This is a genomic window from Paenibacillus sp. OK003 (genome assembly GCF_900109515.1).
Taxonomy (GTDB): domain Bacteria; phylum Bacillota; class Bacilli; order Paenibacillales; family Paenibacillaceae; genus Paenibacillus; species Paenibacillus marchantiae.
Genome location: NZ_FOBD01000002.1, coordinates 57,672 through 173,014, shown reverse-complemented (window position 1 = coordinate 173,014; position 115,343 = coordinate 57,672). Strand labels below are relative to the sequence as shown.

General features: G+C 47.3%; 106 protein-coding genes and 2 pseudogenes (1 of these 108 only partly in view). 35 read left to right on the top strand and 73 right to left on the bottom strand.

Annotation, left to right across the window (positions count from 1 at the left end; genetic code table 11):
* Positions 1 to 162, top strand: the 3' end of a protein-coding gene (locus BMW94_RS03615; RefSeq protein ID WP_090994594.1) for a response regulator. 768 nt of this gene lie to the left of the window's left edge; only the last 162 of its 930 coding nucleotides appear in the window; its start codon lies off the left edge, out of view; it ends in the stop codon at positions 160 to 162.
* Between the two features lie 125 nt (positions 163 to 287).
* Here BMW94_RS03615 and BMW94_RS03610 read toward each other — a convergent pair whose 3' ends face one another.
* Entirely contained in the window at positions 288 to 464 is a 177-nt protein-coding gene (locus BMW94_RS03610; protein ID WP_090994592.1) for an aspartyl-phosphate phosphatase Spo0E family protein, read from the bottom strand.
* A gap of 345 nt (positions 465 to 809) precedes the next feature.
* A complete protein-coding gene (locus BMW94_RS31110; RefSeq protein WP_090994590.1) occupies positions 810 to 6,005 on the bottom strand; it encodes a rhamnogalacturonan lyase family protein in 5,196 nt (1,731 codons plus the stop codon).
* A gap of 361 nt (positions 6,006 to 6,366) precedes the next feature.
* Between BMW94_RS31110 and BMW94_RS03600 the strand changes: the two genes are divergently transcribed.
* Together BMW94_RS03600 and BMW94_RS03595 are read left to right on the top strand one after the other, a co-directional pair.
* Positions 6,367 to 6,990 carry an acetate uptake transporter gene (locus BMW94_RS03600; protein ID WP_062322933.1) on the top strand — a complete coding sequence of 208 codons (624 nt, stop codon included), beginning with the start codon at positions 6,367 to 6,369 and terminating at the stop codon, positions 6,988 to 6,990.
* Between the two features lie 208 nt (positions 6,991 to 7,198).
* Complete coding sequence (locus BMW94_RS03595) at positions 7,199 to 7,711, top strand: acyl-CoA thioesterase (RefSeq protein WP_090995143.1); 513 nt, start codon at positions 7,199 to 7,201, stop codon at positions 7,709 to 7,711.
* A 19-nt stretch (positions 7,712 to 7,730) separates the two neighbouring features.
* Here BMW94_RS03595 and BMW94_RS03590 read toward each other — a convergent pair whose 3' ends face one another.
* On the bottom strand, positions 7,731 to 8,369 hold the full coding sequence (locus BMW94_RS03590) for a TetR/AcrR family transcriptional regulator (protein ID WP_090994588.1): 639 nt from the start codon (positions 8,367 to 8,369) through the stop codon (positions 7,731 to 7,733).
* 195 nt (positions 8,370 to 8,564) lie between these two features.
* Between BMW94_RS03590 and BMW94_RS03585 the strand changes: the two genes are divergently transcribed.
* On the top strand, positions 8,565 to 9,332 hold the full coding sequence (locus tag BMW94_RS03585; protein ID WP_090994586.1) for an SDR family NAD(P)-dependent oxidoreductase: 768 nt from the start codon (positions 8,565 to 8,567) through the stop codon (positions 9,330 to 9,332).
* 127 nt (positions 9,333 to 9,459) lie between these two features.
* Here BMW94_RS03585 and BMW94_RS03580 read toward each other — a convergent pair whose 3' ends face one another.
* From BMW94_RS03580 to BMW94_RS03570, 3 genes are read right to left on the bottom strand one after another with little or no spacing between them, the layout of a single operon-like run.
* Positions 9,460 to 9,768, bottom strand: a complete 309-nt coding sequence (locus BMW94_RS03580; RefSeq protein ID WP_090995140.1) for a hypothetical protein — start codon at positions 9,766 to 9,768, stop codon at positions 9,460 to 9,462.
* Positions 9,769 to 9,828: 60 nt separating this feature from the next.
* The gene (locus BMW94_RS03575; RefSeq protein ID WP_090994584.1) at positions 9,829 to 11,136 is read right to left on the bottom strand and encodes a sensor histidine kinase; all 1,308 of its coding nucleotides are present in this window, start codon (positions 11,134 to 11,136) and stop codon (positions 9,829 to 9,831) included.
* Complete coding sequence (locus BMW94_RS03570; protein ID WP_090994582.1) at positions 11,136 to 11,813, bottom strand: response regulator transcription factor; 678 nt, start codon at positions 11,811 to 11,813, stop codon at positions 11,136 to 11,138. Before BMW94_RS03570 ends, BMW94_RS03575 begins: the two co-directional genes overlap by 1 nt.
* A 262-nt stretch (positions 11,814 to 12,075) precedes the next feature.
* Here BMW94_RS03570 and BMW94_RS03565 point away from each other — a divergent pair, with 262 nt between their 5' ends.
* From BMW94_RS03565 to BMW94_RS03555, 3 genes are read left to right on the top strand one after another with little or no spacing between them, the layout of a single operon-like run.
* The gene (locus tag BMW94_RS03565; protein ID WP_090994580.1) at positions 12,076 to 12,894 is read left to right on the top strand and encodes a polyphosphate polymerase domain-containing protein; all 819 of its coding nucleotides are present in this window, start codon (positions 12,076 to 12,078) and stop codon (positions 12,892 to 12,894) included.
* The gene (locus BMW94_RS03560) at positions 12,887 to 13,567 is read left to right on the top strand and encodes a DUF4956 domain-containing protein (RefSeq protein WP_090994578.1); all 681 of its coding nucleotides are present in this window, start codon (positions 12,887 to 12,889) and stop codon (positions 13,565 to 13,567) included. The genes BMW94_RS03565 and BMW94_RS03560 overlap by 8 nt, the downstream gene beginning before the upstream one ends.
* Positions 13,568 to 13,592: 25 nt before the next feature.
* Positions 13,593 to 15,875: a carbohydrate-binding domain-containing protein gene (locus BMW94_RS03555; protein ID WP_090994576.1), complete on the top strand. Its 2,283-nt coding sequence runs from the start codon at positions 13,593 to 13,595 to the stop codon at positions 15,873 to 15,875.
* Between the two features lie 311 nt (positions 15,876 to 16,186).
* Here the strand turns inward: BMW94_RS03555 and BMW94_RS03550 are convergent, their stop codons facing one another.
* Together BMW94_RS03550 and BMW94_RS03545 are read right to left on the bottom strand one after the other, a co-directional pair.
* Positions 16,187 to 16,765: a class I SAM-dependent methyltransferase gene (locus BMW94_RS03550; RefSeq protein WP_090994574.1), complete on the bottom strand. Its 579-nt coding sequence runs from the start codon at positions 16,763 to 16,765 to the stop codon at positions 16,187 to 16,189.
* 156 nt (positions 16,766 to 16,921) lie between these two features.
* Positions 16,922 to 17,593 carry an FHA domain-containing protein gene (locus BMW94_RS03545; protein ID WP_090994572.1) on the bottom strand — a complete coding sequence of 224 codons (672 nt, stop codon included), beginning with the start codon at positions 17,591 to 17,593 and terminating at the stop codon, positions 16,922 to 16,924.
* A gap of 224 nt (positions 17,594 to 17,817) precedes the next feature.
* Between BMW94_RS03545 and BMW94_RS30365 the strand changes: the two genes are divergently transcribed.
* Positions 17,818 to 17,973: a hypothetical protein gene (locus BMW94_RS30365; RefSeq protein WP_175480568.1), complete on the top strand. Its 156-nt coding sequence runs from the start codon at positions 17,818 to 17,820 to the stop codon at positions 17,971 to 17,973.
* A gap of 348 nt (positions 17,974 to 18,321) precedes the next feature.
* On the opposite strand, the gene BMW94_RS03540 is transcribed toward BMW94_RS30365, so the two are convergent.
* The 3 genes from BMW94_RS03540 to BMW94_RS03530 all read right to left on the bottom strand — a co-directional run bounded on the left by BMW94_RS03540 (position 18,322) and on the right by BMW94_RS03530 (position 21,435).
* Positions 18,322 to 19,650, bottom strand: a complete 1,329-nt coding sequence (locus BMW94_RS03540) for an MFS transporter (RefSeq protein WP_090994571.1) — start codon at positions 19,648 to 19,650, stop codon at positions 18,322 to 18,324.
* 273 nt (positions 19,651 to 19,923) lie between these two features.
* Complete coding sequence (locus BMW94_RS03535; protein WP_090994568.1) at positions 19,924 to 20,568, bottom strand: bifunctional 2-keto-4-hydroxyglutarate aldolase/2-keto-3-deoxy-6-phosphogluconate aldolase; 645 nt, start codon at positions 20,566 to 20,568, stop codon at positions 19,924 to 19,926.
* A 69-nt stretch (positions 20,569 to 20,637) separates the two neighbouring features.
* A complete protein-coding gene (locus tag BMW94_RS03530; protein ID WP_090994566.1) occupies positions 20,638 to 21,435 on the bottom strand; it encodes an IclR family transcriptional regulator in 798 nt (265 codons plus the stop codon).
* Positions 21,436 to 21,723: 288 nt separating this feature from the next.
* On the opposite strand from BMW94_RS03530, the gene BMW94_RS03525 reads away from it, so the two are divergent.
* A complete protein-coding gene (locus BMW94_RS03525; RefSeq protein ID WP_090994563.1) occupies positions 21,724 to 22,344 on the top strand; it encodes a P-loop nucleotide/nucleoside kinase family protein in 621 nt (206 codons plus the stop codon).
* Positions 22,345 to 22,461: 117 nt separating this feature from the next.
* Here the strand turns inward: BMW94_RS03525 and BMW94_RS03520 are convergent, their stop codons facing one another.
* Positions 22,462 to 23,511, bottom strand: a complete 1,050-nt coding sequence (locus tag BMW94_RS03520) for an LCP family protein (RefSeq protein ID WP_368086890.1) — start codon at positions 23,509 to 23,511, stop codon at positions 22,462 to 22,464.
* 110 nt (positions 23,512 to 23,621) lie between these two features.
* Between BMW94_RS03520 and BMW94_RS03515 the strand changes: the two genes are divergently transcribed.
* Positions 23,622 to 24,596, top strand: coding sequence for an aldo/keto reductase (locus BMW94_RS03515; protein WP_090994559.1), 975 nt, complete (start codon positions 23,622 to 23,624; stop codon positions 24,594 to 24,596).
* A gap of 96 nt (positions 24,597 to 24,692) precedes the next feature.
* On the opposite strand, the gene BMW94_RS03510 is transcribed toward BMW94_RS03515, so the two are convergent.
* The 3 genes from BMW94_RS03510 to BMW94_RS03500 form a co-directional block, all read right to left on the bottom strand.
* Positions 24,693 to 25,154 carry a MarR family winged helix-turn-helix transcriptional regulator gene (locus tag BMW94_RS03510; RefSeq protein WP_167434700.1) on the bottom strand — a complete coding sequence of 154 codons (462 nt, stop codon included), beginning with the start codon at positions 25,152 to 25,154 and terminating at the stop codon, positions 24,693 to 24,695.
* Between the two features lie 98 nt (positions 25,155 to 25,252).
* Entirely contained in the window at positions 25,253 to 25,930 is a 678-nt protein-coding gene (locus BMW94_RS03505; RefSeq protein ID WP_090994555.1) for a TIGR00266 family protein, read from the bottom strand.
* The gene (locus BMW94_RS03500; protein WP_024629739.1) at positions 25,927 to 26,322 is read right to left on the bottom strand and encodes a winged helix-turn-helix transcriptional regulator; all 396 of its coding nucleotides are present in this window, start codon (positions 26,320 to 26,322) and stop codon (positions 25,927 to 25,929) included. Before BMW94_RS03500 ends, BMW94_RS03505 begins: the two co-directional genes overlap by 4 nt.
* Positions 26,323 to 26,485: 163 nt before the next feature.
* On the opposite strand from BMW94_RS03500, the gene BMW94_RS03495 reads away from it, so the two are divergent.
* The 3 genes from BMW94_RS03495 (at position 26,486) to BMW94_RS03485 (ending at position 29,540) form a co-directional block, all read left to right on the top strand.
* Positions 26,486 to 27,685, top strand: a complete 1,200-nt coding sequence (locus tag BMW94_RS03495) for an MFS transporter (RefSeq protein ID WP_090994553.1) — start codon at positions 26,486 to 26,488, stop codon at positions 27,683 to 27,685.
* Positions 27,686 to 27,887: 202 nt separating this feature from the next.
* Positions 27,888 to 28,733: an aldo/keto reductase gene (locus BMW94_RS03490; RefSeq protein ID WP_090994551.1), complete on the top strand. Its 846-nt coding sequence runs from the start codon at positions 27,888 to 27,890 to the stop codon at positions 28,731 to 28,733.
* 324 nt (positions 28,734 to 29,057) lie between these two features.
* Positions 29,058 to 29,540, top strand: coding sequence for a cell wall hydrolase (locus BMW94_RS03485; RefSeq protein WP_175480567.1), 483 nt, complete (start codon positions 29,058 to 29,060; stop codon positions 29,538 to 29,540).
* Between the two features lie 31 nt (positions 29,541 to 29,571).
* Here BMW94_RS03485 and BMW94_RS03480 read toward each other — a convergent pair whose 3' ends face one another.
* The gene (locus tag BMW94_RS03480; RefSeq protein WP_090994547.1) at positions 29,572 to 30,321 is read right to left on the bottom strand and encodes a hypothetical protein; all 750 of its coding nucleotides are present in this window, start codon (positions 30,319 to 30,321) and stop codon (positions 29,572 to 29,574) included.
* Positions 30,322 to 30,863: 542 nt separating this feature from the next.
* Between BMW94_RS03480 and BMW94_RS03475 the strand changes: the two genes are divergently transcribed.
* From BMW94_RS03475 to BMW94_RS03465, 3 genes are all read left to right on the top strand, one after another.
* Positions 30,864 to 31,601, top strand: a complete 738-nt coding sequence (locus BMW94_RS03475) for a hypothetical protein (protein WP_090994545.1) — start codon at positions 30,864 to 30,866, stop codon at positions 31,599 to 31,601.
* 156 nt (positions 31,602 to 31,757) lie between these two features.
* On the top strand, positions 31,758 to 32,624 hold the full coding sequence (locus tag BMW94_RS03470; RefSeq protein ID WP_090994543.1) for an RlpA-like double-psi beta-barrel domain-containing protein: 867 nt from the start codon (positions 31,758 to 31,760) through the stop codon (positions 32,622 to 32,624).
* 817 nt (positions 32,625 to 33,441) lie between these two features.
* Positions 33,442 to 33,738, top strand: coding sequence for a hypothetical protein (locus BMW94_RS03465; protein WP_090994540.1), 297 nt, complete (start codon positions 33,442 to 33,444; stop codon positions 33,736 to 33,738).
* On the opposite strand, the gene BMW94_RS30360 is transcribed toward BMW94_RS03465, so the two are convergent.
* The 7 genes from BMW94_RS30360 to BMW94_RS03440 form a co-directional block, all read right to left on the bottom strand.
* Complete coding sequence (locus BMW94_RS30360) at positions 33,731 to 33,895, bottom strand: hypothetical protein (protein WP_167434698.1); 165 nt, start codon at positions 33,893 to 33,895, stop codon at positions 33,731 to 33,733. The two genes, BMW94_RS03465 and BMW94_RS30360, sit on opposite strands and share 8 nt — an antisense overlap.
* Positions 33,896 to 33,898: 3 nt before the next feature.
* Positions 33,899 to 34,267: a hypothetical protein gene (locus BMW94_RS03460; protein ID WP_090994538.1), complete on the bottom strand. Its 369-nt coding sequence runs from the start codon at positions 34,265 to 34,267 to the stop codon at positions 33,899 to 33,901.
* Positions 34,257 to 34,520 (bottom strand): hypothetical protein, encoded by a 264-nt coding sequence (locus tag BMW94_RS03455; RefSeq protein WP_090994536.1) that lies wholly within the window; start codon positions 34,518 to 34,520, stop codon positions 34,257 to 34,259. Before BMW94_RS03455 ends, BMW94_RS03460 begins: the two co-directional genes overlap by 11 nt.
* Positions 34,521 to 34,810: 290 nt before the next feature.
* Positions 34,811 to 34,975 (bottom strand): hypothetical protein, encoded by a 165-nt coding sequence (locus BMW94_RS30355; protein ID WP_175480566.1) that lies wholly within the window; start codon positions 34,973 to 34,975, stop codon positions 34,811 to 34,813.
* Positions 34,976 to 34,986: 11 nt separating this feature from the next.
* Positions 34,987 to 35,352 (bottom strand): hypothetical protein, encoded by a 366-nt coding sequence (locus BMW94_RS03450; RefSeq protein ID WP_090994534.1) that lies wholly within the window; start codon positions 35,350 to 35,352, stop codon positions 34,987 to 34,989.
* Positions 35,353 to 36,129: 777 nt separating this feature from the next.
* Complete coding sequence (locus tag BMW94_RS03445; protein ID WP_090994531.1) at positions 36,130 to 36,831, bottom strand: hypothetical protein; 702 nt, start codon at positions 36,829 to 36,831, stop codon at positions 36,130 to 36,132.
* Between the two features lie 123 nt (positions 36,832 to 36,954).
* Positions 36,955 to 37,494: a hypothetical protein gene (locus tag BMW94_RS03440; protein WP_139209290.1), complete on the bottom strand. Its 540-nt coding sequence runs from the start codon at positions 37,492 to 37,494 to the stop codon at positions 36,955 to 36,957.
* A 376-nt stretch (positions 37,495 to 37,870) separates the two neighbouring features.
* Between BMW94_RS03440 and BMW94_RS31220 the strand changes: the two genes are divergently transcribed.
* The 3 genes from BMW94_RS31220 (at position 37,871) to BMW94_RS03425 (ending at position 39,032) form a co-directional block, all read left to right on the top strand.
* On the top strand, positions 37,871 to 38,266 hold the full coding sequence (locus tag BMW94_RS31220; RefSeq protein ID WP_139209289.1) for an integrase core domain-containing protein: 396 nt from the start codon (positions 37,871 to 37,873) through the stop codon (positions 38,264 to 38,266).
* A gap of 170 nt (positions 38,267 to 38,436) precedes the next feature.
* The gene (locus BMW94_RS03430; protein WP_090994526.1) at positions 38,437 to 38,658 is read left to right on the top strand and encodes a hypothetical protein; all 222 of its coding nucleotides are present in this window, start codon (positions 38,437 to 38,439) and stop codon (positions 38,656 to 38,658) included.
* A gap of 188 nt (positions 38,659 to 38,846) precedes the next feature.
* Complete coding sequence (locus tag BMW94_RS03425; protein ID WP_090994524.1) at positions 38,847 to 39,032, top strand: hypothetical protein; 186 nt, start codon at positions 38,847 to 38,849, stop codon at positions 39,030 to 39,032.
* 28 nt (positions 39,033 to 39,060) lie between these two features.
* On the opposite strand, the gene BMW94_RS03420 is transcribed toward BMW94_RS03425, so the two are convergent.
* Both BMW94_RS03420 and BMW94_RS03415 read right to left on the bottom strand, forming a co-directional pair.
* On the bottom strand, positions 39,061 to 39,633 hold the full coding sequence (locus BMW94_RS03420) for a hypothetical protein (protein ID WP_090994523.1): 573 nt from the start codon (positions 39,631 to 39,633) through the stop codon (positions 39,061 to 39,063).
* Between the two features lie 26 nt (positions 39,634 to 39,659).
* Positions 39,660 to 40,247 carry a hypothetical protein gene (locus tag BMW94_RS03415; protein ID WP_090994521.1) on the bottom strand — a complete coding sequence of 196 codons (588 nt, stop codon included), beginning with the start codon at positions 40,245 to 40,247 and terminating at the stop codon, positions 39,660 to 39,662.
* Between the two features lie 204 nt (positions 40,248 to 40,451).
* Between BMW94_RS03415 and BMW94_RS03410 the strand changes: the two genes are divergently transcribed.
* Positions 40,452 to 40,691, top strand: coding sequence for a hypothetical protein (locus BMW94_RS03410; protein ID WP_090994520.1), 240 nt, complete (start codon positions 40,452 to 40,454; stop codon positions 40,689 to 40,691).
* Between the two features lie 405 nt (positions 40,692 to 41,096).
* Here BMW94_RS03410 and BMW94_RS03405 read toward each other — a convergent pair whose 3' ends face one another.
* The 9 genes from BMW94_RS03405 to BMW94_RS03365 all read right to left on the bottom strand — a co-directional run bounded on the left by BMW94_RS03405 (position 41,097) and on the right by BMW94_RS03365 (position 53,233).
* Entirely contained in the window at positions 41,097 to 43,196 is a 2,100-nt protein-coding gene (locus tag BMW94_RS03405; protein ID WP_090994518.1) for a glycosyl hydrolase family 18 protein, read from the bottom strand.
* Positions 43,197 to 44,768: a chitinase gene (locus tag BMW94_RS03400; protein WP_090994514.1), complete on the bottom strand. Its 1,572-nt coding sequence runs from the start codon at positions 44,766 to 44,768 to the stop codon at positions 43,197 to 43,199.
* 370 nt (positions 44,769 to 45,138) lie between these two features.
* Positions 45,139 to 46,218, bottom strand: coding sequence for a pectinesterase family protein (locus tag BMW94_RS03395; RefSeq protein WP_090994483.1), 1,080 nt, complete (start codon positions 46,216 to 46,218; stop codon positions 45,139 to 45,141).
* Positions 46,215 to 47,327, bottom strand: coding sequence for a glycoside hydrolase family 88/105 protein (locus tag BMW94_RS03390; protein WP_090994481.1), 1,113 nt, complete (start codon positions 47,325 to 47,327; stop codon positions 46,215 to 46,217). Before BMW94_RS03390 ends, BMW94_RS03395 begins: the two co-directional genes overlap by 4 nt.
* Before the next feature lie 44 nt (positions 47,328 to 47,371).
* Entirely contained in the window at positions 47,372 to 48,355 is a 984-nt protein-coding gene (locus BMW94_RS03385; RefSeq protein WP_175480565.1) for a LacI family DNA-binding transcriptional regulator, read from the bottom strand.
* Positions 48,356 to 48,387: 32 nt separating this feature from the next.
* Positions 48,388 to 49,983, bottom strand: a complete 1,596-nt coding sequence (locus tag BMW94_RS03380; RefSeq protein WP_090994477.1) for an extracellular solute-binding protein — start codon at positions 49,981 to 49,983, stop codon at positions 48,388 to 48,390.
* A 55-nt stretch (positions 49,984 to 50,038) separates the two neighbouring features.
* Entirely contained in the window at positions 50,039 to 50,920 is an 882-nt protein-coding gene (locus BMW94_RS03375; protein ID WP_090994476.1) for a carbohydrate ABC transporter permease, read from the bottom strand.
* Between the two features lie 29 nt (positions 50,921 to 50,949).
* Entirely contained in the window at positions 50,950 to 51,867 is a 918-nt protein-coding gene (locus tag BMW94_RS03370) for an ABC transporter permease (protein WP_063565906.1), read from the bottom strand.
* Positions 51,868 to 52,339: 472 nt separating this feature from the next.
* On the bottom strand, positions 52,340 to 53,233 hold the full coding sequence (locus BMW94_RS03365) for a helix-turn-helix domain-containing protein (protein ID WP_175480564.1): 894 nt from the start codon (positions 53,231 to 53,233) through the stop codon (positions 52,340 to 52,342).
* Positions 53,234 to 53,376: 143 nt separating this feature from the next.
* Between BMW94_RS03365 and BMW94_RS03360 the strand changes: the two genes are divergently transcribed.
* Together BMW94_RS03360 and BMW94_RS03355 are read left to right on the top strand one after the other, a co-directional pair.
* The gene (locus BMW94_RS03360) at positions 53,377 to 54,579 is read left to right on the top strand and encodes an MFS transporter (protein WP_175480581.1); all 1,203 of its coding nucleotides are present in this window, start codon (positions 53,377 to 53,379) and stop codon (positions 54,577 to 54,579) included.
* 85 nt (positions 54,580 to 54,664) lie between these two features.
* Positions 54,665 to 55,444 (top strand): ABC transporter ATP-binding protein, encoded by a 780-nt coding sequence (locus BMW94_RS03355; protein WP_090994470.1) that lies wholly within the window; start codon positions 54,665 to 54,667, stop codon positions 55,442 to 55,444.
* Positions 55,445 to 55,559: 115 nt separating this feature from the next.
* Here BMW94_RS03355 and BMW94_RS03350 read toward each other — a convergent pair.
* Together BMW94_RS03350 and BMW94_RS03345 are read right to left on the bottom strand one after the other, a co-directional pair.
* Positions 55,560 to 56,288: pseudogene (locus BMW94_RS03350) on the bottom strand (class I SAM-dependent methyltransferase).
* A gap of 144 nt (positions 56,289 to 56,432) precedes the next feature.
* Complete coding sequence (locus BMW94_RS03345) at positions 56,433 to 56,939, bottom strand: MarR family winged helix-turn-helix transcriptional regulator (protein ID WP_090994467.1); 507 nt, start codon at positions 56,937 to 56,939, stop codon at positions 56,433 to 56,435.
* 141 nt (positions 56,940 to 57,080) lie between these two features.
* Between BMW94_RS03345 and BMW94_RS03340 the strand changes: the two genes are divergently transcribed.
* Positions 57,081 to 57,521 carry a GNAT family N-acetyltransferase gene (locus BMW94_RS03340; RefSeq protein WP_090994465.1) on the top strand — a complete coding sequence of 147 codons (441 nt, stop codon included), beginning with the start codon at positions 57,081 to 57,083 and terminating at the stop codon, positions 57,519 to 57,521.
* Positions 57,522 to 57,949: 428 nt separating this feature from the next.
* Here BMW94_RS03340 and rlmN read toward each other — a convergent pair whose 3' ends face one another.
* The 4 genes from rlmN to BMW94_RS03320 all read right to left on the bottom strand — a co-directional run bounded on the left by rlmN (position 57,950) and on the right by BMW94_RS03320 (position 62,756).
* On the bottom strand, positions 57,950 to 59,044 hold the full coding sequence (gene rlmN, locus BMW94_RS03335; RefSeq protein ID WP_090994463.1) for a dual-specificity RNA methyltransferase RlmN: 1,095 nt from the start codon (positions 59,042 to 59,044) through the stop codon (positions 57,950 to 57,952).
* A 176-nt stretch (positions 59,045 to 59,220) separates the two neighbouring features.
* The gene (locus BMW94_RS03330; RefSeq protein ID WP_090994462.1) at positions 59,221 to 60,585 is read right to left on the bottom strand and encodes a sodium-dependent transporter; all 1,365 of its coding nucleotides are present in this window, start codon (positions 60,583 to 60,585) and stop codon (positions 59,221 to 59,223) included.
* Positions 60,586 to 60,673: 88 nt separating this feature from the next.
* A complete protein-coding gene (locus tag BMW94_RS03325) occupies positions 60,674 to 62,083 on the bottom strand; it encodes a sensor histidine kinase (RefSeq protein ID WP_139209288.1) in 1,410 nt (469 codons plus the stop codon).
* Positions 62,076 to 62,756, bottom strand: coding sequence for a response regulator transcription factor (locus tag BMW94_RS03320; protein ID WP_090994458.1), 681 nt, complete (start codon positions 62,754 to 62,756; stop codon positions 62,076 to 62,078). Before BMW94_RS03320 ends, BMW94_RS03325 begins: the two co-directional genes overlap by 8 nt.
* Before the next feature lie 212 nt (positions 62,757 to 62,968).
* On the opposite strand from BMW94_RS03320, the gene BMW94_RS03315 reads away from it, so the two are divergent.
* A complete protein-coding gene (locus BMW94_RS03315) occupies positions 62,969 to 63,922 on the top strand; it encodes a hypothetical protein (RefSeq protein ID WP_090994456.1) in 954 nt (317 codons plus the stop codon).
* 225 nt (positions 63,923 to 64,147) lie between these two features.
* Positions 64,148 to 65,500, top strand: a complete 1,353-nt coding sequence (locus BMW94_RS03310) for a hypothetical protein (protein ID WP_090994454.1) — start codon at positions 64,148 to 64,150, stop codon at positions 65,498 to 65,500.
* A gap of 75 nt (positions 65,501 to 65,575) precedes the next feature.
* Here BMW94_RS03310 and greA read toward each other — a convergent pair whose 3' ends face one another.
* Positions 65,576 to 66,052 (bottom strand): transcription elongation factor GreA, encoded by a 477-nt coding sequence (greA, locus tag BMW94_RS03305; protein ID WP_090994452.1) that lies wholly within the window; start codon positions 66,050 to 66,052, stop codon positions 65,576 to 65,578.
* 241 nt (positions 66,053 to 66,293) lie between these two features.
* Between greA and BMW94_RS03300 the strand changes: the two genes are divergently transcribed.
* Both BMW94_RS03300 and BMW94_RS03295 read left to right on the top strand, forming a co-directional pair.
* Complete coding sequence (locus BMW94_RS03300) at positions 66,294 to 67,166, top strand: arylamine N-acetyltransferase family protein (RefSeq protein WP_090994451.1); 873 nt, start codon at positions 66,294 to 66,296, stop codon at positions 67,164 to 67,166.
* A gap of 80 nt (positions 67,167 to 67,246) precedes the next feature.
* Complete coding sequence (locus BMW94_RS03295; RefSeq protein ID WP_090994449.1) at positions 67,247 to 67,939, top strand: 4'-phosphopantetheinyl transferase family protein; 693 nt, start codon at positions 67,247 to 67,249, stop codon at positions 67,937 to 67,939.
* Between the two features lie 86 nt (positions 67,940 to 68,025).
* On the opposite strand, the gene BMW94_RS31105 is transcribed toward BMW94_RS03295, so the two are convergent.
* From BMW94_RS31105 to BMW94_RS03240, 12 genes are all read right to left on the bottom strand, one after another.
* Positions 68,026 to 68,154: a hypothetical protein gene (locus BMW94_RS31105; RefSeq protein ID WP_302847987.1), complete on the bottom strand. Its 129-nt coding sequence runs from the start codon at positions 68,152 to 68,154 to the stop codon at positions 68,026 to 68,028.
* Entirely contained in the window at positions 68,151 to 68,387 is a 237-nt protein-coding gene (locus tag BMW94_RS03290; RefSeq protein WP_072733826.1) for an MbtH family protein, read from the bottom strand. The genes BMW94_RS31105 and BMW94_RS03290 overlap by 4 nt, the downstream gene beginning before the upstream one ends.
* A 12-nt stretch (positions 68,388 to 68,399) precedes the next feature.
* Positions 68,400 to 75,638 (bottom strand): amino acid adenylation domain-containing protein, encoded by a 7,239-nt coding sequence (locus BMW94_RS03285; protein WP_254790097.1) that lies wholly within the window; start codon positions 75,636 to 75,638, stop codon positions 68,400 to 68,402.
* The gene (locus tag BMW94_RS03280) at positions 75,635 to 76,684 is read right to left on the bottom strand and encodes an isochorismatase family protein (RefSeq protein WP_090994447.1); all 1,050 of its coding nucleotides are present in this window, start codon (positions 76,682 to 76,684) and stop codon (positions 75,635 to 75,637) included. The genes BMW94_RS03285 and BMW94_RS03280 overlap by 4 nt, the downstream gene beginning before the upstream one ends.
* 77 nt (positions 76,685 to 76,761) lie before the next feature.
* The gene (locus BMW94_RS03275; RefSeq protein WP_090995137.1) at positions 76,762 to 78,375 is read right to left on the bottom strand and encodes a (2,3-dihydroxybenzoyl)adenylate synthase; all 1,614 of its coding nucleotides are present in this window, start codon (positions 78,373 to 78,375) and stop codon (positions 76,762 to 76,764) included.
* 3 nt (positions 78,376 to 78,378) lie between these two features.
* Positions 78,379 to 79,713, bottom strand: a complete 1,335-nt coding sequence (gene dhbC / locus BMW94_RS03270; RefSeq protein WP_090994445.1) for an isochorismate synthase DhbC — start codon at positions 79,711 to 79,713, stop codon at positions 78,379 to 78,381.
* A 23-nt stretch (positions 79,714 to 79,736) separates the two neighbouring features.
* A complete protein-coding gene (locus BMW94_RS03265) occupies positions 79,737 to 80,522 on the bottom strand; it encodes a 2,3-dihydro-2,3-dihydroxybenzoate dehydrogenase (protein WP_090994443.1) in 786 nt (261 codons plus the stop codon).
* A gap of 167 nt (positions 80,523 to 80,689) precedes the next feature.
* Positions 80,690 to 81,550: an alpha/beta hydrolase gene (locus BMW94_RS03260; RefSeq protein ID WP_090994441.1), complete on the bottom strand. Its 861-nt coding sequence runs from the start codon at positions 81,548 to 81,550 to the stop codon at positions 80,690 to 80,692.
* Positions 81,551 to 81,854: 304 nt separating this feature from the next.
* Entirely contained in the window at positions 81,855 to 82,901 is a 1,047-nt protein-coding gene (locus BMW94_RS03255; RefSeq protein WP_090994438.1) for an ABC transporter substrate-binding protein, read from the bottom strand.
* A gap of 49 nt (positions 82,902 to 82,950) precedes the next feature.
* A complete protein-coding gene (locus BMW94_RS03250; protein ID WP_090994436.1) occupies positions 82,951 to 84,168 on the bottom strand; it encodes an AraC family transcriptional regulator in 1,218 nt (405 codons plus the stop codon).
* 279 nt (positions 84,169 to 84,447) lie between these two features.
* The gene (locus BMW94_RS03245; protein WP_090994432.1) at positions 84,448 to 85,197 is read right to left on the bottom strand and encodes a Bax inhibitor-1/YccA family protein; all 750 of its coding nucleotides are present in this window, start codon (positions 85,195 to 85,197) and stop codon (positions 84,448 to 84,450) included.
* Between the two features lie 242 nt (positions 85,198 to 85,439).
* On the bottom strand, positions 85,440 to 85,796 hold the full coding sequence (locus BMW94_RS03240) for a nucleotide excision repair endonuclease (RefSeq protein WP_090994431.1): 357 nt from the start codon (positions 85,794 to 85,796) through the stop codon (positions 85,440 to 85,442).
* A 674-nt stretch (positions 85,797 to 86,470) separates the two neighbouring features.
* On the opposite strand from BMW94_RS03240, the gene BMW94_RS03235 reads away from it, so the two are divergent.
* The 3 genes from BMW94_RS03235 to BMW94_RS03225 are packed head-to-tail and all read left to right on the top strand — an operon-like array spanning position 86,471 to position 89,309.
* Positions 86,471 to 87,922 carry a MocR-like pyridoxine biosynthesis transcription factor PdxR gene (locus tag BMW94_RS03235; protein WP_090994428.1) on the top strand — a complete coding sequence of 484 codons (1,452 nt, stop codon included), beginning with the start codon at positions 86,471 to 86,473 and terminating at the stop codon, positions 87,920 to 87,922.
* Between the two features lie 11 nt (positions 87,923 to 87,933).
* A complete protein-coding gene (locus BMW94_RS03230; RefSeq protein WP_090994424.1) occupies positions 87,934 to 88,854 on the top strand; it encodes a D-alanine--D-alanine ligase in 921 nt (306 codons plus the stop codon).
* Positions 88,851 to 89,309, top strand: a complete 459-nt coding sequence (locus tag BMW94_RS03225; RefSeq protein WP_254790096.1) for a GNAT family N-acetyltransferase — start codon at positions 88,851 to 88,853, stop codon at positions 89,307 to 89,309. Before BMW94_RS03230 ends, BMW94_RS03225 begins: the two co-directional genes overlap by 4 nt.
* A gap of 82 nt (positions 89,310 to 89,391) precedes the next feature.
* On the opposite strand, the gene BMW94_RS03220 is transcribed toward BMW94_RS03225, so the two are convergent.
* The 4 genes from BMW94_RS03220 to BMW94_RS03210 form a co-directional block, all read right to left on the bottom strand.
* Positions 89,392 to 90,861 carry a GNAT family N-acetyltransferase gene (locus BMW94_RS03220; RefSeq protein ID WP_090994421.1) on the bottom strand — a complete coding sequence of 490 codons (1,470 nt, stop codon included), beginning with the start codon at positions 90,859 to 90,861 and terminating at the stop codon, positions 89,392 to 89,394.
* 245 nt (positions 90,862 to 91,106) lie between these two features.
* Positions 91,107 to 92,612 carry a copper amine oxidase N-terminal domain-containing protein gene (locus BMW94_RS03215; RefSeq protein ID WP_090994418.1) on the bottom strand — a complete coding sequence of 502 codons (1,506 nt, stop codon included), beginning with the start codon at positions 92,610 to 92,612 and terminating at the stop codon, positions 91,107 to 91,109.
* A gap of 221 nt (positions 92,613 to 92,833) precedes the next feature.
* Entirely contained in the window at positions 92,834 to 92,965 is a 132-nt protein-coding gene (locus BMW94_RS31100; RefSeq protein WP_302847978.1) for a hypothetical protein, read from the bottom strand.
* Positions 92,966 to 93,057: 92 nt separating this feature from the next.
* Positions 93,058 to 93,525 carry a YfbM family protein gene (locus tag BMW94_RS03210; protein ID WP_090994416.1) on the bottom strand — a complete coding sequence of 156 codons (468 nt, stop codon included), beginning with the start codon at positions 93,523 to 93,525 and terminating at the stop codon, positions 93,058 to 93,060.
* 84 nt (positions 93,526 to 93,609) lie between these two features.
* Between BMW94_RS03210 and BMW94_RS03205 the strand changes: the two are divergent.
* Both BMW94_RS03205 and BMW94_RS03200 read left to right on the top strand, forming a co-directional pair.
* Positions 93,610 to 93,786 (top strand): annotated as a pseudogene (locus tag BMW94_RS03205) (DUF4385 family protein); the annotation flags it as partial.
* A gap of 97 nt (positions 93,787 to 93,883) precedes the next feature.
* Complete coding sequence (locus BMW94_RS03200) at positions 93,884 to 95,647, top strand: cellulase family glycosylhydrolase (RefSeq protein WP_090994414.1); 1,764 nt, start codon at positions 93,884 to 93,886, stop codon at positions 95,645 to 95,647.
* A gap of 171 nt (positions 95,648 to 95,818) precedes the next feature.
* Here the strand turns inward: BMW94_RS03200 and BMW94_RS03195 are convergent, their stop codons facing one another.
* Positions 95,819 to 96,634 carry an SDR family NAD(P)-dependent oxidoreductase gene (locus BMW94_RS03195; protein WP_090994412.1) on the bottom strand — a complete coding sequence of 272 codons (816 nt, stop codon included), beginning with the start codon at positions 96,632 to 96,634 and terminating at the stop codon, positions 95,819 to 95,821.
* Positions 96,635 to 96,826: 192 nt separating this feature from the next.
* Here BMW94_RS03195 and BMW94_RS03190 point away from each other — a divergent pair, with 192 nt between their 5' ends.
* On the top strand, positions 96,827 to 97,486 hold the full coding sequence (locus BMW94_RS03190; RefSeq protein WP_090994409.1) for a TetR/AcrR family transcriptional regulator: 660 nt from the start codon (positions 96,827 to 96,829) through the stop codon (positions 97,484 to 97,486).
* A 119-nt stretch (positions 97,487 to 97,605) separates the two neighbouring features.
* On the opposite strand, the gene BMW94_RS03185 is transcribed toward BMW94_RS03190, so the two are convergent.
* The 7 genes from BMW94_RS03185 to BMW94_RS03155 form a co-directional block, all read right to left on the bottom strand.
* Entirely contained in the window at positions 97,606 to 98,667 is a 1,062-nt protein-coding gene (locus BMW94_RS03185; RefSeq protein ID WP_090994407.1) for an LLM class flavin-dependent oxidoreductase, read from the bottom strand.
* A 192-nt stretch (positions 98,668 to 98,859) separates the two neighbouring features.
* Positions 98,860 to 99,204, bottom strand: a complete 345-nt coding sequence (locus BMW94_RS03180; RefSeq protein ID WP_254790094.1) for an aspartyl protease family protein — start codon at positions 99,202 to 99,204, stop codon at positions 98,860 to 98,862.
* Positions 99,205 to 99,214: 10 nt separating this feature from the next.
* Complete coding sequence (locus BMW94_RS03175) at positions 99,215 to 99,454, bottom strand: hypothetical protein (protein WP_254790093.1); 240 nt, start codon at positions 99,452 to 99,454, stop codon at positions 99,215 to 99,217.
* A 122-nt stretch (positions 99,455 to 99,576) separates the two neighbouring features.
* Positions 99,577 to 100,395, bottom strand: coding sequence for a class I SAM-dependent methyltransferase (locus BMW94_RS03170; protein WP_090995131.1), 819 nt, complete (start codon positions 100,393 to 100,395; stop codon positions 99,577 to 99,579).
* Between the two features lie 431 nt (positions 100,396 to 100,826).
* Positions 100,827 to 101,153: a type II toxin-antitoxin system RelE/ParE family toxin gene (locus BMW94_RS03165; protein ID WP_090994405.1), complete on the bottom strand. Its 327-nt coding sequence runs from the start codon at positions 101,151 to 101,153 to the stop codon at positions 100,827 to 100,829.
* Complete coding sequence (locus BMW94_RS03160; RefSeq protein ID WP_076287293.1) at positions 101,134 to 101,409, bottom strand: type II toxin-antitoxin system Phd/YefM family antitoxin; 276 nt, start codon at positions 101,407 to 101,409, stop codon at positions 101,134 to 101,136. Before BMW94_RS03160 ends, BMW94_RS03165 begins: the two co-directional genes overlap by 20 nt.
* A gap of 184 nt (positions 101,410 to 101,593) precedes the next feature.
* Positions 101,594 to 101,935 carry a zinc ribbon domain-containing protein YjdM gene (locus BMW94_RS03155; protein ID WP_090995128.1) on the bottom strand — a complete coding sequence of 114 codons (342 nt, stop codon included), beginning with the start codon at positions 101,933 to 101,935 and terminating at the stop codon, positions 101,594 to 101,596.
* Between the two features lie 252 nt (positions 101,936 to 102,187).
* On the opposite strand from BMW94_RS03155, the gene BMW94_RS03150 reads away from it, so the two are divergent.
* Entirely contained in the window at positions 102,188 to 103,342 is a 1,155-nt protein-coding gene (locus BMW94_RS03150; protein ID WP_090994402.1) for a VanZ family protein, read from the top strand.
* Positions 103,343 to 103,511: 169 nt separating this feature from the next.
* On the opposite strand, the gene BMW94_RS03145 is transcribed toward BMW94_RS03150, so the two are convergent.
* From BMW94_RS03145 to BMW94_RS03115, 7 genes are all read right to left on the bottom strand, one after another.
* Positions 103,512 to 104,972: a carboxylesterase/lipase family protein gene (locus BMW94_RS03145; protein WP_090994400.1), complete on the bottom strand. Its 1,461-nt coding sequence runs from the start codon at positions 104,970 to 104,972 to the stop codon at positions 103,512 to 103,514.
* A gap of 350 nt (positions 104,973 to 105,322) precedes the next feature.
* Positions 105,323 to 106,333 (bottom strand): metallophosphoesterase family protein, encoded by a 1,011-nt coding sequence (locus tag BMW94_RS03140; RefSeq protein ID WP_090994399.1) that lies wholly within the window; start codon positions 106,331 to 106,333, stop codon positions 105,323 to 105,325.
* Positions 106,333 to 106,668 carry a DMT family transporter gene (locus tag BMW94_RS03135; protein WP_063565864.1) on the bottom strand — a complete coding sequence of 112 codons (336 nt, stop codon included), beginning with the start codon at positions 106,666 to 106,668 and terminating at the stop codon, positions 106,333 to 106,335. Before BMW94_RS03135 ends, BMW94_RS03140 begins: the two co-directional genes overlap by 1 nt.
* Positions 106,665 to 107,432, bottom strand: a complete 768-nt coding sequence (locus BMW94_RS03130) for an HAD family hydrolase (RefSeq protein ID WP_090994397.1) — start codon at positions 107,430 to 107,432, stop codon at positions 106,665 to 106,667. The genes BMW94_RS03135 and BMW94_RS03130 overlap by 4 nt, the downstream gene beginning before the upstream one ends.
* Before the next feature lie 87 nt (positions 107,433 to 107,519).
* Positions 107,520 to 108,899, bottom strand: coding sequence for an ABC transporter substrate-binding protein (locus BMW94_RS03125; protein ID WP_090994395.1), 1,380 nt, complete (start codon positions 108,897 to 108,899; stop codon positions 107,520 to 107,522).
* A gap of 34 nt (positions 108,900 to 108,933) precedes the next feature.
* Positions 108,934 to 109,848, bottom strand: a complete 915-nt coding sequence (locus tag BMW94_RS03120; RefSeq protein WP_244192805.1) for a carbohydrate ABC transporter permease — start codon at positions 109,846 to 109,848, stop codon at positions 108,934 to 108,936.
* Positions 109,848 to 110,723: a carbohydrate ABC transporter permease gene (locus BMW94_RS03115; RefSeq protein WP_063565861.1), complete on the bottom strand. Its 876-nt coding sequence runs from the start codon at positions 110,721 to 110,723 to the stop codon at positions 109,848 to 109,850. Before BMW94_RS03115 ends, BMW94_RS03120 begins: the two co-directional genes overlap by 1 nt.
* A 200-nt stretch (positions 110,724 to 110,923) precedes the next feature.
* Between BMW94_RS03115 and BMW94_RS03110 the strand changes: the two genes are divergently transcribed.
* Positions 110,924 to 111,490 (top strand): GbsR/MarR family transcriptional regulator, encoded by a 567-nt coding sequence (locus BMW94_RS03110; protein ID WP_090994393.1) that lies wholly within the window; start codon positions 110,924 to 110,926, stop codon positions 111,488 to 111,490.
* 190 nt (positions 111,491 to 111,680) lie between these two features.
* On the opposite strand, the gene BMW94_RS03105 is transcribed toward BMW94_RS03110, so the two are convergent.
* Complete coding sequence (locus tag BMW94_RS03105) at positions 111,681 to 115,271, bottom strand: S-layer homology domain-containing protein (RefSeq protein WP_090994391.1); 3,591 nt, start codon at positions 115,269 to 115,271, stop codon at positions 111,681 to 111,683.
* Between the last annotated feature and the right edge of the window lie 72 nt (positions 115,272 to 115,343).

Genomic DNA, 115,343 nt, shown 5'->3' with positions numbered 1-115,343 from the left:
AAGTTTGAGAATTACGCGTCGAAGTTCTTTGACTTTACGGAGATACGCAAGAAAATGCTGGAGCTGCAAAACAATGTGGAGCCCTCCTTGTCTCAGACCCGCATTAATACCAAAAAGTTCGTTCAGGTACTGTATCTGGAAGCCAAGCGGCTGTTGCATTGAGGAGCAAACAAAAAACATGCGCTCATGATTGAACTGGAATGATACAGCATTCGTTCTTCCTTCCTGCTGCCTGTTCCAGCTATTATCATGTGTGCATGTTTGCAAAAAAAGCTTATCTATATCCATCAAGCCCTGGGCTTGCTTAGATTCATTCGATTATACTCATTGATCAATTCATCCAGTACCATGGACTGCTGAAGCACATCGGGATGTCCAAATCTACCCTCGTTATGCTCTACCAACATATGAAGGTTACGTCTGGCTTTCTCTATTTGATTTTTCAATTCAAAACTCATAACCATCGCACCTGATCCCTCCTTATTTCTGTGTTACATTTTAGGTTTTCCTGTCAATCTATAGTTGGATTAACATATGGCATAGTTCACATGGATGTTTTGTATCCTTCTCCAATTTTTGAAAGTCTCTATAGCTATCCCTAGAAGACAATCCGAAAATGGCTCTGCTACGCCTAATTGAAGGAGAGATTACAATTCCACGAGCAAATTTTCCCCACTAACTTCATTTTCAAACAAATGTGTCATTATTGTGTATGTTAAAAAAACAAAAAAGCACCTCTCGATCTACAGGCTTACCCAAGGGGATACCCTATATCGATAGAGAGGTGCTTAAACGTTAAATCCCTTTAATCAATGTGTGACCTTCACTGTGATGACTTCACTTGAAACCGATCCACTTTCGTTGATCCATTCCACAACATATTCATACTCGCCAGGTGCACGGTCTTTGATCACTGCCGTTGCTGTCTGTGCATTCGGGGATGCTGCAGTCAACGGTTGGCTGTCGATCTCTTGACCGTTCTCAGACAGACGATAGGAGGTGGCATTTGTGCCCCACCACATATTCATCGTAATGGTGTAATTTCCATCCCCATCCCAGTTGTCATGAGAGAGCACCGGCTTCGCTGGTGCTGCATCACGAACGATTACGGTATGTGGAGCACATTCGGTCGTTCCCTTTGAATTGATCAGTTCGCAAGTATATACATACGTACCGTTTACCCGTCCCGAAATATCCGTAGATGCCTTTTGGGCAGAAGGGCTTGAGGCCGTGAGCTTCTGCGTATCGATCAGTTCACCGTTCTCATACAATTTGTACTGTGTACCATTATTCCCCCACCACATATTCATCGTAATGGTGTATGTTCCATCGGCCAAACCGTCGCCATGTTGATTATCGTCGGACAAGGAAGGTACACCCGGTGCACCTGTGGCTTGGTCTGCGGCGATGACTGTCACTTCCACGGAAAGCTCGGTGATGAGTCCCGCGCCGTTCACTGCTTTGGCAGTAAAGGTGTGTTTTCCCACCAGACCCGTCAGTGCAATCTCATCCCCCTGTTCTACGGACTCACCGTCCCATGTCAATTCCAGAAGAGTGATTCCGGACTCCGGATCTTCTGCCTTCACATCAACTTGGAGCACATCCTCTTCACTCATCTGTTCCGCAGGCATGCCGGTAATGACCGGAGGTGTCGTATCTTCTGTTTCTTGCGGAGCACCGACATAACGAATATTCGGTGCCGCTGGCTGCTCCATGCCTACTCCAAGATGGAAGCCGGTATGTGGCGGCTGGTTATAGGCTACATTTTGCCAAGCTACCCCAAGGCGGTAGACCGGATCATGCATCAACGTGCGAATACGCACATCCGTCTCATCTGTCGTTGTATAAATGCGTAATTCCGAGCTGTCCTGACTGCGCCACATCACTTCTTCACGCCAGTCTCCAAACAGATCTGCCTGCAAACTCGGGTTCGCTTTGGTGCTATTGTTCGAAGCTGCACCTGTTGCCGTCAGCAGATTAACTGTCGTTTGGTTCTGGGCATCCCATTTGTCGATACGAATATCATCCTGAAGCTCACGCAGCAGGTCACCGTCCCACCAGATGCCGAAGTTAGTGGACGATGGAATCTTCGTCGTGATCAGTTCCCCCTGAGCACTGTATAGCCCGGTGATTGGAATATGCTCAGCATTGGTAATGGTTGCAGCCCACACTTCAGACCCCGGATAATTGGGATCAATATCGGCAGCCATGCCCCGTCCGGTATCGATGCCCGTGAACACACCCCAGAGGATTTCACCTGTAGCCGCATCGCGCATTTCCATACCATACTTAGAATCTTTATGTTCGTGTACGTCGAACACTTCGAGTCCTGGACGTGTCGGGTCCAGATCACTCAGATGCATGGCATCACCATGACCTAGTTTCGTATTGTAGAGCGGTTTGCCATTATCGTCGATGGCCATCGCACCAAATGTAATCTCATCCTTGCCGTCACCATCCACATCTGCAACCGAGAGATTGTGATTCCCTTGGCCTGCATACTCGCCGTAGCCATCGTCGCTTGAGTCAAAACGCCATACTTTGCTTATCTTTCCATCACGGAAATTGTAGGACGCCAGCACAGTACGCGTATAATATCCACGGCTGAACATCGCACTTGGATGTTCGCCATCCAGATACGCTACCGCCGCGAGGAAACGGTCCACCCGGTTTCCATAGCCATCGCCCCAGGAAGCAACATCTCCACGCGGCGGATCATAGTCCACCGTATCCAGTGCTGCTCCGGTTTCACCATCGAACACCGTTAAGAATTCATCACCAAGCAGAACGTAGCCCGAACTATTCCGGTGGTCTGCATTAGCGTCACCAATGACCTTCCCTTGTCCATCGACGGTACCATCTGCGGTACGCATCATCAGTTCGGCTCTGCCATCGCCATCGAAGTCATAAACCAGGAATGGAGAGTAATGCGCACCCGCACGAATATTCGGTCCCATATTGATGCGCCACAATCTTGTTCCATCCAGCTTATAGGCATCCATATAGACAATACCGGTATATCCGGATTGGGAGTTATCCTTGCCGTTGTTTGGCGACCACATCAGAATAATCTCATATTCGCCATCACCATCGACATCGCCCACGCTGGCATCACCCGCATAATACGAATACGGCTGTCCGTCTTTCGTATAGGCATCAGCAGGCTTTTGCAGAGGTATAGATAGATACTGCTCCTGCCAAACGCCGAATTCCTTTGTTGCCGCTTTTTCAATGCCGTTCTCTACCGTCATGACCCGGTATTTGGACGCATCGGTGCCTTCGGCATCCGTAAAGTTGGTGCTTCCCATTATCGGTTCATCGTTAAGCTTCACACCATCCCGATACAGATTGAAAGCAATGGTCTCGGCATCCAGGCCCAGCATGCGCCAGCCGATATAGTTGCCGTTTTCTGTTTGTACAGCGACCGGAGCACGGTCCAGATACTCCATTTCACGATTCAGCGTCGTTGCTACTGGTGTTTCGAGTGCAGCCGAAAGTTCGGATACCCCTCCCGCATTCACAGACGCCACTTTATAGAAATAAGGAATGGTGCTGAGAATGGTGGAGTCTGTGTATGCCGTCTCCTTGGTGCGAGCGATTAGATCATACGGCCCATCCTGCTTCACAGCACGATAGATTTGGTATGCACGCGCTCCTGCTGATTCCGTCCATGTGAAGGAGACGTCATTTTTGTTGATGCTTTGTAACGACAGGCCTGAAGGGACTTCCGCCTTCTCTACAGATGAATCAATCGTCGATACAGGCAATGCATTGGATGCTACTGATTCCGTACCTGTACGATCCGCAGCCGTTACCGTATATACGTAATTCATGCCCAAGTCAATCTTGTTATCGGTGTAGGTTGTTGCATCCGTGGTTGCCAGCAGTTCGGCCTTGGCCGCTCCGGTTGACTGACGGTATACCTTATACTGTACGTCATCAGCAATAGCATCCCACGACAATGCAGCGGTGATCGGATCACTCTCCAGATCCAGGCCATTCAGTTTCAGATTGGAAGGGGCCACCAATACAGGTGTAATCTCAAGTCCGTTGAGATGCGCTGTAGCCCCACTGAAGACCAGATTCATCTGCCCGTCCTGCACGGTAATCTGGTTGATCACTTTTTCGGCAATATTCTGAGCACCGGAGGATACGGTCCCATAATCTTTGCCTTCGATGTTAATGTTGGTTTTTGCTGAACCAATCCAGTCCCCAGTGTACGTCTTGACTGAATAGGTACCATTCGGCAGATCCACTTTGAATTCATATGAGCCGTTAAAATAGATCACGAAGTCGCGACGCAGATTATCCGTCGCACTGCCACGATCCCGATCCGCCATATTAGCGGAAGACGTTAATCCATAACCGCGTTCAGGCGTATACAGCGTGTTCCGATTGACTTCCGTATAGCCTTCAGCTACCGGAGAACCTACCGGGCCAAAGTCATATCGATACGCTGCCGATTTGGTGGTGAAGCTGACTTCATCCGAAGGATCGGATTCGCCGCGGCCATTCACAGCGGTTACACGAACCGTGTACGACTTACCTTCAACCAAACCGCTTAACGTTAAAGTAGGTACGGTTGCCGTTCCTGCCAGCTTGTAGGCAGTTTCCGGCTCTGTTGAGAGCTTACGGTATACTTTGTAGATGTCTGCGGTGTCATCCGCCGTCCATTTCAATACCGCTCCCGCGTTGCTGATGCTGCCTGCCTTCAATCCAGCCGGTTTTGCAGGCAATTCAGCCGGAACTTCAGCATCCTGAACCGCTTCCGATAATGGCAGATCCAGTTCACGAACCGCACCTGCAACCAGACGGGCAATCTGAATCGCTCCATATTCCTGGAAGTGCGTATTATCCGTTGCCCCGTTCGGGAATGCCTGATAGATGCCTGGTGATACATGGAGGAAGACAGACAACGTCGCTTCCGGTCCAATGGAATCATAGTACGCAATGCTGAGTGCGCTCAGATCGATCAGCTTCACATTTTTCTCCGAAGCCACCTCTTTCATCGCCTGCACATATTCAGGGAAGGATACATTAAACTTGCCTGTGTCTGCGTTAAAGTCCCTGCGACCCATTGGGGTGACCAGAATTGGGGTAGCTCCCCGCTGCTGCACGCCGTCTATATATGTTTTCAGATAGTTTTTGTAATCGGCGGGTGAAGCATATCGGTCAGGAACACTGATCGTTGCATCGTTGTGTCCAAACTGCACGAACAGATAATCTCCCGGACGAATGAGGCGCAGAATCTCATCCAATCGGCCTTCGAAAATAAAGGATTTGGAGCTGCGTCCACCGATGGAATGGTTCTTAATCTCCACGGCATCACTGAAAAAGGACGGGAACATTTGCCCCCAACCTGCTTGGGGCTCCCAATATGGATTATACGTCTGCATCGTGGAGTCACCCGCAAGGTACACAGCTGGTTTGTTCCCTGCCTCGCGTTCCTGTTGTTTGGTGATCACGAGCGCATTGATATTAGCGGCCGTGCCGGAGAATTCAAAGTTCATTTGCCCATCCACCAGGGCGATATCGAAGCTCATCTCCAGATATTCACCCGCTGGCTTGGTATTCTGCTGAATCTTGTTCATGCTCTCCACTTTGATGGCAATATCTGTATTGGCTGCACTGTCGCCAGCAACTAGGGAGACGGTATAATCACCGCTCGGCAGATCCACCTTAAATCCGCCCCCATCGGCAATTTTGGCAAAATCCGATTTAATCGGATCACTTGTACCCCGATCCTGTACCGTTACTTTGGACACATCGGTGAATCCATAGCCACGTTCCGCCGAATATGCAGATGTCGCGTCCACACCTGTATATCCATTCGCAACAGCTCCTGAACCAAAGTCGAATTTATAAGTCCCTCCATTCGCAGCTTCATCAGCCGATGCGGCTGCACTTGCTGTTGGTGTGCCAAACATTGTTCCCCACCCCAGACTGGAAGTTGTAAATACCCACAGGAGCAAAACCAGGCCAACCCGCCGCGTCTTCGCGATCATGAACACCCATCCTTTCGTTTCCTCATCATTGAATGATTAAAGCCAGAACGATGGTACAACCGATAAGTAAGCGCTTGCATTCCTATTCGATACTATCCCTTCTTTCAGCGAATGAACATGTAATTTTCCGTCTTTTTCCACCAATAAACCGATTTCTTCGTTCATGATCTCTAACACAAGCCTTACAAGGGAACGGCTCATGCTCCAAAAGGTAATAAAATCCCTTTTCATACGAAATACATTCAGGTACAATAGGGCGATGTGTGTGTCCGGACCAGGCGGATACAAATTACGAAATATAGAGGACGGTTCAGTTCGAACGGATCATCCTGATTTGATTATTTGGAGGCTCATCAACACCATGCAAACCGATTCACAGACTAAAGTTAAAATCATAAACGCCGATCCCAGCGCGATGGGATTATTTGGGTTGGCCATCGTCACTCTGGTCGCTTCCTCCCAAAAGCTTGGCATTACAGACGGCCTCAGCTACGCTATTCCTTGGGCGATTTTCCTCGGTGCCTTTGCGCAGCTGTTCGCTTGCATTCAAGATTCCAAACGCAACAATACCTTCGGTACAACTGCCTTCGGCGCATACGCATTCTTCTGGTTCGCGATGGGTGCCAACTGGCTGATCAAAATGGGCGTATTTGGCTCCACTCTTGCGGAACAGGCAGATGGCAAGCAGCTCGGATTTGCTTTTGCCGGATATCTCGTGTTCACCCTGTTCATGACGCTGGGTGCCGTGGAAGCCAACAAAGTACTGCTCATCATTTTCATTCTCATTGACTTCCTGTTCCTTGGCCTGACCTTTGACGCTTTCGGCGTAGCTCCTCATATCTTCCATACCATCGCAGCTTATGCTGAAATGGGAATCGGAATCGTGTCGTTATACGGCACAGGCGCTTCCGTACTGAACGCTCACTTCGGCTATACGTTCTTGCCTATCGGCAAGCCGTCTGGCATTTTCAGACCCAAGGCTTAATATACAGCATCAAACCGCCAGCGCGCCGGTCCGCGCCTGGCGGTTTTTTTGCATCCTGCTTCACTTGAATAGGGATGTGACCGACACCTATACTAGAACTAACATATAGAGAGGATGGACGCGGCATATCTTGCAGAGTCCATCAGCCATACTGTCAGGAGGACTACAAAGAATGAGAGAGATACCTAAACCTACGGAATCAGATCAAGTGGAGAGAAAGTATGTGCGCGAAACACGTTGTTTCAAGACGGCAAGAGTATTTCCAACCGATGTAAATAACCATAATACCTTGTTTGGCGGGAAGCTGATGTCCTATATTGATGATATTGCATCCATCACCGCTTCCAAGCTGTGCCGGGTGAACACCGTTACGGCTTCCACCGACTCGGTCGATTTCTTGTATCCGATTAATCCGACAGATTCGGTGACACTGGAATCGTTTGTTTCCTGGACAGGACGCAGCTCCATGGAAGTTTTTGTGAAGGTCATCCGTGAGGATCTGAAGACGGGGGAGAAGAAGATTGCGGCGACCGCATTCCTTACCTTTGTCGCTTTGGATGAAAATAACCGTAAACTCCTTGTTCCTCGCATCATTCCAGAGACGGAGGAAGAGAAGAAATTATACGAGACTGCTCCAGCTCGGGCGGCCATGCGGAAACAACGGAGGGAAGAAAGCAAAAAATTCGCCGACTTCCTCACCGTTAGTTATCCCTGGGAATAGAGAACCGAGCACGCGCTATTTAGTCCTGAAGCATGCGTTCATGAATGGTCCGGCCCTTCTGCCCTGGTTCAATCAGGAGACGGGTCGGTTTGATATTAATTAGCGCGGTCAACTGCTCCCCCATGTAGTGGGCAGAATACTTGAACCCAATCTCCGCCCAGTGCATAATCACGCCAACGGTTGCAGATACCAGGTAACTTAACATAATGTCGTAATTAATGGTGTATTCGCTGTCTTCGGTCACCAATACAAAATCCTCGGTTAAATATGTTCTGAACATGTTGCAGAGTCTGGTTCCCATATCCCCATGCATCGTCATCAAGGCTCGAAAGATGTCCTGGTGCGCTTCGATATATTCAAATACAGGCATGGTTGATGGCAGTAATGCCGTCATATCCACTTCTTTTAACTCGGCGTAAGGTGATGCATAAGCTTGTCCCACGCCCTGCATGAAATCATCCAGAATGAATTGCAATAGCTCGGGTTTGCCAGGAAAATGTAAATAGAACGTTCCCCGGTTATAATCCGCCCGCTCCGTAATGTCACGAATCGTGACGGCTTCAGCTCCCTTTTCCAATATCAAAGAAACCGCCGCAGCAATGATGGCATCCTGCGTTCTTCGTGCTCTCCGATCCTGAGGGTGTTCAATAATCAACATTTCCACCTCCTCTGTCCATTATTGTAACCTAAATGAACACCGCTTACATCTCTGTCCGATAGCTGACATATGCGCTGTCAATGATGATTGTCACATTTCTATGTATATCTTAACATTGAGATAGGAACGATAGACCACAGGTTGAACGTTCACACACAGTTCACCTGATTACATTTTATAAGGAGCGAATACATGATGAGTACATCATATACCCAAACAGCCGTGATTACAGGAGCAGCCGGAGGCATCGGCAAAGAATTGGCACGCCGCCTTGCTGAACGCAAAATTAATCTGGTGCTGGTCGATCTGAACGAAGAAGCCATCCAGCAAACCATCACGGATCTGAAACTCGACAAAGAGCACGTCATTGCGGTGAAAGCAAACGTATCTCAGGAAACCGACGTGAAAAACTATGTGCAGCAAGCACTTGATACGTTTGGCCGAATCGATTATTTTGCCAACAATGCCGGCATTGAAGGTCCAACCGGACTGATCGAAGATCTGAGCGTTGAAGCCCTCGACCTCGTATATAACGTCAATGTGCGCGGTGTATTCCTTGGTTTGCAGAACGTCATCCCTGTCATGAAAAAACAAAAATCTGGTGCGATCCTGAATACCTCTTCCCTTGCAGGTCTGATGGGCGCTCCAGCCGTATCTCCATATATTATGTCCAAACATGCCGTGATTGGCCTCACTCGCACAGCAGCGAATGAACTCGCGCCTCATGGTATTCGGGTTAACGCGGTATTGCCAGGCACCATTAATACCCGCATGATGCGCCAAATCGAAGCAAACTCCGGTAATGTGGAAGATTATCAATCCGCTACCGTATCCGCAATTCCGATGGGCCGCTATGGTGAACCGGAAGAAGTCGCAGCTATCATGAACTTCCTGTTGTCTGAAGAAGCTTCGTATGTCACCGCTTCGCTCTATACTGTCGATGGCGGTATGATGGGTCAATAAGAAGAATAGGGCTAGTCCAACGGGGCTGGCGGTTTAAAAGGTAATTGCGAATGCACAATCCAAAATGACCTCAAATCCCACAATAACGTGGAGGCTGAGGTCATTTTTTTAATAGATTGATTTAAATTTAATCCACGTAGCCTGCGAGACCTTTTTCCATCAAGTAGTCCATTTCAGCATCCAGTATGCCTTCAACGGTCAGTTCATCCAGCTTTACATCTTTACGGCTCAAAATGTAGTCGGCCAGATCGTCACCGTCGATATCCACGTCGCCTTTGGCATTTTCATGCGCCTTGTTAATGTACGCCTGCTCATGCTTCAGGACAAGAGCGATATTCGCTTCGCTTGCTTTCGTTTTCTCCGCAATATATGCCTTCATTTCCTGTTCATTAATAGAGTTTGCTTCAGTCACGTTACAGTCAGCTCCTTGATTCATACGTTCTGTTGCCATTGTAGCATAGGTTAACCCAGAACAGACATGCCTTATTCCTTATCCCTAGGATAAACGAACGTAAAATGTTGCACCTTCCCCTACCACACTGCGGGCGTAAATCTCACCTTTATGCTGCTCCACAATCGACCTTGCAATGGCTAGACCCAATCCATGTCCACCATTTTTCCGTGCTCTGGAGGCATCGGTGCGATAGAAGCGGTCGAAGATCCGGTCCAGATGCTCAGGCGCAATGCCTTCTCCCGTGTTGGAAACGGCCAGCATGACGTCATTGTTCTGTTTCTTCAACGATACATTGACCGAGCCTTTGGCTCTGGAGTATTTCACGGCATTATCGAGCAGAATCAGAATGACCTGCTTGATCTGTTCGCTGTTGCCATGGACCATGAGCTGCGGCTCAATGCTATAGTCCAGGCATACATTTTTCTCAAAAATCACGGCTTCCATCGTCAAAATGATCGTCTCCACCGCATCGCTCATATTGAATTTGGTATGAATCATCGCGGATCGCGAATCGTCAATTTGAGTCAGATATAACAGATCATTCGTCAGTCCTGACATGCGTTCCGTCTCCGATTTGATGTAATGAAGCCATTTGGCCTGATTCGCAATCGTATCCTCCCGGTTGGCGAGAAGCACATCCGTGTTGGTATTAATGATCGCCAGCGGCGTTTTCAACTCATGCGATGCATCGGCTATGAACTGCTTTTGCTTTTCGAAGGCTTCCTTAACAGGGGTAATGGAGCGATTGGCGAAATAACGGCTCAGGAAAAAGATGACGATCAGCATGATCAAACCTACGATGGCAAAAGTATAAATCAGATTCGTAAGGATGCCCTGTGGGGCCGTCACATCCATGAACACAATCATATGCCCTGTGCTGCTCGGGTCGATCACATAAGCCCAGTCTGTTCCATTCAGTGTAAACTGTCCGGTCTTCCGATCCAGATCGTCGACTTTATTCACCTTTTGCAAAGCTTCGGAATAGAACGTGTCATCCATATCAAACCTGGAGTATGCATCCGTAATTTTCCATTCACTGTCCGTCTTGACCATGAACGATACGGAGCGTCCTGGCGGTGAAATCGGATCACTTCCCGGTGCTCCGTTTCCAATGGAATCGGATGGTAGCGTCCCTGTTCCCGTTCCAGAGCCCCCCTCCCCTCCGCGTGGAATTTTGGAGTTGCTGTAAGGACTGTGATAGAAATCGGACACTTTGAAAAGCTCCATGTTAGTTTCCCGTTGTACATTCTGGTACGTAATGATGTAGATCGTGGCAAAGGCAACCAGCATCATAATCGAGATGGATACCAGGTTCACGATCAGAAATCGGTTTCTGAGTTGCTTGAACATCAGGACGTCACCTCAAGTACGTACCCCACACCCCGAATCGTATTGATGCGGACCGAGGAGTTCAGGAAGGTTAATTTTTTGCGTAAAAACGAAATGTACACCTCCACATTGTTATACTCCACTTCGGAATCGAAACCCCATAACTTCTCAATAATCTGCTCTTTGGAAGTAATGGCCTGTTTGCGCGTGATTAACAGTTCCAGTAGTTCATTTTCCTTCAAATTCAGCTTGATCTCCTTGCCTTGAACACTCAGCTTCAGCTGCGTCGTGTTTAGTTCGATGTCACCGAATTTCAATCCATCCTCTGGAATGACCTCTCCCTTCCTTCTCAGGGCTGCCCGAATTCGTGCGAGCAATTCCTCCGTGGCAAAGGGCTTTGCTATATAATCATCGGCTCCATAATCCAGCCCGGTCACTTTATCTGAAATTTCTCCTTTGGCTGTGAGCAGAATGACAGGGGTATGATTGCCTTCACTGCGCAGTTTTTTCAGCACAGTCATCCCGTCCATTTCCGGCATCATGATGTCGAGCAGCAACAGATCATAGATTCCGCTCAGCGCATAATCCAGACCCGATCTCCCGTCATGCACCATGTCTACAGAGTAATTGTGTTTCTTCAATATTTGCGATACGGCTTCCGCCAAATGAACCTCATCTTCCGCAATTAGTATTCTCATCGGTTCTTCATTCCTCTGCATAAATTGGTTTCGGTCTATGTCATTCTATTATACCAACGATTGTAGCAACCGAACCTTGAATCAATCTTAATTTAACTTTTTTCGCGGAATATTAGCGGAATATTAAATGAAGGTAAAAAAAGATCAACGGAATGTAAAATCATTTAAGATTCATTCAAGGTTGGCGCTCTAAGATACAGACATGGAAGCAATACACGATGCAACAAAACATACAAAACATGGATGAAAGGACTGAACCCCAATGGCAATTGAAGTATTCAATCGATATGAGAGCAAGTACCTCCTGACAGATGAGCAATACGAGAACTTCTACACCGACCTGCTGAAGTATATGGAGCTGGACGCCTTTAACAAGAAACACGAGTTTTACTCCATCAGCAATCTGTACTTCGACACTCCGCAGGATTCCCTGATCCGCGCCAGTCTCTCCAAACCCAAATACAAGGAGAAGCTGAGACTGCGGGCATACGGAGTTCCTGAAGAGAATGCGAAGGTTTATCTGGAGATCAAAAAGAAAGTATTTGGCCTGGTGAACAAACGCCGAACTGCCCTGAAGCTGGATGAGGCCTACGAATTCGTTCGGACAGGCAAAGCGCCAGATCTCGCCGATTACATGAACAAACAGGTTGTCGAAGAGATCAAGTACTTCCTCCGGCTGTACGATCTGGAACCAAAAGTGTATTTGGCTTATGAACGCAAGGCGTTGTTCGACAAGAACAGCCGCGATCTGCGCATCACCTTTGATACCAACATCCGCAGTCGCAGATATGATCTGAAGCTGGAGCAGGGAGATTACGGTGAACCGCTGGTGAAAGACGGACGCTGGTTGATGGAAGTGAAAGCCGAGAAAACCGTTCCGATGTGGCTCTCCCAACTGTTATCCGAACACGGTCTTTACCGCACCGGATTCTCGAAATACGGCAATGAGTACAGACATCTGGCCAGAACCACCAACCTGAACTACCAGACTGAACGAGAATTGCTGCCGGGTACCGATTTCAACCCATCCATAGAACAAGAAAAAACAATCACAGAAAGAGAGCGTGTAGTATATGCTTGATTCCATTTTCAGCTCAGCTTCAACAGACACCACCCTAACTTTTAGTAATGCGATTCTAACGATCGGACTTGCCATCATCATGGGGGTCATCATCAGCCTTACGTACATGAAGACCAATCAGAGCACATATTCCCAAAGCTTTACACTAACTATGGTCGTCTTGCCAGTCATCGTAGCCATCATCATTCTTCTGATCGGCAGCAACATTGCCCGTGCATTCAGCCTCGCCGGTGCCTTCTCCATCATCCGATTCAGAAGTGCGCCTGGTGACCCGAAAGATATTGCTTATGTTCTGTTCACCATGGCTTCCGGTCTTGCCTGCGGTGTAGGCGCATTCGGTTATGCTGTATTGTTTACCATCATCCTCTGTGTACTGATGTTTGTCCTGAGCCGCTTCAACTTCGGAGGAAGAAAAGCACTGCAAAAAACGCTGAAAGTAACCATTCCGGAAAACTTGAGCTACGAAGAAGCACTGAACGAAGTGTTCCATAAATTTAACGTACCTTTTGATCTCAAAAAAATCAGAACGACCGAACTCGGCAGTCTGTACGAGCTTGTATACAGTGTTACCATTCACGAAAGTGTAAGCCAAAAGGAATTCTTGGATGCAATTCGTACACGAAACGGAAATCTGGATATCTCGTTAACTATGAGTCCAACACCAGAATATTAAAGCGAATCCGAAAGGACGATATACGATGAAAAAGAAAATCATAACTGGCAGTAAATTGTGGTCCATCGCGATGATTACTGCAATGGTTACGGCTTGCAGCGCTCCAGCAGCAACCAGCAGTACCGCAAACGCCGCAACGTCCACGACAGGAACAACCAAAACCGTATCCGTCAGTGAACAAACCTCGGTGAAATATGCCGATCTGGTCACTATGGATGCAGACGATACCAATGTGAGCTGGAGTGCAACAGACTCCACAACGATCAAGCTGAACGGTACGACCGCTTCCATCACAGGATCGGGTGCAAAAGCAGCAAACGGATCAGTAACCATCTCTGCAGCGGGTACTTACGTACTTAGCGGCAAGCTTACCGACGGACAGATTGTGGTCAATGTTGCAGATAAGGGCACCGTACATCTCGTATTAAATGGGGCCACAATCAATGACAACGACAGTGCAGCCATCTATATCCAGAAAGCGGGCAAAGCCATTATTACGCTGGAGGAAGGAACCGAGAATGCTGTCTCCGATGGCAAGACATACGTATACGCCGACGCTACAACGGATGAGCCGGATGCAGCCATCTTCAGCAAGGCAGACCTGACGTTCAATGGTACAGGCAAGCTGACGGTTACAGGCAACTACAATGAAGGTATTACGAGCAAGGATGATCTGAAAATCGTCAGTGGCACGATTAACGTCAAATCCGCCGATGATGGCATCAAAGGTAAAGATATGGTGGCGATTCAAGCCGGTATCATTACCATTGATTCAGAAGGTGACGGCATCAAATCCACAAACGATACGGATACGACCAAAGGCTTCGTTGCCATTGCTGGAGGGACATTCAACATTCAGAGCGGCAGCGACGGCATTCAAGCTGAAACCGCATTGGTTACGGATGGCGGCACATTTAATATCGTAACCGGAGGCGGCAGTGCCAATGCACCAGAAAAAGTAGAAGAAGGACCATTTGGCGGAGGATGGGGTGGCGGTACACCTCCAGCCGATATGGGTACACCACCGGATGGCGAACCACCTGCTGATATGCCGAGCAATAATGGAACGAACGCAGCAGGCGCAGTTCCATCCAGCTCTACCAATGCCAAAGCACCTGCTGATTCCAATGCAGATGCAGACACAAGCACAACAACAGAAGAAGAAACGACGAGTGCCAAAGCACTTAAAGCCGGAGTTGACCTTACCGTCAATGGCGGTACGTATACGATCGATTCCATGGATGATTCCCTGCACAGCAACAACAATGTAATCGTCAATGACGGCAAGTTCAGCATTGAATCCGGTGATGACGGTATTCATGCAGATCAGGCGCTTACGATTAACGGCGGAACGATTACCATTGCCAAGAGCTACGAAGGTCTTGAAGGTGCGATCATCACCCTTAACGATGGGGATGTGGATGTGACTGCATCAGATGATGGCGTGAATGCTTCGGGTGAAATCACTGCAACTGACGCTGATGCCGATGCTGCAACCACGGCAGATGACAGTACTAAAGCAGCGGATACTGATACAACTGCAGTCTCCAACACTTCTGTTACAGAGACGACTGGCACAACATCAACTACAGATCAGTCCAATCAAAGTACAGATACGAATAGCAATGCTCGCCCACAAGGCGGTGGACCAGGTGGTATGCCGGGTGAATCGGCCAGCAACAGTGAGCTTCATATCAACGGCGGTTCCCTCACCGTCAATGCAGGCGGCGATGGACTGGATTCGAATGGCTCCATCTATATGACAGACGGAACGGTCATTGTGAACGGTCCAACAGATAACGGCAACGGTCCACTCGACTATGATGGTACATTCGAGATGAGTGGTGGATATCTGGTCGCTGCCGGCAGTTCCGGCATGGCACAAGGTACATCCGATACATCAACTCAAAATACTATCGTGATGACATACCCTGAAACACAAAAAGCAGGCACACTTGTTCATGTGCAAGACAGTGAGGGCAATAACATCCTGACCTTTGCTCCAGCGAAAGATTATCAATCTGTTGTGGTTAGTTCCCCTGATCTGAAGAAAGATGGATCTTACGTGATCTACTCCGGCGGAACATCGACTGGCAAAGCCGTGGATGGACTCTATACAGACGGAACGTATAGTGGTGGAACCAAAGTGGTTGCCTTCCAATCCACAAGCAATGTGACTTGGGTGAATGAATCTGGTGTAACAACTGCCAATACAGGTATGGGTCCAGGTGGATTCGGCGGCGGAAGAAACAGAACAGAGTCCGGTACAACAACCGATACTACAGGTACAACGGATGCCGCAAAATAAGCAAGAGTAGGTTCAGTCATTTAACAATAGTATATGTAGGCGATCTAAAAACAAGGGATGTCCCATACGTCATGAACATGACGAGGGATATCCCTTGTTTTCGTTATTTTATTCTAAAGAACCTGGTACACGCTATTCGATCCGATTTGCCAAGGTCTGAAATCTAACGAATCACAGTGACGTTATTTCGTCGATTGGGCCGATTTTGTAGGTTCTAACCCCATTTAATGAAGGAATAACGTTGCTGAGGTTCATTAAATGCTGCATTCCTTGATTATTCACCTTTTAAGATGCGGTAGGTTCATTAGCGCTCAAAACGTATATACATACACCTTGGTACGCAGCGTATCCCGGCATGTGATTGTCCGCAGCGGTATCTTGCCTGGCAGTGCAAAACAGATGCTAATCACCTTTGCTCCCGGCGGCAGCTCCCGATTGAATTTGTCCACGAGCCGATTCATCGCTCCGGGGAATAAATAACAGATGACGCAATCTGCATGTTCATATGAACTGGTATAGATGTTGCCACGGATGAATCGCAGCCGCCCCTTCAGAGAGTGGCGCTTTCCCTTAACTCGCCGTAAACGGACACTTAGAATAGCAATCAGTTGGGAGGTCCATAAGGGAACAATTGAATTTTCGATACCCGTTAGCCGTTTGCCTGGGCAATGCCTCACCACGTCCAGTGCCAGCGTTCCCCACCCGGAGCCTGCTTCAATAACGTCACCATAACCGGGAATGCGGTTGACCTCCTGAACGACTGTCTGCCTGACGATGCTGGATGTCGGCATCGGTGAGATTCCATTTTTCCAACTGACCAGCACGATGGATACTACCGATATAAGTGTCACCACAGCAATCAGCCATGGTATACATTGAACTATGAACATAACCTCAACCCTTTGGAGTTTAATTAAGAGGCGGCTTTTCGCACCTTCATCATAACAAAAGAAGCTTCCCCAGGTCTAAAAAACCTGACAGAAGCTTCCTTCTTGTTATTCTATTATGGCTTAATCTCATTCCATTCCGCTGCTCATTCCACGCATTCAGTACGGCACATGGGACTTCATGTATACACCCTTTTTGTACACCGATTTGATTGTAAAATGTACGCCCAGCTTGCGATTCGTTCGGTAGATCAGCGAGTTAATCTCGTCAATGCCTACCGGCTCACTCTCCAACATGCTTCGCTCCGGCCACACCTGACCGATAATCTGCTCCCGTGTCACAAAGTGATCCAACTGGCTGTACAGCAGCTTGAACAGCTGGTACTCCTTCTTCGACAGTGGAATCTCCACTTCGCCAATCTGCACGGTTTGCAGGTGATCCTGCAAACGCACACCCTCGCCCAACAGGTCAGATATCCGATATTCTCTCGTTTCTTCGAGATCCCCTTCTACACGAAGCTGAATCAAGCCGTTGACCAGGGTCAGGCTATCTCCTTCGGCAAACGGGTATTTCTCATAAGGTACAAGGCGCTGCCCGTTCAATTCCGTTCCATTTTTACTATCCAGATCCTCAATCCACAGCTGCTGCTGCACATCATAATGAATGCGGCAATGCCGCTTCGATATCAACTGATTGTAGACAGACAAGTCCAGTTCATCTCCACCCGTATAACGCCCCACTGTAATGGAACGCCCCTGACTGACATAAGCGAACGAACCATCACTTTCCTGCCCTGGCGTACGAATGACGATTTTTGCCGTCTCCCGCATGTTATTCTCCCACCTTCAAAATATCACTCTATCTCTATGAGCGCTTTCGTTCATAAATAATGATAAATTCATCAGATTTGTTCCATTGTTTGCATTCATAACAATTTATATAGTGTATACAGGCATCGTTATATGCTTTTCTCTACTATACCAGACGTTGTGCCTTTTTTCTCATAACCGTCGTATGCATGCCTTAGCCCAATCAACAAGAGAGGTTCCTCATCATGAACAAAAAAAACATTTTCATATATGTGCTGCTCGCCTTCACCCTGTCCATTACATTAACGGTGCTCTCCCGCATCAATGATGATCGCGGTGAATCACTGAAAGGTACAACTACAACCGAAACGTCATGGCTGCAACTGAATACCCGGCCGTAAGTATACTCTATTATAACGTGATCAACAGAAAAAACGTTTCACGAATGTCATCTTATGCTGGGTCATGCCATGCTGAATGAGGATCAGATCATAATCCGTTCATCAGAATAAGGCCCCTGGACGCTAAAAACCAGCGCTCAAGAGCCTGCAGCAGTACGCCGAAGCTGAAAAACAGGAATAGGCTTATTTCATGGCCTGCAAAGGCAAGCGTATAAACTTAAGCATGCACACAAGAACAAAAAAACATCAGCATTCTCCTGGTTTTTACAATCAAAAACGCAAGGATAGCTGATGCTTCTTTTCATATATTAATCCATGTTTTCGTTATATTATTCTATGGTTTCGTTTTTAGTGGCTCGGTTTTGCGATCGGTTTTTTCAGGAATACACCATAGGAGAGCGCCCCTAAGAGCAGCAGTCCCGCTCCCAACAGAAATACATTATTGAAGCTGCCCGTCGTATCCAAAATGTATCCGGTTACAATCGGAGCAAGTGCCGCTCCCAGAAATCCACCAAAGTTCTGAATGGCACCCAGTGAAGCTACCTGTTCACCCGGCGCGATGTCTGCTGCCAGTGTCCAGATAACGCCCGATGGCAGTTGGGAGGCAAAGTAACCTACAGATAGCAGCACAATACTCATCACCGTACTGTCAATGAACGGAATCGGTGCTACCGAAGCCGCTGCCAGAATAGCCCCGCCCACAATCGGAACCTTGCGTGAAGTCACTACATTGACCCCTCGCCGAATGAAGAAATCCGAGATAAACCCACCTAACAGAACACCGATAATACCGGCTACGAACGGAATAGAAGCGATCCAGCCTGTCTCTTTCAGAGTAAAGCCCTGCTCCTTCTCCAGGTAGCTCGGAAGCCACGTCAGGTATACCCAGATCGTAAACATGATGCCAAAATTACCGATAATCATAAACCAGGTGCTTTTATGCTTGAACAGCGATCCCCAGTTGGCCTTGGGTGCACCAGCATCTGTATCTGTGTCTGTAGCCGTTTTCGCTTCCACCATTGGCTCTGCCGCAGCATCAGGCCCTTTAATCATTCGCTTTTCTGCCAATGTCGGATCACGATATACCTTGAGCCAGATGAGCATGATGATTAGACCGATGACACCGACAAAAATGAACATGCCTCTCCACGTCATCGTTAACATCAAAATAGTCAACAAAGGCGGTGCAATGGCATTGGCGATCTGCGATCCGGTGTTGATAATGGAGGTTGGCAATCCACGTTCATTTTTTGCAAACCAGCGTTCGGTCACCTTCAGCCCGGATGTGAAGAAAGGAGACTCGGACACACCCAGCAGCATTCGCATGGCATATAACAGGGAATATGAATTGACAAACGCACTGAGAATGGTAGCAACGGACCAAAGCCCTGAAGCCCATGCAAACATCTTTTTGGGACCGAACTTATCAACCAGCCATCCGGCAGGCAGGTTAGCGAGAGCATAAGGCCATAAAAAGGCAGACAGCAGCAACCCCATCTGCGTGGAGGATAGCCCAAACTCGGCTGCAATGGTTGTATTTGCAATGCTCAGATTTGACCTGTCCAGATAGTTGACGACTGCACCCAGCAGCAGTAACAAAATAATTCCCCACCTTAAACCCACTTTAGGGGTCTGAGGTACCGAGGCAGGGGACGGCGATGTTTTTAACGTTGCCATATAAACTCACTCTCCTCAACATATATTAATATAGATATAATTATATAATATGAATATATATGGTAATTTTAGATTGAGATGAAGAACCGCTGTCCTGACATTTGGACATACATCAGTAAAGTATGCGTTTTCAAAACTTGTTTTCATCCTTCTTTTTCTTCATAACAAAGTGATACTTGTTACGCGCACACGCGGGTTCACAACGATACTACATAATACTAATCCATCTATCGCTGTGAACTTCACTTGCACGGTCATCCTTGATCGAAAAGATCAGCGCGCTGCGGCTACAGCCTGCAAAAATTCCTCGGCGGCCTTGGTTACACGCCCATAATCGCCGTTGCCCTTCGCTGCTTTCGTAATATAGCTGCCAACACCAACGCCTACACAGCCGGCATCCAGCCATTCATGCACATTTTGCGGTGTCACTCCGCCAGTAGGTGCAATCGCGGCCTGCGGCAGAGGGGCAGAGATCGCTTTGACATATTGCGGTCCAACGGATTCAGCCGGAAACAGCTTTACGATATCTGCACCCGCCTCCAGACTCTCCACGATTTCCTTAGCCGTAAACGCACCGCTCACAGTCACTGCCTGGTAACGATTCGCCACCTTGATCATCTCCGGATTGAGCTGGGGACTAACCAGCATCTGGGCTCCGGCTAATATGGCTGCACGCGCTGTCTCACCATCCAGAATCGTACCTGCGCCAATCAGAATCCCCTGGGACGCATATTTGCGAGACAACACTTTGATCACATCCAAAGCTCCCGGCACACTCATCGTAATTTCGAGCGCCCGAATGCCTCCTGCAATCGCCGCCTCTGCCACAGAAATTGCTTCTTCCTCATCGTCTGAGCGAATAATGAGCACAATTCCGGTTTCAGCGATGATTTTCAAATTCTCCAGCTTTCTCCACATCTCCATACCCTCCTTGTTTACCTTCTGTCTGTGTTCTAGTTATCTTGAATCTGCAAACGTCAAACCGATTCACTCTGCTGTCCTGGGATACAATTGATCACCGCTATAACCCAATTGGCCGGAAAGCTTCCAGGCGGCTTCCTTCACCAGCTTTACGATATTCTCCTCGCGCTCCGGCGTCATGGTCGAATACATGCTGGCGACACTGATTGCGGCTACTGGCTCGTCCCACTGGTCATAGACGGCGGAGCCAATGCAATACATCTCCAGATGATCCTCCCGGTCGTCTATGGAATAACCACGCTCGCGAATCTCCTGCATATCCTGCAAAATATCTGGAATCGTTACTTTGGAGAAGGACGTCCGCAAAGGAATGTCTCCGCTGCCTACAATCTCCAGCACTTTGTCGGTCGGGAGTGCTGCCAGCAGTGCTTTTCCAAGTCCGGTTGTATGCATGTACCTGCGGGAACCCAGCTTGGCTGTCGGCCTCATAACCGAATAGCTCTCAGCCTTGTCCAGATATACAATCCTGCCTTTATCCTCAATTCCCAGAAAAGCAGTGCTTCCGGTCTGACGGTTCAATTCCTGAAGCAAAGGTCTTGCCATATGGGGAATCCCCATATTAGACAGGTAAGCCATGCCTGTCTCAAACACAGCAATGCCAAGCCGGTAGGTTTTGAGACGTGCATCATCCATTTCGATAAATCCCTTGTGCAGCAAAGTCTGTACAAGTTCAAACCCGCTGCTCTTGGGCAAGCTCATTTGTTTACAAATCTCATTCAGTGTTAACGGAGTACCACTTTTGGCAAATAGAACGAGTAAATCCGCGACTCGTTCAGCAGATTTATTCATGCGAATATTGTCCATATTGTCCCCTTTAAATCTTCGACGTCGAAGTTCGCATATGTGAACTTATTTCACATCACCGAACGATGCCCTCATTATAGATCAGCCCCGTAGAGAATATCAACCGCTTTCCCCAAACTTTTTTGTATATTTTTTTGTGCAAAAAGGATTGAATTTATTTTGAAAACGTTATACTCTAATAACGCATGTTCACCAATGTGAATATAGTTCGCATATGCGAACTGAAAGGATCAAGAATAAATCAGACAATCTACATCGTCTGGACACCATGATTAGAGGGGGACATTCATGAAACCTGTCCTGATTTTTTTGATTGGCTCTGCCGGTTCAGGCAAATCGACCATAGGCAAAAAACTCGCTTCTGCACATCACTTTTGTTATCTGGATAAAGATACGGTATGCAACACATTTACGGGAAAGCTATTGGAAGCGCAGGGGTATTCCCCTCATGCTCGTGACGGCAATGCCTATTATCGTGACACCGTTATGCCGCTCGAATACGAAACCTTGTTAAACGTGGCAAACGACAATCTTCAGTTGGGCAGATCCGTCATTCTAGATGCACCTTTTGTCGGCTATTTTCCCGAAAGCGATTACATTCATCATTTGATCGTCAAATATCATTGGGTGGCTGTCATTCCTGTCGTATTGCAGGTAAATGTGCGTGAGGATGTGCTTCGTCAACGGTTGCAGAACCGTGGTCTGGAGCGGGACGCATGGAAGCTGGATCACTGGGAAGCCTTTGTACAGGCGCTGGAAGCCAATGTGTGCATGTGGGAAAACATTGAGGTTATTTCTGTGGACAACAGTTCAGATGAATTTGATCTAGATCGACTGACTGCTCTGCTGCCCATGTCCACCATGCCGTCTTCAAGTCCCAAAGAGACTACGGGCATGGGAATCGAGTAAATTCAAATCGCTATTGTGATCAAAAAAGTGCACGGAAAGCATATGGCCTCCCGTGCACTTCATTATATTTCATAGGCAGCGACGGCATATCGCATTACTTTTTCTGCTGCTTATGCTCTAGGTTTTGTCCACTGCGGCCGAATCCGTTGATTCAGCTGATTCAGGCTCCATAATTTCAGTGGCATCCGGGTCCAGCCAATTGGCAAGCAGAGTCCGCACATATTGCAAATCACTCTCTGACAAATCATAGTACCATGTGCCGCTGCGCGTTGCGCCCTCACCCTTCAGCATGTAATTGCTGATTGTTGGCGTGCTGTCTTTCATATATAGAGACTCGGCAAATTTCACGATGAAATCCGAGTTCATGTTGGTTGTAAAATTCGATCCAGCGATTTGGATAACGTCGGGGATCTTGGTCAGATTTTTGACCTCAAGCGCACGATTCATGAAGGCACTTAGAAAAAGACGGTGCCGCATCGTCCGATTGAAATCGGAATCTTCCCGGTAACGCACATAGCCCAGCGCTTCTTCGCCGCTGTAGATCGGTTTGTTCGCTTCAACAAACAGCTTCTCATGCGTTTTCAATTTGTTCTCAATATTTTTCTTAATCGGCAATTCAACACCGCCAACCGCATCAACAATATCCTTGAGTCCGTTAAAATTAATCGCGGCATAGAAATCGACTTTGTTTTCCAACAAATGCTCCACGGTATCCATCGCCATCTTGGCTTCACCATGCGCATAGGCTGAATTAATCTTCGATTTCACATCCCGGCCGATAATATCGGTATAGGAGTCACGCGGAATCGACAGTAGCAACACTTTATTTTCTTCAGGACGAACGACAGAATAGATGATCGTATCGGAACGGCTTGGTTCGTTATCCCGTTGGTCAATCCCTAGCAACAACAGCGAGAATGGATCGGTATGTTCTACAACGGGTGCATCCTGATCGCCAACCGGCTTGAAGGATTCATCAAGGGCTTCCTTTACAGTACCCGAGGCAAACAGGTTAAATGCCAGCAGGACGAGTTGTTTTTGATAGATAAATCCGACTCCCCCCAGCACAATGAGTGTGCTCAGGATGATGATTAGAGGCTTCTTCCATCTCTTCTTCGGTTTCTTCGGCTTCCGTCGGGTTAAATGTGCAGCACTGTTCTCCATCATATCTCCTTTAATAACGGTCTTAGAATCATTTAACTATATTAATAACACGTTTTCAATAGATTACGTTATAATCTGCTATACAAGAAATGACAGAGAAGGAGCGATGAACGATGGAATATCGACGTTTGGGGAATAGCGGTCTGCGCGTTTCCGCACTTGGACTCGGCACCAATGCCTTTGGTAAACGGGCGGACGACCCGACTTCCATCCGCATTATTCATGCGGCACTGGATCAGGGAATCAATTTTATCGATACCGCCAACATCTACGCCGGAACAGAATCAGAGCGAATTATCGGACAAGCCCTGGCAGGCAGACGGGAAAACGCTGTGCTTGCTACCAAAGCCGGACTTCCCCGGCATGAGGGTCCCCATGGGCGCGGTTCCTCCCGCTATCATTTGCAGCAAGAGCTTGAACATAGCCTGCGGCGTCTGCAAACGGACTATGTGGATCTGTATCAGATCCACACCTTTGATCCGCACACACCGCTGGATGAGACGCTGCGCACATTGGACGATATGGTCACTTCCGGCAAAGTCCGCTATATCGGAGCTTCCAACTATGCAGCCTGGGAGCTGATGAAGGCTCTTGGTACCAGCGAATTGAAAGGATACGTACGTTATATCTCGACCCAAACCAGCTACTCTCTGGCTGATCGCACACCTGAGCTTGAACTCGTGCCGATGTGCGTTGATCAAGGTGTCGGTATCATTCCATATTTCCCGCTGGCTGGCGGCATTCTGACAGGCAAATACAACGGTGAAGCGGTCGTACCTTCCGGTTCCAGAGCGGATACCGATCCGGCCTTCAATCGTTTCCTGCTGGAACACAATATTAAATTAGGTGAGCAGGTCAGTGAAAAGGCAAAGACGTATGGCTGCTCCCCAAGTGTCCTGGCGCTTGCCTGGCTGCTGGCACGCCCTGCCGTTTCGACGGTTATCGTTGGGGCAACGAGTACGGAACAGCTGGAGCATAATCTGGCTAGTCTGGACATGAAACTGACCAATGATATGATTGCCGAGCTCGACCAACTTAGCGACTCTTTTCGTTATGGTAAGCCATTTGCGACTTATCGGATTGATTGAAGCAACAGAAAAAACCTCCCGGCTAAAAAGTCCGGGAGGTACAACTTCACTACATACTGTAGTCTAATAAAGCATAGAAAAAATCTTTCTATTGAATTAAACATCTGTTTTATATCGAATAAATTCCTGCATGATTTCCATGTATTCGTCCTTACGATCACTTATATTATCAAAGAACACCTTGTCCGCAGCTTCAACTAGATGAATACCTTCAAGGGCCAAGCGGGTTCCTTCCGGCGTTGTTGTAATAATATTCGCACGGGTATCGGTAAGATGACGCTTGCGAGTTATTAGCTCTCTCTTTTCAAGAGCACGGAGCACTTGAGAAGTAACGTTAACATCCACATTGGCAAATTGCGCAAGCTGGACCTGGGTTACTCCCTTACCCTCTGTATCGCGTTCATTGAGCCACACACAAGCATGCAACAATACAAATTGGGGTTGTGTTAATTCCAGAGGCTCGAGCACCCTCCGTATTTCCCTTTGCCACATCGTAGTCACCTGCCATAGCAGATATCCCGGACTTTCCTGAGCATTTTTATACCGTGAGCTTTCCATCTCATATACCTCCATCATTACACCTTGAGCTTCATCCTATCTTATAACGCTTGTCGGAACGCATGCGTTTCAACGTTGTACATTTTTAGCGAAAAACATCAGCGTGAAGGAATAAATTGCTTGACCCATTGACCAAATCCATGTGGATTACGGCTCTGAATCAGGACCGTCCCTTCACCCCGGAATCTACATACTAATCCTTCTCCACTGGTCACGCTGGATAACCAGCCTTGTGAAGCTTTCTCAATGCGATAATCCATATAATTGGGCCATGCAACCAAGTGGGCATTATCCACGATCACTTCTTCACCCGCAGTCAGATGGATCGCATGGATTGCACCATAGGAAGATAGAAACACCGTTCCTCGACCACTGATCTCTATAATAAAGAATCCCTCTCCCGAGAAGAGACCTTTCTTCAGGTTTTGCATTTTGGTATTCACCTGGATGCCTTCCGTTCCGGCCAGGAATCCATCTTTCTGGACGTAGAGCGAATAGGAGCCATCCAGTTCAATCGCCTCCACATCCCCCATGCTGGAGGGTGACAACAGAATTTCCGCAGATCCCCCTGCCGCCGTCAATTCCTGAAAAAAGAATTTCTCGCCGCTGATCATTCGTCCGAATCCGGCAAACATACCGCCTTCAGCAGATCCCTTCAAGTCAACGGTTGGTGTCATAGATACCATGGCCCCGCTTTCTGCCTTGAACCGTTCTCCCCGTTGCAATTGCACTTTAAGCATCGCAAATGCACCATCGTATAGAATTTCATAGTTCATGGCTTCATCAGCTCCTTGTTGTCCGTGTTAAAATCGTTTAACCCATTATCCTCCAACACGGAAGATTTGTCTCCGTATTCCTTAATAATGTGCTGATCTCCCCAGTTGCATAGGGCATTCAGGATCGGCTCCAAACTTCGGCCATATTCACTCAGTTCATACTCCACCTTGGGAGGTACCTGATTATACACAATGCGGTTCACAATCCCGTCATCTTCAAGCTCCCTTAGCTGCTGCGTTAACATTTTCTGCGTAATTGCGGGCATAATACGCTTGAGATCACTCGTCCGTTTCTTCCCGTGTGTCAGATGGCAGAGGATGACGCATTTCCACTTGCCTCCGATGACTTCAAGCGTCGCTTCAACTGAAATATTATATTTCTTTCTGATCATGCGGCATGTCCTCCCTGGAATCGTTATTCATAAAAGCATTTGCTATATAGGCACTAAAAAGTACGTAGGGTACTAAAAAGTACGTACTATTCATTTTATGTCGAATAACTCATAATAGCATTTGCCGGTACGTAAATCTACATTCTGGGGAGTTGAACAAGACATGTTACATGATTCAAAACGCAGTACCTGGGCACTGCTGGCGCTGGCAATCAGTGCGTTTGCCATCGGCACCACTGAATTTATCAGCGTTGGTCTGCTGCCCCTTATTGCAGATGACCTGGGCATTTCCGTAACGACAGCGGGACTGACCGTTACTTTATATGCATTAGGCGTAACCTTCGGGGCACCGATCCTGACCTCATTGACGTCAACGGTGTCACGCAAGACGCTGCTGCTTGCCATTATGGTTGTTTTCATCGCCGGTAACACCATGGCGGCGCTCTCGAGTGGAATTACCATGCTGCTCATTGCGCGAATTGTCTCCGCCTTGGCACACGGCGTATTCATGTCCATTGGTTCCACCATTGCGGCAGACCTGGTTCCTGCAAACCGCCGGGCGAGCGCCATTGCTATCATGTTCTCTGGCTTGACCATTGCGACAGTAACCGGTGTACCCCTGGGTACACTCATCGGTCAAAACCTGGGCTGGCGCGCAGCTTTCATTCTTATCGTTGTCGTAGGTGTTGTGGCCTTCATCGGCAACATGATTCTAGTACCATCCACATTGCAACGCGGAACGCGAACTGCCTTCCGAGAACAATTGAAGCTAGTCACAGGCGGACGGTTGCTGCTGGCTTTTGCCATTACCGCTGTGGGATATGGGGGAACGTTTGTGGTGTTCACGTACCTCTCCCCACTATTGCATGATATCAGCGGATATTCCGAGAAAACGGTCGCGGGAATTCTGCTGCTGTACGGGATCGCCATTGCTATCGGCAATATTATCGGAGGGAAAGCCGCCAACCGCAATCCGCTCCGAGCACTCTTCTATATGTTTATCATTCAGACCGTCATTCTGGGCATACTGTATTTCACAGTTCCATTTAAGCTGGCAGCATTACTCACCATACTCGGCATGGGCCTGCTTGCCTTCATGAATGTGCCAGGGCTTCAGATGTACGTCGTGACGCTCGCAGAACGTTATGCTCCACAAGCCAAAGACGTCGCCTCCGCCTTTAACATCGCAGCCTTTAACGCAGGTATCGCAATTGGTGCATATTTAGGCGGTGTAATTACAGATTCCATCGGTCTGATTCATACCACATGGGTTGGTGCAATTATGGTTCTGACTGCTGTGCTTCTGACTGGCTGGGCAAGAGCGCTTGATCGTAAAGACCCCTACTCTCCATCAGAGACGTAAGACAGGTTCATTCAGAGAGATCAGCCTAAACGCGTGTCTTTCCAGCGTTGAAGCCACAACTCGGAACCGGTTTCGCCTTTTATTTTAATCTAGTATAATACGTTAATTCGAATTTAATCTACTATGATTTAATGAATGATACTAGGATTCAACGTTTTACAACTAACTATCATTTTGCTTCATAATATGAGGAGGACTTCACATGACAGCACAACATTTACAATCCACAGTAGCTTTAAATAACGGCGTTCATATGCCTTGGTTCGGACTGGGCGTATTTAAGGTAGAAGAAGGAGCAGAATTAATCGAGGCCGTTAAACAAGCCATTTCTCACGGTTACCGCAGTATTGATACAGCTGCTATATACGGCAACGAATCCGGTGTAGGCCAAGCGATTGCCGAGGCATTGAGAGAGAATAATCTGAAACGTGAAGAATTGTTCATTACGTCCAAAGTGTGGAACGCAGACCTCGGATATAATGAAACGCTTGCGGCATATGAGACAACGCTGAACAAACTTGGACTGGAATACCTGGACCTGTATCTGATTCACTGGCCAAAAGCAGGCAAATATAAAGGCGCATGGAAAGCAATGGAGGAACTGTACAAAGCAGGCCGCATTAAAGCCATTGGCGTCAGCAACTTCCAGATTCATCACCTTGAAGATCTGTTGCAGGATGCTGAAGTGAAGCCCGTAATTAATCAGGTAGAGTACCACCCTCGTCTGACTCAAGCTCCGCTCAAAGCATTCTGTGAGAAAAACGGAATTCAATTGGAAGCTTGGTCCCCGCTGATGCAGGGTCAACTTCTGGACAATCCGGTCCTGACCGAAATTGCCACTGCGAAAGGTAAATCGGTAGCGCAAGTCATCCTGCGCTGGGACTTGCAGAACGGTGTCATCACCATTCCGAAGTCTACCAAGGAAAAACGTATTGTCGAGAACTCTTCCATCTTCGACTTTGAATTGTCCAATGATGAGATGGAGCGTATTAGCGCCCTGAACGAAGATGTTCGCGTTGGACCTGATCCTGACAACTTTGATTTCTGATTTGAAAAATATGTCTAGGGTCTCATCTCGTTTTTCCTCATGATTGTTAAAATTAAAGGGCGAATTAACTTGTAAAAGTTTCTCGCCCATAGCCGATTGTTTATTCAATCGGCTTTTTTATTTGTGCTTCTTCTCTATTAAACGGACTAAGAAAAAGACGTCCCCGGATAATATAAAAACATGCTAATCAACTTTATATTGCGTAACGCAACGTAATATTATATTATATATTTACAAGATCTTCTCTTCACTGATTGCAGGGGGCATCCAGAAGAAGAGAACCCCCCATCTTGATAAATCATAATCATGAAGGAGCGATTTATTATGGCAATGGGAGATCCACTTCCGAATTTACCTGGTCTGACAGAATTCGATAACCTTGATACAACTGACTTGCTGGCACGGCTCATTTACGCTGAGGCATCTACACAGTCCAAAACCGGTAAAGCTGGTGTAGCATGGGTAGTGAGTAACCGTGTTGACAAAAACTTGAGCGAATTTGGTGGAAATACGTACAAGGGTGTCATCCTTAAAACAAATGCTTTTGAAGGAATGACGAGTAGTAATGCCCGCCAACCCAATACATCGAGTACAGCTTGGAGTGATTCGGTTGAACAAGCACTTGCCTCTTCACGTCTTTCTAACCCTATTGGAACGTGCCTATGGTTTGTAACCAACACCTACTTTGCCTCTAAAGTAATTAAATCCGGGACTACAGAGTATTGGAACTTTGGTGCAGGCAACAACAAGATTGTAGAGAAGAAAGTACTTGGAGACCACACGTTTTACAGAGTTGAAGGCTATTAATACTCAGATACTCAGAATAAAAGAAGGAAGCTCATAATGAGCTTCCTTCTTTTGTAATCTCTATTTTAGACGGTTCTAATTTCCCATTAACAAATGCAAATCTAACTATCGCATCTCCTAAATAATTACCTGTTGAAATCTGAATTGGTAACTCCGCAATAAGTTGATTATCCTTTATTCCAAATTTCAATATATTCTGAACCGTCGGTTGTTCAAACCAATCGTTTGAATCGCTCTCACTGAATTCAAATAAGTGCTCCTGACCATCCACGGAAAGTGTATACTTCCGAATGCCCTTATCTGTTTTTAGATCAACTTTAATATTACTCAGAACGAATTTTCTTGGATCCGAAACTGATATTTCTGTAAAATCTGATTTAAGCGCATGCACTTCTGAATCATGTACTCCAGTCCCTGTGCCTTTGGTCAAAACAATGACAATTTCATCTTTCCCATCTGCATTTAAATCAACGACCGATATTTGCGGATAAAAGGAGGGGTTCGTTACATTGATCCAATTGAATGTTTTCGTTTCTCCATTTATTACGACATCTAATGACGAAAACATGTCTTTTTGTGCTTTATCTTGAACACCATAAATAGCAATTTTCTTGTCTGAAGTCTCAGATAATAGTGTATTAGGAGTCGATGTAGCTGGTGTTGTAGTATTTTCTTTGGACGCGTTTTTATCTATCTTTGCTGGACTTGATGACTGATTATTCATACCACATCCAGATAACAAAATAGCTCCTACCAATGTGACAATAATGATTTTCTTCAAACATATATCCTCCATTTCAAGTTTTTTTTAGTATACACATTCTTTAAATCCAATAAGTTTAAAAAATGTATTTTATTTTAAAAAAAAGTAACATTTCAACTCCAGAATATTACTATAGTCCCCTATCGTATCCGGTTAACCAAGCAATCGTATCATGCTCTTCTTTTGTAAGGTTCCGCCCAATACAAGCCTAAACGCTTTCCGTGAACTGGAACATACTGCTCCACTTGCCATTCCTCCATGACCCAACAGTCAGGCCGGAAATAACGTGCAAGCTCACGTTCGGCCCATTCTTTTCGGCCGGAGCAACTATTCACACCTATTTACTGTAAATCCATATACACTACAATTCCTTTCATTCTTAAACTATGTTATCAAAGGTGTATCTTCCATTCACACATTTACCTTTGAGATAAAAAAATTTAAAAAAATTGGATATTTCCACAACAAATATGCGAATGTTATCGTCTATAAAGACGAAACTATAATGCTTGAAATCTACGTCAAAGATCAAAACAAATACGAAAGAGGGTTGGTTTTTAATGAAAAAAACAGTAGCAGCATTAATCATATTAGGAGTGGTTACGGGATGTAGCACGCCGTCTTCAGATGCTCCTTCAGCAACGAATAGTACTACCAGTGCAACGGAGCAACCTGCTGCCAATGTAGTAGCACCTGAAACAAAGCAGTTTCAGTTGAAGTATACAACGTCTATAACTGCCGAGCCACTAACCAAAATCAATGCAGTAGAGCAATCTAAACAATTGAAGAGTCAAGCAGTTGATGAATCCACGGTTTTAACTTATAAAAAGAATGATAATGTAGAGAAAATTTATGCTGCACTTCAATCCAAAGACGGAACTTATGATATGGGACAGATCGGGTATGAAGGGGCCAGCGACTTTTCGACAAGTACAGTTGATGTTTTGGGTCAATCTTACGTTAAAGTGACCGGCTCTGTTGGAGCTAATGCCCCAATTTCTAATTATGTGTCGCTTAGCACTTCCCCCCCAACGGTGCTGCATATAGAAGCACATACTGTGGAGGCTGATGTTGATCAGGACGGGATTAAGGAGATCGTTGCTACCGTGGGTACAGCAGCGGAAACATCGATCTATAAAATGGAGAATGATTCCCTGGTAAGCGTAAATCTTAATGAAGTCATGAATGCCGCTGTAGTGATGTATGACCAGGAAACCAACATCTTCAAAGCAGAAGTGGTCAAAGGCGAGGTTTCACAATGGAAGATTGAAGATAACCAGTTAGTGCTCATTCCTTAGAAGCCTTCGGGCTTTTTTTTGTGATTTTATATTGCGTAACAATACGTTACATGTTATTATAAAAACAGAAAGAGAGTTTGGAATGAGAAGGAAGGGACCCCTCTTATTCTAAATGTCCCATCTCTTTCATCCTAAAATGAAATGAGGGATTTTCTCATGGCTAATACTGCTACTATTAATTTAATTACTGGTGACGTATATGGTTTGTACGTTAATGGAAAATATATTGTTGGTGACACGTTTTCTCGTGTAGATGCCGTTAAGCAGCGTTTGAATTACATTTTTGCCGATTCTAACCGGGATCTTGACTTTATTACCCCATCATATGAGAACGGACAATATGTCATTAGTTGTCCACGTGTACGCCGAAATGTAGGCCAGGTCACTTATCTGTACGACACAAACGGTAGTGACGGTTGGAAACAACATCCGTCTAAACTCTATGAACCGACCCACTGGAGCAACACAGGATCAAGCACCACACAAACGGCAATCATGACGGCATCCGGCCCTGTGCCGTGGCACAATGCCCTGTTGACCGCGAACCAAATTCGTGCGGCAGTTAATCCGAACTTTGCCAGCGCAGCCGGTCACAACCCACTTAGAGCGCTCGTCGCTCCGACAAATACAAGCGCTTCTGTGCAGAGTGTCATTTCTTCCAGTGCACGCTGCGATTTTTACGGCCACCCGTGCCAAGGTACTGCGGCTGGCACAACCTCTCCATCATGCTCAGGCTACAGCGACCTGAGCGCGTATCAGAATATTTCAAACGTCACTGCGGGTAACGGAGAAGTGCTTCACCCTGTCGATTTAACGTGTGCCATGACATCGACCAATAATTGGGGCAGCACATACCGTAATAAGTATATTAGAGTCACAAACCTTTCCAACAACCAATCTATCGTTGTTCGGGTAACCGATACTGCACCTGCTAATCGTGGTGTAGAATTGACATATCGCGCATGGGTAGGCATTGGTAAACCTTCTGGAGCAAACAGTGTAAAAATTGAACTCATGAGCTAATCATTGATAACCAAAAAGGCATGGCTCAATTAACAAAGAGTCATGCCTTTTTAGCGCTTCACAGGATAACGGATCTCACTACTTTTCAATAGCCCCGTATTCCCTCACTATTTTGTAAAAAGTGTTCTTTTTCAGATCCAGCTTCTTCATAAATTCTACAGCCGAGAGCTCATTATTCTTCCAGAGCTTATAGTTTGCATCCAGGATGCCCCTTTACCCTTTTTTATTAAACAAGATGGAAGTAAGCAAAGACCACTAATTCAGGAATGGATTGAAAAGGTACGCCACTTAAAAATCGTACTTGATCCGGACCAAGAAGATACAACAGGGGTTTTGTTCCATCTCACTATTTTTGAACAGGAGAAAGAAGTGTCATATATGATGCCTACCGATTTGAATCATCAGCGGATGGAGCCGCAATCGGAATTAGCAGACCGGCCTTCTCTTTTTCACCCCGCTTCATTTCCACATAAATCAATTCTTATATAAAACGAGAATAAATGAAAAAAGTTACTATTCCACAATTATAACGTAGCGTATCACTACGCATTATGATATGATATAAAAATACCTTTTTCAAAAAAAAGGAATCTATAGTAAATGAAGTTGCCACACTTTCCTCAAAATACATTATTTGATAAAAATAACAACAAAGAGTCAATATTGTAACCTGAAAAATCGAAACATACGGCTCCATTCAGACGTAAAAAATATACTCCTGTGGAAATTACACCCTTAACACGCGAACGTACGTTTGGTATAATGGACAGACCAAGTACAGAAACGGTTATTCAATTAAAAGGGGGTCTCTTGTCTTATGTTAGTATATGAAAATCAATTTCCTGAAAACTGCTCCATTTTGTTGCCAGTGGATGTAAAGCAACATATTATGGGGATCGTGGATGCTAGTCCGACATCTCAATTTTATTGTCATGTAACAACAGAAATGCCTAATCTCTATGTTTATCTGATTGAACACAACCCATCGGAAATGTATACCATTTATCATTTTTTTTCAAGTGATCAAATTGGAGAAGACTATTCCTATCAAAGTCTTTCCTCAAGTCAAATCAATATGATAAATCAATTGGTCCTAAAGGCTAATATTACTTAGCCTTTTTTTCCCTTGTCACACGTTCATACTCTTCTTCAATTGTTTTAGATAATAGCTCAGTTGCTGTCATATTCAGTTTTTTTGCAGCCGCAGCTAACTGTTTTTTAATGTACACAGGTACGTCATAATGGAATTTAACTTTATTTCCGTATGCCATAATTTATTCCCCCATAATTTCTTGGTATTTGTTTTCAATAATACGGATTAATAATTGAGTAGCTGACATTTCTTGTAATGCAGCTGCTTCAATTAGCTTCTCCTTAATTTCGGGCTGGAACTCATATGGTAATTTTAACTTTGGTTCTACCATACGACCATCTAATGACTTTTCAGCATCTAAGGCAAGTTTCACTAAAGTATCTAAGGACGATTCAATAGATGCTTCTCTTCCGTACTTGGGCAATACGCGTATTAAATACTGCTTTAAGGCCTTCTGATTTTCCTCCGGTATTTCTATACCTAGATTCTCACCATCTATCTTAAAGTCACAGTCCACCATAAACCCAAATAAATTGATACTATACTTCATATTTACTCTCCTTCTCAGCTACGGCTATTGTATAGCGATTTGAATCAATTCCATTTAGATTTGATCCAATACCTAATAAATCTGAAAAAATTGTATTGCCTTTAGTCTTATAATTCGCTATTAGACTATGTGTAGCAAGAACTACCAGATGTGATTGAGACAAGCCAGTATTATTAGCAATATTCAGTAGCTCTTCTCTAGCTTTTTCCGGAAGATAAACTGTGAGCCTAGAAGGCTTTTCTTTTGATTTCATTAATATCCCCCTATCTATATTTATTTTATCATAGCATACAATATATGTCATTGTAACATACATATTAAAAACCATAAAAAATATTGTACTGCAAAGACTTTACTATATTGTCATGCAACAATAGAAATTTCCTATGTCTATGTTTATCTAATCTAAGGCAAACGATCAGAAAACTATTTTGTTTTTTTCATGTATTTTCATATGAGCATATTGGTCAAGATTATTCTTACTAAAGAATTTTCTTATTGACCAAATCCATAGAATGCACGAATTGGTTTTACAGGCTAATCTCACTTAACCTCTTTTTCCTTTATCATACGTTCATATTCTTCTTCAATGGTTTTAGATAATAGTTCAGTTCCTGTCATATTCAGCTTTTTTGCGGCCGTAGCAAGTTGCTTTTTTATATACACAGGTACGTCATAATGGAATTTAACCTTATTTCCGTATGCCATTGTCTATTCCCCTATCCTATGATTTCTTGATATTTATTCTCAATAATACGAATCAATAATTGAGTCGCTGATATCTCTTGTAACGCGGCTGCCTCAATTAGTTTTTCTTTAATTTCAGGCTGAAACTCATAGGGCAATTTTAATTTAGGTTCTACCATACGGCCGTCTAATGTCTTTTCAGCATCCAGGGCAAGTTTTACTAAAGAATCTAAGGACGAATCATTAGAAGCTTCCCTTCCATACTTGGGTAATACGCGTATTAAGTAATTTTTCAATGCCTTTTGATTTTCCTCCGGTATTTCTATACCAAAATGATCACCATCAATCTTAATATCACAATCGACCATGAAACCAAATAAGTTGATACTGTACTTCATATTCACCCTCCTTTTCAGCTATGGATATTATATAGCGATTCGTAACGCCTCACAATATGTTTATCCCTGAAAAAAATTGTATTGATAATTGGCTATTAAACTATGTGTAGCAAGAACTACCAGATGTGATTGAGACAAGCAAGTATTATTAGCGATGCAGCAACTCCGTTCTAGCTTTTTTCAGAAAAATACACAGTGAGCCTAGAAGGATTTTCTACTCTATTCCATTAAAATAATCCTTATCATTATCACTCTCGTTATAACACGTTATATATGCTATTCTGACATTTATTATAACTCACTTTAATATATACCGGTACGTTACGTTATATAGTTTAATTAGGCTAAAGAAGGGAGGTTTTACTTATGGACCTACAGGCTGTTGTTCAGCTAATCGGAAACGTTGGATTCCCTATTGCTCTTTCCCTTATTCTTCTTCAGACTACTTATCAAATTTAACAAGCAAATGGACGGATTAGAGAAGCGTTTGGCTCCGCTTGATAAGACAATGAAACAGTTGGTTAGGACATTTCATCAAAGCACACCAAAAACGCTTCATGGCCAAGATAAAAAGGATGATGGTTGAAGTCGCATCCCTTGACTATTTTAAACTCCGTTAATTCTAATGGGGTTTAAAAAACCTTTTTTTCGACTCTATGGACGCTCAGAAATATCCTCCTTTCAGATCATCCTTCTGTTCCTGAAGACTCACACCTTTCTAGATTGTACATGGCAAAAAAGGCATCTCTAGATCTAAACTAGAAATGCCCTTTTTCTTTAATGTATATTTAAATCCGCTAAATACTTGTCCAACTCATTAAGGTTTTGAATTGTAAAAGATATTACTTGAAGGCTATTATCGAAGGCTAAGTAAAGTTCCAAGTTTCTACGGTCTTCTAAATCAAATATTAATACCTGGCCTAATTTAATACCTTTTTTTTTCAAAAAATCGATAATGGTATCTGCTCTTCCTTGGATATCTTGAGATCCTTTAAGTTCATATATCTTTATATCGCTGTTCTCCTTTTGAAATTCCAAAAGAGTGTTATTTAAAATAAACTGATCCTTAGTAATTTCTTTTCTATTAATTTCACCTTCAACACCAAAACGAGATAATATTTCGGTGTCTTCTAAAAGTTGTTTTCTTTCACTATTTGAATAAGAATAATAGAGATCATGTACAGTATGAAGCCCGGAAAGGTCTTTTTGGATACTATAAGAGTCTGATCGGTATAGATCTAGTGAATAACTTGTAGAAGATATTCCATACACCATTTCAAGCGGTCCAACATTAGGATCGTAGTCTGGAAGTATATATGATCTATCTCCAAATACGGTCTTAATTTTCTGCACCCACTCTTGGTATGCATCATCACCCTTAGCGTCACCATTCTCTGGACTTTGTGAACTACATGCTGAAAAAATAAATACTAAGCACCCAATGATAATAGATAGACGTAAAAGCTTAATATTAACCACCCACAATCTTATAATTATGACCTTACACTAATACCAATGCATAATCATATTTTACACTAAATTCCATAAAATAAAAATAGAGAAGGGGAAGTTCCCCTCTCTATTTAATGGCTTTTTTAATGCTTACACGTTTTGACCGACAGCTTTTCGGTAGGTCGTTGTGAAAGATACATCAGACAGTTGATTACTGTACCATGGCGATGTACCGCACCATGCACTGGCATAATTCATCAAATTATAAACGTTTTGTCCATAGCAACTATGAGACAATCTGGTGGCCCGTGTTGTCGTAGTTCCCCCATTTTCGGCAGTGAACGGGGTGAAATTCATAACCTCTCCGCCACAGATACTTCCGTTCCAGTTCGTAGTAGAATGTTTAATCAGATTTTCATTGGTATACGTATCAGTAGCTCCATCCAATGTTCGGATCAATCTTGAAATAAACTCTGCGAAGATTTTAATTGCTAGACCTCCAGCTGCGTTCTCAGTCGTAATCAGACTACCATTACCACGTAAATCGGCAGTGGTATACTTTGTGTTTTTCGCTTTGTTGTACGTATTAAGCATATCAGTACCAATTTGTGTTAAGCCATAGTACGGTCCAGCAGACACGACACCTCCTGATTCAATACTTACTACTGCAAGTAACAAACCTGGATTCATACTATAAGCACTTCCGTAAACATTGGCATAGTAGAGCCATTTCCTCACTGCGCTATTACGGATGTCATGCATATCATATCCTAGAGAATTACACGGAGGACACACTTCTACTTTAAAAGCCATATTGCTCATCAACCTTTCATCCATTGTATTTTGAAGAATAATTTTCAAATGAAGATAGAGATTAATGGGGTTGGAACAATACACGTGAACCCCTCACCTGTAATGTTCACTTTAAAGCTCTAAACACAGAATATCATATTACGTAACGTTACGCAATATGATATTCTGTGTTTGTTAATTATCTCGAATAATTAAGGAGTTTACATCATGATCAACAACGAGATTGTGGCTTGGCAATTGTCCAAACGGAACGATGATCAACTCGTATTGGATACGGTGGAGCAGTGAACACAAAAAAGAGACGTCACGGAAGCTGAGCTCCATTCGGATGAAGGCTTCCATTACACGTCTCAGGCGTACAACACACGATTCACGATTAGAAGCATTAGGCGTGAAAGGCAGCTACTCTCGCAAAGCAACCTGCCTGGATAACGCATACATCGAACCCTTCTTTTCGCATCTCAAGACCGAGAAGCTGTACCTTAAACTGTGTAATTCAGAAGCGGAGATTCGACAAGCGGTGGAAGATTGCATTTACGATTACAACTACCGACGCTTTATGCCAGACTCAAACAACGCGCACCGATTGAAAATCGATGCGCGCTGGCAACATAGCTTTTTTTCATCTGTCTTCTTGACAGGGGTATGACCAAGCCTAGAAGGCTTTTCTATCTATTCCATTAACATCATCCTTTCGTTATTCACTCCTGTTATAAAACGTAATATATGCTATTGTGACATTTATTATAACTTATTTTATTATATAGCGGTACGTTACGTAATATAGTATAATGAAACTAAAGAAGGGAGGTCTTTCTTATGGATCTACAGGCTGTTATTCAGCTAATCGGTAACGTTGGATTCCCCATTGCCCTTTGTCTCATTCTACTTCAAACCATTCTTGTGAAATTTAACAAGCAAATGGACGGATTAGAGAAGCGGTTGGCTCAGCTTGATAAGACAATGAATCTTTTAGTTAGGACATTTCATCAGAGCTCTTCACAACCAGCTATCCGCCAGGACCAAAAGAAAGATAGTTAATATTCGAATGTTTATCTCGTATACACATACAAACCCCTTGCAAATCTAACGGGGTTTGTATGTGTTTTTCCCTTCTGACCTTAAACAGCCCATTTAGCTTTTTTATGTGCCGTTTGTAGGTTATAATGTAAATAAATTCAATACTGCTTTCGAAAGTAGTATATATAATTAAGGAGGGGATGCAGATTATGAGCAAATCAATGGTAAGGAAATTGCTTACGCTTCTTGGAACTTTAATATTTGCTGTAGGTCTGGCCTTCATAATCATTGAAGAATTTACTTCATATATAACAATGGGTATCATTTTAATGGTTGTTGGGATCGCTATCATTCTTATCTCTAACTTTTACAGAGAAAAAAGAAGCCGGGATTAAGCCCGGCTTCTTTTTTCCAGCATCCTTTTTAGCAGTCAATACCTAAACCTACCAAACACCCTGCACAAGCTGCGAGACCAGCTCCTGTCCATACAGCTCCACAAGCTACAGCACAGAACGATTTAAGCCACAATGGTAAGCCTTCAAAACCCGCCTGGAGGCAATCTTGCAGCCCCATAGTTGTGACTTCTCCTTTTACAACCGCTTGGCCATTCACCTGTGTTTCAATGTACTGATCATTTTTGTATATCCCTTTTACCTCGCGTTTTTCTTCAGCATCAGAGAATGCCAATGTAAAACCATCTTGAGTTTTTTCAATAGACATGACTTTGATATTTTTAATGAATTGTCTTTCATCGTAGTACACTGCAATGAATTTATTTACGTTAGCCGTAGTCTCCTGAATAGGAATAAGCAGATTTTTTGTTGGAATTCCCTTGTAATATTGCCATTCCGCTTGACTCATATCAATCGAATATTTAGCTGTCAATGCAACATAATTAGAATTACTATTTAGGTTTTGAATAAGAGAATCATTTACCTCTACCTTTGCAGCCGTGTGGAACTCTTCTTTAGGATTAAAATTTACATTTTCAATCATACAAATATACCTCCCTATTTTATTATTTAACAGTTAATACCAAATCCGACTAAACAGCCAGCACATACTACACAAGCAGGAACTACAACCCCGAAACATGTTGCACAAGATCCACCACATGCAGCTTGAATGTACCAAGGCAAATTTCCCCATTCTTTCAACAAGCAGTCGGCTAAATCTAAAGTAGTCACATCTCCATTTGAGGCCCGCTCATATTGAATTAATTCATACTCATTGTTAAATGTTCCTGTCACTTCAAGATTACCGTTCAAATCTTCATATCTTAGTTCCAAATTTGAACTATAATCCATTGTAAACAGTTGCGTCTTAATGCTGTCTTCATCGCTGTTACTTACAAGTACAGACACAAATGCCTCAGTATTTCGATTTAAAACAGGAATCAATACAGCATAGTATCTCGCTCCACGATATATATGCTTTGTAATGTTAGTAAGGTCAAGTTGATTGAATTTCATAAATTTTTTAACATCCAACAGACTAATGATTTTATCGACAATAGAATCATTTTTAGTCAATGGAATTTCAGTGTGAAAACCTTCGTCATAGGCAAGATTGTTTTGAATAGCTTTTACGAATCTGTTTTGCATCTTCAATCACCCTTTTCTCCCGTTCTGGGATATTTTCGTATTAAACATCTGAACTGTAGAGATTTAATGGGGTTGTAACAATACACGTGAACCCCTCACCTGTATTGTTAACTTCAAAGCTCTAAACACAGAATATTATATTGCGTATCGTTACGGAATATGATATTCTGTGTTTGTTTAATAAACTCGAATAATTAAGGAGGTCTCATCATGATTTGTCGTGATCAATTACTTAAAAGTATTCAAGCTGTCCATTTAGCTGTTCTTTCCTACGCAAACTGCATCTGTGAAGAGATTGATGAAAAAGAGAGGGAAATGCTGTTTAGATCTGGGCTTGTGTTGTCCAATCAGCTTGCTGAACTTAGAAAGGTTTACATCAAGCAATACAAGGTTGATCCAATTACAGGGTTTCAACCAATTACGCTTTCTTGCACTTGCCAAAATAAATAAAGGAACTAAGCCAATCAGCCCCAAGTCTATCTTGGCTCCGTGCGGGTTATAAAACGATGTTCTGGAACGTAGAGCGCCTTAAACGGGGCGCTCTTTTTATCGCTCCGATAAACCCGCAGCGGTACGTACCGACTTCTTAGGTGGACGCTTTTGCCGTTTTAGAGCCGATAACATTAGCCCTAATGCTTCTCCTAGTCTTCTTCCTTTGTGGTAGCTTCAGCCTACGTTCGGTCCTACTACAGTATGGACCAAAAATCCCCAGTGTTATCCTCGGCCTGCTTATTACGGGATACTAACCACGGCGAGAGTTTCATTCATATGAGCGAAAAACCACCGGATCAAGGACCGGTGGTTTTTCTAGTCAACTGCACATTTCAATTAAAAATGTTGTATTTCAATTTTTAACTATTGAAGCTGCCACAAGGCAGGCACATTGGATGGTTCCCACCCCGTCAAGGAGGTGTGGGGCTGCAAACATTTATACGTCTTGCCGCTATATGTGACCAGTTGCCCAGCAGTATAAGCTGTGTTGGCCTGCCATGCGGATACGCCAGGATTCGTCGTTTCAGCGGCCGTCTTCACGCTCACCGCGTTGCTCGCTGCAGATACATTGCCTGCCGCATCCTTTGCTTTTACCGTAAATGTATACGAGGTATCCGCCGCAAGCCCGCTGATCGTTGCCGTCGTTCCAGTCACCGTTGTTGCCAGTGTCGTTCCGTTGTACACGTCATAACCCGTTACACCCACATTGTCAGTGGATGACGTCCAGCTCAGCGTTATGCTGGATGTCGTTTGCGCGGTCGACGCAAGGTTCGTCGGTGCAGTTGGCGCTTGCGTATCGCCTCCCGGCTGAGCCGTTGTGCTTACAATTACAGCATTACTGGCCGCAGACAGATTGCCTGCCGCATCTTTTGCTTTTACCGTGAAAGTATATGAAGTCCCCGCTGTAAGTCCGCTGATCGTTGCTGTCGTTCCGGTGACGGATGTCGCAAGATTAGCGCCATTATAGACGTTATAACCGGTAACGCCTACATTATCCGTTGAAGCATTCCAGGCCAGCGTTACCGAGTTTGCTGTCACGCCTGTCGAACGAGCATTCCCGGGTACGCTTGGTGCCGTCGTATCTACTGGTGGCACTGTACCTCCGGTAGGCAGATCGGCTTTCAGTTTGTTTTGGAGTGTTTTGTTGCGGTCACCGCTGAGCTCCCAGAACATCGCTCCGCCGAGTCCTTTGCTCTTGATATAAGCCGTTTTATATCCAACGGACTCCGCATCGTCATAGCTGATAAAGCGTTTGTTGGACGCATTGTAGAGATATGGCACTTTGGCTGTGTCATTCCAGTAACGCGTGTATCCGTTTTTGTTGATGTAATTGGCTTCCAGATCGTAGAAGTCAAAGGAGCCTGCTTCCCATGTTCCAACGGAAGAACCACCTGTGCACGTCTGATACTGGCCGTTTCCTGCCTGTGCACATCCATCCCAGCCACGGCCGTAGAATGGAACACCAAGCACGAGTTTAGCAGCCGGTACGCCTGCATCCAGATGCCCTTGTGCTCCGGCTGCCACATTAAATGTATTGGCATCTGGCACGCCAGCGGCTGAAGCCGCAGGATCATAGTTCAATGGCGCATTATGTGCGCTGATCTTTTGCCAAGCCCCGTTAAAATCGTATGTCATAATATTAATCCAATCGACGATGGCAGCAATTTTTGCAAGCTCCGTATTGGCAGCATAGGTCGCAGACGCACCGCTTGCAATCGTAAGCAGATACTTCTTGCCGTCCACAGCTCCCGCTGCATCCAATTTTTCACGGATTTTGCTCAGGAGCAATGTGTAGTTTTGCTTATCTTCAGGACGTTTGCTGTTACCATCGAGACCGCCTGATACCGGGTACTCCCAGTCCAGATCTACCCCGTCAAAATTGTACTTCCGCAGGAAATCGACGGCGGAATTCGCAAAGACCTCTCGGGTTGCAGCAGTCGCGGCTACATCAGAGAAACGGTTGGACCACGTCCATCCTCCGACGGAGATAATAGTCTTCAGGTTAGGATTGGTTTGTTTCAACTTGTTAAGCTGATTGATATTACCTGCAATGGGCTGATCCCACGTATCGCCTGCAAATGTCTTGCCCGTATCGATCCATGGATCGCCGAGCACGATTGTTCCGTTCGGGACATTAATCGTTTGGCTTTTTTCATTCTGACAGGTCCAGGTTACAGGATTGGGGCCCGAAGGGTCCGGATTTCCATGAATGCCGTTCCAGCAAATATCAGCAAACGCATAGTTGATATGCGTCACTTTGGTCGGGTCGATGTCAGCTACATTATAGTTTCTGCCGTACGCCGCCCAGGATGGGTAGTAACCAACGATTTTATAAGAATCTGCTGCTTCGGCCGTGGCAGGTTGGAGCGCGAAGGAAGGAACGATGACGGATAAGAGCAGGGACAGACCAAGGAAAAACTTTGCAGTCTTCTTAAAAGCAGTGTGTTTATTTAAATGGATCATTTAATACACAACCTCCTCTGTCTTTTGCGTGCTAAGTCCATTCAGGAATGGACGATGTGCGTTCGAGAACTGGTTATTCGTATATGCGTCCCAGTTGATTGACCAGGTCATAATGCCCTTGAGGCCGGCATAGCCCGCAGGCTGGCGCAAGGTATAGGAACCGCCGTATGATACTCCTTTGATCAGATAATTCAATGCTTTTTGCAGCTCAGCTGGCGCCGTATAGCCGCCTCCAGCCGCTTGCTGGGAAGCTGGCACACCAATTGCAATCTGGTCCGGGCGCAGAGGACTAAAGAATGGACCCGAGCTTCCGCCTACGTTAAACCCTTGAAGCAGCATTTCGGCCATGGCGACATGGAAATCGGCTGTTCCTTGAGCGTAAGAACGTCCATCCAGCCCCACCATCGAACCGGTGTTATAGTGCTGCACATGAAGTAGAGTCAGGTCATTGCGCAAGGCGTGAATCACTGGAAGATACGCCCCCCAAGGACCACCATAGTTCAGATATCCGCCTTGTACGTAGGCCGTTTCCGGTGCAGCCGTCAGGACAAAATTGGCACCAAAGTGTGATTTAAGCGCTTTCACTCCATTAATCAGGTTAACGATCTTCGGCGTCGTTGGACTGCGGAAGTCGGTATCGCCCGCATTTAAAGACAGGGAGCTTCCTTCAAGATCGATGTCGAGGCCATTGAATCCGTAGGTCGAAATAATGGATTTGAGGGAATCCTCGAACTGTTGTCTCTTCGTCGCATCTGTGAGCTCAATCGTGCCATTAGCTCCCCCCATCGAAATCAGTACCTTTTTCCCTTGGCTTTGAAGGTATGCAATGTCCGACTTGAACTCTTCTACCGTAGCGTTATACGGAGTAAAAGCGAGCGTTCCGCTGCCGGGTGAAATCGGCTCCGCAAAGGAGACATTAATAACGTCATAAGCTGTTGACACATTGCGCAGTTTAATGTTGGTAGAGCCATTATCGAAGTTGTGCCAGTAGCCGATCAGCCATTTGCTGCCGCTAGGCCCAGGATTCGAAGATCCGTTGGAAGTGGTAACGCTGAGAGAGGTGCTTGCTGCGGACAGATTGCCTGCCGCATCTTTTGCTTTGACTGTAAAAACATATGTGGTGCCAGCTGTAAGTCCTGTAACTACAGCCGTAGTCGTTGAAGTGTTCGCCGCGAGAGTACCGTTTCGGTACACTTCATATCCGGTGACACCCACATTGTCCGTGGATGCGTTCCAGGTAAGATTGACCGATGTATCCGTGACGAGGGATGAGGTTAAACCTGCAGGAACGGAAGGTGGGGTCGTATCCGGAGTTGGAGTCCCCCCTCCCGTACCTTCCCCGACGTATTTCCACAATGCAGGCACATTGGAGGGCTCCCATCCGGTCAAAGCCGTATGGGGCTGAATACATTCATAATCTTTATTTAAATAGGTTACTAGATCTCCTTTTTTGTATGCGGTGCCTGCCTGCCACTGGGCAGCGGCGTCTGCTCTTGGTGCAAACCACGTAATAATCAGAAGAAATGCCAAAGCGAATGTAATGACCGGGCGGAATCGAACAGCTTGATTCAAGCAAAATCCCTCCTGTATTCAGATTATTTTCACCTTGCAAACAAAGCTTCACTGGTGCACTTACATGTGATCCGCGATCTATAGAGCTTATAAAACCGTCTGACGATAAGCGTCGCTTCACTCCCTTTCGTTATCAAAATGGACCTTCCCTCTCGTTTTCTTTTTTTTGCAGGCATCGTCCAAATTTTACAGGGAATTTACAGATCCTCACCCTGTATTTAATCAGTAAAATGCAATTGAGATAAGGGATAAATTATTTCTATGGGGGGCGAAAAATGTAATATACCGCACAAAAAGGCCGTCTACCCAGTCATTAAGAGACTTGATAGACAGCCATTTTTGTAAAGCAACGGATGTATTACTACGCTTATTATTTTAACTTGGCAGAAACGAGTTCAAATGACAGCAGGCCTTCGAACGGTTGCCACCCATCCTCACCGGATAAAATAACAGGCACAGTGTATTCAGCCGCTTCCTGCTCACTGAGTATTTTCGCCCACGGAACTCTCCCCATCACACTTCCGGCCCCAGGTCCCGCACTATGATATTCGACGTACGCAACCGTCGCTTCCGCATCGGTCTTGTTCCAATTATGCCAGCCCTCCTGCTTCACATGCGCCCCCATCCAGCAGTTCAGGAAGCACACTTTGGCATGATTACGCCACGGTCTGCCCAGATATACGGACTGAGGGGGTGCGTTGCTGGTCAGGTCACAATCGATGAACACATAGCCATAACGTGCATCCTCTGGTGTGGAAGCAGCCGTAATCCAGCCATTCACTTCTCCCTCTGCAGCAGCATCGCTCAAGCGATTCTTCGCAAAGATCTCACAGCCCTGGAACACAACCGTAGCCGAGCCAAAAATAAAATCGACATCGCCCTCAATGTAACAGTCCTCATAATATTGGCGCAGCTTCCGCCGCTCCGCTCCGTCACGCGGCCCCCCGAAGAAACTCCGGTCAATGGGCTGCTCGGGCAGCGGTCCGGTAAAGATCGTGTCCTGGTGACCTATAAATCGGCAATGCCGAAAGGCCGCCCGATCCCCATCCACGTAGACAGCCAACGCCTGACCGACCTCATGGCCAGGGCCAGCCGAGTTGATGAAGGAAAGTCCTTCAGCGGTGAAATCATCTGCCCCGATAAAGGCTGTGTACGAATGAAAGGTATGATACAACTCCCCGTTCGGGAACTTTTTGAGCGCATAATCATCATATGTGATGATGGTCTGATCAGCTCCCGCGCCGACGAGGTGAACCATCGGCTTCTCGATGTGCAGTTTTTCAACATAGGTGCCTGGCTTTATGCGAATCGTATACTTTTCAGTACAGTCGGCCGGAATCGCATCAATGGCAGCCTGAATGGTCGGAAAATCGCCGCTTCCGTCCGCAGCAACCAGATAACCATTCCTGTACAAATCCAGTTCTGACCCGTGTGACAGAGGTTTGTTCATGGCAATCGCTCCATTTCCAGCGCAGCCAGCAAGAGCGGTGCCACACCCATGAACGAGTCACTCACAATCTGCTCGCCGACATAATAACTGTATGAACCATCCCGATCCAGACTGAGTCCTGCCCCGTGACAGATGGCGTTCAGCTTCACGCCTTTCTCCGTTTCCTCCATCAATCGGGATGTCAGTCCCTGCCATCCCTTCTCTGCGGCCTGCCTGAAATGAGGCTCCAGGTAACGCAGGCGAACTCCCTTCGCCATGGCGTACACAAACATGCTTGAACCGGAAGCTTCCAGATAATTGCCCTTGCGGAATCCCTGGTCCAGCACCTGGAACCAGAGCCCGCTCTCCTGCTCCTGTACACGTACCAATGCATGACACATGCGCTCGAAGATGCCAATGATTGTGCCCCGTTTCGGATGATGGATCGGGAAGTGCTCCAGACTATCCACGATCGCCATCGCATACCAGCCCATCGCGCGGCTCCAGAAGTGTGCGGAGCATCCGGTTACGGAATCGGCCCAGATCTGCTCCTTCGATTCATCCCAGCCATGATAGAGCAGACCCGTGCGCGGATCACGCGTCTTGCGTTCGATTAGCAAAATCTGATGAGCCACTTCATCCCACAGATCAGGTCGATCAAATGTCTTGGCATATTGCGCCAGGAATGGCGACGACATATACAATCCATCCAGCCACATCTGGAACGGATAGATTTTTTTGTGCCAAAATCCACCCTCCGACGTTCGAGGCTGTCCTGCGAGCTGGGATGCGAGCAGATGTGCAGCTTCAGCGTATCGCTGTTCCCCGGTGGTTTCCAGCAGTTCGAACAGGTTCTTGCCCTGATTGATCTGATCCAGGTTGTACTCTTCCAGGGAATACGTTCCGATGGAACCGTCCTCCTGAATATACAGATCCATATGTCTTTTCATAAAAGAAGCATACTCATCCTTACCATACTGTTTACCGGTGCGTGCCATGGCCATTAACGTCATTCCCTGAACATATGCCCACCGTTCCGAAGGGAACGCATGATAGCCCTCTCCATCGGATTGCTGGCAAATCATCTCCGCTATTCGCTCCGACCAAGATAACTGCGTCTGTACCTGCATAAAAGAACCCTCCCTGGACCTTGAATGTTGTACTCAGCCTATCCTTAATGCTCACACACTTGCTGCCGACAAATCGCCGTCGAATTGCGATGATTCAGCTTCGGCTGAATGACGACTGGATATTCCATCTGCTCATCACGGATCAACGAGACGATCAGCTCTGCTGCCTGTGCGGCCAGTTCATCCAGCGGTGGGCCAATGGTGGTTAGCGCAACCTCGGCATACTGCATATCCGGCAGATCATCATAACCGATTAAAGAAATATCATTGGGCACACTGTAGCCCGCTTCCAGCAAAGCCCGCAGCGCACCTCGGGTCACCAGGTTGTTCAGGCCAATAAATGCCGTTGGCGAATCCGATTCAAACGTGTACTGCCGAATGGCAAAATAACCATCCTCCCAGGAGGAATGTGCAGGCAGCACATGGCGGTGATCAAATTCGAGTCCTGTGCGCTGCAACGCTTCCCGATACCCTTCAAGCTTGATATTTTGGGAGTTGCCAATGAAACCAATCCGGTGATGTCCCAGTGATTTCAGATGCTCTACCGCTTTGTATATGCCCTCTTTCCGGTCAATCTTGATGTAAGGGGAATTCGGGGCTTCATCTGTACCAAGCACGAAACATGGCATGTTCAGTGTCGCGAACTTTTTCCAGAAGTCATCCCGATTGTCCAGCGCATAATCCCACAGGATGCATCCGTCCACGCGAAGCTGGCTGAACACATCCAGCCCATCATCCGCGACGACCAAAATCATCTGGTATCCGCGCTTCTTCAGCTCCGCGTGCAGATTGCCCGAAATATTCGAGAACAACGGATTGCTCAGTTCATCAAGCACAAAACCAATAATGTTGCTTCTGCCGGTGGAAAGCTGCTGAGCCATAATGTTTTTTCGATATTGATGCTTCTCCGCAACCGCGAGCACCTTCTGCCGCGTCGCCGGTTTGATGCGGGGATCACCGTTGAGCGCCTTGGATACTGTGCTGTAGCTCACTCCCGCTAATTTGGCAATGTCCTTAATGGTTATCAAAATCAATCAACACCTCTCAACCCTTCGGAAGCTTATTGCTGTGCAGCCTTATACCGGTCATATTGCGCCTGTCTGCCGGCAATAACCTGCTCAATGTTCATTTTTTTCAAAGTTTCAATATAGCTGTCAAACTGATCCAGACTGGCATCTCCGCTTATAAATTTGAAGTTCATCTCTTCCACATACGTCGTAATATCCGGCATGGACATGCTTTCTACACTCGCCTCATCTGGCAAAGCATATACAAATGGGAACGGCTCGTGGATGTAAGGCTCCAATTCCTTGTCGAGCTTGGCATGCCACTCAGCCACAACGGAATCGGCCGAATCCGTAGACTGAATGTTCGGCAGATTCACTGGACCAATGCCGAGTTTCTGGATATAGTCATTGTCCTTGCCTTTGTCCGTAAATGTCTTCACGCCATTCTCTTCGGTGTACGTATCATCCTTGATTCCCCACGTATAATACGTCTGCGCTTCTTCACTTACCGCATAATCCAGGAAACGGAAGGCGAGCTCCGGATTTTTGCTGTCCTTGGAGATTCCAAATATGCCGCTCACAGGCGTACGTCCGATATAAAACTGATCTCCATGCGGGCCTTTCAGTGGCAGAATGCCTTTGAAGATAGGCTCCGCCGGGTCATAATCCTTGAACAGCGGACTGTAGACCATCGACATGTACCAGCTAAAATTAAACGTAGCTCCGGTTACATCCTGCGAGATGCGAGAGGTCACCTGATCGCTGGTGGTACTGGCATAGTCCACCCCGAGCAGGCCTTCTTTGTACAGCCCATTCAGGTATGTCAGATATTCCTTGTAGGCAGGCTCGTAATAGCTGAAATGCACCTTACCCTGGTCATCGGCATAGAACTGATTGGACAGATCAAGGCCAAAAGCAGGACCAAATGCCATCGGCACAAACTTGGATTCCATGGACAACGGTATTTCATCCGCTTTGCCGTTACCGTTCGGGTCGTCTGTTTTGAATTTGCGCAGCATCGCTGTGAACTCATCCAGTGTTGTAGGTTCGTTCAGTCCCAGCTTCTTCAACCAGCGTTCATTCACCATGAACACCGGCATGTAGTTTTTCGTAAGCGTTTGCTGCGGAACATAATACATTTTACCATCTGGCGTCGTTAAACTGGCTTTGACGGATGGGGATTTGTCGTATATTTTTTTGAGATTCACACCATACTTCTCCACCAGGTCGTTCAGCGGAATAAACAGACCACTGTTAATGTATTTCATGAGCTGATCCTGATCCGGCAGATAGACGATATCCGGCAATCCTGTTCCGGCAGCAAGCCTTGGATTCACCGCATCCGCGTAGTTCTGTGGGGGAATGAGATCCCAATCGACCGATACCCCGGCATTGCTCTCAATTTTTTTCACAATCTCGGCAGTAGAGAGATCCACGTTGGTCGTCCATGCGTTGGTCCCGAGGATCGACAGCTTGGCATCTTTCTGGTCCGTTACCGGACCTGCTCCGGTGTAGTTGAACGCTGGCTCCGAGCTTGGTGAAGCACTGCCCTTATCTCCCCCTGCTCCTGTACTGCTGCTGCATCCGGCAAGACTGATGGCAAGTATCACCGCGAGAACACTTTTTCTTCCGGCCCCTCTGATTATCATCCGTTATTCCTCCTTGTTATGAACAACCTTGGGTGATGCATGGTGATCAATAAGGCTATCCTTTCACGGCTCCGAGGGTGATCCCCTTGACGAAGTACCGCTGGATAAAAGGGTAGATTGTAACGATTGGCAGAATGCTGACCACAATCGACACATACCGAACCTGAAGGGTCGACACCGCGAGCGCGCCTGTGGTCATCGTGCCACCCATTTTTTGCATGACCTCCGGTGATGCCATGATCAGCACCCTGCGCAGGAACATTTGCAAGGGCTGCATATCCTGTTTGCCCAGATATAGCAGGGCTGAGAAGAAGTTGTTCCAGTGGAATACGGCGTAATATAACGTCAGCACGGCAAGCGTTGGCTTGATAATGGGTATCGCCAGACGATACAGCATGGTCAGTTCATTGGCCCCGTCTATGCTTGCACTCTCGAAGATTTCATTCGGAATACCCTCAAAGGCTGAGCGGCAGATCATGACGTTAAACGTAATGACCAGCACAGGAAGCACCATCACCCAGCGGGTGTTATACAGCCCCAGTGACGTAATCAGCATGTAGACCGGGATGAGCCCACCCGAGAAATACATGGTGAAGGCGATGAAAAAGTTCAGCTTTCTGCGCAGGAAAAATTGCTGTCTGGATAACGGAAATGCAGCCAGGCACGTAGCTACAATATTCAGCAGTGTACCTATAACGGTGTACCACAGGGTGTTATAGAAGGACACCCACAACTCCCGGTATTGGAGCACCATTTTGTACCCGGACAAGGTGAATCCTACCGGCCACAACGCAACCTTTTGTTTGTCGATCGCCTCAACTGAGCTGAATGAAATGCTGATCACGTACAGAAAAGGATACAGCGTAACGACGACTGCCAATATGGTCAGCAGGTAGACAAATCCGTAGAATAACCGGTCACTTCTCGATTTTTGCATACAGGTCTCCTTTGGGTCGGGATATGGTCTTACCAGAGTGACATCTTGGTCAGACGCCGGGTCATCGTATTAGCCGCGAACACAAGCACAAAGGTGATAATAGAGTTGAACAGTCCGACGGCTGTCGCAAATCCGTAGTTCTGTCCTTCAATCCCCATTCGGTATACGTAGGTGGATAACACGTCTGCGGTCTCATAGGTAGCACCGTTATAGAGCAGATATACTTTCTCAAATCCTACGCTCATAATGCCGCCAAGCGACAGGAGCAGCAGGATGACAATCGTTGGTTTGATACTGGGAAGTGTCAGGTGCCATAGCTCCTGGAATTTGTTGACGCCGTCAATTTTGCCGGAATCGTACATTTCGGGGTCAATGCCCATAATGGCTGCAATGTAGATGATGGAGCTGAAGCCAAAGCTCTGCCAGATATCGGAGCTGGTGAATATCGTTCGGAACCATCCGGCGTCCATCATGAAGTTCACTTTCTCCATACCGAGCTTGGCAATCAGGGTGTTCACGATCCCGTCCGTGGGTGACAGGAAGTTAATAATCATGCCTGCGACCACGACGGTGGAGATGAAATGCGGAAGGTAGGTAACAGTCTGGGCGAACCGCTTAAACGTCTGATTCTTGATTTCTACAATACAGACGGCGAACAGAATGGGGATGGAGAAGCCGAACAGGAGCGGCAGGAAGGCGAGCAAAAACGTATTGCGCAGCAGCCTCCAGAAGTAGATGGAATTCACGAACTGATCAAACCACCTCAGGCCCACCCATTCCCCGCTGAACATTCCCTGCCCCGGCATGAAATTTCGGAAGGCCAACAGCATGCCCGGCATGGGAACATACATGAAGATGACGTAATACAAAAAAATGGGTGAGAACATCAGCAGCAAATACTTATCCCGTTTGATCAGGCTGAACAGCGTGGACATGCGATTTTTCACCTTGTAGACTCCCCTTCGCATTAAAATTACAACGTTTGAATTTTTGAGCATAAATATGCCCCATCATTCTTAATTCAGATCATCCCCTTAAATACAGAATCCATCAAATCCCTTTTAAAATGGAATATTACGACAAATAATAAACAATTAAAAACTTAGATATAAACATAAATCCATAATTACAACGTTGTAATTTATCCCTAAATGTATACGCTTACAAAAACTATTTTTCCCATCTTAGCAAAGTCCATCTGGTTTGGCAACAACAAAAATCAGTGTTTGCTTGCGAAGAGATCTATATGCTTTTACCGATCTGGGAGACATGTTAGCAGGCAAAAAAGGCGTGAAAAAGGGCAACGAACGAATATCTCCCGTTCTGCCCCGCTTTTCTCCTGCCTCCCCAGCGTTCTGGTGCATCGCAGGATTGTTTTATTTTTGAAACGTGTACCCTTGGCTTCAACCTCTTCAAATTCTACAACTGGTTTCGATACTCCATCGGAGTTACCCCCGTCACGCGTTGAAACGCTCTGTAGAACTGACTGACATTGGAGAACCCCAGCCCAAAGCTGATGGTGGTCACAGAATCTGTTGTATGGCGCAGTCGTCGGGTGGCTTCCTCCACACGCAAATTCAGCACGTACTGATACGGCGTTGAACCTGTCAGTGCCTTGAAGGAACGCATAAAATGATATCGGCTCTGGTGTGCAACCGCCGCCATCGATTCAATGTCCATTGGACTTGTATAGTCACTGTGTATATACTCCAGCACCCGCCGCAGATGGGGGTCGATGAACGCGCCGCCATTGCTATTAGTTCGCTGAAGCAGATTCGAAAGCTGCCCGCAAATCAGGCTAGACCCTACGCTCCCCGCCACACCTATTCCTGCGGTTGCCAGCGTCAGGTTACTCCCATTTGGTTGACCAGTCAGCATCCGTCCAAGATAGGTCTCAACGGCAAGCTCCGTTTCCTGTATCTGCAATGGTTCAGGCGCATCGTCCAGCAAAATGGCGTTCCAGCCTCGAAACAGTCTGCTAATTTCAGCAGGATCGAAGGTCTGTGTAGTCCGAAATTCGGTCTGCGCCCCTTGCCTCCCTGAATCCTCCAAGCCGCCAACTGGCGGATTACGAAACTTGATCACGATCACCGCGGAATCCGATCCAATCTCGAAAAAGTGCTCCATCCGGGGATGCGCAATTATCCCCAGTCCTGCTTGTAGTGGATAAGCCTGCTGTTCCTGCACCAGATGGCATTGTCCTCTTACAGGCAACGTAATCTGATACCAGTCATCATGCACATGGGGTTCATTGGTGAATCCACCAGAAGCCTTCCACAATTCCAATCCATTCAGCATCATATTTAATTCCATCGTTTCCTCACCTGCTGACATTATAGCAAATCGTGCTCACTTTCCAAGCACTTTTCACAAAGACAATATCTGTCTGTATCTTTTATCATGGTAAAAAAATAAATTCGAGGTGATCTCCCGTGGCACAAGCCGCTGTAAGCAAAATGCAAATCAATCACTCCGCCAATTGGGCGCTTGCCGGAGTCAGCTTCGCCCATCTGCTGAATGATGCGATGCAGACCGTTGTTCCGTCTGCTTTTCCGCTATTCCAGCAAACCATGCAGCTCAGTTTCGCCCAGATGGGCTGGATTGCCTTCACATTGAATATTACCGCATCGGTCCTACAGCCGCTGGTCGGTTATATGTCTGATCGCAAGCCGATGCCGATTCTTCTGCCTGGCGGCATGTTGTTCTCCCTCATCGGTGTTCTCGGCTTTGCCTTGTCTTCCGAGTTATGGATGCTGCTTGTCTCCGCAGCATTGATCGGTATAGGCTCATCCATCCTGCATCCCGAATCCTCACGCGTCGCCCATCTGGCGGCAGGTCGAGGACGTGGAATGGCACAGTCCATCTTCCAGGTCGGTGGCAACACAGGTCAGGCTCTCGCCCCATTGCTGGTTGCCTTTATCCTGCTCCCGCATGGACAGCTTAGTTTTCTGTGGCTAATGGCTTTTGCCCTAATCGGGATCACTATCCAGTCTTCCGTTAGCCGTTGGTATAGAGACAAATTGGCGGATAATCGCAGCCGTCAGCAACAGTCTGTACAGGCAAACGGCATTGTGCAGCCTGCTGCCCAACCTGTAAGTCGGGGATTTATCGCTTTTACAATGGGGATCCTCATCCTGCTGCTGTTTTCCAAATTCGTTTATATTGCCGGCATGACCGGATACTATGCCTTTTATTACGCCGATGCGTATAACCTGCCTCTTTCGCAGGCCCAGATCTGCCTGTTCGTTCTGCAATTTGCGGGTATGGTTGGAACCCTGCTCGGCGGTCCACTGGCTGACCGTTATGGACGTAAACCGATGATCTGGTTCTCCATCGCGGGTACTGCACCATTTTCACTGCTGCTGCCTTATGCGGGACCTGCTCTATCCATGGTATTGTGCGGCATGATCGGTTTGATTCTGATGTCCGGCTTCAGTGTCATCATTGTCTACGCACAGGAATTGCTGCCGCGTCATATTGGGACGGTATCGGGATTATTCTTCGGCCTGTCGTTCGGCATGGCGGGACTCGGCTCGGTTGTGCTCGGTTCCCTGATTGATGTGACCAGCATTTCCTTCGTCATCAAGCTATGTTCTTTTTTGCCGCTGCTCGGGGTGTGTGCTGTATTCCTGCGCCGGGATCGGCCAAGAAACGCCTAATATGCATTGAAACGTCGTTCGTTTTGTGACTACAATAAGGTCAGAATAATGAAGACAGAGGCTAAACAGAAGGAAGGAATAACCCATGATCATTGATGTACAGCATGTTACTTGGAAAAGGGGACCGATCACCCTCCTGAACGATGTCAGTTGGCGTGTAAACGAAGGCGAGCATTGGGCATTGCTTGGCCTGAATGGTTCCGGTAAAACCACACTCCTGAACATGATTACCGGATATCTCTGGCCCACAGAAGGTACGATATCCGTGCTCGGACACCGGTACGGGGATGTGGATTTGCGTGAGCTGCGGAAGTCGATTGGCTGGGTCAGCTCCTCCCTTCAGGAGAAATTGTATGGCACCGACCGCACCCAGTATGTCGTGATCAGCGGCAAACACGCCACGATCGGACTGTACGATAAACTGTCCGACGAGGATCTGATTCAAGCACGAGAATTAATGCATACACTCGGCTGTCAGCATCTGTGGGATCGCGAATATCGTACCTGCTCCCAGGGGGAGAAGCAGAAGCTGCTCATCGCCCGAGCCCTGATGGCTAACCCGCGTGTACTCATTCTGGACGAACCCTGCAATGGACTCGATCTGTTCTCCAGAGAGCGGCTGCTGGAAAGTATCAGTGAGCTGACGCAGAAGCCGGATACCCCTTCGCTCATCTACGTCACTCATCATACGGAGGAAATCTTGCCTGTGTTCAGTCACAGCCTGCTGCTCCGGCGGGGTGAGATCGTGAATAGCGGATTAACCAGCGAGTTGATGAACAGAGACGTACTGAGTAACTTTTTTGAATCACCTGTAGATGTAGATCGGCATGGAGAACGTGTCTATGTCAGAGCATCGGATAAATAATTTTTTATATCTATTCACAGTCATAACAGTCGAAGCAGCCCAAAATCTTATCCACATGTGGACAGGTTTTTGGGCTGTTTGGCTAAATTATGAATTATCCACAGTGTTCTGTGTACTATCTCCGGGCAGAAAGGAATAAAAACAACGGAATGCGCTGTCTGCGCATGTACGTCTCCTCGTTCACAAAATGCTGACGCTGAGGCGCCGATTCCCGCAGATGCTGTACTTGAAATCCTGCCTGCTGTAATGCCATATAGTAGGATTCGATGGAGCGATGCATTTTTTTCACCGTACCTCCAAGCCATTGCTGCTCCCGAAATCCCTCCACAAAATACTGATCGACAACCCAGTTGGTTCGGACCCCCGAAGGCTGCAACGTTGACGTGATCACAGGATGTTCTACCTAAAATACGAATGTGCCATTCTCTTTTAACGTGTGGTATACCTTGCGAAACAGGCTGTCCACATCCTCAATATAATGAATCGCTAGTCTGGATATGACCAGATCATATGTATCTGCGGGATAGCTCCAATCTTCCATATACGCTTGCTCAATCTGTGCGTTCTGACCCTTTATCAATTCATTAGCTGCCTGAATCATATTCACTGAACCTTCAATTCCCGTATAACTGCCACCACGGTGGGCGGGACCCAACAGTTCTGCTCCGAACCTCGCATCCCCACAGCCGAGATCCAATATGCTCTTGCCCCTAACGTCTCCGATCAGCTCCAGCATCACAGGCTTCTCCAACGTATCATTGGCATTCTCCTGCCACTGCCGGCGTTCCATATACTTCTCGAAATTGGCCCCATCTTCGTAAAAATCCGATCCCCGTTCGCTCAATCCGCAACCCTCCGTTACTGTAATGAAGCTCAGCTCTATTATTCAGCCTGGAAGATTATACAGAATATCGGCATAGGTTTCTACAGCAAAAAGGCTGTCGCTCGAAATAATCCAGCAAACAGTCCTGACGCATTAGAAGTAAGCTCATTCAGATTGATCCATATAAGGTCGGCGGCCGCCTTTTTTGACAAATTTCCAATCCACCTCAATGTTGTGGCGCATCCGGCGCAGCAGATTAACGGCCATCTCGATCTCTTCCTCCGTTAAACCCTCCAACGTTACCTGGTCCGAATGAACACCCTCCCTGCGAATAAAATCCCAGGCTTCAAGGCCAGCATCAGTCGGATATAACAACTTATTCTTTTTATTACCCATTGCCGACTGTTTGACGACAAACCCGTCCGCTTCCAGTTTGCTGATGGCTCTGGCCGCCGTGGTCCGATCCACTTTGATTAATTCAGCGAGCTGGTTGGGAATAATGCCAGGATTCTCACATATGCGATAAAGATACAAATACTGTCCCCGAGACAAATTTAAATGCTGGAATTCTACGTTGCTGATCGAATCCAGACAGCGGGCAATCATGCCGATTTCACGCAACACTTCTTTTTTTTCAGTCAATGTATTCACCCCTCTATAAAATTGTTGCATTCGCAACATAATTGATGATATAACTGAATTAAATCCGTTTAAATTTTAACCATGATAACACATGAAACAGGTACACATTCATTCTATCTACCAGTTTACCATGTCAGGATAGGAATACTATTGACTAAAGGAGAAATATTCATGAATACAACTGTTGTTGAAGCGAATAACCAGGAATTGCTCGACGCCTGCTTCGCCATTCGTACCGCCATTTTTGTTGAAGAGCAAGGGGTGCCTGCGGAGGATGAATTCGACGCTTATGATGCTCTGGATACGGAAGCAAGACATATTCTGCTCTACGTAGACGACGTTCCTGCTGCCTCTTCCAGATTACGTGTGGTCGAAAATATTGCCAAATTGGAACGGATCTGTGTCATGATCGATTATCGGAAACATGGACTTGGTCGTGTATTGATTGATAAACTGGAGCAGATGGCACTCGCTCAAGGGCTAGAGAAAGCCAAGCTGCACGCACAGGTACAAGCCTCCGGGTTCTATGAACGTCTCGGATACACGGCAGCCTCGGACGTATTCATGGAAGACGGCATTCCTCATCTGCTGATGACCAAGAACTTAAAATAAATACAAAAAGAAGAGCACCCTCAAAGTTCAAGAACAAGACTTGGGGATGCTCTTTTTGGGTTCTAATGAACCCAGTCAGCGCTATGAATGGGGATCACCCATTTTGAAAATGTAACGAATCCTGTGCACCTTATTTTCTGTTTAACAGCCTAAAATGCACCTTCTTCTGCGGTTTTTACCGTATTAACGTGGCTGAAGTTCCTCAGGATTTCTAATTCATGTCATTTGCCACAATAAGGTGCGGTGTGTTCATTAGATGTAGCGCCACATTGGGAGGATATCTAGTAAGCGTGTACTGCTAACGGGCGGCTACCTCGGTACTTCGACCTGTGCGAAACCAAAAAACTCGCGCCAACCCATACGCGGATGGGCGGCGCGAGTTTCACCTAACAGAGCCAGACGTTAACCTGACTTCTTGTCTTGCATCCTTATCCCAAAGCCAGACGACCTGGCTGAGATTCAGCGGCGTTATTTTTCATCTGCTTACTGCGCAATTGTCCGCAGGCTGCATCGATATCGGTACCATGTTCCATGCGTACAGTTGCGTTAATGTTATTCTTTTTCAACGTATCATAGAAGCCCAGAATGGACTCTTCCGTACTCCGTTGATACTGACTGTGCTCATCCACCGGATTGTACGGAATCAGATTGATGCTGACCATGCTCTTGCGGCTGGACAACAGTTCAGCCAGTTCGGCCGCATGTTCACGCTGATCGTTGACGTCCCGAAGCAAAATATACTCAAACATAATACGCTTGTTCGTCGTAGCCAGGTAATAATCCACCGCGTCCATCAATTGTTCAATCGGGAAGGCCCGGTTGATCTTCATGATATGTGTCCGCAGTTCGTTATTTGGTGCATGCAGGGAAATCGCCAGATTGACTTGCAGATTGCTGTCTGCAAATTCCTTGATCTTGTCAGGCAGCCCACTCGTGGAGACGGTGATCCGTTTGGCCGCAAGCGCCAGTCCTTTACGATGCTTGATCACTTCGATGAAGTCAGTCATGTTCTGGAAATTGTCAAACGGCTCGCCAATTCCCATCACGACTACGTTAGTTACCCGCTCGCCTTGGCCAGCTGCATCAAGATACTGTTGTACGTGCATAATCTGTTCTACAATCTCGCCACCGGACAGATCGCGGCTCTTCTTGATCAGCCCGCTCGCACAGAAGCTGCAGCCAATATTACATCCCACTTGAGTAGTTACACATACAGTAAGACCGTATTTTTGGCGCATTAAAACTGTTTCAATCAGATTACCGTCCTGCATACGCAGCAGAAATTTCACCGTGCCGTCTGCCGATTCCTGCTTCACATGTTCACTCAGCGAGTTCATCGTAAAATGCTCGGAAATGACATCCAGACATTCCTGACGCACGTCCGTCATGTCTGTAAAATCGTGCACACGCTCCTGATATAACCATTCCCAGATGCGGGAAGCACGGGATTTCTTCTGTCCGTGTTCCGGCAGCCAGTCACGTAGTTGCTCTAATGTTAATCCATATATGGATGATTTAATCATGTTATTGTCCTCTTTTCGCAAAAAGCATATGGCTCATCGGTCTATCGAAAAAACCTCTACTCTGTATTGTCCCAAAATTGACGAGGGAACACAAGGGCTTTTGCATTTCTTCCAAGAGGTTTTATCAATGGCAAATCTGCACAGTAAATTATTTCTTCACTTCAATTCCCAACGGTTTAGAAGTGAATAATACCGGAGGTGTGCAGCAGAACCAGAAGTACCAGGATTGGCGCTATATAACGCAGCATGAACAGCCATACCCGGAACCAGCCTGCACGCAGGCCGGATGCTTCGGCAGCCTTTTTCCAGAAGTATCCGGCAAAAATAGTAACCAGCAATCCACCAACAGGAAGTAAAATGTTGGACGCCATAAAGTCCATCCAGTCGAACACACTCTTCGAGCCAATTGTCCATTCAGGGAACAATCCGAGCGACAATACCGAAGGAAGCCCAACGATGAAGACGGCAAGTGAGATGGTCCATACCGCGCGGCTCCGACTCCAGGATAATCGCTCCATGAAATATTTCACCGGAACTTCCAGCAAGGATACCGCCGACGTTAACGCCGCAATCGCCAGAAGCACGAAGAACAACCCGCCAAACACGAAGCCCAGCGGCATAGCCGAGAAGGCTGCCGGCAGAGCCACGAAAATTAGCGATGGACCCTGATCCGGTGCAATCCCGAAGGAGAAGGTCGTTGGGAATATGATCAGACCCGCAATGAACGCATAGATCAGGTCACCCGCACCGACAGCAACGGTTGCTGCACCGAGCGATTGATTTTTATCAACATATGAACCGTATGTCACGAGAATACCCATACCCAGTGATAGGGAGAAGAAAGCATGTCCAAGCGCAACCAGCGCAGATTCGGTCGTAAGCTGCGAGAAGTCCGGATTCAGGAAGAAGGAAACTCCCGCACCAGCTCCTGGCAGAGTCACTGCACGAACCATCAGAATAATGAGCAGAACCAGCATCGCCGGAATCAGTACCTTATTAAACTTCTCAATTCCGTTCGATACCCCTTTGGCTACAATCCAGCCTGTAATCAGAACGGAAATCAGCTGCCATACAATCGGCATATAACCGCCTACAAATTCACCGAATTGCCCAGCATAATCCGGATTGTTATACAGCGTGCCGCTGAATGACGTCACTGCGTATTGCAGCGTCCAGCCTGCAATGATGACATAAAAGGAAAGAATGATAAACGGCGTCAATACTTGCAGCAAACCAGCCGCAAGCCACCCTTTTTGCCCACCCGCTTTAATAAAGGCCGTAGCCGCGCTTCCTCTGCCGCTGCGACCAATCGCAAGCTCAGCCAGCAATACAGGCAGACCAATCAACAGGAGACAAACGATAAAGAGCAGGAAAAACGCCGCTCCCCCGTTCTCTCCCGTAATATAAGGAAACTTCCACATGTTGCCGAGGCCCACTGAACTACCAATGGCAGCCAGGATAAATCCGGCCTGTGAGAAGCGTTCACCTTTGCCCGGTTCGTCTTGATTCAAATTGGAATTACTGGACTTACTGAAATTCATTATATCTACTCCATCTGTTCTAAGATTTTCCGTTATTATATAACAGTCATCCACTCAGGTCATTCGAAAATCGAAATTAATCGAAATGTTATTTATTTACAGGAATGTCTACATTAAATATGCTGCCCTTGCCTTCTTCGCTTAACAAAGCAATCTGACCATGATGGGCTTCCACTATCCACTTCGCAATCGCAAGCCCTAAACCGTGTCCTCCCGGACCACGTGTACGTGATTTGTCCCCACGATAAAAGCGATCGAAGATTCGCTCCACATCCTCCGGCCTGATGCCAACGCCCGTATCTGCTACAGACAAATGGAAGACAGGACGTCCCTCTTCATCCCGATCCGACAGCACCACGCGAACCTCTCCACCCCGTGGAGTAAACTTCACGGCATTATCCAGCAAAATGGTTAGCACCTGTCTCAGTTTCTCCGGATCGCCATTGAGAACCATCTTATCAGGCCCTTCCAGCTCCATTCGAATGCCCTTTGCCGCTTTGAGACGCCGAATGGATTGCATCGTCTTTTCGGCAATCGGCCGAAAATCGAAATCCCGCTTCACCAGTTCAATCTCATCCGAGTCAGAGCGTGCCAGCACGAGTAGATCTTGCACCATGCGTGTCATTCGCCTGATCTCCTCTTTCATATTGGAGAGGGTTCTTCTGGCAAAAGAAGGTGCGTCCTGTCCTAGCTCCAGTTCAAGGGCGTTAACGGATGCCAGCAGCACGCTCAGCGGAGTGCGAAGCTCATGAGAAGCATCTCCTACAAACTCACGTTGTCGGTTGTAGGATTTCACAATAGGAACCATCGCTTTACGGGACATCAGCCAACCGATGAGACAGGCAATAAATACAAACAGAATCGCCAATAAAATTAGCAGCATTAGCAGCCTGTGCAGCAGTTTGTATTGCGGCGTTACATTAATACCCGCATAGAGCGTCATTTCTGGACCATTCTTGGTCAGCACATTCTGGCCGGTTACCATCAGATGGAGAGTCGATGGTGCAACTGGTGCAGCATCTTCCTCTCCGTTATCCAATACATCTGCGGGAACGCTCAGGCTTACCTCCTTAATCTCCTTGGCACGTGGTTTCCAGTCCTGTACAAGCCCCAGAAGGTCTGAACGCATCCCCGGGAACATTTCATTGCCTGAGATCACTTTGCCGTCCGAACCGAGGACATAATAGAAGAACTGGTCACTGCCCGATCCCCATAACCTTCGATTATCCAGCGTATCTCCGGCCTTGCCTTCTTGCATATTCTTTTCCACCAAAGCCCGCTCAACCGCAACGAGAGAGAGAAGATTATCCTTCTGACCATTGATGACAATGTAAGATAACAGAACATAGACCACGCCTACAAATAGTGCAAGCAGCACAATCGTCAGACTGCTGTATGTGAGGGTAAGTCGACCCTGCGTACGACCGAACAAATTTTCTTTAGTTCTTCCTGGGTGGATGCCTTGTTCGTCTCTACCTATTCGTTTTCTATTATTCAAGCTTGTAGCCCACCCCTCGGATGCTATGGATCAGGTGTTGTTTGTTGAATAGCTCAAGCTTTTTGCGCAGCAGCTTTATCGTGGCATCCACAATTTTGGTCGAAACGTCCGAGTCGTACCCCCAGATCCGTTCCAGGATTAATTCGCGGCTGAGGGTAGCGCTCTTGTTCCGTAACAACAAATCCAGCATCTGAAATTCACGAGGGCTTAGCTGGATGACCTGATCTTCCATACTCAGCGTCAGGCTGGAACGATTCAGGCGCAGACCATCCAGCTCGGCAACTTCCTCCAGCAGCGGTGCATAATTACGGCGACACAAGGCTCTCAGCCTGGCTTGAAGCTCTTCCAATTCGAATGGCTTCACCAGATAATCGTCTGCTCCAGCATCCAATCCTTGAACCCGGTCACACAGCGCATCCTTGGCGGTTAACATCAGGATTGCTCCGGCATAGCCGTTCTCTCTTAATTTTTTGCATACGGATAGCCCTGTCCATCCAGGCAGCATCCAGTCCAGTACAGCCACATCATAATGAGAGTCCATGCAATAGTGATAGGCATCTTCCCCATTTTCCACCCATTCCACGGTTCCAAAGCTGGTTTTCTCCAACATATGAACAATCAACTCACCCAACAAGGAATCATCTTCAGCGAGCAGTATGCGGTGTGTATTCAATGTATACCTCCTAAGAAGCAGTATGTGATAAAGACGAGCACGCCAACCCTGCCCGGTTTAATTTTCAAACATTCTCGCACTTCCAGATGGTCCGTGTCCAATACATCGCGTTTGTAAAAATACCCCAGTCTGTCTTTCTCCGTTTTTTCACCTTTCGGGATTACAGTAAGGGTGCAACAAAAAATAAATCAAAAATTAGGAGTGAATGTACAATGAAAAAATGGATTCCTGCCATGCTGGGTGCAACGATGATCTTCTCTGCCACATCGGCTTCAGTATTTGCCGCCACCCCGACCGCTGTAACTCAAGTCTCTGCTGCCGCCAATGCCAAGGTGAGTTCGAATGGATATAATATCAGTCTGGATCAGAACTCCCTGTGCTCCAATACATCGCTGCAAAAAGTCCTGGGCCTAAGCAAAACGGAACTGCAAAAGCAATTCCAGGCTGGTAAAACGTTGGCAGATCTGGCTAAAGCGAAGGGCGTCAGCACAACTAAAGTAACCAACGCCCTGCTGCAGCCACAGCTGACCAAGCTCGCAAGTGATCAGAAGTCCGGCAAGCTCACGCAAGCCAAAGTGACTTCTATTAAGACAGACCTGACCAAACAGCTGAATAATTCCCTGACCAAAAAAGTGACCACCGTAACGACGGTAACAACAACGTCCACGACCACTTCAACTACATCCAAAACGGCTGCAGCTACAGCAAAATCGACGGATACCTCGTCATCCAATAACCTGACAAGTCTGAATAAATCTGCCGCCGCAGCTGCACTCAACCTGTCACAAACGGAGTTGAATCAGCAAATCAAGGCTGGTAAATCCATCGTTGATATTGCCAAGGATCAGGGCGTAGACAAGAGCAAAGTCATTAATACCGTCGTAACCAAAGAAAAAAGCTGGGTCACTTCTCAACTGAATGAGTCCTGGAAAAACACGACCGGTACTTTAACCACAGAGCAGCAGCAATTCAAGGACAGCGGTTATTTGGCGAAGGCTGCCCAGTTGTTCAACACATCCGCAGATGAGCTGCAAGCCCAACTGAAGAATGGAAAAACGTTAACTTCGATTGCCAAAGAAAAAGGCGTAGATTCCAGCAAACTGACGGAAACACTCCATACCTATGCCAAACAGCAAGTAACCGAGCAATGTAACCAAGCCAGCTAATCCCCTTCCCCATTAACCCCAAACTACCACCAAACCATATAAAGAGAGGGTCCTGTTCACAGGACCCTCTCTCCATCTATTGCAGGATACATCTCTTCACTTCCTTGGCTTTCAGCAAACTTTAAGCTTCCATCTGAGTGAAACATGACCCAAAATTCATCCCTTTTTCAGCTTGGTCACCTATACTTGCACCAATCTCAATCGCCCATGCTGAGGAGGAGAAGGATGAACACACTGAGCTACAGAGATCCAAATACCCGATGGAACAGGCATTTCTGGCTGTGTGCCGCTCTAATTTTTACTGGCGGTCTATTGCTGCGTTTGTACCTTGGAACACAATTCAGGGGTTATATCGGAGATCAGTCACTGTTCGTCGATTGGATGAATGCCGTCCACCAATACGGGGTTCGTGAATCATACTTGTATGGAAAAGATCAGAATTATCCCCCCGTGTTTATCTTCATTCTGGGGTTGTACCGCTGGATACTGGATGGACTCGGCATAACCGCCTCAGCTGCCAATCTGTCCATGAAAATACTGCCTATCGCCTTCGATATGCTGTCCATGGCGGTCTTGGCCCTCACATTCAAAAAGCTAAGCTCTGGCAAACGTTTGGTGCTGCTTGCAGTTCTTTCCTTCAACCCTGGTCTGCTGGTCGACAGCGCCATGTGGGGACAGATCGACATCCTGCACAGTACATTAATGGTGCTGTCTACCGTTCTGCTGCTAAGTAATCCTCTATTGGCGGGTATATTGTTCTCCGTTGCCCTGCTGGCAAAGTTTCAGGCGATTGTCATTGCTCCGGTGATCGGTATTGTATTACTACGCCAGCTTTATCACAGGCGATTTCGCGGCACGCTTCTATTTGTAGCAGGATTAATGATGGCTATCCTGCCTGTACTTCTCTATTTTGCTGCAAACGGAACGCTCGGCACTATGCTGACCAACGCCTACGGAAGCGCCGTTAATATGTATCCGCAGCTTTCGCTGAACGCCATGAATATCTGGTATCACCTGCTTGGTGATCCGGGAACCAGCGATGCTACGGTGTTGTTTGGCATAGTGACGTATAAAATGTTTGGTCTGCTGCTGCTTGCCATTGCCGTGATTGGAGTAGCGGCCTATCTACTGCTGATTAAGGAAATACGTATTTCATCCCTGCTCATTGCAGGTGCAGCGGTGAATCTCGCCTTTTTTATGCTGCCAACGGAAATTCATGAGCGCTACAGCATCCCTGCTTTGTTATTTTTGGTTCTGGTTCCGTTCTTTGAACGTAAATGGATGTACGCCACAATTGCCTTCTCGCTGACGACCTACGTAAATATTGCCATGATTATGAGCACGGGCTCTGATAGCGACTTTGGAGCCGAGGAAGGACAATCGCGCATTGGTGGGGGGCATGGTAACTTTGGTGGAGGAGGACATGGAGCGAGCTTCAGCATGCACGGTTCGGGACTGACCAATGACTTGATGTATGGCATAGGCATTTCCATTGCGATCATCCATATCGTGATCCTGCTCTGGGTTGTATATGCCATGACCCGTGAAGTTCTGGATGAACGAAAAAAACGGAGCTGAATATTATTTTGCAAGAATAAAAAAAGAGGTGTTCCAACAGCCATTTCCATGGTTGCCGAAACACCTTTATTCCCATTAAACTTTAATTTCAAGCAACTCATATTTGATAATGCCCATTGGCGCATTGACATGAATGACACTGCCTACTTCTTTGCCCATCAGTTCTTTGCCAAGCGGGCTTTCGTACGATATTTTGTTATCGGCAACATCCGCCTCGGCCGGACCAACCAGCATGTATTCAATCTTCTCGGCGAATTCGATATCATTAAGCAGAATGGTTGAGCCAATGCTTACTTTGTTCGAGTCGATATTGTCCGAAGTGATGACTCTTGCTTTGGTCAGCATTTTCTCCAGAATCAAAATGCGGGTTTCCATAAAAGCCTGATCATCTTTGGCTGAATGATACTCACTATTTTCCTTCAGGTCACCGTAACTGATCGCGAGTTTCAGACGCGCCGCCAGTTCCTTACGCTTCACCGTCTTTAAATCCCTCAGTTCGTCCTCCAGCTTTTCCAAGCCTTCCTGTGTCAAAATCACTTCATCATTAGCCATTTTTTCCATCTCCTAATCCTGCTTTCTATCTATATTCTAACCTATATCCACTCCAAACGGTTAACATACCAAGAAAAAGAAATAACGCTCCCATTGATGGAAAGATGTGTATGCTTCTTCTTACACTGTACCGGTACAATTGAAGCAAACCAGTGTATTCATTTCATCCGTTCACTTTTACAATGAATTCAGGGCAGCAGCAATTAATAATACGCCCACTACATGACCCGAGGTGATCTGGATGAATGTTACATTGACTCCATCTGAAATACAGGCCTACCTGAAACGGATAGGCATTCATAATATCAAGGAACCCACCCTGGAATTCCTATCCGAAATCCAGCAGGCACATGTGCAGCATCTATCCTGGCAAACGGTCGATATTTTTGCAGGGCGGCCTGCGGGCATTGATCTTCAAGAATCGGTCCATCTTATATTGCAAGGCCGCAGTGGTTACTGTTTTCATCTGAATGGCGCATTCAGCGTTCTGCTTCGCTCTCTGGGATATACGGTGCATTGGCATCGTGCCGGAGTTCAGCCATATGGAGAGCAGCCACGTGTGAACTCGTTCCATCTCGGTCTGTCGGTCTCTTTGCCAGATGCAGACCCGAATGTGGAACGTTGGATTGTCGATGTCGGTCTGGGCGGCATGCCCTTCGAACCGCTCCCTCTTCGTTATGGAACTTACGGATCGGCCCCGTTTACTTATACATTAATGCCTTCATCTGTTGCTCCTGGCGGATGGAGACTTGAATATGAACCCAACGGGCCAAGTGAGGGTGTCGATTACGCTCCCGAAGAGCTTACCAGCCTGGAAGAGTTCATACCTAAGCATGGATTCTACAGCCAGTCGGTCGATTCGCCCTGGCATAACGCATTTTTGCTCCGTCAGAGGCATGCTCTCCAAAGCAACGAACTACGTGGATGTATGCTCCGGACGCATGACCGCGATGGTATCCGCAAAAAGGAGATTCAAACCTACACCGAGTGGAAAGCCGTATTGGCTGAGAAATTCCACGAACCGTTGTTGAATTACACAGAATTGGAACGCAAAGAAATGTGGGCACGGGTACAGGCTGCACATGATGAATGGAAAAGAACACAGCAGGTATGAAGCGGCACAGACAGACCCGATAAACCGATGGAGATAAAGGAAAGTCTGCAATCCATGCCGAATACATCGTCAGGTGATAAATGATGATAACGATTCAAGTTCTTCAAGTTCCGGCAGAATTGCCCGAGGCATACTGGAACCTTTTTCTATCGCACGTATCTAAGGAAAGACGAGGACAAGCTTCACGTTTTGTACACCAGTCGGACGCCTATCGCTCTGTTCTGGGTGAAGTGTTGACCCGTGTGACGCTGAGCAAGTTGACTGGCCTAAGGCCAGAAGGACTTTCCTTTACCCGTAACAAATACGGCAAACCTTCCCTCAGTCTCAGTAACTATGTTGATGTTCAATTTAATGTCTCGCACTCCGGCGATTGGATTGCTTTAATCTCTGCCGGTGAAGCTGATCTGGGTGTGGATGTGGAAAAAATAGCTCCAATCGACATGAAGATTGCGGAACGATTCTTCTCTCTCACGGAGAGCCAATTTCTGGCTGCGGAGTCCACTGAGATGCAGCTAGAGACCTTCTACCGTCTATGGACGTTGAAGGAAAGCTACATCAAGGCCGTCGGCATGGGCCTATCCATGCCACTTGATTCATTCTCCATGATCCGTGATGCTGACGGGAACTGGCACTCACCAGAAGCAGCCGCTTATGCATTCCTCAGCCTGCGACTGGATCATGGGCATATGATAGCAGCTTGTTCCGCAGGAGAAGCTTTACCCACCCAGCCGGATGTCATCACAATTGAAGAGTTGTATCAGGCATTATTATGAAGGAGGGGTTACAGCCCCTTTCCTCAATAACAATCATGCTTAAAAATCCCTGGCGAACCCGCCAGGGATTTTTTCGAAACGTGGGATTAGATCCCCAGCGCCTCACCAATGGTTCGTAAGGCTACGTTCAAGACCGTTCCATCCATGGCCACCATAAACATCGCCAGCACGTAGACGATGCTGACAATGACCTTGGGATTCAGACCGAATTTCATCTGCTAGCCTCATGAACAGCCCCAGGCATGCCGATTTCATCGCAGAGGCTTAACGGTTTCAGATCTGTCCATTGCTCGGCGATGTAATCGAGACATACCCGGCGCTTGGCCTTGCCAAGCATCACGGTCCAACCTGCGGGCACTTCAAGGGATGCAGGCCAGAGGGAGTATTGCCCCTCCTCATTGATTAACACCAGATAGTTGCTGTCTTCATATTCAAATGGGTTGCTCATCGCCTTATCCTCCTATTGATGTTGAATTTCGCGCTTGTTCAGCTCCTCCAGCTTGGCGGCCAGTGTTCGGCAGATTTCCTCCAGAGGCCCAGGCTGACAGAGGTCCTTGTGACGGCAAGCGATATCATGACGTTCCAATTGGCCACCGATGTACGTATTCCACATTTCCGGTTCAATCGGGTCGAACCAGTCAGGAATAATGGTGGAACGGAAGAAGATCAGATCCCCCTCGAATCGGGATGGCGTGTAGGCCCCCAAGATCCGTACGGAATTTTCATAGGTCTTCCGCAGCTTCATGATCGTTTCTTCATCCAAACTTGCCAGCGCACTGCCCTCACTGCGCAATATGCGCATAGCCGTTGCCATATCCAGCGGTCCATCTCCAATGCTGTCCGGATCGTAACCACCCAGTGCAAGCAATGCGGTTAATGCTTCTTCCTCATCCGGTTCTCCGCGAATCGGCAGATAGTGGCTTGGATATGCATCCAGCATGGCGAGAAACTCTACTTCTTCCCCTTCCCATTGCAGTTGTACCGCCATAGCCTGCGCAACGTTGCCTCCAAGAGACCAGCCCAGCAGACGGTAAGGTCCCTCAGGCTGTACCGAGCGGATATGGCGGATGTAGTCTGCTGTCATATCTTCCAGTGTAGACGGAAGTTCCTCAACCTCAGCAATGCCTCTGGCCTGTAACCCATAGAGCGGATACTCCATGCCCAGATGTTTCATCAGCCCGGCATAACACCAGCTAAGTCCTCCTGCGGGATGGACACAGAATATAGGCAGATGCTCCCCATGCGTTCTGAGCGGCAACAGCACTTGAAGCGAGCTTTTTCCGGAATCCGAATCCATCTCCAGTCGCTCCACCAGTCCCGCTACGGTCGCTGTTTCGAACAAAATGCCGATGCCTGGCTCCCGTCCCATTGCTTCACGAATGCGACTCATCAAGCGAACAGCCAGCAGCGAATGGCCACCCAGCTCGAAGAAACTGTCATCGATACTCACACTCCGCATGCCCAATACTTCGGCAAACAAATCACAGAGGATCTCCTCCTGCGGGTTGCGAGGTGCTCTGCCACCTGTCGTTAATTGCATTTCCGGTGCGGGCAGTACCTTGCGATCCAGCTTGCCATTCGGTGTAAGCGGCAGGCTCTCCATCGCTACAACCGCAGATGGAACCATATAATCCGGAAGGCTGGCAGACGCATGACGACGCAAAGCATTCGATTCCGGGACCGCCCCTGTATCCGAAGCCGGAACGATATAAGCTACAAGACGTTTATCCCCCGGTTGGTCTTCACGGACAATTACAGCAGCCTGGGCCACGCTTGAGTGCCTTGCCAGCACCGCTTCAATCTCGCCAAGCTCAATACGGAATCCCCGTATTTTCACCTGCTGATCCGCTCGGCCCAAATAATCGAGCGAGCCATCATGCAGACGCTTCGCCAAATCTCCTGTCCGGTACATACGCGTGCCTGGCGGACCGTATGGATCAGCAACGAAACGCTCAGCTGTAAGATCAGGTCGGTTCCAATAACCACGAGCCAGACCTGCTCCGGCTACATACATTTCTCCGGTTACTCCTGTCGGTACAGGCTCCAGTTGATCATCCAGCACGTATACCCGAAGATCCGGTATGGCGCGTCCGATCCAGCTGCTCGCGCCTTCCGTAGAACTGCCTACATGCAGTTCCTGGTAGCTGACGTGAACCGTCGTCTCGGTGATGCCATACATATTGATGAGTTTTGGCGCATCATCCGCATGGCGTTCATACCAGTCATCCAAGCGCCCAAGCTCCAGTGCCTCGCCTCCAAAAATGACATAACGGAGTGCAAGCTGCTGTCCCCAAGCCGGATTTTCCCGGTCAGCCTGCATGAGTTGATAGAATGCGGATGGTGTCTGGTTCAATACGGTCACCTTTTGCTCAGCAAGCAACTGCAGAAACGCTCCAGGTGAACGGCTGATCTCATGAGGAACAACGACTAATCTTCCTCCATGCAGCAGCGGTCCCCAGATTTCCCAGACGGAGAAGTCAAATGCATAGGAGTGGAACAAGGTCCACACATCATTCGCGTCAAAATGGAACCAGTGCTGCGTGGCATCCAATAAACGGATGACATTGGCATGCGGAATAACGACCCCTTTGGGCTTGCCTGTCGAACCCGAGGTATAGATCATGTAAGCCGGACTCAGAGGTGTTACACGCCCATTGCGTTCACGATCCGCAGGGTTTCGATCATCCAGCATCTGCAATTGCTGCAAAGTATGCGAATCGTCCATATTAATACACTGAATTTCCGCCACCAGCGGAAGCAAGTTATATACCTCTGTACTTGTTACCATTACTTTCGGTGCTGCATCTGTCAGCATATGTGTCAATCGGTCTGCCGGATAATTAGAATCAAGCGGCAGATAAGCGGCCCCTGCTTTTAGCACAGCAAGAATGCCCACAACCATTTCAACAGAACGAGGCAAGGCCAGCGCAACCATTTGTTCCGGTGCCACACCTTGAGCGATCAGTAATCTGGCAAGCTGATTGGCTCTTGCATTCAGCTCCCTGTAATTCAAGGTGATATCCTCACATGTCATGGCAGTCGCTTCCGGATGAGCCGCTGCTTGTATTTCAAAGCGCTCGGCTATGGTCAGTTGCGCATCCTCACTCAGCGTAAAGGACCATTCTTTTTCAAGCTGCGCCTGCTCAGTCGGGGTCACGACATGAAATCTGCTGATTCGTTCATCCATCTGCTGCACTGCATCTTCGAGCACCTGCATCAATCGGACCACGAGTTCACTTGCAGTAGATTCCCGGAAGAGATCTGCACTAAATTCCAGCACACCCTTAATTCCGCCTGGAGATCCGTTATGCTCACGCTGCTCTGTCAGTTCAAGGGTTAGATCAAATTTGGATGAACCCACGCCATGCATGCGGGTTTCCGCCGCAATACCCGGCAGATCAAGACGAATATCCGGTGTGTTTTGCAGCACAAGCATCACTTGGAAGAGTGGATGTTTGGAACGGGATCGAGGCGGATTTAACACTTCAACCAACCGTTCAAAGGGCAGAGCCTGATGTTCATATGCAGCCAGGTCGACTTCCCGCACACGGGCCAGCAGCTCACGGAATGTTGGATCACCTGAAGTATCGGTGCGCAGCACAAGGGTGTTAATGAACATACCCACGACTTCATCCAGCGCATCATCGCTCCGTCCGGCAATCGGTGTTCCTATCGCGATATCCGTTCCTGCCCCCATTCGGGTTAGCAGCAAGGACAGTGCCGAATGCAGCACCATGAATAGGCTGACTTTATTCTCACGTGCGATGACCATCAATTGCTCATGCAGACGTTGACTGATTGTAAAAGGTACCGACCCACCGCGATAACTGGACACGACTGGACGGGCGTAATCCGCAGGGAATGTAACCTGCTCCGGTAAATATGCCAGTTGGTTGCTCCAGAATTCCATCTGTCTTGCAATCAGACTGTCCTGCTGTTTCTCATCCCCTAGCAATCTCTCCTGCCACACCGCATAGTCAGCATATTGAATGCGCAGCGGCTCCCAGGCAGGTGAAGAACCCCGCAACCGTGCCGTATAAGCCTCCGACAGATCGCGGATCAGCGGTGACAATGACCATCCATCCCCGGCAATATGATGCAGCAGCAACAACATCACATGCTCATCCGCGCCGGTTCTGAACAACTCGGCACGAATGCCTGGTTCAGTGGAAAGCTGGAAGCTGTAGCGTGACGCTTCTGTCAGAAGCTCGGGAAGCTCCTGCTCGGCAGCAGCGGTTACATTCAATTTCACTTTGACGTCAGCAGCATTCAGAATATGCTGGCTCGCAGATCCCATTTCAGGCGGATACAACGTTCGTAATGTCTCATGACGGTCTACAATATCCTGCAGGGCGTTCTCCAGAGCATCCGTATCCAGCTTCCCGGCCAATCGGGCAACCAGCGGAATATTATACGTCGGATTGGCGCCTTCCAGACAATACATAAACCACAGTCTCCGCTGGGCAAAGGAGAGCGGAAGCTCCCCCTGACGTGAAACAGGCTGAATAACAGGTCTCACCGATTTCGCCTGATCCAATCGTTTGGCTAGTCCTGCTGCGGTTGGAGCTTCAAATACACTGCCAATGGTCAGATCTGCACCGAATACATCACGGATACGTGCTGTAATTCGTCCAGCCAGCAGGGAGTGCCCACCCAGTTCAAAGAAATCATCGTCAATGCCCACACGACCAACACCAAGAATCTCAGCGAACAGACTGCATAGAATTTCTTCTTGTGGCGTGCGCGCCTCCCGTCCATTGGCATTGGACAGCAAAGTAGGCACAGGAAGCCGTTTGCGATCGATCTTTTTATTCGGTGTCAGCGGCATCTCGGGCAGTAGCGTGAATGCAGAAGGCACCATGTAATCCGGCAACGCATCCGCCACGTAAGCTCTTAGTTCTGCCAGATCCATTCGATTCTCGAGTTCAGACTCAGCCACCACATACGCTGCCAGTCGCTGGTTTCCCGGTTGGTCCTCGCGAGCCATGACCGTGACCTGAGCTACACCAGGATACCTGGAGATTACCGATTCAATCTCGCCCAATTCTATCCGGAAGCCTCTAATTTTGATCTGATGATCTGCACGACCCAAATAATCGATAGAACCATCCGGCAGCCATTTCGCCAAATCTCCTGTACGGTACATCCGACTGCCTGGCTGACCGAAGGGATTGGCTACAAAGCGTTCTGCGGTCAGATCAGGCCTGCCCAAATACCCGCGCGCAAGCCCTTCGCCTGCGATATACAGCTCCCCTGCTACACCCGAGGGTACTGGGTTTAAGCCTTGATCCAGCACATATAGCTGTGTGTTGCGAACCGGACCACCAATCGACGGTTTCCCCATCACCCCTGTGTCGAACGAGGCAGCCGTGGAATAAATGGTTGTCTCGGTTGGGCCGTACTGGTTATTGACGTGACACCCCAATTCCTGCAAAGAAAGCTTCAGTTCCTCCGTCAGCGCCTCTCCTCCGGTAATCAAGGTTAGCCCATCGAATCGCCCTGGCCGGCTCGTCACCAAAGACTGCCATAACGTAGGCGTAGCCTGCATGATGGTGGTTACCAGCTCTCTCATCTTCCCAGCCAGAGCTACCGGATCAAGAATCGTCTCTTTGTGTGCAATATCCAGCCGGGCACCCGTCGTAAGCGGCAGAAATACTTCCAGTACGGATATGTCAAAAGCAATCGTGGTCACCGACAGCCAGTGGTCCTGCGGACCAACCTGTAATCTCGTCTTCATATCCTCAAGCAGATTCGCCAGCCCCAGATGGGTTACGGCTACGCCCTTGGGCTTACCTGTGGAGCCTGAAGTATAGATAATATACGAAGGATTGAGCAGAGAAGCTGTACTTGTCAGATCTTCACCTTCGGGATTAATTCCAGGACGGCGACTCACTGCCGTAGCAGTATTCGGTTCATCCATGACCATCATCGGTACACTGGATGTTGTCGGCAGACTGGAAACATGGTCCATTACCGTCACCACACAAGCAGGCTTGGCATCCTCCAACATGTAGATCAGACGCTCTTCGGGATAGTCAGGATCAAGCGGCAGATAAGCGGCCCCCGTTTTGTGGACAGCCACAATGGCGATGACCACTTCGAGCGAACGAGGCAGAGCAATGGCCACCCGCTGTTCCGGTCCTGCCTGATATCGGTGTATCAATTCATGAGCCAACTGATTTGCCCGTTCATTCAGCTCCGCATATGTCAGGGACTCCCCTTCGAATGTCAGCGCCGTTGCAGAAGGTGTGCGGCGGACCTGCTGTTCAAACCGTGCTGCTGAATTGCTATCGGCCGTCACCCCTCCCATTCCATTCCATGTCACCAATACTTGCTCACGTTCGGCAGGGAGCAGCAATTCGAGTCGTCCAACCGTTTCCGTCTCCATGCCTTCATGCATCACCAGGTTCAGCAGCTGCATATAACGAAGCTGATGGTTCAGCAGTTCGGAATCATTGTAGATAGACGGATTCGCATCAAAATCAATACTCAGCCCATGACCATGCCCTCCGTCCACCACATGAATGGACAGATCGTCTACCGGGCCCGTGGACAGGTTGTGAATCATGCCGCGCTGCCCCGCAAAGTTCAATTCATGGTGGAATGGCATGACATTAATCATGGGTCCGAACAGGCGACGATTCTCTCCAAGCAGCTTCAGATCACGCCGCAGATCCTGGTGCCGATAGCGTTGATGTTTGCGTACCGCCCGAATCTCCTGCACAACCTGTTTCAGCAGCTCTGACACGGTCAGATTCGACTCTACGTTGAGACGCAGCGGAAGTACATTCATGACCATACCCGGAACCCGCAGGGATGTTGATCCCAAACGGCACATCACGGGCAGGGCCAGCACAACATCGGTCGCCCCTGTCATTCGGTGAACGTAAATGGCCGTTGCCGCTACAAACAAATCCGGCCAAGTCACACCGAACCTTTCCGCTGCCGCCTGCATTTGCTCGCGCTGCGGCTGTGTAAGCTGACCGCTCTGTCTCAGGAAGTAGGTGGAGGTTCGTGGAGCCCGTTCTCCCAGACTGACAACATCCGGTTCATCAGCATATCGACCCATCCAGAACTGACGATCCTGCTCCTTGTCCACTGAGCCAAGATAAGCCTCGTCTTCCTGAAGAACGGCCGTCAACGAGCCAAACGATGCCCCCTGCTGCACTTGATCTACACCTTCTCCTCTTACACTTGCAGAGTATAGGCTCGCCACCCTGCGGGTGATCAGCGAAACACCGTATCCATCTATTGCGATATGATGAATTCGCTGGTACCAGTAATAACAATCATGACTTACCTGGAACAACGCCTCCGTGAAGAGTGGACCTGTCGCCAGATTGACGGGATTGGCCAGATCTCTTTTCATCCAGGCCAGTGCTGCTGTGTGGGGCTCCGATTCCTCCCTCACGTCGATGACATGAAATGTCCAATGATTCGGGTTGCTGTTCAAAGACTGCCGTGGGCCTTGTTCATTTTCGCCATAAACCATATTCAGCGACTCTGCTTCCGAAACGGTCTGTCGCACACTTTCTTCGAATCGTCTGGCGTCTACGCTACCCTCGATGACCACATACTCGGCGGTATTGTACATCGGATTGTCCGGATTCAACTGCTGAGCGAACCAGATGCCGGACTGTGCAGAGGACAGGGGCCAAGCCGTGTTCCGACTGTGCGACGTATGCACGGCCCCGCTCAAAAGTAGTCTCCGTTCGGGAGCACCCTATTTTGGGCCTTATCCAGCAATGCTGCCCATGCAGCCAATGTAGGCAGCTCCGCCAGATCCACGAACGTTACCCCCGCTCCTTCCACTCGAAAGCGCTCAGCCAAACTCATAATACGAATGGAATCCAGCCCCCACACCTGAATCAGATCATCGTGCTCTCCAATGTCGGCAGGCTGCTCCTGCAGCATCTCTCCGACCCGATTCCTTAATGTTTCCAACGTCACTTGTTCAACGCCATGACTTCCGTCATGGATTCTCTCTGCTACCGATGCCGTTTGCTGCTCAGCCTCTGAAACAGCCAACTGAGCAGATGCAGCATAGGAGCGCTCCCCTTGCTCACCCACTTCGGATTTCAGTGCTCCTTCATTTCCGTCAGCGGCAGAATCATTTAGTGATTCAAGTAAACGTCCGGTTGTCAGTGTTACCGCGCACCTTTCTGCTGCATACGTCAGGGCCATGCGATGTTTGTCCGCCGAGAAATCAGCTACTGCATCAGCAACCAGGAACGCCTGAATGTCTCTCATAAAGGCTTCACAAGAGGTCATCAGACATCCGATATGAGCATAAATACCGCAAACGATCAGTTGATCGCGGCCATCCCGCTGCATTAGTTCAAACAGGTCTGTTTTCTGGAAGGCGCTATATCGCCATTTGGTCATGAACGTATCTTGCGGAGCGGGTGCGAGCGCATCAATAATTTCTTTTTGCACAGGTCCTCCATCTATTCCCGCACCCCAAAAGTCCAGCTGTAACCCGCGCTGCTCCGGAGTCTGTCCGCCCGGTTGTGCGGAGTAGACCACTGGAATGCCCAGCTCATGACACTTTGAACGAAGTTGTGAAATATGATCGATCAGCTCCACAACAGGGGATTGCCCTGCCGTAAAGGCGTTCATAAAATATTGCTGCATATCATGAATCAGGAGTACCGAGCGCTTCGCATCCGGTGTCCACGATACCTTGTTGACGGGAAGCTCCGACTCTACAGGCATTGCATAGGGTTGAATCTTTGGAAGTGCCATGAATATCCCTCTTTTCAGCTTTATTTATCACAATCATGTTCATCACTGCGTGTAGTGCTATCTATAAGAATTCACAATCAGGATATGGGCTGTTTAGCCGTAATCATCTCGCGCAACGCTTTTTTGCTTACTTTGCCAACTTGAGTTTTGGGAAAAGACTGCACAAACTCAATCCGGTCGGGTATTTTATAGCTCGCCAGACCCCGATTACGCAGAAAAGATTTCACTTCGGCAGCTGACGGAGCTTCACCGCTCGGCACGATAAATGCACAGGAGCGCTCGCCCAGATATTCATCCGGCATGGATACCAAAGCCGCATCATGCACAGCAGGATGCGCCAGCAGATGATTTTCCACTTCCTCGGCGGCCACTTTATCGCCGCCACGGTTAATTTGATCCTTCGCCCGTCCTTCCACAACGAGATATCCATCAGCCGTAAGACTGGCAATATCTCCGGTACGATAGAAACCGTCCGTGGTAAACGATCTGGCATTATGCTCCTCAGCCTTGTAATAACCACGAATCGTATAAGGCCCTCGTGTCAGTAAATGCCCCGATTGTCCCTGTTCCACATCCATGTCCTCGTCATCCACAATTCGTACTTCATCATACGGAGACATCGGCTTGCCCTGAGTGTTAACAATGACATGCAACGGATCATCCAGACGGGTGTAGTTCACCAGCCCCTCCGCCATGCCGAACACTTGCTGTAAGGTGCAGCCTAGAACGGGTTGGACACGTGCAGCCACCTCGGCGCTGAATTTGGCTCCACCAACCTGAAGCACCTCAAGTGAAGGAAGTTTAATCCCCCGGGTAGCCGCCGCATTCAACCATATGAGTGCAAGTGGTGGTACAAGAGCCGTTATGGTTACCTTATGGCGCATAATGAGTGGAAAAGCTTCATCCGGGCTGGGCCCGCGTGACAGTACAATGGTTCCACCCGCATACAGCGTACCCAGAAAGCCGGGTGAGCTCATCGGATAGTTATGTGCTATAGGCAGAACGGCCAGGTAGACACTATCTGGGGTAAGTCTGCAGACTTTCACACTTCTCCGCAAACTGTAGATGTAGTCATCATGGGTGCGGGGAATCATTTTGGACAGCCCGGTACTTCCACCAGACAACTGTAGAAAAGCAACGTCAGAAGAAACCGGCTTATCCGGCAGTGTGACTGGTGCTGTATAAACATCCTCCAAAGCCGTAAACCGCCCGGCTTCTCCCGCCACGAATACATACCGAAGTCCCGGAACCTCTGCCTGAACTTCTTCGGCCAGCGAGCGGTAGTCAAACCCTCCATCCTGATCAGGTATCACGTATGCTACAGCCTCAGAGAAACGGGCAAAATACGTAATCTCACTCTTCCGGTGCAAGGGAAGGGCATATACAGGCAGGGCTCCAATGCGGAATAAGGCAAAACACACCTCGATAAACGCCGTAATATTGGGCAGCTGGATAATAACTCGATCATGCTGTCGTATTCCTTTGGCATATAAGCCAGCAGCCAGACGATCCACCCGATCGTTCAGCTCCGCATAGGTTAATTGTTGTTCACCACTGATAACGGCTACTCGATTGCCATATAGTTCTGCGCGCTGGCGGAGCATCTCTCCAAACGTAATTCCTTCCCAGCAGCCTTCCCGACGATAACGTTCTGCAACTTCCTCAGGCCAGGCCTGAAATCCTGACAGCATCATTCATTCCTCCTTCATACTGGAAACAGATGAATCCAAACCCATGGCGAGCAGCATTGTTCCGAATTTCGCTGAGGTCTCTGCCAGCTCCGCTTCGGCTGTAGAACCTGCCACAATACCCGCGCCAGCGAACAGTTTAAGCGTATTCCCTTCCACTTCCGCACATCGGATCGTTACAGCCCACTCGCCGTCACCGTCACTGTCACACCAGCCCACCATACCGGTGAATAATCCCCGTTCAAACGCCTCCTGTTCTCGGATGGTTTCCCGAGCGGCCTGTACAGGCGTTCCACAGATTGCTGGTGTAGGATGAAGAGCAAACGCAAGTTCCAGTGATGATGTGTTCACATTAGCAAGCTCCCCGTGAATTTCCGTAGATAAGTGCCACATAGTCCTTGTCTGGATCAAGGAAGGTTCTGCCGGGACGGATAGCTGCTTGCACAGCGGACGCAGTGCTTCCGCCACAGCCTCAATGACTACTGCATGTTCATGGCGATCTTTGGCTGAAGCCAGCAGTGCTTCTGCACGGCGACGGTCCTCAGCGGGATCATCACTCCGGGCAGCAGACCCGGCGAGTGGATTGGCTCTTACTTTGGACCCTTTCCGGGTAACCAGCAATTCGGGACTCGCTCCGATATAAGTCCGATGAGTTTCTTTTTCCGCCTCAATATGAGCGCGTTTATACGTTGTTATATCACCTTTCGATGGAGAGAGTTTCGTCATCGGAACAGCAAATGTATATCCGTGTGTGTTATCCCTGAACAAATTACGGAGTAACTGATGTGTGTCAACCAACGTCTGTGAAGTCACATGCAGTGTACGGGATAACACCACTTTGTGGAGATTGCCTTGATTCAGATCCATCAAAACGTTGTTTACGCTTTGCTGAAATATGGCTCCGGCAGGTTCTTCACGCACCTCACAACCCACCGCGGCTGGACGTTTCTCCACCAATGCCCTGGCGTCCGGGGATAAGGGTTCAGCCCATTGGATCTTCTCTGGCACGAATAGCTCCGCAGAAGAATGTATCGGATCGAACGGAATGGCGCCGACCACAATCGGTTTCGTTTGCCCCGAGCGTCTCGCCTTTTCCATCAACTGCTCCATCCGGTTCATGAAAAGCTGCGTTTCTTCATTCCGCTTTTGTTCACTAACATTAACCGCGCCCATGGAATCAGGTGTATTCCCTTCCGATGCCTCCATGGCAGACCATCGAATCTGTTTCCCTTGAGCTAACAGAGTATGCTGCGGTGAAGACCAGAAAAAGGACGTCCCTTCCTGATATTGTTCCAGAAGGTGTGAGGCGGAAGTTGCAGCGATCGTACCCGCTTTTGACATGATTATCATCTCCTTATCTTGTTTCAGGCACCTAACGTGGCGCCTCCGTCCACACACAAGTTATGCATCGTAATATGTCTAGCCTGATCCGATACCAAAAAAAGCACACTATCCGCTATATCCGATGGCAACGCCAGCCTGTTTAGTGGTATGCCCAGTCGGTATGCTTGCTGGGAGCCCGCGATAACGGCCTGTGCTCCCTGCTCATCCGCCCACAATGCACGCTGCATATCGGTATCCGTCGAACCTGGAGATACAATGTTACAGCGGATATGATCTGAGGCGTATTCAAGAGCCAAACATTTGGTGAACATGGTTGAAGCCGCTTTGGAGGCTACGTAGGCGGACATATGCATCCGGGGCACACCAGAAGCATTTGAACCGACAGTAACGATCGCCCCCGACTGACGTTCGGCCATGTATCGCACCACAGCACGTGACATGTAAAATACACCATGTGTATTCACGTCAAAAGTTCTTGTCCACTCTTCATCGCGGAGCTCACTCACGGCCCCCGTGTATAGTACACCCGCTGCATTCACCAGAATGCCAATCGGACCTAATGTCTCCTCAATACGCTGGATTGCATCTTCAACGGATTGACGATTAGATATGTCCACAGGACAGGCTGTTGCCTGATGACCCTGACTATGCAGATCTGTGACCAGTTGATTCAACTGATCCTCTCGTATGTCGACAGCTGCAACAATAGCGCCCTGCTCGGCAAGCAATCTCGCCACGGCTTCACCGATGCCTTGTGCAGCACCGGTGACTACGGCTACTTTTCCATCAATTCCTGTGTAACTCACTCCTGTTCCTCCCTTGCATTACTGCTCCCCCTCCTGTTGGAGAGATATGTTAGCCTGCTGAACACGATTGGATCCTCCGTAAATCCGTCACAACTCGGTCCACTTGTCTTTCGCACAATCTCCCATACCGATATGTCATCTTGAAAAATTCTATTGTCTCTTTTCTCCTACGACTCCGGGCTGCAGGCAAAACGCATCGTACGACTAATCAGGAACGGCAATACGGATACATGGTTTTCTTCTTCAAACTCGGTATATTTAATGTCCAGACCCGGCTGATTCAGCGCAGATAACCGTTCTGTAAGACTCGAAGCCTTATCATTGTTGCGCGCAGGATGTGTCTTCTCCTGTTCACCCATGCCAATCCACACCTTGACGTTCACGGGATGCTGCTCCAGCCGTGCGACAAATTCCTGTTCCTCCGCCAGCATGACGTTCTGATTCCAGTGAAGCGAAGGGCTGCCCGCAATGTAATAGCGAAAAGCTTCCGGTTTCTTGAACAGCGTATGCAACACGAACAATCCACCAAGGGAATGTCCAAAAATAGCCTGTCTGCTCCGATCAATCCGGAACTGCCGTTCCATATCCGGCTTCAGCTCTTCTTCAATAAACTGCAAGAATTCATCGGCTCCACCCTGTTTCGGCAAAGGTGTTCCATCCGAATTTTGTGTATATTCCGTTGTGGCCTGCGGGGTAAAGTCATAGTAACGGTGCGGTGAAAAAGGGCCCGCCATTGGATACCCGATGCCAACAACAATGGCCGGAAGTGCTCCGGTCTTCTCCGGTCTGCGGCCCTGTACACGAACGGCTTCGACCATCGTGCCAAACACCGAGTTGGCATCCAGCAGATAGATCACCGGATATCCCGAAGGTGGTGGCGCTTCTGCCGGTTGGAATACCATGATCTGATAGGCATGATTGCCGTTGCGTGATTTCATCGTCCATTGTTCGGCACGCGGAATCTGTACGGTACTGCGTGCGATATGTTCAAGGGTGCCAGATGCGGGTTGATTAGGCTGAAACGTCATTACGGATGGTTCCTCCTCGTTGTTCTGCGTATATAAGTTGAATACCGAGCTACACATGTTTTATATGAGATTGATTCTCATTACCAATTATAAGAGAGTCCATCCGGCTGTCCCATGGACGATATCCAGAAATGATTTTGATTATCTCCATATTTCCAAATTTATGTAACCAACTTGGTTACCCCTCAAAAGAAAAAAACTCCCTCACGGAATACCTGAAACGCTGGAATTTGTCCGGTTTCTGGCACTCCGCTGGGAGCTACATTTCTCATATTGCGATCAATACATCAATAGATTGAATTTATTATTGGGTTAACGCCTTCAGCGTGTCGTCAATGACATGACCATAAGCAATCAATCCGCCGCCCAGCCACGGAGCTGGGTCCACTGCGTACACATTTCCAGCTTTAACGGCTGGCATGCTGTTCCATACTTTGGTATCCGTCATTTCCTTCATGCTCCCTGGACCCTGTTCCACCGTGAAAATAAAGTCGGCATCAATCTCAGGCAACACCTCCGTCGATACTGTTGCGCTGTTCTCCGTTTGCACCAGTGCAGGCTTGCCAAGCCCCAATTGCTGATATACCACGTACCCACTAAAGTAATTACCACCCATCATGCTGATCCCGCGAGGTGCAAAACGAATGATTGCTGCTTTCTTGCCCTCGGTAACTTTGGCGAGCTTGGCCTTAGCATCGTCTACCTTCGCATGGTAGGTTGCAATAGCTTTTTCGGCCTCAGCCGTTTTGCCCAGCAGATCACCAATTACCTGCAAAGACTTCTCGACATCACCTGAAGCATTCGTAAATACGTAGGTTGGTGCAATTCTCGAATAACTCTCATACACACCGTTCTCGGCATATTGGGCCGTGTGTAGAATAATAAAATCCGGATTGTACGCCATTAGTGCTTCAGGAGAAGGCAAACCACTGGAGAAATCCAGTGTTGGAACTCCGCTCAACTGGTCCTTAAGGTAAACATGGCCTTGCGTACCACTCGCCCACTGAGCTACCGGTTTAACGCCTAGCGTCAGCAGTGAGTCTTCCAGATAAGGCGCAAAAACACGCTCTGTATGCTCAGGAACGATAACATCATGTCCCAGATCGTCTTTGACCGTTCGTTCTCCTTTGGTTTCTTCCGTGTTCTCTTCGGTTACATCAGTTCCTGATGATGCCGTGGTCGAAGCCTCCGTTGCTAGCTGCTCTTTCTGTGCTTCTCCCTCAACTTCTGAATTTGAGCCACAGGCAGACAGCAGACCCGTAATCAATACCAGTACGAGCAAGGCTGAGAAACCGGTACTACGAAATGGAGGAACGGAACGGTGTCCGTTACCTTTTTTCTGTTGAAACATGACATATCCCCCTTGATAAACATTCTCATTTAGATAGATGGATTATATGTCATGTAGCCCGGGAATCACCATGGACGTTATCCAGATATACATTTGGACAATATCCCGTGAAAATCAGCAGCGCTTCATCCAGCATGCGCATCACACCTACGGCGGAGTAGTCAAACCAGGGGTCACCTGTGATCAGATGGATCTGGTATTGCCTTACTGCCTTAAGCTGACGCCATACCGGCGAGTGCTGCAGACTGAGCCAATACGCCCGCGATGCGGCCTCAGGACACACCATAACAAGAATCCGATCTGGATTTAGCGCAGCCAGTTGTTCCAATGTTAACCGTGTATTGGCCTGAACATCGGGGAACGTCTCCAGTTGTAAACCATTATTGTACAACACCTCTTCAATGCCCGGATTTCGATACAGATAAATATGCTGACCATACACTCGGACAACGATGACCTTCTCTCTCCCCACTTTCTGCTTGACGGAATCCCGTGCCTTCTCGACTCGCTGATTGTATACGCTAATCCACTGCTCCGCCTGTTCTTCCCGTTCCAGAAAAGCGGCAATCATGCGTAACTGCGCACGCCAATCCAGGTGATACTTCGGTACAAAACAACAAGGTGCAATCTCAGCCAGCTTGGCCTGATCCTGATCACTGATTTGATCCGTACCGACAATAGCGTCCGGCCGGATATGAACCAACCGCTCCACGTTGGCTTCAAATCTCAAGCTGGTATACGGGTCAGTGAGTCTTAGATGAGACTGAATCTTTGTACGGTGCGCGTTATAATAATAAGCAGTCCATTTGGGATCCATCGGCGCAGCGACAGGCATGACATTAAGCACCAGCAGCTGTCCAATGATGCTGGAGGAGCAGGTGGCGATGCGTTTTCTCGCATTTTTGGCATAATCCGAAGGCGATACGCCCACTTCCTTTTTAAATTTGCGACTAAAATAATACTCATCGCTATAGCCCACTTTCAGCGCGATTTCACGAAGTTTGTATCCTGTTTCTTTCAGATATCGTTTCGCACGATTGATGCGAAGATCGGTCAGATATTCCATTGCACTCTGCCCGTAGGTCTTCTTGAACAGATCCACGAAATATTTTGCACTGATATTGGCTTTGTGGGCGAGATCCGCAATAGACATTGGTTCGTCATAGTGCTCGTCCATATATACTTTTACCTTGGCAAGATCCGTCTTGGGACTGCGGCCGGTAACGGGCAAGTGCGCAGGGGTCTGCGAATCATTTTCCAGTAACATAAGGCCACTCCTTTCGATCTGCTTGATCGGTTTAATATGAAATGTACAGGGCATTACAGCCAGTACTATATTAGACTAACGAAAACGAAAATGATAATCATTATCAATTAAAATATCACATTCTTTTCCATTCAGTCAATCCACATATGGAAGAATGTACACAGTTCGATGTTAAGACTATCGCGTAAAAGGCAAAAAAGCTAACTGCGTGTTTTGGGCACGAGTTAGCTTTTAATGACGAATTTTGAAACATTAAGTTTGTAAAAATTTGAATTGAATTTAATCCCGGCTCCGCAGCTTACCCAGCAGACGAATAATTTCAATATACAGCCACACCAGCGTAACCATCAATCCAAATGCACCGTACCACTCCATATATTTTGGAGCACCGTTGTCGGCACCACTTTCAATGAAATCAAAATCAAGGACCAGATTCAGCGCGGCCACAATGACGATAACGACAGAAATGCCGATTCCGATCAGGCTGTTGTCATGCAGATAGGGAACGGTAATCCCGAACAACCCAAGCACAAAACTGAGGAGATACATAATCATGATGCCTCCGGTTGCTGCCACAACCCCCAGCTTGAAATTCTCCGTAGCTTTGATCAAGCTTGTCTTGTATGCCATCAGCAGAGCAATAAAGACAGCCATGGTCAGCAAAGCAGCTTGCAGCGTAATGCCGTTATACAAGTATTCATACGTAGCCGAGAGTGCACCGAGGAACATCCCTTCCGCAACGGCATAGATCGGCACAAGGTAAGGCGCTGCAACAGGTTTGAACGAAATAATCAACGCGAGGATAAATCCGACGATCGCCCCTCCATATGCAAGAGGAAGCACTTCCTGCCCATTGAAAAACATCATCCAGGATGCAAATGCACTGCCCAGCAGGATTACCAGCGTAATAAATGCCTTGTTTACCGTACCGTTGATCGTCATTCTGGTTTGATACCGATCATCTCCATATCCTCTGGAGTCTTCAAACGTACTATCTTTGAGTGTGGGGTTACCGCTACGTCCGATCAAAACATTCACCTCTTCTATGTATTGGGTTAAGCCTGTACTACCATCTCTACGTTCTACATTGCCAATCGTGCGAACTACATATTCCATTTCGTATTGAAAAATAAAAATTCTAATGCTTCTAAGCAGACATGGGATGCAATCCGCAGATCACATCCTTGTCTGTTAATGCAAGGCATAGGCTATATGTCCCAATACTTTGCGAAAAATACTTTACATTTTATTCAGCACATTCCAATCCATGCTTATTTGTACAACACTTTATCTACATTGTATTTCGCACGCATCGTGTTGATGATATAAGTCTCGTAAATTTCGCGATCCACCGGATCTTCAATAACGCATACTTCGATGGTGGTTACTTCCTCGCGATGTGACTTCATTGGTGATACCGTATCTTCAAAATGTTTCTTGATGCGTGGTCTTAATTTTCGCGCTTTCCCGACAAATAACAACTCATCAGCGGCATTGTAAAACATGAAGATACCGCCTTTTTCCCGTGTAATCAGGTGGAAATCGGTGAATCCATAAATGTGGCTAAGCTGTGGATCAGCCTGCTTCGTGATGATGACATCTGGTGTTGGCACAGTAATATTAATCAATAGGCTCACTTCCTCATTATCTATAGGTCTACATCCTATCATATATCCCAAAAGGACACCATTTCATTCTATAAGTAGCACTATTCACGCTTTTTCCAACACTTACGACAAATATTTCAAAAAAAGGTTAACTTTCCTGATTCAAAGTGGTACTATAGGGGTACGAGGAAGAATTTGGGCACTAAGACATATGTCTTTATATCTACTCCGTCTATTGTAACCCATGATTTATCCTCTTTCATACTGAATTCTGTTACGCGCGCACAACAAGAGTACAGTTAGCAATAACCCAAGAAGTATAGCTTTTCGATTCATCATCTATGCGACCCTTGCAGCAAGCAAAGTAGAAGGAACCTAGATTTAAGAAGCGACTATAGAAATAAAATAAATTCAATTAGAACGCCTGCAATTATAGCCGTACGATTCAAATAGACACACGTAGAAGGACAGGTAGCTATCGATCCTAGAGAGACTAGTCATGCAACGCCAACCTAGAAAGTTATAGCAGCAGCACTATAAAAGAAATGGATCACGTTTCACCCCAGCCCGGCATGATGCCAGGGCTTTTTTACGTTTGCGCAAACAACCAACCACCTCCGCAAGGAAACAGAGGTATCGTGGTTCTTTCTGCCGGGGTTATAATATGGCAAGATAGCAAATAAGGGAGTGATGGGATGTATTCCGATCTGGAACTGACGGAGGACCGCCCTGTATATATACAAGTCAAAGATTATATGAAGCGATTGATGCTCAAAGGCGGCCTGCAAGCCAAACAAAAGCTTCCTTCCACCCGCGAGCTCAGTACACTCATGAAAGTAAGCCGCAGCACGATTCTGCTGGCCTACGCTGAACTTGAGGAGGAAGGCCTGATTTATGCGGTCAAAGGCAAAGGCAATTACGTAAGTTCCACCATTGATGCACCTGAGGCAACATCCGGATGGCAGCTGGACTGGAACGACCGTGTCAGCGACTATGCAATCCAGGCGGATCAGTATGATCTGATGAAGCATGGTTCTGGCTCAGAGCGCGGTGAGATTTCATTTACCAGCATCGCGCCGGATGAGAAGCTGTTCGACATGCACAATGTAAAAAGAGCCTTCCTCGACCGGATGTCGCTTGAAGGTGAAGTGCTGCTGAATTACGGATATGCGCAAGGCTACAGGCCCCTTATGAAGTATCTGCTGCGCTATATGGAAAATAAAGGTGTCGACCTAACTGGCAAGGATATTCTGATTACCAACGGATTTACGGAAGGCTTTGATCTGATACTGGGCGCACTTCGCAAAAAAAGTGGCAGGGCCCTGTGTGAAAACCCGACACATCATACCGCTGTTAAAAATCTGAGGCTTCATCAATTTCATCTCACCGGTGTGGATATGGAATCTGATGGTCTGAATCTGCGGCAGCTGGAACGGGAACTCGCCGCAAACCCGTATGATCTGGCCTATCTCGTGCCCTCCTACCACAATCCAACCGGGATCGTCACATCACCTGCCAAACGGACGGAGATCATTCGGTTGATGAACCATTACCAGGTGCCGATTATTGAAGACGGCTTTAACGAGGAATTGCGGTATTCCGGTTCCCACGTCTCTCCTCTGATTGCCAGTGTGGGCAAAGGGAATGGACTCGTGTATCTGGGCAGCTTCTCCAAGGTATTGTTTCCGGGACTGCGCGTAGGCTGGGTCATTGCGGATGCGGCACTGATTGATTATCTGGAAAGCATGAAACGGGCGCGCAGCATTCATACCTCGACGCTGGACCAGTCCCTGCTCTATCAATATCTGAGCAACGGCAATTTCGAGAAATATTTGAAGCGGGCCCGTACAGAGTACAAGCGAAAATATGAACTGGTGGTCCGTTGTTTGCGGCAGTATCTGCCAATGTGCCGGGTTTCCGGTGAAGGCGGACTTCACCTGTTCGTACAATTTCCACCAGAATACCGCACGAGGGAGCTGCTGGCGGCTTGCAAGGCAAAAGGCGTTACCTTCATGCCCGGGGATACCTTTTATCTTGAACCAGGCCAGGGACAAAACACAATGCGTTTGGGCTTCTCCCGGGTCAGCGATGAGAATATTCGCAAAGGCATTCGCATCATTGGTGAGATGGTTGCTCAAATGAGATGAGGAGGATTCACATGAAAGTTGGCGTGATTATGGGTGGCACATCTTCGGAGCGGGAAGTTTCCCTGCTCACCGGACAGGAGATGATCAACCATCTGGATGGACAGAAGTATGAGGTTATTCCCGTGGAGATCAACAGCAAACGTGATCTCATTGAGAAAGCCGCAGGATTGGATGTGGCACTGCTCGCTCTGCACGGCAAATACGGCGAGGACGGTACGATTCAAGGTACGTTGGAGTCGCTGGGTGTTCCTTATTCAGGCTGTGGTGTCCTCGCAAGCAGCGTATGCATGGACAAAGATATGTCCAAACGCCTCATCCAGCATGCGGGTGTACCTACTGGCGAGTGGCTTCAGGTAAGCAGCCTGGATGAATTGTCATCAGCCGCTGTACAGCAGTTAACGTACCCTGTTGTGGTGAAGCCCAATTCAGGCGGTTCCAGCATCGGTACGCAAGTGGTGCAGGAACCCTCAACTCTTCATGCGGCTGTAGAAGCGGCACTCGTCTGGGACGAAGTCGTCATGATCGAGCAATATATTGAGGGCGAGGAGATTACCTGCGCCATTCTGGATGGTCAGATGCTTCCTGTGATCTCGATTCGTTCAAATGCCGATTTTTTCGATTACACCTCCAAATATAATGACGGCGGCGCTGAGGAGCAGGTCGTCCATTTGCCTGCGGATTTGCACAAACGTGTAGAAGCGGCGGCACTAACCTGTTACCGGGTGTTAAAATGCAGTGTCTATGCCCGTGTGGACATGATGATTCGGGATGGCATGCCCTATGTGCTTGAGGTGAACACGCTGCCGGGTCTTACCCGAAACAGCCTGCTGCCCAAAAGTGCTGCTGCTGCTGGTATTTCCTTTGCCAGTTTGCTGGATTCCATCATTGATCTCTCGTTAAAAGAACGCCAAAAGGAGGCAACGCGATCATGAGTCTGAGTGTAACGATTCGTAACAGTTCCCCTGCAGATCTGCAGGATATGGTCATTCTTATGGATCAACTCGGTTATCCAACTACGTATGCCGAAATGAAGGAGCGTTATTCGCACATCGCTGCGGATTCAAACTTTGCAACGTTGGTTGCCGAAGTCCGTGGCCGTGTCGTTGGACTGATTGGCCTCCAAACATCTTACCTATATGAAAAAAACGGAAAACACTGCCGTATTATGGCTCTTATCGTGCATGACCAGTTCAGAAGCTCCGGCATCGGTCGTCAGCTTATTCTGGAAGCAGAGCAATGGGCAGCCACTCATGGCGTGGATTCCTTATCTCTAAACAGCGGCAATCGACCGGATCGTGAAGCTGCGCATAAATTCTACCAACAGATGGGCTTTACCGCGGGAAGCACTGGATTTAGCAAAAAGCCGCAGGCTTTGCAGCATAGCTGACTCTTTACAAGGTAACAGCAAAAACGCCCATTTCCAACACACAGGTCGGAAACGGGCGTTCTCTATTTCGCTATAAGTACATTTATCTTTTGGCCTTCATAGACTCATACGCAGCAAATAACTCCTCTACAGCCACTCCATTAATCTTCATTCCTGCCACCTGACACTGTTCCAACTGTACGTCGGACAGATCACAGTCATTGAAACGACTGCCCTTGAGGTCACAATGTTCCCAACGCATGGGTACTCTGTCTGGGCCGAGGTGTGTATCCTGAAAATGAACCCCATCCAAAGCACAGAATTCAACCTTGCTGTCTGTTAAACGCAAATCGGCCAGTAATATGCGGGTCATATTCAGATTGGTGAATTTGCCCCCACTCAGATTGCAATCGGTCATCTGGATATCCCGAAGATTGCTGGTGCTGAAGCGAAGTGAATCCAGATCAGCTTGGTAAAATTCAGTAACCGTCTCATCCTTAACATTGCATAATTCCTCGGCTGGGAGCTGGATTACAGGTTCTAGTGTTATGATTTTCTCATATCCAAATTCATCTTCAGACGCATAGAGACAGACATAACCCATTTTCTCATAAAAATGATGATTATCCCGCTGTCTTCCCGAAGTCTCCAGCTTCCATACCCCAATCTCCGGGAATTCGGCCTCAACAAGCGTGATGACCTGAGATCCTATACCCCGACCATGACAGACGGGGTCAATAAAGATTTTATCCAGTCTCGCATGTTTGCTCCCCAATACATTGACACTGACTCCACCAATAGCACATCCATCCCATTCTATAACGTAATAGTCCCATTCACGGATCACGTAACTGTGCATGCGAACTGACGAATAGCCTGGTGGACAGATGTTGCTGTCCGGAACGGTGTCTCCTTTAGCCCAGACTCTGATCGCATGATCAAAGGCTCTGGTGCAAATCTCCGTGAGCACTTCAGCATCCTCTTGGCGTGCACGTCGAAGCTGAACTAGAGATTGCAGCCCCAGTGAAGGTGCTGGTGCCGGTTGTACTTTATGTCGCTCAAAATAATCGTAATCTGCCTGATCCGAAAGTTTTCTGTGAGAGACATAACGAAATCCGGCATGCTCAAGCACCTTGCGTGAAGGCTGGTTAAACGGCTTCACAATACCCACGATTCGGTCCAACAGCGTATGTTCGAACAAGTATGTCGTTAAGGCATTCACCGCTTCTGTGATATACCCTTTATTCCGATAATCCCGTGAAATGGCGTAAGCCACTTCACGATCATCACTATCCAACATGTCATTCGGAAACACACCACACCAGCCAATGATTTGCTGATCTTTGTTGTGTACAACAGCCAGCATGACCCGTACATCTTTCGGATCGAACTGCTCGTAACTGCCAACAACAAATTGCAGAAAACCATGCAGCTGTTCCTCTGTCATCCTCCATTCCGGAAGAATATCCGTAATTTCGGGTTGTCGGGTTAATGCATACAGCGCGTCCTGGTCTTCCAGCGTTAGTGGACGTAATGTAATTGAACTGGATTGAATGGTCAATTGACTTCTCATATATAACACCTCTGGGGATTTATTTGGGATGACACGACAAAGAGGAGCACCTCCAATAGAGGCACTCCTCGATTCGTTTCATCATTTCAGAAACGCCGAAGCTCCTCGTAATGGGTCAAAAAGGACACACGTATCCCGTTAATGGTCTAACGGAATTTTTTCATTGTGTTCTTTCATGATCATTACGAGAAATCTGGCATACTCTGAAATCCCCTCTCAACCTAAGACTCACATACAAATCTTACTTATGGCCGGTCAATGAAAATCCAGCCTGTTTCTTTTTCCTTATCTACAGATGCCCCAAGAGATTCTGCCATAAAGCGCAGCGGAACGTAGGTTTTTCCGTTTTTGCCCACAAAGGCAGGTTCGACCATCGTTACTTCCTTGCCTGCAACGATTGCCTTCTTGGAACCTACAGTCAAGACAATCTCATCACCGGTGATATCGTCAATAACGACGATTTTATCCGACCCTTTGGTCCATTTCACTTCAGCATCCAATTCTTCGGACAGATAGCGTAAAGGAACAAATGTTGTATTTTTAACAGTGATTGCGCCATAGGATTCGTCGTCCGGATACAACATGACATATTTACGGGTGATTCCCGCTTCATCCTTCAACAGCTGATACACAAGTGAATTGGAATCAAAATTGCGCAACATCTGACCTGGTGTGATATCTCCCTGCATCAGATCCATTGCACCACCCGTTTTGTCCACGGCATCCACAGTTACTGGTCCACCAATATTCCACAGTTCGCTGTCACCGTATACGGATACCGATTTGATCGGCAGATCTTCAGAAGCAGGCAACGCTACTTTGAAATCATAATTCTGTTTACGGATATTCAGTGCACTGTCCATATAAAAGTCCAATTTGAGATTAGTCTCTGTTCCGAACACCGTCTTCAATTCAGGCGTTTCGGTCAAGAAGCTGGCTAGTTCCTTGTCATAATTGGCAAGAATCTCGTCAAGACCGCCCTTAATCATTTCGTACAATGAAGCAACCTCTGCATCCCGTGATTCGCTAATCGTAGAAGGCAGGGCACTGCCGTCGCCAATATCAACCGTGTTGAATGTAACGAGGATCGGGTAGAACACATCATACAGATCTCCAATCAGATCCTTGAGTCCTTGCTCATCCTGAGCAACACTTGTCAGAAACGGTTTAACCATGGCAAGAAGCTCTTCTCCACTGATTTCCACATGCAGCTTGGAGAGGCTCAGCGATTCACCGTTAACCGATTCCTGTACCGGCGTTACGGAAATATTTTTCGGGTTGGACAAATGCTTCAGCGCAAAGGTCAGCAATTTCGGGGAAAGCTCCTCGATCTGCTTCTCCAACGCCTTCGTATCTAGCATAGGAAGCGTGTCATCCTCCAAAGATATGTATAGAGGCTTTTGCGCTCCGTCTACATCAATGACCATTTCCGATTTATCCATCGACAGATGGAAAGGTAATTTCTTTCCTTGCATACTCAGTGTACCTTTGACAGACGCCGTATTGGAGTCCTTCACTTTGGCATCTTCAATATTCAATGAAACGGAATTAATGAGTTCAATCATTTGAAGCGCATCCTCATCGACGAGGTTTGCTGTAGGTTCAATTTTTATATGCATCGACTGTTTGGATTCACCGGACTTGACGGTTGTACTGTTGACAACGGCTTTGCCAATATCTACGCCACCTACGGCCTGACATCCCGTAAGCGCAACCATCATCAACACGAGTGGTACGGCAATCCACTTCATTAGCTTGTGATTTTTGATACGATCTCCTCCTTAGGAAAAATGTGGTTCACTCCTATTATGAGGGTTATAGGTAATTGTTGTAAACCGGATCGGTAAATAAATACCAAAAAAAGGCCGAACGATTGTCCGACCTCGGGTATCTCGAGTGTGATGTATATTTAAGCATTTGGAGTAGTTAGCTTCAACAAAAATATGCCTAGTCCAATCATAAACAGTTGAGTTTATTCTTTCTCTGTATTCTCTGCCTCAGTGTCCTCATCCGATTCTTTACCATCGGTACGCGCAGGGGTTTCAAATGGATCCGGCTCGTCGTCTTGAATGGCTTTGTTCTCTTCATTCTGATCCTGTGTCATATCGTATTCCCTCTCTTCTACCGGATTTTAGGCACAATCTGTGCCTTGTTTCTATCAATAACCGGAATAATGACAAATTAAACAGACGGAGGTTAGAAAATATAAAAGACAATTCCGTTCCCGCTCGCAGCAGTTGCCTGATATAACGCCTGAACATCATTTAGTGTCTGAACGATCTCCTGGAATGTCTCCTCTGCGTCCCAATCTTCCATGACAGGATACACGCCCTCAGCTACCATTTGTTCCAGGCTAAACCGTTTCTTCAATTCTTCAGGTGTCAGTTGTTCTAACGCCATGTACGCCTCGAGCACCTGTTCATTGTTCAGCAGGAACAGATCCATGTCTGAATAGTTCCCTAAATATTGTTCGCCTGACAAAGGGACCACATATCCCAGAGGAGGCTGCCCCTCTACCACTTCACCAGTCAACGTAAACTGAAGCATCTGCCACATTTTATCGATATCCAGCTCGACCGAACAATCATGAACACTGACCTCACCTGACTTAATGGATTCAACCAATTCTTTGGTGACAACAAGATATCTGCCGGACATGCCCATACCTTATCCCTCCTATGTATGTACTTCTCTTCTTTCCCATTAACCGTGCGTGTTGTACAAGAATCGGGGTAAAAAGGTGGACGCAAATATTCGAAGGAGGACGGCTCCATCCTGCCTTATCAGAATGATAAGGTGAAGGCTGAATCCGCAGCCATTTTCAAAGCAAAATGGGAGATCGCCAAAACGGACCCGGATTATGTGAAAATGAAGCAGGAGCACCGGGAAAAGTATGAGTCGGAGAACACGCAGGAACGTGGGTGAAAATAGATGATTCATGCAGAAGTTCATTTTGATATAATGCAATACATCAAGCTTCACCCACGAGATTAACGATGTATACCCATCCAAAGGAGCCCTCATGAACCCACCTAGCCACCATTTCGTCCTGACACTTGTTTGCATCACCCTGTGTCTGTTTATTCTGCTTCCTATGCCTGCCTCTGCAGCCAAGTCTGAACTTGCCAGACAACATGAAACGACGGCCTTTGGTCCACTTCAAACCTATGTTGACGGGATGCAGCCAGGATGGAACCTGGGAAATTCCCTGGATACGGTCGGACCTGATGAAACGTATTGGGGCAACCCGCGAGTTACCCGCGAACTGATCCAGCAGATCGCTGCTCAGGGATACCGGAGTATTCGCATTCCCGTCACATGGGATGGGCATATTGGGGACGCACCAGACTACACTATTGATCCAGCCTACATGGCTCGTGTTCAGGAGGTTGTCCAATGGGCGCTGGATGCCAACCTCTATGTCGTCGTGAATGTTCACCATGACTCCTACCTCTGGATCAGTCAACTGGAGGCGGACCATGATCAGGTGCTTTCCCGCTATAAAGCGGTATGGACTCAGATTGCCAAGCAGTTCAAAGATGAACCACGTAAGCTGATGTTTGAAAGTGTTAACGAACCGCGCTTTCACAGCGGAGCAACAAATGCCGGAGATATGGGCTCGGGCAGCAATATTGATGAGGCAAGGCAGTTGGAGCTTTTGAAAGAATTGAACACTGCATTTGTTAAGTTGGTACGGCAAACAGGTGGAAATAACAGCGAGCGTCCGTTGGTCCTGCCTACGCTGGAAGGTTCACCAACACAGGTGAGACTCGACAGTTTGCGGCAGACAATAGTGGGGCTGAAGGATCACAATCTGATTGCTACGGTGCATTATTACGGATATTGGCCGTTCAGCGTTAACAATGCAGGGCATACCACCTTCGATACGGATACGAAAAATGATGCGGCCAGCACGTTCAATAACGTGTATAACACGCTGGTTATTCAAGGTATTCCAGTTATTCTGGGTGAATACGGCCTGCTCGGTTTTGACAAACATACCGATGTCATCGAACAGGGAGAGAAGCTGAAATATTTTGAGTTCGTCGGTCATCAGTTAAAAGAAAAAAAGATCGCGTCCATGTTATGGGACAACGGTCAGCATCTGAATCGACAAACATTTCAGTGGGCTGACCCGGATTTATTTCAGATGATCCAAGCTTCCTGGACAGGACGTTCTGCTGTAGGAGAAAGCGACCTGCTCTATTTCAGACAAGGTTCGCCTGTGGAAGAGAGACCATTGACGATCAAGTTAAACGGAAACAAGCTGGTTGCCCTGTATGCGAGTGATCAATTGCTGAAAGCTGGCACCGATTATTCGTTCAGCGGCAACACATTAACCATCAAATCCGCCGCGTTATCCCGGATGATCAGCTCAACTCAGAAGCTTGGGAACCATGGGATACTCACAGCGAAGTTCAATCGGGGCGCAGAATGGAAATGGAATGTGATTGTGTCCACGGAGCCCGAGTTGAGCGGGGCAACAGGTATGGTAGACACCTTCTCCATTCCGACCCAGTTTCAAGGTGATCAGCTTGCTACGATGGAGGCTGTGTATACATCCGGTGAGAATACCGCGCCACAGGACTGGACAGCGTATAAGGAATTTTTTAACACATTTGCTCCTTCTTATGAAACGAATGAAATTAAGCTACAGCCCAATTGGCTCAAAGAACTGCATGACGGACAGATCGAGCTGACATTTCATTTCTGGAGTGGTGAGCTCATTCGCTACACTCTGATTAAGAACGGAAATCAAATGACTGGCAAGGTACGAAATAATTGAAACTGTTCCCAGGTTGAGTTGAGATTGAACGCCCCGTTGATTGCAATGGGCGCTGCTGGATGCAGCATGACCTACACAATATTGAAGATTGTTCAAATAGAGACGCTGCCAGTGGGTATTTCAGCTGACAGCGTCTTTGGGTTTGGTTGGTTTGGGTTGGGTTTGTTACGCCTAAGCCTGTGCCTTTTGCGGCTTGCCACTCTTCGAACGGGGCCGAAGCATGCCCCCTACGATGCGCAGCATTTGTCTGCGCGGCATAAGGCGAGCGAACTGGGCCGTCCAGTAATTGGAGGCACCTGGCACAGCATACGGCTTGCCTGACGCCAACGCCTTCATCGCCACTTCCACAACATGCTCTGGCGTATCCCGTTTGCCTACCGAGGCCTCTTCGGCTCCTACTACTTCGAAGAATGAGGTATCGGTTGAGCCAGGACATAAAGCCAAAAACTGAACGCCTCGCTTCCGGTTCTCTTCATACAACGCCTCTGTAAAAGAAAGGACGAAAGATTTCGTAGCTCCATAAACAGCCATGTATGGATCAGGTTGAAAAGCAGCCGTTGAAGAGACATTGATGACGGTACCGTTCCGTTTTTGCAGCATGCCTGGCAGGAAAAGATGGGTCATGTTCATGACTGCGAGTACATTCAGCATAATCTCTTCCTGCTGCCGTGCACCATCTAGCTGCTCGAACATTCCATGCGTGGCAAATCCCGCATTGTTGATTAATACATTGACCTGTATGCCCCGATTCATACATTCCTCATATACGTGTTGTGATGCATCCGCTTGGGATAGATCCGCTACAATCACTTCCGTCTTTACGCGATAGGTTCGCTCAATCCGTTCTGCTAGTTGACGCAATTTGGACTCCGATCGGGCCACCAAGACCACATGTTTGCCTTTTGACGCCATCTCCAATGCAAAAGTCTGCCCAATTCCTGAAGAAGCCCCCGTAATGAGTACCCATTGATTTTGAACCTGCTTCATATCTCATCCACCTTTTCAAAACACTCGTTTTTTATTGGAAACACTGTTTCCTAATGAAATCATCGTACTCTCTTGTCTTCGTACTGTCAACTTCTTTTGATTATTTGACGATTTCCAGCGTAAAACAGTAGAATGACGATAAGAAACACGGTTACCGTTAAACAACAATATGGATGTATGAGGATGAGATAGATGAAAGATCACAATTCGGGTTCCAAAGAATCCGCTCACACGGTCACTACCTTTCAGGAAGCCAGACTCCAGCACTCCGAAAACCTGCGCCAAAATATTGTGCATGCCGCCGCATCCTTGCTGCAAGAGCACGGTCCCGAAGCCGTCACGGTTCGGCGCGTGGCAGAACGAATGGAGTGCTCCACCAAAATCATATATAACCTCTTCGGCAAGAAAGAAGGGTTAGCCAAATACCTATACATGGAGGGGTGCGCCCTCCTATCCCAATCGTTTGAATCCGTGCCTCAGCAAGCATCATTCGAGAATTATTTTCGCGATCTCGCTTATGCCTACTGGGATTTCGGGATTACACAATCCAGCTTCTATCAGCTGATGTTTGGTGGTTCTTTTGCAGAATTCAAACCAGATGCAGAGAGTCTGCAAGGAACAGCAACTGCCCTCAAACAAATCACGTCCCTGGTTGAGGCCGCAATGGAGCAGGGAATGCTTAAGGAGAACGATCTCCTGCTTGCAGTCCGTATGATCTGGGCCCCGCTGCATGGTGTCATCCATCTGTACCTGGGAGGCCATATTGAGAGTGAAGAGGCCGCGAAACGGCTATATGATCATACGTTGTCCATGGTCATTCTATCCCTTGTTGGGGTATCTTCCAATGGCTAAGCCATGAATGGATAAGCCATGAATGGATAAGGAAACGAAAGAAGGAGCAGGCACTTCATCGCTCGGATGAAGGAACCTGCTCCTTTTTATCATTATATATAAGGGATTACTATCGCTAATTAACGCGCGGCTTCGTTCTCAGCTTCCCAACGCGAGATTTCAGCACGGACTTTGGGAGCGACCTCTTTGCCGAGCAGTTCAATGGCTCTCATTACCTCCTCATGCGGCATCGTGCCGAGGGGAGTGTGTAGCATAAAGCGTGTAATACCAACTTCTTTACGTAGATAGATAATCTTTTGAGCAACGGTATCCACATCACCGACATACAGCGCGCCTTCCAGACTACGTGCCGCGTCAAAGGTTGCACGGCTATAGTGTCCCCAGCCGCGTTCACGGCCCAACATATTCATTACTGCCTGAGCTGGAGGGAAGAATTTCTCCACAGCTTCATCTGTTGTATCCGCAATGAAGCCATGAGAGTGAGAAGCAACGGTCAGTTTGGAAGCGTCGTGACCTGCATGTGCAGCTGCTTTTTTGTACAACTCCACCAGTGGTGCGAATTGAACCGGACGACCACCAATAATGGCGAGTACAAGCGGTAATCCAAGCAGACCTGCGCGGACAACCGATTCCTGGTTACCGCCACTGCCGATCCATACCGGAAGCTTTTCCTGTACCGGACGCGGGTAGATGCCTAGATTGTTAAAGGAAGGGCGATGTTTGCCTTCCCAAGTAACTTTTTCCGAATCACGCAGCTTTAAGAGCAGCTCCAATTTCTCATCAAACAACTCATCATAGTCATTCAAATCGTACCCGAACAATGGGAATGATTCGATGAATGATCCCCGCCCTGCCATAATCTCCGCACGCCCATTCGAAATGCCGTCCAGCGTTGCAAAATCCTGAAATACTCGTACTGGATCAGCGGAAGATAGCACCGTTACAGCGCTGGTTAGGCGAATGCGTTTGGTCTGTGAAGCTGCGGCGGCCAAAATGATAGCTGGTGATGAAGCGGCATAGTCGGCACGGTGATGTTCTCCCACGCCATATACATCCAGTCCCACCTGATCTGCCAAAACAATCTCTTCAACGACGTCGCGAATACGCTGCGCATGACTTATAAGTTCTCCTGTGTTTACATCTGGGTTCGTCTCCACAAATGTACTGATTCCGATTTCCATTGTCTATTCCTCCCTGGTATGAAGCGATCCGTCGTTCGTCTAACCTATTGTAAGTAGATCACCTTTTGTTATTTATCTTAATATTGAACTATTTTGAGGAAAAATACAAGTGCCCCCTGTTTTCCAGAGGGCACTTTTTATTTTTCTAAATCAATTCTTAATCTATACTTAGTTCCATTAAATTTGCATTAATTATAATGCCAGCCTGTTTAATAAAATTAAACCCCAAAATCCCATCGATCTCAAACCATAATCCATATTTCCGATTTCAATCTGAAATTCCCTAAGCGTTGTTCCATCCACAGTTATAGAGTCCAGTAACTTGGTGTAAACATATTCTATGCCACCTACGCCTCTAATAATATCTACCTCATCATTCTCTTCAGGAACCATACCTATTTCCTGGACAATGTCTGCATTTAGCAACGTACTGGCTGATCCTGTGTCGAGCAGGACTTTCTCTAAATAGAGTAATTGTCCTCTAAACGTAAGCTGTAGGCTTATAAAAGGCAGACCATATATCTCCGAGATTTTCATCGGGGACCTCTTATCCCAACCGCTCTCTCGCCACAACTTCTGGACGAGAAGTATGAAAAAAACAATATTCCCGTCTTGGATCTTCCTGATGCAATTCACTGTATCGTTTTAATGCTTGTGTTGAATCATCAAATGAATCAATAACCGCCATCTCTTCAATATAACGCTGGCCTTCCCTAGAATGTGCCTTGGTTGCTTCAAAAACGACCCATTCGTTAGGGAATCGATCCTGAACTTCCTTCCATTGCATAGTGACACCTCCAGCCCGCTATTTGATCCCTATTATACCATGTTCCATGATCGATCCAATTGAAATGGTAAGCTCCCATTTTCATTTATAAAGAGTATCCATTCTTCTCAAAATCCATGATTTCATGATGATTTCTTTTTCCCAATGTACAGCAGATGAGACGAGATTCCCAATATCGACGGGTCTTTGGCCGCCTCAATCATGTACTGGATCAACTCATCGTATTCCCCGCGTTCTTTCCAATATTGCTGCTGCTCTTCTGTGAGCATAGCTCTCAGACTGGACGATCCAATCAGGTTTGCCGTTTCGAATCCGTGCTGCTCCATAAACGGGTTAATATCCTGAATGTTGAAATAGTACGCCCCCGTAAACCGTCCTTGATCCAGATGATCGAATGTTCCCTTTTCCACAAAAGAACGGATAGCTTCCATATGGTCATGTGGTTTCCATTGCTGCGGGAATTGCAATGAGGTAATGCCCATTCGCATGCGGCTCTGCATCGCTACAAACACGGTCCCCCCACGCTTGGTGACCCGATGCAGCTCCCGTACCGCAGCTACTCGCTCTTCTTCCGCCTGCAAATGGTACAACGGCCCCAGCATCAGAGAGGCATCATACGTCTCATCTGCAATGCCGTTCAGATGGGTCGCATCCAATACATGGAAACTGTCAAACTGCTGTGTCAAATCCAATTCCTTTGCCTTCTGCTGAGCCATATCCACAGATGCAGGGGTCAGGTCTGACAGCGTGACATGGTATCCGAGCCTGGCAAGCTCCATCGCATATTTGCCTGGTCCGGCGCCATTGTCCAGCACAAGTCCGGTTGCCGGAAGTGACTCTCGGATATAATGCATGTTAATGATGAACTCCAGCGGTTCCCGATCCAACCTTCCCCACTCGTCAAATCTGGAATAATACTCAATCACACGTGATCTTTCCATGATTCTGCACCTGCCTTTTCTCAACATTAAGGCCATATAAAAAAACAAAAAACCTGCCGCCTCAACTAAGAGGCGACAGGTCTGACCTTCGCGGTACCACTCTTCTTGATCCATGAACAGGATTGGATACATCATGCTCCAACTTATCCTGCCATAACATCTCAGGACCTGATGACGGAGGTTAACCGTCAGGATCTACATGAAGTCAGCGTATAGCATCATCTCAACATCCAGCCCTTCCGTCTGCTGAACAATGACGATACTTACGTAACTACGAATCGATCCTGCTGCTCACAGGCGAGTTGGGGAAAGGTTGGACTGCCTTGCACCAAAGCGACAGTTCTCTGGACCAAACCTCGAGCCTTATTACTCCTGATCATTGCGTTTGACTGTTAAATTTTATCCAGTATAGTACTTCTAAATATTTCCTGTCAATTCATTTCAAATAATTCCCTGAGGTAATCTCTCCGCCCATGCAAGATGCGATAAATGATAATACCCTCTAGAGCAATGCGGTAGAAAACCAGATAGGGAGAAACGACGATAAACCGGTATCCTCGCTGGATCAGGTTATAATCATCCTCTGACAAAACAGAACCTATATTGGGAAAATCGGCAATGTTCCTTATTTTTTCATCCAGTTTATCAAGCATCTTTTCTGCCTGTTCTACGTTATCCATAGATATATAAGAGAAAATTTCGTCCAGATCATCAACAGCAGCAGGAGTATATCGAATGCTACTCTGTTTTGGAAGCATCCAATTTTCTCCGTAATCGTGTCATTACTTGCTCATGACTGGGCAACTCTTCACCTTCAGCCACCTGTTTCTCAGCGACGAGTAGTTTGGATTGCAACGCGGTTCTGGCTTCCATTCTTCGGTACGCTTCATGGCTCATCACGACTAAATCAGCTTCTCCATTGCGGGTAAGTATCACGGGCTCATCCAGCTCATGACAATATTTAGAGAACCCGTTGTAGTCCTTGCGTATTGTAGTTGATGGTTTGATCTGCATAACTTCCCTCCGATATCATTATAATCACTTAATTATAACATTATAATACTACTTTATTCATCTTGATTCCTTTCTCCACACAACAAAAAAGAACCTTCACTTCCACAGCATTGCAGAAATGAACGTTCTTTATGGTTTAAGACAAGGCCAATGACATGGCAATCCAGCGTGCCAAAAGGAGATGCTAGATTTTTTTCACAAACTCGGACTTCAGCTTCATCGCGCCCAAGCTGTCGATTTTGCAGTCGATGTCATGGTCACCGTCAATCAGACGAATGTTTTTGACTTTGGTGCCCTGCTTAACTACCAGCGAGCTGCCTTTCACCTTCAAATCCTTAATGACCGTAACGGTATCGCCATCATTCAGGACATTACCATTCGAATCGCGTACTACTTTAGTTTCTTCCGCATTCTCTTGTTCAGACGATAGCGCCCATTCGTGCGCACATTCTGGACACACCAACAAATTACCGTCCTCGTACGTGTATTCGGAATTACATTTGGGGCAATTAGGCAAATTAGACATATGTATTAAACTCTCCATTCATTTTGTGGCTTCCTCGCAAGTATACGGGAATGCAGTCCATTGTTCCACATCGACACGAGGTTAATTGATTTTAAACTAAATTTAAGATTGCTCCGCCTCCTGATTTAAGGAAGGTTCCTTATACTGAAGCTCTAGAAGAAAAATGGTGGAGCATCACAACGAAATACTATTCTTAAAAGTCGTGTCTTACACGAAATGCTGATATATATCCTATAAAAGGAGTTTCTGCTCATGTCACCCTATGTTTTTCCTGTCCAAACGGCTTTATTTATTTTTGTCCTGATCGCCATGTTTCTGCTGGTGCCTTGGTTGATCTACGGATATCGGAAAGATGGATTTTTTAGCTGGTCGCGGTTTGGCGTCAGCTTTTCATTTATTTTCTACCTACTGGCTGCGTACTGTCTGGTTATACTTCCTTTCCCGACCACTCGTAATACATGTGCACAGCAAGCAGCGGATACCGTATATTACAACCTTGTTCCGTTCACCTTTGTAAAAGATATTATGAAAGAAACACCAATCATCTGGTCTCAACCCGCCAGCTATATGGGAATGATTCAGGGCAGGGCTTTTCTGCAGGTTCTGTTCAACGTAATGCTCCTTATGCCTCTTGGCGTGTATATCCGGTATTTTTGGCAAAAGAGAACGTATTGGAAACAGGCTATATTAAGCGGATTCGGCTTATCCCTGTTCTTTGAAATTACCCAGATCACCGGCTTCTACGGCTATTATGATTGCCCGTACCGGCTGTTTGACGTGGATGATCTCCTGCTGAATACTTCAGGAACGGTGCTTGGATTCTTCGCAGCTCCCATCCTGCTTGCCTTATTCCCGTCTCGTGCAAGTATTCAGGCGAAGAGCGAGCAGCTTCTGGAAGAAAACAAGGTCTATCCTGTACCTCAATTGCTCGCGCTTATCATTGACGGTGTAGTTGTTGTATTTCTGTCCAATCTGATGTCCATATTTAATTGGAGTAATACAAATGTGATCGTCAGTACGCTAAATACGGCGATCGCCATGCTGTTTGTATTTTTCTTTATTCCATCCTTGCGAGATGGCAAGACTCCAGGGTCTGCCCTCATGCGGTTCAGATATGTTCACCGGGAGAATGGGGAGCCTTCCAGCGCATCCCTGTTTAAAAGGTTGCTGGCACTTTACGCCCCTTGGATCTTGGTCACCGTAGCTCAAATCATAACCGATTATGCCTTTCTGAACGAAAATGTAATGCTCGAACCTTATAAGGTGTGGATCTCTGTCGGAATTTTTGGTCTGCATATGCTTATTCTCTTGGTGTTGTTCGTGCATGTCATGCTGGTGCTGTTCTCCCGAGGCAAGCGTGCGTTTTACTGTGATGATGTGTCCAAGACACGAGCTTCCCGAAAGTAAATTCTGGACTCATTCCACTCACAGCACATAGGTTCAGGTGAAAAATAGTGCCCTAGCGTTTGCCATTAAAGTCGGCAAGTTTGATCCATTGTAAAAAAGGTGTGCCTCGTCAGCCAATGACGAGGCACACCTTTTAACTATGTTGAGATGAAGTCCAGAGGTGGTCGGACTATAGCCCCAGCAGCTTACGTTTGGAAGCTTCCGGGTCATGGACCAACTCCACTTCATGATTGAAAATTAGCGTAGCGCGATCATCTTCGTAGGCAGGCCAATTTACTCCCGCTGTCTCAGGCTTGCCCTGCTTGGCAAACGAAATCCATGCATCCTGCACTTTACCCGCAAGTTCTGCTGCTGCGGCATCCGGTTCGGCATTCATAAACTTCAATACAGGCAATGTATTAAAAGCAAAGAAAATATCGATACTATGAATTGATTTTTGCAGCAGTGGATGCTCTGGCATCACCCAATCAAAGCGATACATCCATACTGGTGCATGCTTCTGCTGAGCTGCCGCATATTGCACAGCCGAGCGCCAGAAGAACAAATCCGTCATTACCTGGGCCTGGCCATCTGCAGTCTTCGGATAACTGTCCGCAATGGCAGCCCGATTCTCTAGATCAGGTGTCATAAAATCAACAGCCTTCACCATATTGATCTCTTCGGAGTAAGGCACCTGAGGCTGAATGAACAACGAGCCTTCATGCAAAGTGGTTCCAATTAGTACAGGGATATCCTGTGCTGCGCCCTTTTCTACCGCCTGGAGAGGCGAGTTCGGAAGTGTATCTCCATCCAGTACGGGCTGGAACAACAGGGCCATCCCTGCACCGCTTTGTTGTTTGACCGTCTCGCCAGCAGCGATGATTTGCTCCACTGGAATGGTTTTGAGTTTATGCAGGTCATCTGGTGTCACACCCAGAACCTTCAACATGCCTTCACGAATGGCTGAAGCCTGCTCTGCTGGGACGACTTGTGAGGCTCCACTTTGCATAATGGCACGATGGAACAATCCTTTGGCTGCTGGCATCGCCATCAAAGCTGCAATACTCATGCTGCCCGCAGATTCTCCGAATACAGTGACGTTATGCGAATCACCGCCAAAAGCTTCGATGTTGTCCTGTACCCATTGCAGCGCAGCAATCTGATCCAGTAAACCCACATTAGATGCAAAACCATCTCCAAGCGGAGCCAAATGCAAGAACCCTAGCGGCCCCAGGCGATAGTTGATCGTCACGACGATCACGTCTCCCCGGAGGACAAGTTGTGTTCCATCGTACATGGGCTGGCTGCCAGCGCCTGAAACGAAAGATCCGCCATGAATCCATACCATTACGGGAAGTGGATCATGGCTTTCTTTTTCAGGTGCCCAGATATTCAGGTAAAGGCTATCTTCCGATTCCACCGGAGGCTGTCCAGATAGGCCCTCGGCTTGAGGATTTCTTGGCTGTATATTTTCAGGACCGAATTGTTTCGCCTCCCGAACTCCGTCCCACGACTCGGGTGGGATTGGAGCCTGAAAGCGTAATTCACCCACGGGTGGTGTAGCATAAGGAATGCCTTTCCATACACTCGTTCCATGCAGAAGCTCTCCTTGAACCGTGCCATATCTTGTGTTTACTTGAAGTTCCCTCATGCGCACATACATCCTCTCTACTGATCGATAGTTCCAGCTTACGACTGGTATTGTTCAGATCTGGGTATAACTTTGAGCTGATGAAATTCTGTCTCAAGGTTCATTAAATAACGTACACGAAGAATAATCTTGTATTGCTTCAACGCCCTTTCGTACGTACTAGCTGGCGCGTTTCCACTAATTTGAGTATAGATTTCCGCGATACCCATTTACAAGTTTGTCCAGATTCAAGTACCCCTGCTACGTTTCACGTGGAACTTTTACAGCAATAATAAAGACTCCGCTTCAATTAACGAGCGAAGTCTTCTATTGTTGCCCTGCATATTTCATCAACTTACCCGATGTATGGATCAATTACCGCCGTTTACTTTTACCGGATAAGGAACCGTATATTCTGCGCCTTCAATCCAGCTCCCGGTTATATGATTACGTCCCTTAACGACAACCCGATCACGGTATACATCCACATGCAGACTCTCACTTCCCTCCAGATGCTCATCCTCATCCGTCCAGAGATAAGCTACAGAGGAAGCATTAAACATCGTTGGTAGCTGTCCGCCCCCTTCGTACATGGTACGCTGAGCCTCTAATTGCCAATGGGTGTGCCCAGAGAAGAGAATGACCTGCGGATAACGACTTAGCACAGCCTTTAATGCTGCGTCCTGACTCACGCCATACCAACCCTGTTCCTTCATGGAACCCGCGACTGTATCCATCAGTGGTTGATGGAGAAAGACAAAAATCGGCTGCTCCGGCAATGCTTGCTCCGACAGTTTCGTTTCCAGCCATTGCAGTTGATCGGCAGACATATCACAATCTTTTGGATGAGGCTGCTCCGTACCTAGAAAGATATAATGATAACCATTGATCCAGTGGTCGTGGTACGATCCGTTCATACCTGTAGTTGCTGTAAAATCGTTCAACCTCTTCTGCCATAACTCTTCAATCGAGATCGATTCTTGCAGTTTTTCAGTATCATGAGCCTCGACCTGGCCCATATCCCCTGAATTCCCCAACACCTCACCCACCTCATGCTGGGTCATTGTGGTCAAGTTCCGCGGAGGATCACCCCATAGAATGGCTCCAATATCATGATTGCCTACAGTGTAACGGATTTGAGGCAGTGATTCGCCGTGAGCCTCCAATATACGCTGCAACTCTTGGTATTCTTGCGGCAGTCCACGATCGGTCACATCGCCCACATGCATAATTCCGCTGCTGCCATGGCTATACGTTGCGATGTCTTCCAGCGCTTTCTCCAGATGACGGTTATGGATATGATCGGCCTGCTCTCTCACATGCGTATCTGTGATGACCTGGAAGCTGATTATCGGTTGTTCGTATTTATTTTCATTATCCATCAGGAATCACTCCATTTCAGTCCAATAATGCCAATCAGAATAAAGCCCATCCAGACGATCGACATCGCCTTCAGACGTTCTCCCAGAAAGTAATGTCCCACGATCCCAATCAATGTAATGCCTACACCCGACCAGATGGCATAAGCAACACCCAGCGGCATATACTTCACAGCAAAATTCAACAGGGTAAAGCTCGCTCCATAACAAGCAAACATAAGAATGGAAGGCCATACGCGGGTAAAACCATCCGAGACCCTCATCAGAATCGTACCGCTCAGCTCCAATCCAATCGCTAGGGCAAGTAGTATCCATCCCGTATACGAATGGTTCGTCATCGGTTTACCTCGACTTCCAGCAATTCATCAAACGAACGAACCGTAAGATCCGCGAGCTTGATATGAGCAGGTTCGCCGACAGCAATCTTCCAGGCAGCTCCGGCAGCACGAGCCATCTCCATATCACCATCCGTATCGCCGATCACGACAACTCTTGCAGTAGGTACACCCAGACGCTCACACGCCAGCAGCAACATGTCAGGAAACGGTTTTCCCCGTCCAACCTGATCCGTTCCTACAACTACGGTGAAAAAAGATTCAATCCCCATCCACTTCAAATGACTTAGGGCATTTTCTGTCTCATCCGCTGTGACGACACCCATTTTCAGTCCTTTGCTGCGACAGTGCTCAAGAAAGGCAAGAACGCCTGGGAGGGGCTGAGCAGGGCGCTCCTTATTCATTGCGTATTCTGCCTGCAGCAAACATTCCCTCACAATAATTTTCGCTTCCGCCCAGCTTAATCCTGCACGATAGCCATGCCAAGTTAATACGGCGTAGACTTCCTCCATCGTTCCCATGGCAAGGGGTCCTCGCACATCATAACCGTTCATTCGTCCCTGCTCATCATGGAATGTTCCCCATATATGAGGAATCTCTACTGCATTGAACTGAAGGCCACGGGCAGCAAGCTCTTCCCGGAAGTTCTCCATCACGCAATCGGTCCAGAAGCCCCACATGGCTGTAAAATCAAGCAATGTCCCATCCTTGTCAAATAAAATAGCCTCAATTGGGGTAGAAAGGCTCCCCAGCGTTATTTTGGGCATTAGTTACGCTCCTTGTCTGCTGAATTACGAAGTCAGAAAAGCGGTACATGACTGCACCGCTCCTCCAAGTTAAGCTTGTTTCACTTGTTATTTCACGCGATCCAATTCTTTTTGAGCCTTTTCTTTGGCTTCTTTCAGCGCTTGTGCCGCTGGCATGTTATTAATCTGTACCTGATCTGCTGCATCCTTCAGCGCAGCATTGATTTTGCCTCCGGTCGGGTCCTGGAACGGAGCCGAAGCATGGGAAGCCTGCTGCAATGGAACCTTGATTTGCGGATTCTCTTCACTGAACGTTTTGAAAGCAGGATCTTCTTGAGCAGATTGACGAACTGCAATATAACCTGTGTTCATGGACCATGCGGCGGTATTCGCTGTTTCCGAGAAATACGTCAGCCATTTATAAGCTGCTTGCTGCTGTTCCGGACTTGCTTCTGCCGGTATACCTGCCATGATTGCACTCGCTACAGGTTTGCCTTGGCCTACACCTTCCCAGCCCGGTTGTTCCATGGCTGCAACGATGCTGAAATCCAGATCTCCCTGGTCACCGCTGGAACCGGTGTATCCGGCTGCTTTATTTTTCATCACGTCATCAATGGTTTTGTACCAGTACTCCCAGCCTTGTCCGCCAAAGTGAATCCCCATGGTCTTGTCCTCATTAATCCACTTGCGGAACAGCTCCCACGTCTCTACCCATTCCGGTGAATCGATCGTTACGGTCTTGCCGTCATCACTCAGAATCTTCCCGCCTTTACCCAGCACGGCGTCAATCATGTTATCGCTACCCCACATCGGCTCCCAGCCATAGAAGGTTGTCTTGCCATTCTCCTGCTTGCTCATCTTCGCTGCCGCTTCAGCAAGTGCCTCCCATGTCGTCAGAGTGGCAGGATCGATATTATTCTCTTTTAGCGCATCCATACGGTAATACATAATCTGAGTTGTTCCATACATTGGTAAGAAATACTGCTTGCCGTCTACTTTTCCCTGGTCCAGGAAGGTCTGAACGTAATCTTCCTTGTTAAAGCTCTGATCGGCAGCGATCAGCTCATCCAGTGGTGCATAGTACCCTTTGCGCGCCCAGTCGATATTGGAGCTTAGTACAGCGGCGGGTACTTTTTTCGAGGCAATGGCTGCCTGCAGTTTTTGTTCCGTCTCTGTGTAATCGGCTTGTACAATCCCTTTGACAACAACGTCGCTCTGGGATGCATTGAAGGCGTCAATCGTCTTCTTCATGTTATCTCCCAGGTTACCACCCAGACCATACCAGAACTCAATCTCGACCGGACTACTTGACGCAGAATCCGCTCCATTCGCAGCAGCTGCATCTGAACCCGTGCCTGTGCCGCTATCGGCTGAGGAACCACACGCGGTGATCAGGGCAAAACTCGCAGCCAGTACCAGCGACATGCCCCCTCTCCACCTGAGCTTTAATTTGTTCCGCCATTTCATACTCGCTTGACCCAATTTCATTTTGATTCCTCCTATATAAAGTATGTTGTGAAAATCAATTCTTGTTCACGCCGGCTGTAATGTTCACACTCTGCATGATCGTTTTCTGGGTAAACAGGAAAAGGATAAGCAGCGGTGCGATGGTAAAGGCACTGGCAGCCATGATCTGCGGCCATGCCAGACCGTAGGCTCCACCTTCCACGAAAAAGCTGCGCAGACCTGCGGATACCAGCTGCAGATTGGGGTCTTTGGTAATGAGCATCGGCCAGAAATAGTTGTTGTACTGGTCAATGAACGTAATCAACACCATCACGGCAAACGACGAACGAACCAGCGGCGTCATAATGGTCCACAGAATGCGGAAGTGCGACGCTCCATCCAACTGGCCGGCTTCCACCAATTCGTGGGATACCTGCATGAACGCCTGACGAATCAGGAAGATAGAGAACACACTGACACAGTTGGACACAATCAGTCCGGTATAGGAATCCAGTAATTTAAGTTCGCTGAGCACCAAATAACTGGGCAAATAAACGGCGGTACTCGGAATCATGTAGCCTACCAGAATCAGTCCGGTGAGAACCCCTTTTATACGAAAACGCATATGGGTGAGTGCATAGGCCATCATGCTGGAGTTAATGACCTGGATCAGACAGATCGCTGCCGCTACCCCTGTACTGTTCAGAATGTAACGGGCAAATGGAGCAGACTGCCACGCATCCACATAATTGTTCCAGCGGAACGTTTCGGGCCAGAAGGTTGGCGGGAACTGCCAGATCTCGTCATTCGTTTTGAAACCGCTAATGACCATCCAGTAGAACGGAAATGCCATCGTCAGACTCACCAGCGCAAGCAGCAGATAGCGAAGTGCGGTAGCAAATCCTTTTCCTGCACGAGGGACCTTCCGTTTCTGCACTTCTTCACGACGATTATCTTTTCTTGTTTGGTTGGTTAAAGTGGTCATGTTCATTAGTAATGCACCAGGCGTCGACCGAGCAGGAAGGATACTCCTGACAGCAGAACGCAGATCAGAATAATAACGACGGCGATGGAAGAAGCCTCGCCCACATTGAAGGACTCAAATGCAGATTGATAATACATGTAAAGCAGTGTTCTTGTTGATCCCGCTGGTCCCCCTTGCGTCATCACGTTGATCTGGTCGTAAGCCTGAAGCGACTGGATCGTCAGAATGATGGACAGGAAGAACGTGGTGGGTGAAATCAACGGCAGTGTAATGCTTCGGAACTTGTCCCAGCTGCCTGCCCCATCAATCGATGCCGCTTCAAGCAGATCGGATGGCAGGTTACGCAATGCGACCAGATAAAATACCATAGACCAGCCAATCGATTTCCACAGCGTGACGATGAGCACAGCTACCAGTGCCCAGTTCTGATCTTTCAGCCAGCCGATCGGGGATATGCCGACCCAGCCAAGCAACAGGTTGGCCAGCCCCACTTCAGGTTCGAAAATCCATGACCACGCAATGGAGACTGCAACAGTCGGGGTCACCCAAGGAGAGAATAGCAGCGTCCGGAACAGACCAGAGGACTTAATCTTGCTGTTCATGAGCATGGCCAGCGCCAATCCGCCCACAATCGTAGGCACTACACTTCCAAGACCGAACAACAGCGTAACTTTTAATGAACGGTAAAATTCAGAATTGGTTAGCAGATAGCTGTAGTTATCCAAACCGACGAATAATTTGTCAGGACTCATGAAGTCCCAATCCGTAAAACTCAGATAAACAATGTATCCCAAAGGCCCCAGCCAGAAAATGAGTAATGGGATAAGGGCAGGAAGGGTGAAGAGAACCGCTTCTGTCTCCCTCCATAATTTCACACGCAATTTGCACACTCCTAATCGTCCAAATTTTATTTAATTTCTCTAAAAATCATGCCTTCAAACTCCCTTTAATCTCTTCTGTACAAAAATGATTGTATAATACATTTGAAAAAACTAATTCCGGGTTATGTTAAAATAACGCGAGGTCATGTAAAATATGAAAAGGAAACAGGGAGTCCCATCCATATACTAGAGGTGAGATTGTGGGAAAAGAAGCTGCCGAGGACCAGAACCATTCGTCGTTGTCCTATCGGCCCGAGCTGAGGGAAAAAGTCATTGACGCCATTGCCAATACCATGGATCTGTACGGAGTCAATCATTCATTTGGCCAACTGTATGGCATTATGTATTTTGAGGATCGTCCCATGACGCTGGAAGAGATGAAAACGTCCATGAACATGAGCAAAAGTAATATGAGTTATGCTGTACGTTCGCTTACCGAATCTCAGATGATCTATAAATTGGAGGAAAAGCGGGAACGCCAGGATCAGTATCTGGCCGAAACCAACTTTTTCCGTACGTTTCAGAACTTCTTCGGGGCCAAGCTTCAACGGGAAATCGACGTGATGCAGGAAAGCCTTCGGGAGGTCATTCCGCAGTTATCGGAAATTATTCTCGCCAGAACAACTCCGCCGGAGGAACGGGAAGACGCTTTGCGCGATTTGCATAAACTTCAGCATGCCGAGCAGTATTATGAATGGTTGCAGGGATTTGTAGATCAACTGCGGGATGGTTTTTTTTACAAAGACGCTCCACATGAAAGTGATTAACGCAGCGTTTGCGGGGGCTGTAGTGGGATTTTCACTTTAAACTTATATTCTTATGTTCAGCTCGTTAAACTAAAAAAGCCAGTTCAGCGAGCAACGATGCGCTGCAGCACTTGTTCTGGCTTTAGATAATCAAAAGGGGAGCCCCGCCATGTTTTCATGGTTGGGCTCCCCTTTTATAAATATGGTTATCTTATTTCTGTGCCGCAGCCTCAATGTCTGCATAAGCCCAGTGTGTTGCAGGTACGTCTATAAAAGATGGCGTAGTTACGCCTGTTACCGGCGTACGTTTGAACAGTACATTCAGTACTTTCACGGCTTCAGCGCGGGTCAGTTTGCTGTCCGGTTTAAATGTACCATCGTTATATCCTGTCATCAGGCCAGCCGATTGTACGTAGGCAATTGCATCGGAAGCCCACAGGTCGGCGGACACATCTGTGAATCCTGTACCATTTGTTGCTTGTGTTGTGCTGCTTGTTGTGTCTGCGCTTTGTTGCTGTATCCAACGGTATGCAATGGTCGCCATTTGTGCACGGGTAATTGAACCCTCTGGCGCAAATTGAGTGGCGTTCATACCGTTCATGATGCCTGCGGATTGTGCTTTTTCAATATCACTTGCTGCCCAATGAGTTGCAGCTACATCGGCGTAGTTTACAGCGTTCGCAGATGCGGTTCCCGCTTCATCAGTCAGATTACGAGTCAGCATCGCTGCCATTTGCGCACGGGTTACGAATGCATCCGGACGGAAATCCGCACCAAATCCGTTAATATACGGGTTGTGCGAGCCTTGGGAAGCTTTCAGCCCATCCACCACAACGAGCGTGAACGTGCTGAATTTGTTAACTGTAAACTCGATGCCTTCACTGGAATCGCTGAGCTTCACCAGCTTACCTTGAATCAGCTCTTTCGTGCCGTCACTATGTTCAATGTACACAGCCAGGTTTTCCAAAGCTTGCTGGCGGGCAGCAGGGTCGGTTGGCAGACTGTCGCGCAGCGGCAATGTCAGTGTTACTTCATGGCTTTGCATATTTGTTTCGATTTCAACTGGGCGAGCCAGTACTTTCACGTTTGAATTTGGAGTAATCTGTTGAATCAACTGCTCTTTCTTCGCACGTTCTTCCACTTCTTTACGCTCGGATTCCTTCTTTAGAGGAACGACGCGGAAGTATAGATCCTGGTCGAATCCGGCAATCGACTTCGTTGGAACCGAGATAATAGCGTTCTCTGTGGAAATCTCAAGGTTAAGCCCACCATCGTTCAGCTGTTTCACCGCTGCTTTTGGCAGTTCAATGCGTGTCTCAGACACAGCATCTTTAGCGTCAGGGATAACAATGCGTGCTGTGTTCATATTTAATTGCTTCGCTTTTTCCACCGATTCCTTGGCAATCGCCTCAGACATTTTCACGAGGTCCTTGATCGTGCCGTCAGCCTCGGTTGTACGTGTAATTGGCGTTTTGGTCAGGTTGGTGCCATTCGCTCCATTCACGTCCACGACGATTTGCTCCTGCTTGCTCGTCGGTGTAGTTGTTACAGGTGTAGTCACTGACGATCCACCACCTGTGCTTCCGCCCGTGTTTGGTGTTGAACCATTTCCGTTGTTGCTATCGCCATTTGCCGTGAAGACAATCTTCACCGCACGTCCTGGCAATAAGTCACTGATGGCTTTGTAACGAACCCAAACCGTTTTGTCACCGCTAAAATCAAAGTTCTGCATAGAGGCAACATTAATCCAGGTCTGTTTGCCATTAAAGGAGATCTCCATCGTGTCATCTAAGCCGGTTATCGTGTTGTTGATATCGTTTCCCGTTACATTAGGGGCCGTAAAGAATCGGTTGATCACATATTGTAGATTCCCAACATCCTCGTAGCGGTCTTGTTCGTTAAGTACCCATTCGGCCAGTTCTTTTCGGCCTTCCGGGCTGAGATCAGCTCTTTTGGACAAATCAAGGGCACCTGTACGTCTAAATTTATAGTTATCGAAGAATGCTTCCCCTGCAATCCATTCGTTCATGGCATGATCAAGCCATTCATCCATTAGCAGAATAGAAGTAGCATTCTCAAAGGAATCCAAATGCATAGAAAAGAGATTCAACACAATGTCCGGATTAACAATATTCCCTTTAAATTCTCCTTCCAACCTTTCAAACGCCACTAGATGCAAGAATTTATAGGTAAAAACACCTTTATCTACTTTGCTGCGGTTCAAATGTTGTTGCCCAAGGCTACGCAGCACATATGTCTGTTGATCATTAAAATGAACTGGTCCAGCCACCAACTGCTGTGCAAATAAATCCAGTTTGATCTCAAGAACATCTAGTTCCTTCTGCTCCCAGATGGATTGTGCCAGAACGGCAAGTTCAATCATATATTGAACCTGATCTTTATTTCTGTAATCGTTCTTCACATAATCAATCAGGAATCCAGCAATGAATGTTCTCTCCTGCGATGATAAAGCACCGTACCCATTAGGTAGAGTAATGCCCAAATCAGGATTTTCCATGGCCAGAATCATACCATTAATATCGTTGCTACTCTTTGCAGCATTTACGGCAGCCAACACATCAATTTCATTACCAGGGAAAAATTTGTTGAATGTCGTCTGAACGTCTTCCAAACTTGCATATCCACCATTCGGTCTTTCAGTAAGCATATGATCAGCCAGCTGCTCCTTCTGTTCTGGCGTCAAGTTATCCATTTTGCTTGTATCCAAAGGGAAGCTCGTTATCGGACTTCCTGGATTTGCCTTGTTATAAGTCAGAATATTATCATGAATTGTATTTAATTTATCCAGTGACGTTACCATTTCCTCAGTCGTATTTGCACGATTAATGAAAGGTGTATCTCCCACTGCTGTGTCTATATATCTCAAAACGCTTGAAATGGAAGATGTTGTTTTGAGTTTAAGTTCGTATAGATAAGCCGTTGTGCGTTTATCTACCTCGGAAGCAGAGAGATATGCAGCAATAAGTTGATAGAAGTTAGATTCAGCACTCGGAAAATCAAAATGATTTATTCTTTCTGCTTGCTTGCTATACAGGTCATTAAGTGCAACTACTTCACTCGGTCCATCGATTTGGCGAGTCATTTCAAGAGCTTTCAGAGCTAATTGCACAAAGAACTCAACTTGCTCCTTGTTCTCATATCCTTTGCTTGTTGGCGCCTCGATATCTAATAAGTATTCTGCAATAGCGTCCTGATCTTCTACAGGCAAAGATTCAAAATCAGGCGTGCCAATGAATTGCTTATTCCGAAGCAACAAAATAATATCTTGGATAAAGTCATCGCTGTTACCCCGGTCTGCCTTCTTTTTGAGTTCGTTGTACTGATCTAGCTCACTCAGTTGTGCAGTGAATTGGATAGATTGCATTTGATACGTAGCTTCCAAATATCGGTCTTTAACTACTACATTGAAATAGTACGTATCACCTTCGATTAGATCTGTAATTATTTTCGAAAATGTACCATTTGTAGTAGAAGCTGAACCATTAATCGGATCACCATAAGCCTGGCCTGATGCTCCACTGATTTGTTGCATGTCTTCAAGATCAGGAGCATTAGATATGTAAACCTGGTAATTTACATCAGGTGGTGTAGAAGATGAGGATTGTGCATACTCCCACTGTAGTTCTATTGATTTCTCGTCCACATACTTTATCGTTAATAGACCGTTATTTCCGGGTACCGGATACGATGCCCCTGCATGTACCTTTCCTGCCGGTACTGCTAACCAAGGAGCTACCAACACCAAAATGAGCAGCGTGCTAAATATTTTTCTGTATTGCATATACGCTTTCCTCCCTAATCTCGCTTGTCGAAATATAGGCCTATTGTATTACGCAACTCTGAACGGATTCTG

Excerpts from the sequence above, each read along its gene's own strand:
- BMW94_RS03315 (WP_090994456.1), top strand. The coding sequence starts at position 62,969 with ATGAAAAAATGGATTCCTGCCATGCTGGGTGCAACGATGATCTTCTCT.
- BMW94_RS03475 (WP_090994545.1), top strand. The coding sequence starts at position 30,864 with ATGAAAAAAACAGTAGCAGCATTAATCATATTAGGAGTGGTTACGGGA.
- BMW94_RS03455 (WP_090994536.1), bottom strand. The coding sequence starts at position 34,520 with ATGAAATCAAAAGAAAAGCCTTCTAGGCTCACAGTTTATCTTCCGGAA.
- BMW94_RS03545 (WP_090994572.1), bottom strand. The coding sequence starts at position 17,593 with ATGCGGGAGACGGCAAAAATCGTCATTCGTACGCCAGGGCAGGAAAGT.
- BMW94_RS03170 (WP_090995131.1), bottom strand. The coding sequence starts at position 100,395 with ATGGAAAGATCACGTGTGATTGAGTATTATTCCAGATTTGACGAGTGG.
- BMW94_RS03550 (WP_090994574.1), bottom strand. The coding sequence starts at position 16,765 with ATGTTCATAGTTCAATGTATACCATGGCTGATTGCTGTGGTGACACTT.
- BMW94_RS03380 (WP_090994477.1), bottom strand. The coding sequence starts at position 49,983 with ATGATAATCAGAGGGGCCGGAAGAAAAAGTGTTCTCGCGGTGATACTT.
- BMW94_RS03235 (WP_090994428.1), top strand. The coding sequence starts at position 86,471 with ATGTATTCCGATCTGGAACTGACGGAGGACCGCCCTGTATATATACAA.
- BMW94_RS03145 (WP_090994400.1), bottom strand. The coding sequence starts at position 104,972 with ATGAGGGAACTTCAAGTAAACACAAGATATGGCACGGTTCAAGGAGAG.
- BMW94_RS03515 (WP_090994559.1), top strand. The coding sequence starts at position 23,622 with ATGGAATATCGACGTTTGGGGAATAGCGGTCTGCGCGTTTCCGCACTT.
- BMW94_RS03175 (WP_254790093.1), bottom strand. The coding sequence starts at position 99,454 with ATGCAATGGAAGGAAGTTCAGGATCGATTCCCTAACGAATGGGTCGTT.
- BMW94_RS03345 (WP_090994467.1), bottom strand. The coding sequence starts at position 56,939 with ATGCAACAATTTTATAGAGGGGTGAATACATTGACTGAAAAAAAAGAA.
- BMW94_RS03190 (WP_090994409.1), top strand. The coding sequence starts at position 96,827 with ATGAAAGATCACAATTCGGGTTCCAAAGAATCCGCTCACACGGTCACT.
- BMW94_RS03255 (WP_090994438.1), bottom strand. The coding sequence starts at position 82,901 with ATGTTTCAACAGAAAAAAGGTAACGGACACCGTTCCGTTCCTCCATTT.
- BMW94_RS03470 (WP_090994543.1), top strand. The coding sequence starts at position 31,758 with ATGGCTAATACTGCTACTATTAATTTAATTACTGGTGACGTATATGGT.
- BMW94_RS03300 (WP_090994451.1), top strand. The coding sequence starts at position 66,294 with ATGAATGTTACATTGACTCCATCTGAAATACAGGCCTACCTGAAACGG.
- BMW94_RS03220 (WP_090994421.1), bottom strand. The coding sequence starts at position 90,861 with ATGAGAAGTCAATTGACCATTCAATCCAGTTCAATTACATTACGTCCA.
- BMW94_RS03525 (WP_090994563.1), top strand. The coding sequence starts at position 21,724 with ATGAAACCTGTCCTGATTTTTTTGATTGGCTCTGCCGGTTCAGGCAAA.
- BMW94_RS03360 (WP_175480581.1), top strand. The coding sequence starts at position 53,377 with ATGCAAATCAATCACTCCGCCAATTGGGCGCTTGCCGGAGTCAGCTTC.
- BMW94_RS03440 (WP_139209290.1), bottom strand. The coding sequence starts at position 37,494 with ATGAATCCAGGTTTGTTACTTGCAGTAGTAAGTATTGAATCAGGAGGT.
- BMW94_RS03105 (WP_090994391.1), bottom strand. The coding sequence starts at position 115,271 with ATGCAATACAGAAAAATATTTAGCACGCTGCTCATTTTGGTGTTGGTA.
- BMW94_RS30360 (WP_167434698.1), bottom strand. The coding sequence starts at position 33,895 with ATGGCATACGGAAATAAAGTTAAATTCCATTATGACGTACCTGTGTAC.
- BMW94_RS03355 (WP_090994470.1), top strand. The coding sequence starts at position 54,665 with ATGATCATTGATGTACAGCATGTTACTTGGAAAAGGGGACCGATCACC.
- BMW94_RS03495 (WP_090994553.1), top strand. The coding sequence starts at position 26,486 with ATGTTACATGATTCAAAACGCAGTACCTGGGCACTGCTGGCGCTGGCA.
- BMW94_RS03330 (WP_090994462.1), bottom strand. The coding sequence starts at position 60,585 with ATGAATTTCAGTAAGTCCAGTAATTCCAATTTGAATCAAGACGAACCG.
- BMW94_RS03425 (WP_090994524.1), top strand. The coding sequence starts at position 38,847 with ATGAGCAAATCAATGGTAAGGAAATTGCTTACGCTTCTTGGAACTTTA.
- BMW94_RS03295 (WP_090994449.1), top strand. The coding sequence starts at position 67,247 with ATGATGATAACGATTCAAGTTCTTCAAGTTCCGGCAGAATTGCCCGAG.
- BMW94_RS31100 (WP_302847978.1), bottom strand. The coding sequence starts at position 92,965 with ATGACACAGGATCAGAATGAAGAGAACAAAGCCATTCAAGACGACGAG.
- BMW94_RS03230 (WP_090994424.1), top strand. The coding sequence starts at position 87,934 with ATGAAAGTTGGCGTGATTATGGGTGGCACATCTTCGGAGCGGGAAGTT.
- BMW94_RS03530 (WP_090994566.1), bottom strand. The coding sequence starts at position 21,435 with ATGGACAATATTCGCATGAATAAATCTGCTGAACGAGTCGCGGATTTA.
- BMW94_RS03250 (WP_090994436.1), bottom strand. The coding sequence starts at position 84,168 with ATGTTACTGGAAAATGATTCGCAGACCCCTGCGCACTTGCCCGTTACC.
- BMW94_RS03450 (WP_090994534.1), bottom strand. The coding sequence starts at position 35,352 with ATGAAGTACAGTATCAACTTATTTGGTTTCATGGTCGATTGTGATATT.
- BMW94_RS03375 (WP_090994476.1), bottom strand. The coding sequence starts at position 50,920 with ATGCAAAAATCGAGAAGTGACCGGTTATTCTACGGATTTGTCTACCTG.
- BMW94_RS03420 (WP_090994523.1), bottom strand. The coding sequence starts at position 39,633 with ATGATTGAAAATGTAAATTTTAATCCTAAAGAAGAGTTCCACACGGCT.
- BMW94_RS03155 (WP_090995128.1), bottom strand. The coding sequence starts at position 101,935 with ATGTCTAATTTGCCTAATTGCCCCAAATGTAATTCCGAATACACGTAC.
- BMW94_RS03505 (WP_090994555.1), bottom strand. The coding sequence starts at position 25,930 with ATGAACTATGAAATTCTATACGATGGTGCATTTGCGATGCTTAAAGTG.
- BMW94_RS03430 (WP_090994526.1), top strand. The coding sequence starts at position 38,437 with ATGGATCTACAGGCTGTTATTCAGCTAATCGGTAACGTTGGATTCCCC.
- BMW94_RS03195 (WP_090994412.1), bottom strand. The coding sequence starts at position 96,634 with ATGAAGCAGGTTCAAAATCAATGGGTACTCATTACGGGGGCTTCTTCA.
- BMW94_RS03185 (WP_090994407.1), bottom strand. The coding sequence starts at position 98,667 with ATGGAAATCGGAATCAGTACATTTGTGGAGACGAACCCAGATGTAAAC.
- BMW94_RS03310 (WP_090994454.1), top strand. The coding sequence starts at position 64,148 with ATGAACACACTGAGCTACAGAGATCCAAATACCCGATGGAACAGGCAT.
- BMW94_RS03465 (WP_090994540.1), top strand. The coding sequence starts at position 33,442 with ATGTTAGTATATGAAAATCAATTTCCTGAAAACTGCTCCATTTTGTTG.
- BMW94_RS03485 (WP_175480567.1), top strand. The coding sequence starts at position 29,058 with ATGGCAATGGGAGATCCACTTCCGAATTTACCTGGTCTGACAGAATTC.
- BMW94_RS03120 (WP_244192805.1), bottom strand. The coding sequence starts at position 109,848 with ATGAACATGACCACTTTAACCAACCAAACAAGAAAAGATAATCGTCGT.
- BMW94_RS03460 (WP_090994538.1), bottom strand. The coding sequence starts at position 34,267 with ATGAAGTATAGTATCAATTTATTTGGGTTTATGGTGGACTGTGACTTT.
- BMW94_RS03610 (WP_090994592.1), bottom strand. The coding sequence starts at position 464 with ATGGTTATGAGTTTTGAATTGAAAAATCAAATAGAGAAAGCCAGACGT.
- BMW94_RS31105 (WP_302847987.1), bottom strand. The coding sequence starts at position 68,154 with ATGAAATTCGGTCTGAATCCCAAGGTCATTGTCAGCATCGTCTACGTG.
- BMW94_RS03510 (WP_167434700.1), bottom strand. The coding sequence starts at position 25,154 with ATGGAAAGCTCACGGTATAAAAATGCTCAGGAAAGTCCGGGATATCTG.
- dhbC (WP_090994445.1), bottom strand. The coding sequence starts at position 79,713 with ATGTCAAAAGCGGGTACGATCGCTGCAACTTCCGCCTCACACCTTCTG.
- BMW94_RS31220 (WP_139209289.1), top strand. The coding sequence starts at position 37,871 with ATGATCAACTCGTATTGGATACGGTGGAGCAGTGAACACAAAAAAGAG.
- BMW94_RS03395 (WP_090994483.1), bottom strand. The coding sequence starts at position 46,218 with ATGAACAAACCTCTGTCACACGGGTCAGAACTGGATTTGTACAGGAAT.
- BMW94_RS03260 (WP_090994441.1), bottom strand. The coding sequence starts at position 81,550 with ATGACGTTTCAGCCTAATCAACCCGCATCTGGCACCCTTGAACATATC.
- BMW94_RS03125 (WP_090994395.1), bottom strand. The coding sequence starts at position 108,899 with ATGAAATTGGGTCAAGCGAGTATGAAATGGCGGAACAAATTAAAGCTC.
- BMW94_RS03555 (WP_090994576.1), top strand. The coding sequence starts at position 13,593 with ATGAAAAAGAAAATCATAACTGGCAGTAAATTGTGGTCCATCGCGATG.
- BMW94_RS03390 (WP_090994481.1), bottom strand. The coding sequence starts at position 47,327 with ATGCAGGTACAGACGCAGTTATCTTGGTCGGAGCGAATAGCGGAGATG.
- BMW94_RS03180 (WP_254790094.1), bottom strand. The coding sequence starts at position 99,204 with ATGAAAATCTCGGAGATATATGGTCTGCCTTTTATAAGCCTACAGCTT.
- BMW94_RS03150 (WP_090994402.1), top strand. The coding sequence starts at position 102,188 with ATGTCACCCTATGTTTTTCCTGTCCAAACGGCTTTATTTATTTTTGTC.
- BMW94_RS03570 (WP_090994582.1), bottom strand. The coding sequence starts at position 11,813 with ATGAGAATACTAATTGCGGAAGATGAGGTTCATTTGGCGGAAGCCGTA.
- BMW94_RS03540 (WP_090994571.1), bottom strand. The coding sequence starts at position 19,650 with ATGGCAACGTTAAAAACATCGCCGTCCCCTGCCTCGGTACCTCAGACC.
- BMW94_RS03410 (WP_090994520.1), top strand. The coding sequence starts at position 40,452 with ATGATTTGTCGTGATCAATTACTTAAAAGTATTCAAGCTGTCCATTTA.
- BMW94_RS03140 (WP_090994399.1), bottom strand. The coding sequence starts at position 106,333 with ATGGATAATGAAAATAAATACGAACAACCGATAATCAGCTTCCAGGTC.
- BMW94_RS03365 (WP_175480564.1), bottom strand. The coding sequence starts at position 53,233 with ATGGAATTAAATATGATGCTGAATGGATTGGAATTGTGGAAGGCTTCT.
- BMW94_RS03200 (WP_090994414.1), top strand. The coding sequence starts at position 93,884 with ATGAACCCACCTAGCCACCATTTCGTCCTGACACTTGTTTGCATCACC.
- BMW94_RS03275 (WP_090995137.1), bottom strand. The coding sequence starts at position 78,375 with ATGCTGTCAGGATTTCAGGCCTGGCCTGAGGAAGTTGCAGAACGTTAT.
- BMW94_RS03135 (WP_063565864.1), bottom strand. The coding sequence starts at position 106,668 with ATGACGAACCATTCGTATACGGGATGGATACTACTTGCCCTAGCGATT.
- BMW94_RS03340 (WP_090994465.1), top strand. The coding sequence starts at position 57,081 with ATGAATACAACTGTTGTTGAAGCGAATAACCAGGAATTGCTCGACGCC.
- BMW94_RS03560 (WP_090994578.1), top strand. The coding sequence starts at position 12,887 with ATGCTTGATTCCATTTTCAGCTCAGCTTCAACAGACACCACCCTAACT.
- BMW94_RS03565 (WP_090994580.1), top strand. The coding sequence starts at position 12,076 with ATGGCAATTGAAGTATTCAATCGATATGAGAGCAAGTACCTCCTGACA.
- BMW94_RS03535 (WP_090994568.1), bottom strand. The coding sequence starts at position 20,568 with ATGTGGAGAAAGCTGGAGAATTTGAAAATCATCGCTGAAACCGGAATT.
- BMW94_RS30365 (WP_175480568.1), top strand. The coding sequence starts at position 17,818 with ATGAACAAAAAAAACATTTTCATATATGTGCTGCTCGCCTTCACCCTG.
- BMW94_RS03165 (WP_090994405.1), bottom strand. The coding sequence starts at position 101,153 with ATGCTTCCAAAACAGAGTAGCATTCGATATACTCCTGCTGCTGTTGAT.
- BMW94_RS03490 (WP_090994551.1), top strand. The coding sequence starts at position 27,888 with ATGACAGCACAACATTTACAATCCACAGTAGCTTTAAATAACGGCGTT.
- BMW94_RS03520 (WP_368086890.1), bottom strand. The coding sequence starts at position 23,511 with ATGATGGAGAACAGTGCTGCACATTTAACCCGACGGAAGCCGAAGAAA.
- BMW94_RS03500 (WP_024629739.1), bottom strand. The coding sequence starts at position 26,322 with ATGATCAGAAAGAAATATAATATTTCAGTTGAAGCGACGCTTGAAGTC.
- BMW94_RS03160 (WP_076287293.1), bottom strand. The coding sequence starts at position 101,409 with ATGCAGATCAAACCATCAACTACAATACGCAAGGACTACAACGGGTTC.
- BMW94_RS03580 (WP_090995140.1), bottom strand. The coding sequence starts at position 9,768 with ATGAATCAAGGAGCTGACTGTAACGTGACTGAAGCAAACTCTATTAAT.
- BMW94_RS03600 (WP_062322933.1), top strand. The coding sequence starts at position 6,367 with ATGCAAACCGATTCACAGACTAAAGTTAAAATCATAAACGCCGATCCC.
- greA (WP_090994452.1), bottom strand. The coding sequence starts at position 66,052 with ATGGCTAATGATGAAGTGATTTTGACACAGGAAGGCTTGGAAAAGCTG.
- BMW94_RS03225 (WP_254790096.1), top strand. The coding sequence starts at position 88,851 with ATGAGTCTGAGTGTAACGATTCGTAACAGTTCCCCTGCAGATCTGCAG.
- BMW94_RS03290 (WP_072733826.1), bottom strand. The coding sequence starts at position 68,387 with ATGAGCAACCCATTTGAATATGAAGACAGCAACTATCTGGTGTTAATC.
- BMW94_RS03405 (WP_090994518.1), bottom strand. The coding sequence starts at position 43,196 with ATGATCCATTTAAATAAACACACTGCTTTTAAGAAGACTGCAAAGTTT.
- BMW94_RS03590 (WP_090994588.1), bottom strand. The coding sequence starts at position 8,369 with ATGTTGATTATTGAACACCCTCAGGATCGGAGAGCACGAAGAACGCAG.
- rlmN (WP_090994463.1), bottom strand. The coding sequence starts at position 59,044 with ATGATTAAATCATCCATATATGGATTAACATTAGAGCAACTACGTGAC.
- BMW94_RS03280 (WP_090994447.1), bottom strand. The coding sequence starts at position 76,684 with ATGGCACTTCCAAAGATTCAACCCTATGCAATGCCTGTAGAGTCGGAG.
- BMW94_RS30355 (WP_175480566.1), bottom strand. The coding sequence starts at position 34,975 with ATGGCATACGGAAATAAGGTTAAATTCCATTATGACGTACCTGTGTAT.
- BMW94_RS03215 (WP_090994418.1), bottom strand. The coding sequence starts at position 92,612 with ATGAAGTGGATTGCCGTACCACTCGTGTTGATGATGGTTGCGCTTACG.
- BMW94_RS03130 (WP_090994397.1), bottom strand. The coding sequence starts at position 107,432 with ATGCCCAAAATAACGCTGGGGAGCCTTTCTACCCCAATTGAGGCTATT.
- BMW94_RS03210 (WP_090994416.1), bottom strand. The coding sequence starts at position 93,525 with ATGGGCATGTCCGGCAGATATCTTGTTGTCACCAAAGAATTGGTTGAA.
- BMW94_RS03575 (WP_090994584.1), bottom strand. The coding sequence starts at position 11,136 with ATGTTCAAGCAACTCAGAAACCGATTTCTGATCGTGAACCTGGTATCC.
- BMW94_RS03585 (WP_090994586.1), top strand. The coding sequence starts at position 8,565 with ATGAGTACATCATATACCCAAACAGCCGTGATTACAGGAGCAGCCGGA.
- BMW94_RS31110 (WP_090994590.1), bottom strand. The coding sequence starts at position 6,005 with ATGATCGCGAAGACGCGGCGGGTTGGCCTGGTTTTGCTCCTGTGGGTA.